114 protein-coding genes, 1 riboswitch and 2 other annotated features (2 of these 117 cut by a window edge) are annotated in these 115,343 nt (G+C 44.1%); of the genes, 23 read left to right on the top strand and 91 right to left on the bottom strand.

The genetic code is table 11. From position 1 onward, the window contains the following. Positions 1-433 carry the 3' portion of a hypothetical protein gene (locus DWB64_RS03905; protein WP_129486884.1) on the top strand. 98 nt of this gene lie to the left of the window's left edge, so 433 of the gene's 531 nt are visible here — the last part of the coding sequence; the start codon falls outside the window, past its left edge; its stop codon occupies positions 431-433. A gap of 214 nt (positions 434-647) precedes the next feature. Here the strand turns inward: DWB64_RS03905 and DWB64_RS03900 are convergent, their stop codons facing one another. The 13 genes from DWB64_RS03900 to clpB all read right to left on the bottom strand — a co-directional run bounded on the left by DWB64_RS03900 (position 648) and on the right by clpB (position 13,738). After that, entirely contained in the window at positions 648-1,655 is a 1,008-nt protein-coding gene (locus DWB64_RS03900; protein WP_129486883.1) for a 1-aminocyclopropane-1-carboxylate deaminase/D-cysteine desulfhydrase, read from the bottom strand. A 306-nt stretch (positions 1,656-1,961) separates the two neighbouring features. Then, positions 1,962-2,831 (bottom strand): alpha/beta hydrolase, encoded by an 870-nt coding sequence (locus DWB64_RS03895; protein ID WP_129486882.1) that lies wholly within the window; start codon positions 2,829-2,831, stop codon positions 1,962-1,964. A 52-nt stretch (positions 2,832-2,883) separates the two neighbouring features. Next, on the bottom strand, positions 2,884-3,408 hold the full coding sequence (locus DWB64_RS03890) for a DUF2812 domain-containing protein (protein ID WP_129486881.1): 525 nt from the start codon (positions 3,406-3,408) through the stop codon (positions 2,884-2,886). Further along, complete coding sequence (locus DWB64_RS03885; protein WP_129486880.1) at positions 3,405-3,710, bottom strand: PadR family transcriptional regulator; 306 nt, start codon at positions 3,708-3,710, stop codon at positions 3,405-3,407. The genes DWB64_RS03890 and DWB64_RS03885 overlap by 4 nt, the downstream gene beginning before the upstream one ends. A 296-nt stretch (positions 3,711-4,006) precedes the next feature. Further along, positions 4,007-5,323 carry a hemolysin family protein gene (locus tag DWB64_RS03880; RefSeq protein ID WP_129486879.1) on the bottom strand — a complete coding sequence of 439 codons (1,317 nt, stop codon included), beginning with the start codon at positions 5,321-5,323 and terminating at the stop codon, positions 4,007-4,009. Between the two features lie 364 nt (positions 5,324-5,687). Further along, positions 5,688-6,836 carry a DUF4932 domain-containing protein gene (locus DWB64_RS03875; RefSeq protein WP_164980218.1) on the bottom strand — a complete coding sequence of 383 codons (1,149 nt, stop codon included), beginning with the start codon at positions 6,834-6,836 and terminating at the stop codon, positions 5,688-5,690. A 65-nt stretch (positions 6,837-6,901) separates the two neighbouring features. Beyond that, positions 6,902-7,270, bottom strand: coding sequence for a MazG nucleotide pyrophosphohydrolase domain-containing protein (locus DWB64_RS03870; RefSeq protein ID WP_129486877.1), 369 nt, complete (start codon positions 7,268-7,270; stop codon positions 6,902-6,904). A 21-nt stretch (positions 7,271-7,291) separates the two neighbouring features. Then, positions 7,292-7,609, bottom strand: a complete 318-nt coding sequence (locus tag DWB64_RS03865; protein ID WP_129486876.1) for a hypothetical protein — start codon at positions 7,607-7,609, stop codon at positions 7,292-7,294. Between the two features lie 202 nt (positions 7,610-7,811). Then, positions 7,812-8,378 carry a TetR/AcrR family transcriptional regulator gene (locus tag DWB64_RS03860; RefSeq protein ID WP_129486875.1) on the bottom strand — a complete coding sequence of 189 codons (567 nt, stop codon included), beginning with the start codon at positions 8,376-8,378 and terminating at the stop codon, positions 7,812-7,814. An 88-nt stretch (positions 8,379-8,466) separates the two neighbouring features. Beyond that, complete coding sequence (locus DWB64_RS03855; protein ID WP_129486874.1) at positions 8,467-9,300, bottom strand: flavodoxin family protein; 834 nt, start codon at positions 9,298-9,300, stop codon at positions 8,467-8,469. A 150-nt stretch (positions 9,301-9,450) separates the two neighbouring features. Next, positions 9,451-9,840 (bottom strand): YkvA family protein, encoded by a 390-nt coding sequence (locus tag DWB64_RS03850; RefSeq protein ID WP_129486873.1) that lies wholly within the window; start codon positions 9,838-9,840, stop codon positions 9,451-9,453. 12 nt (positions 9,841-9,852) lie between these two features. Further along, the gene (locus DWB64_RS03845) at positions 9,853-10,983 is read right to left on the bottom strand and encodes a metallophosphoesterase (protein ID WP_129486872.1); all 1,131 of its coding nucleotides are present in this window, start codon (positions 10,981-10,983) and stop codon (positions 9,853-9,855) included. Positions 10,984-11,161: 178 nt separating this feature from the next. After that, positions 11,162-13,738, bottom strand: coding sequence for an ATP-dependent chaperone ClpB (gene clpB / locus DWB64_RS03840; protein WP_129486871.1), 2,577 nt, complete (start codon positions 13,736-13,738; stop codon positions 11,162-11,164). Between the two features lie 237 nt (positions 13,739-13,975). On the opposite strand from clpB, the gene DWB64_RS03835 reads away from it, so the two are divergent. Continuing rightward, positions 13,976-14,278, top strand: coding sequence for a hypothetical protein (locus tag DWB64_RS03835; RefSeq protein ID WP_129486870.1), 303 nt, complete (start codon positions 13,976-13,978; stop codon positions 14,276-14,278). Between the two features lie 80 nt (positions 14,279-14,358). Here DWB64_RS03835 and DWB64_RS03830 read toward each other — a convergent pair whose 3' ends face one another. The 11 genes from DWB64_RS03830 to DWB64_RS19195 form a co-directional block, all read right to left on the bottom strand. After that, positions 14,359-15,270 (bottom strand): hypothetical protein, encoded by a 912-nt coding sequence (locus tag DWB64_RS03830; RefSeq protein WP_129486869.1) that lies wholly within the window; start codon positions 15,268-15,270, stop codon positions 14,359-14,361. A 29-nt stretch (positions 15,271-15,299) separates the two neighbouring features. Beyond that, positions 15,300-16,580: a serpin family protein gene (locus DWB64_RS03825; RefSeq protein WP_164980217.1), complete on the bottom strand. Its 1,281-nt coding sequence runs from the start codon at positions 16,578-16,580 to the stop codon at positions 15,300-15,302. Between the two features lie 81 nt (positions 16,581-16,661). Then, positions 16,662-17,624 (bottom strand): cache domain-containing protein, encoded by a 963-nt coding sequence (locus DWB64_RS03820; RefSeq protein WP_129486867.1) that lies wholly within the window; start codon positions 17,622-17,624, stop codon positions 16,662-16,664. 1 nt (position 17,625) lies between these two features. Beyond that, positions 17,626-17,817, bottom strand: coding sequence for a hypothetical protein (locus DWB64_RS03815; RefSeq protein WP_129486866.1), 192 nt, complete (start codon positions 17,815-17,817; stop codon positions 17,626-17,628). Between the two features lie 221 nt (positions 17,818-18,038). Beyond that, positions 18,039-18,818: a prolipoprotein diacylglyceryl transferase gene (locus DWB64_RS03810; protein WP_129486865.1), complete on the bottom strand. Its 780-nt coding sequence runs from the start codon at positions 18,816-18,818 to the stop codon at positions 18,039-18,041. Beyond that, entirely contained in the window at positions 18,818-19,273 is a 456-nt protein-coding gene (locus DWB64_RS03805; protein WP_129486864.1) for a DUF4395 family protein, read from the bottom strand. Before DWB64_RS03805 ends, DWB64_RS03810 begins: the two co-directional genes overlap by 1 nt. Then, positions 19,270-19,887 (bottom strand): isoprenylcysteine carboxylmethyltransferase family protein, encoded by a 618-nt coding sequence (locus DWB64_RS03800; protein WP_129486863.1) that lies wholly within the window; start codon positions 19,885-19,887, stop codon positions 19,270-19,272. Before DWB64_RS03800 ends, DWB64_RS03805 begins: the two co-directional genes overlap by 4 nt. Next, the gene (locus DWB64_RS03795) at positions 19,887-21,245 is read right to left on the bottom strand and encodes a radical SAM protein (RefSeq protein WP_129486862.1); all 1,359 of its coding nucleotides are present in this window, start codon (positions 21,243-21,245) and stop codon (positions 19,887-19,889) included. Before DWB64_RS03795 ends, DWB64_RS03800 begins: the two co-directional genes overlap by 1 nt. A gap of 13 nt (positions 21,246-21,258) precedes the next feature. Next, complete coding sequence (locus DWB64_RS03790) at positions 21,259-21,507, bottom strand: hypothetical protein (RefSeq protein ID WP_129486861.1); 249 nt, start codon at positions 21,505-21,507, stop codon at positions 21,259-21,261. 164 nt (positions 21,508-21,671) lie between these two features. Then, on the bottom strand, positions 21,672-21,890 hold the full coding sequence (locus DWB64_RS03785) for a hypothetical protein (protein ID WP_129486860.1): 219 nt from the start codon (positions 21,888-21,890) through the stop codon (positions 21,672-21,674). Between the two features lie 18 nt (positions 21,891-21,908). Further along, positions 21,909-22,073, bottom strand: coding sequence for a hypothetical protein (locus DWB64_RS19195; protein WP_164980216.1), 165 nt, complete (start codon positions 22,071-22,073; stop codon positions 21,909-21,911). A gap of 93 nt (positions 22,074-22,166) precedes the next feature. Here DWB64_RS19195 and DWB64_RS03780 point away from each other — a divergent pair, with 93 nt between their 5' ends. Then, the gene (locus DWB64_RS03780) at positions 22,167-23,117 is read left to right on the top strand and encodes a helix-turn-helix domain-containing protein (RefSeq protein WP_164980215.1); all 951 of its coding nucleotides are present in this window, start codon (positions 22,167-22,169) and stop codon (positions 23,115-23,117) included. Between the two features lie 31 nt (positions 23,118-23,148). On the opposite strand, the gene DWB64_RS03775 is transcribed toward DWB64_RS03780, so the two are convergent. The 4 genes from DWB64_RS03775 to DWB64_RS03760 all read right to left on the bottom strand — a co-directional run bounded on the left by DWB64_RS03775 (position 23,149) and on the right by DWB64_RS03760 (position 27,258). Then, positions 23,149-24,711: a diguanylate cyclase gene (locus DWB64_RS03775; protein ID WP_164980214.1), complete on the bottom strand. Its 1,563-nt coding sequence runs from the start codon at positions 24,709-24,711 to the stop codon at positions 23,149-23,151. 112 nt (positions 24,712-24,823) lie between these two features. Next, positions 24,824-25,270 carry a GNAT family N-acetyltransferase gene (locus DWB64_RS03770; RefSeq protein ID WP_164980213.1) on the bottom strand — a complete coding sequence of 149 codons (447 nt, stop codon included), beginning with the start codon at positions 25,268-25,270 and terminating at the stop codon, positions 24,824-24,826. Between the two features lie 79 nt (positions 25,271-25,349). After that, the gene (locus DWB64_RS03765; RefSeq protein WP_129486856.1) at positions 25,350-26,072 is read right to left on the bottom strand and encodes a class I SAM-dependent methyltransferase; all 723 of its coding nucleotides are present in this window, start codon (positions 26,070-26,072) and stop codon (positions 25,350-25,352) included. Between the two features lie 136 nt (positions 26,073-26,208). After that, the gene (locus tag DWB64_RS03760; protein ID WP_129486855.1) at positions 26,209-27,258 is read right to left on the bottom strand and encodes a hypothetical protein; all 1,050 of its coding nucleotides are present in this window, start codon (positions 27,256-27,258) and stop codon (positions 26,209-26,211) included. Positions 27,259-27,564: 306 nt separating this feature from the next. On the opposite strand from DWB64_RS03760, the gene DWB64_RS03755 reads away from it, so the two are divergent. Continuing rightward, complete coding sequence (locus DWB64_RS03755; protein WP_129486854.1) at positions 27,565-28,380, top strand: GyrI-like domain-containing protein; 816 nt, start codon at positions 27,565-27,567, stop codon at positions 28,378-28,380. A 68-nt stretch (positions 28,381-28,448) separates the two neighbouring features. On the opposite strand, the gene DWB64_RS03750 is transcribed toward DWB64_RS03755, so the two are convergent. Next, entirely contained in the window at positions 28,449-30,092 is a 1,644-nt protein-coding gene (locus DWB64_RS03750; protein WP_129486853.1) for a SulP family inorganic anion transporter, read from the bottom strand. A gap of 233 nt (positions 30,093-30,325) precedes the next feature. Here DWB64_RS03750 and DWB64_RS03745 point away from each other — a divergent pair, with 233 nt between their 5' ends. Continuing rightward, positions 30,326-32,614, top strand: coding sequence for an HD domain-containing phosphohydrolase (locus DWB64_RS03745; protein WP_129486852.1), 2,289 nt, complete (start codon positions 30,326-30,328; stop codon positions 32,612-32,614). Between the two features lie 64 nt (positions 32,615-32,678). On the opposite strand, the gene DWB64_RS03740 is transcribed toward DWB64_RS03745, so the two are convergent. Then, positions 32,679-33,488 carry a hypothetical protein gene (locus DWB64_RS03740; protein WP_129486851.1) on the bottom strand — a complete coding sequence of 270 codons (810 nt, stop codon included), beginning with the start codon at positions 33,486-33,488 and terminating at the stop codon, positions 32,679-32,681. Positions 33,489-33,637: 149 nt separating this feature from the next. Further along, the gene (locus DWB64_RS03735; RefSeq protein WP_129486850.1) at positions 33,638-34,045 is read right to left on the bottom strand and encodes a GNAT family N-acetyltransferase; all 408 of its coding nucleotides are present in this window, start codon (positions 34,043-34,045) and stop codon (positions 33,638-33,640) included. Between the two features lie 199 nt (positions 34,046-34,244). Here DWB64_RS03735 and DWB64_RS03730 point away from each other — a divergent pair, with 199 nt between their 5' ends. The 5 genes from DWB64_RS03730 to DWB64_RS03710 all read left to right on the top strand — a co-directional run bounded on the left by DWB64_RS03730 (position 34,245) and on the right by DWB64_RS03710 (position 40,471). Further along, positions 34,245-36,488 (top strand): clostripain-related cysteine peptidase, encoded by a 2,244-nt coding sequence (locus DWB64_RS03730; protein ID WP_129486849.1) that lies wholly within the window; start codon positions 34,245-34,247, stop codon positions 36,486-36,488. A gap of 154 nt (positions 36,489-36,642) precedes the next feature. Then, a complete protein-coding gene (locus DWB64_RS03725; protein WP_129486848.1) occupies positions 36,643-37,719 on the top strand; it encodes a hypothetical protein in 1,077 nt (358 codons plus the stop codon). 136 nt (positions 37,720-37,855) lie between these two features. Beyond that, positions 37,856-39,175, top strand: a complete 1,320-nt coding sequence (locus DWB64_RS03720) for an HD-GYP domain-containing protein (protein WP_129486847.1) — start codon at positions 37,856-37,858, stop codon at positions 39,173-39,175. Further along, positions 39,162-40,040: an ABC transporter substrate-binding protein gene (locus DWB64_RS03715; RefSeq protein WP_129486846.1), complete on the top strand. Its 879-nt coding sequence runs from the start codon at positions 39,162-39,164 to the stop codon at positions 40,038-40,040. The genes DWB64_RS03720 and DWB64_RS03715 overlap by 14 nt, the downstream gene beginning before the upstream one ends. Before the next feature lie 89 nt (positions 40,041-40,129). Beyond that, positions 40,130-40,471: a glutaredoxin family protein gene (locus DWB64_RS03710; protein ID WP_164980212.1), complete on the top strand. Its 342-nt coding sequence runs from the start codon at positions 40,130-40,132 to the stop codon at positions 40,469-40,471. Here the strand turns inward: DWB64_RS03710 and ytvI are convergent. Beyond that, positions 40,457-41,533: a sporulation integral membrane protein YtvI gene (ytvI, locus tag DWB64_RS03705; protein ID WP_129486844.1), complete on the bottom strand. Its 1,077-nt coding sequence runs from the start codon at positions 41,531-41,533 to the stop codon at positions 40,457-40,459. The two genes, DWB64_RS03710 and ytvI, sit on opposite strands and share 15 nt — an antisense overlap. A gap of 12 nt (positions 41,534-41,545) precedes the next feature. Continuing rightward, positions 41,546-42,433: a cation diffusion facilitator family transporter gene (locus tag DWB64_RS03700; RefSeq protein WP_129486843.1), complete on the bottom strand. Its 888-nt coding sequence runs from the start codon at positions 42,431-42,433 to the stop codon at positions 41,546-41,548. Positions 42,434-42,743: 310 nt separating this feature from the next. Between DWB64_RS03700 and DWB64_RS03695 the strand changes: the two genes are divergently transcribed. Beyond that, positions 42,744-44,351: a GGDEF domain-containing protein gene (locus DWB64_RS03695; RefSeq protein ID WP_129486842.1), complete on the top strand. Its 1,608-nt coding sequence runs from the start codon at positions 42,744-42,746 to the stop codon at positions 44,349-44,351. Positions 44,352-44,361: 10 nt separating this feature from the next. Here the strand turns inward: DWB64_RS03695 and DWB64_RS03690 are convergent, their stop codons facing one another. From DWB64_RS03690 to DWB64_RS03675, 4 genes are read right to left on the bottom strand one after another with little or no spacing between them, the layout of a single operon-like run. Beyond that, positions 44,362-45,000: a two-component system response regulator gene (locus DWB64_RS03690; protein WP_129486841.1), complete on the bottom strand. Its 639-nt coding sequence runs from the start codon at positions 44,998-45,000 to the stop codon at positions 44,362-44,364. Position 45,001: 1 nt separating this feature from the next. Further along, positions 45,002-46,363 (bottom strand): HAMP domain-containing sensor histidine kinase, encoded by a 1,362-nt coding sequence (locus DWB64_RS03685; protein ID WP_129486840.1) that lies wholly within the window; start codon positions 46,361-46,363, stop codon positions 45,002-45,004. A gap of 7 nt (positions 46,364-46,370) precedes the next feature. Then, positions 46,371-46,973, bottom strand: coding sequence for a DUF6305 family protein (locus DWB64_RS03680; RefSeq protein WP_129486839.1), 603 nt, complete (start codon positions 46,971-46,973; stop codon positions 46,371-46,373). Beyond that, positions 46,970-48,607 carry an ABC transporter substrate-binding protein gene (locus tag DWB64_RS03675; protein ID WP_129486838.1) on the bottom strand — a complete coding sequence of 546 codons (1,638 nt, stop codon included), beginning with the start codon at positions 48,605-48,607 and terminating at the stop codon, positions 46,970-46,972. Before DWB64_RS03675 ends, DWB64_RS03680 begins: the two co-directional genes overlap by 4 nt. 218 nt (positions 48,608-48,825) lie before the next feature. Between DWB64_RS03675 and DWB64_RS03670 the strand changes: the two genes are divergently transcribed. Next, positions 48,826-49,932, top strand: a complete 1,107-nt coding sequence (locus DWB64_RS03670; protein WP_129486837.1) for a M20/M25/M40 family metallo-hydrolase — start codon at positions 48,826-48,828, stop codon at positions 49,930-49,932. Between the two features lie 59 nt (positions 49,933-49,991). On the opposite strand, the gene DWB64_RS03665 is transcribed toward DWB64_RS03670, so the two are convergent. The 3 genes from DWB64_RS03665 to hpt form a co-directional block, all read right to left on the bottom strand. Further along, positions 49,992-50,831: a patatin family protein gene (locus tag DWB64_RS03665; RefSeq protein ID WP_129486836.1), complete on the bottom strand. Its 840-nt coding sequence runs from the start codon at positions 50,829-50,831 to the stop codon at positions 49,992-49,994. An 89-nt stretch (positions 50,832-50,920) separates the two neighbouring features. Beyond that, on the bottom strand, positions 50,921-51,169 hold the full coding sequence (locus DWB64_RS03660; protein ID WP_129486835.1) for a PspC domain-containing protein: 249 nt from the start codon (positions 51,167-51,169) through the stop codon (positions 50,921-50,923). Positions 51,170-51,269: 100 nt separating this feature from the next. Continuing rightward, entirely contained in the window at positions 51,270-51,794 is a 525-nt protein-coding gene (gene hpt, locus DWB64_RS03655; protein WP_348983814.1) for a hypoxanthine phosphoribosyltransferase, read from the bottom strand. Between the two features lie 255 nt (positions 51,795-52,049). Here hpt and DWB64_RS03650 point away from each other — a divergent pair, with 255 nt between their 5' ends. Then, positions 52,050-53,213, top strand: a complete 1,164-nt coding sequence (locus DWB64_RS03650; protein WP_129486833.1) for a hypothetical protein — start codon at positions 52,050-52,052, stop codon at positions 53,211-53,213. A gap of 53 nt (positions 53,214-53,266) precedes the next feature. On the opposite strand, the gene DWB64_RS03645 is transcribed toward DWB64_RS03650, so the two are convergent. The 6 genes from DWB64_RS03645 to DWB64_RS03625 form a co-directional block, all read right to left on the bottom strand. Beyond that, entirely contained in the window at positions 53,267-55,402 is a 2,136-nt protein-coding gene (locus tag DWB64_RS03645) for a beta-propeller domain-containing protein (RefSeq protein WP_129486832.1), read from the bottom strand. A 191-nt stretch (positions 55,403-55,593) separates the two neighbouring features. Beyond that, positions 55,594-56,874, bottom strand: coding sequence for a serine dehydratase subunit alpha family protein (locus DWB64_RS03640; RefSeq protein ID WP_129486831.1), 1,281 nt, complete (start codon positions 56,872-56,874; stop codon positions 55,594-55,596). A gap of 308 nt (positions 56,875-57,182) precedes the next feature. Then, the gene (locus tag DWB64_RS03635) at positions 57,183-58,901 is read right to left on the bottom strand and encodes a sigma-54-dependent Fis family transcriptional regulator (protein WP_129486830.1); all 1,719 of its coding nucleotides are present in this window, start codon (positions 58,899-58,901) and stop codon (positions 57,183-57,185) included. A gap of 7 nt (positions 58,902-58,908) precedes the next feature. Continuing rightward, entirely contained in the window at positions 58,909-59,049 is a 141-nt protein-coding gene (locus tag DWB64_RS19190; RefSeq protein WP_164980183.1) for a hypothetical protein, read from the bottom strand. Continuing rightward, positions 59,034-60,095 (bottom strand): polysaccharide deacetylase family protein, encoded by a 1,062-nt coding sequence (locus DWB64_RS03630; RefSeq protein ID WP_129486829.1) that lies wholly within the window; start codon positions 60,093-60,095, stop codon positions 59,034-59,036. The genes DWB64_RS19190 and DWB64_RS03630 overlap by 16 nt, the downstream gene beginning before the upstream one ends. Further along, positions 60,092-60,784, bottom strand: coding sequence for a 4Fe-4S double cluster binding domain-containing protein (locus tag DWB64_RS03625; RefSeq protein WP_129486828.1), 693 nt, complete (start codon positions 60,782-60,784; stop codon positions 60,092-60,094). Before DWB64_RS03625 ends, DWB64_RS03630 begins: the two co-directional genes overlap by 4 nt. A 225-nt stretch (positions 60,785-61,009) precedes the next feature. Here DWB64_RS03625 and DWB64_RS03620 point away from each other — a divergent pair, with 225 nt between their 5' ends. Beyond that, a complete protein-coding gene (locus tag DWB64_RS03620; protein WP_129486827.1) occupies positions 61,010-61,543 on the top strand; it encodes a DUF4364 family protein in 534 nt (177 codons plus the stop codon). A gap of 56 nt (positions 61,544-61,599) precedes the next feature. On the opposite strand, the gene metF is transcribed toward DWB64_RS03620, so the two are convergent. Both metF and DWB64_RS03610 read right to left on the bottom strand, forming a co-directional pair. Further along, the gene (gene metF, locus DWB64_RS03615; protein ID WP_129486826.1) at positions 61,600-62,469 is read right to left on the bottom strand and encodes a methylenetetrahydrofolate reductase [NAD(P)H]; all 870 of its coding nucleotides are present in this window, start codon (positions 62,467-62,469) and stop codon (positions 61,600-61,602) included. A 2-nt stretch (positions 62,470-62,471) separates the two neighbouring features. Further along, positions 62,472-62,870 (bottom strand): NIL domain-containing protein, encoded by a 399-nt coding sequence (locus DWB64_RS03610; protein WP_129486825.1) that lies wholly within the window; start codon positions 62,868-62,870, stop codon positions 62,472-62,474. A gap of 74 nt (positions 62,871-62,944) precedes the next feature. Continuing rightward, a riboswitch (SAM riboswitch) is annotated at positions 62,945-63,040 on the bottom strand. 140 nt (positions 63,041-63,180) lie between these two features. Between DWB64_RS03610 and DWB64_RS03605 the strand changes: the two genes are divergently transcribed. Then, positions 63,181-63,996 (top strand): S-layer homology domain-containing protein, encoded by an 816-nt coding sequence (locus DWB64_RS03605; RefSeq protein WP_129486824.1) that lies wholly within the window; start codon positions 63,181-63,183, stop codon positions 63,994-63,996. A gap of 61 nt (positions 63,997-64,057) precedes the next feature. Here the strand turns inward: DWB64_RS03605 and DWB64_RS03600 are convergent, their stop codons facing one another. The 9 genes from DWB64_RS03600 to DWB64_RS03560 all read right to left on the bottom strand — a co-directional run bounded on the left by DWB64_RS03600 (position 64,058) and on the right by DWB64_RS03560 (position 72,981). After that, positions 64,058-65,002 carry a carbohydrate kinase family protein gene (locus tag DWB64_RS03600; RefSeq protein ID WP_129486823.1) on the bottom strand — a complete coding sequence of 315 codons (945 nt, stop codon included), beginning with the start codon at positions 65,000-65,002 and terminating at the stop codon, positions 64,058-64,060. A 153-nt stretch (positions 65,003-65,155) separates the two neighbouring features. Continuing rightward, positions 65,156-65,356, bottom strand: a complete 201-nt coding sequence (locus DWB64_RS03595) for a cold shock domain-containing protein (RefSeq protein WP_129486822.1) — start codon at positions 65,354-65,356, stop codon at positions 65,156-65,158. 191 nt (positions 65,357-65,547) lie between these two features. Then, positions 65,548-66,840 (bottom strand): folylpolyglutamate synthase/dihydrofolate synthase family protein, encoded by a 1,293-nt coding sequence (locus DWB64_RS03590; protein ID WP_129486821.1) that lies wholly within the window; start codon positions 66,838-66,840, stop codon positions 65,548-65,550. Positions 66,841-66,843: 3 nt separating this feature from the next. After that, positions 66,844-69,480 carry a valine--tRNA ligase gene (locus DWB64_RS03585; protein ID WP_129486820.1) on the bottom strand — a complete coding sequence of 879 codons (2,637 nt, stop codon included), beginning with the start codon at positions 69,478-69,480 and terminating at the stop codon, positions 66,844-66,846. 47 nt (positions 69,481-69,527) lie between these two features. Next, positions 69,528-69,735, bottom strand: a binding site (T-box leader). A 40-nt stretch (positions 69,736-69,775) separates the two neighbouring features. Then, the gene (locus DWB64_RS03580) at positions 69,776-70,132 is read right to left on the bottom strand and encodes a hypothetical protein (RefSeq protein ID WP_129486819.1); all 357 of its coding nucleotides are present in this window, start codon (positions 70,130-70,132) and stop codon (positions 69,776-69,778) included. Positions 70,133-70,218: 86 nt separating this feature from the next. Next, positions 70,219-70,770: a helix-turn-helix domain-containing protein gene (locus DWB64_RS03575; protein WP_129486818.1), complete on the bottom strand. Its 552-nt coding sequence runs from the start codon at positions 70,768-70,770 to the stop codon at positions 70,219-70,221. 239 nt (positions 70,771-71,009) lie between these two features. Then, a complete protein-coding gene (locus DWB64_RS03570) occupies positions 71,010-71,906 on the bottom strand; it encodes a LiaF domain-containing protein (RefSeq protein ID WP_129486817.1) in 897 nt (298 codons plus the stop codon). Between the two features lie 11 nt (positions 71,907-71,917). Continuing rightward, entirely contained in the window at positions 71,918-72,301 is a 384-nt protein-coding gene (locus DWB64_RS03565; RefSeq protein WP_129486816.1) for a PspC domain-containing protein, read from the bottom strand. A gap of 152 nt (positions 72,302-72,453) precedes the next feature. Further along, a complete protein-coding gene (locus DWB64_RS03560) occupies positions 72,454-72,981 on the bottom strand; it encodes a Gx transporter family protein (RefSeq protein ID WP_129486815.1) in 528 nt (175 codons plus the stop codon). A 64-nt stretch (positions 72,982-73,045) separates the two neighbouring features. On the opposite strand from DWB64_RS03560, the gene DWB64_RS03555 reads away from it, so the two are divergent. After that, positions 73,046-73,474 carry a universal stress protein gene (locus DWB64_RS03555; protein WP_129486814.1) on the top strand — a complete coding sequence of 143 codons (429 nt, stop codon included), beginning with the start codon at positions 73,046-73,048 and terminating at the stop codon, positions 73,472-73,474. On the opposite strand, the gene DWB64_RS03550 is transcribed toward DWB64_RS03555, so the two are convergent. Further along, complete coding sequence (locus tag DWB64_RS03550) at positions 73,460-74,269, bottom strand: aminotransferase class IV (protein WP_129486813.1); 810 nt, start codon at positions 74,267-74,269, stop codon at positions 73,460-73,462. The two genes, DWB64_RS03555 and DWB64_RS03550, sit on opposite strands and share 15 nt — an antisense overlap. A 72-nt stretch (positions 74,270-74,341) precedes the next feature. Here DWB64_RS03550 and DWB64_RS03545 point away from each other — a divergent pair, with 72 nt between their 5' ends. Further along, complete coding sequence (locus DWB64_RS03545) at positions 74,342-74,758, top strand: hypothetical protein (protein ID WP_129486812.1); 417 nt, start codon at positions 74,342-74,344, stop codon at positions 74,756-74,758. A gap of 25 nt (positions 74,759-74,783) precedes the next feature. Here the strand turns inward: DWB64_RS03545 and DWB64_RS03540 are convergent, their stop codons facing one another. Then, positions 74,784-75,266, bottom strand: a complete 483-nt coding sequence (locus DWB64_RS03540) for a dihydrofolate reductase (protein WP_129486811.1) — start codon at positions 75,264-75,266, stop codon at positions 74,784-74,786. Between the two features lie 63 nt (positions 75,267-75,329). Next, entirely contained in the window at positions 75,330-75,812 is a 483-nt protein-coding gene (locus DWB64_RS03535) for a hypothetical protein (protein ID WP_129486810.1), read from the bottom strand. A 127-nt stretch (positions 75,813-75,939) separates the two neighbouring features. On the opposite strand from DWB64_RS03535, the gene DWB64_RS03530 reads away from it, so the two are divergent. Continuing rightward, complete coding sequence (locus DWB64_RS03530) at positions 75,940-76,179, top strand: hypothetical protein (protein WP_129486809.1); 240 nt, start codon at positions 75,940-75,942, stop codon at positions 76,177-76,179. Positions 76,180-76,244: 65 nt separating this feature from the next. On the opposite strand, the gene DWB64_RS03525 is transcribed toward DWB64_RS03530, so the two are convergent. The 14 genes from DWB64_RS03525 to DWB64_RS03460 all read right to left on the bottom strand — a co-directional run bounded on the left by DWB64_RS03525 (position 76,245) and on the right by DWB64_RS03460 (position 87,344). Beyond that, positions 76,245-76,727, bottom strand: coding sequence for a hypothetical protein (locus tag DWB64_RS03525; protein ID WP_243118941.1), 483 nt, complete (start codon positions 76,725-76,727; stop codon positions 76,245-76,247). Between the two features lie 8 nt (positions 76,728-76,735). Next, complete coding sequence (locus DWB64_RS03520; protein WP_129486808.1) at positions 76,736-78,007, bottom strand: SLC13 family permease; 1,272 nt, start codon at positions 78,005-78,007, stop codon at positions 76,736-76,738. 532 nt (positions 78,008-78,539) lie between these two features. Beyond that, the gene (locus tag DWB64_RS03515) at positions 78,540-79,361 is read right to left on the bottom strand and encodes a YihY/virulence factor BrkB family protein (RefSeq protein WP_129486807.1); all 822 of its coding nucleotides are present in this window, start codon (positions 79,359-79,361) and stop codon (positions 78,540-78,542) included. Between the two features lie 24 nt (positions 79,362-79,385). Next, positions 79,386-80,171: a 3-deoxy-7-phosphoheptulonate synthase gene (aroF, locus tag DWB64_RS03510; RefSeq protein WP_129486806.1), complete on the bottom strand. Its 786-nt coding sequence runs from the start codon at positions 80,169-80,171 to the stop codon at positions 79,386-79,388. Beyond that, the gene (gene folK / locus DWB64_RS03505) at positions 80,146-80,643 is read right to left on the bottom strand and encodes a 2-amino-4-hydroxy-6-hydroxymethyldihydropteridine diphosphokinase (RefSeq protein ID WP_129486805.1); all 498 of its coding nucleotides are present in this window, start codon (positions 80,641-80,643) and stop codon (positions 80,146-80,148) included. Before folK ends, aroF begins: the two co-directional genes overlap by 26 nt. Further along, positions 80,612-81,001 (bottom strand): dihydroneopterin aldolase, encoded by a 390-nt coding sequence (gene folB / locus DWB64_RS03500; protein WP_129486804.1) that lies wholly within the window; start codon positions 80,999-81,001, stop codon positions 80,612-80,614. Before folB ends, folK begins: the two co-directional genes overlap by 32 nt. After that, positions 80,989-81,825 (bottom strand): dihydropteroate synthase, encoded by an 837-nt coding sequence (gene folP / locus DWB64_RS03495; protein WP_129486803.1) that lies wholly within the window; start codon positions 81,823-81,825, stop codon positions 80,989-80,991. The genes folB and folP overlap by 13 nt, the downstream gene beginning before the upstream one ends. A gap of 2 nt (positions 81,826-81,827) precedes the next feature. After that, the gene (folE, locus tag DWB64_RS03490; protein ID WP_129486802.1) at positions 81,828-82,397 is read right to left on the bottom strand and encodes a GTP cyclohydrolase I FolE; all 570 of its coding nucleotides are present in this window, start codon (positions 82,395-82,397) and stop codon (positions 81,828-81,830) included. Between the two features lie 14 nt (positions 82,398-82,411). Continuing rightward, entirely contained in the window at positions 82,412-83,131 is a 720-nt protein-coding gene (locus tag DWB64_RS03485; protein WP_129486801.1) for a hypothetical protein, read from the bottom strand. After that, positions 83,128-83,910 (bottom strand): aminotransferase class IV, encoded by a 783-nt coding sequence (locus DWB64_RS03480; RefSeq protein ID WP_129486800.1) that lies wholly within the window; start codon positions 83,908-83,910, stop codon positions 83,128-83,130. Before DWB64_RS03480 ends, DWB64_RS03485 begins: the two co-directional genes overlap by 4 nt. Beyond that, complete coding sequence (gene pabB, locus DWB64_RS03475; RefSeq protein WP_129486799.1) at positions 83,888-85,255, bottom strand: aminodeoxychorismate synthase component I; 1,368 nt, start codon at positions 85,253-85,255, stop codon at positions 83,888-83,890. The genes DWB64_RS03480 and pabB overlap by 23 nt, the downstream gene beginning before the upstream one ends. Next, on the bottom strand, positions 85,242-85,835 hold the full coding sequence (locus DWB64_RS03470) for an aminodeoxychorismate/anthranilate synthase component II (protein WP_129486798.1): 594 nt from the start codon (positions 85,833-85,835) through the stop codon (positions 85,242-85,244). The genes pabB and DWB64_RS03470 overlap by 14 nt, the downstream gene beginning before the upstream one ends. Positions 85,836-85,921: 86 nt before the next feature. After that, the gene (locus DWB64_RS03465; RefSeq protein ID WP_164980211.1) at positions 85,922-86,962 is read right to left on the bottom strand and encodes a DNA polymerase IV; all 1,041 of its coding nucleotides are present in this window, start codon (positions 86,960-86,962) and stop codon (positions 85,922-85,924) included. A 1-nt stretch (position 86,963) separates the two neighbouring features. Then, positions 86,964-87,344, bottom strand: coding sequence for a NusG domain II-containing protein (locus tag DWB64_RS03460; protein ID WP_129486796.1), 381 nt, complete (start codon positions 87,342-87,344; stop codon positions 86,964-86,966). Between the two features lie 141 nt (positions 87,345-87,485). Between DWB64_RS03460 and DWB64_RS03455 the strand changes: the two genes are divergently transcribed. Both DWB64_RS03455 and DWB64_RS03450 read left to right on the top strand, forming a co-directional pair. Continuing rightward, entirely contained in the window at positions 87,486-88,508 is a 1,023-nt protein-coding gene (locus DWB64_RS03455; RefSeq protein ID WP_129486795.1) for an FAD:protein FMN transferase, read from the top strand. Between the two features lie 10 nt (positions 88,509-88,518). Continuing rightward, positions 88,519-88,821: a hypothetical protein gene (locus DWB64_RS03450; protein WP_129486794.1), complete on the top strand. Its 303-nt coding sequence runs from the start codon at positions 88,519-88,521 to the stop codon at positions 88,819-88,821. 83 nt (positions 88,822-88,904) lie between these two features. Here DWB64_RS03450 and DWB64_RS03445 read toward each other — a convergent pair whose 3' ends face one another. Both DWB64_RS03445 and DWB64_RS03440 read right to left on the bottom strand, forming a co-directional pair. Further along, positions 88,905-90,110, bottom strand: a complete 1,206-nt coding sequence (locus tag DWB64_RS03445) for an FprA family A-type flavoprotein (protein ID WP_129486793.1) — start codon at positions 90,108-90,110, stop codon at positions 88,905-88,907. 222 nt (positions 90,111-90,332) lie between these two features. After that, positions 90,333-92,096 (bottom strand): ABC transporter ATP-binding protein, encoded by a 1,764-nt coding sequence (locus DWB64_RS03440; RefSeq protein ID WP_129486792.1) that lies wholly within the window; start codon positions 92,094-92,096, stop codon positions 90,333-90,335. A gap of 181 nt (positions 92,097-92,277) precedes the next feature. On the opposite strand from DWB64_RS03440, the gene DWB64_RS03435 reads away from it, so the two are divergent. Continuing rightward, on the top strand, positions 92,278-92,886 hold the full coding sequence (locus tag DWB64_RS03435; protein ID WP_129486791.1) for a CoA pyrophosphatase: 609 nt from the start codon (positions 92,278-92,280) through the stop codon (positions 92,884-92,886). Positions 92,887-93,277: 391 nt separating this feature from the next. Beyond that, on the top strand, positions 93,278-94,003 hold the full coding sequence (locus DWB64_RS03430; protein WP_129486790.1) for an HAD-IB family hydrolase: 726 nt from the start codon (positions 93,278-93,280) through the stop codon (positions 94,001-94,003). Positions 94,004-94,231: 228 nt separating this feature from the next. On the opposite strand, the gene DWB64_RS03425 is transcribed toward DWB64_RS03430, so the two are convergent. The 5 genes from DWB64_RS03425 to DWB64_RS03405 form a co-directional block, all read right to left on the bottom strand. Further along, positions 94,232-97,657 (bottom strand): pyruvate carboxylase, encoded by a 3,426-nt coding sequence (locus tag DWB64_RS03425; RefSeq protein WP_129486789.1) that lies wholly within the window; start codon positions 97,655-97,657, stop codon positions 94,232-94,234. A 283-nt stretch (positions 97,658-97,940) separates the two neighbouring features. After that, positions 97,941-99,683, bottom strand: coding sequence for an NADH-dependent [FeFe] hydrogenase, group A6 (locus DWB64_RS03420; RefSeq protein WP_129486788.1), 1,743 nt, complete (start codon positions 99,681-99,683; stop codon positions 97,941-97,943). Positions 99,684-99,695: 12 nt separating this feature from the next. Beyond that, positions 99,696-101,483 (bottom strand): NADH-quinone oxidoreductase subunit NuoF, encoded by a 1,788-nt coding sequence (gene nuoF / locus DWB64_RS03415; protein ID WP_129486787.1) that lies wholly within the window; start codon positions 101,481-101,483, stop codon positions 99,696-99,698. An 11-nt stretch (positions 101,484-101,494) separates the two neighbouring features. Next, on the bottom strand, positions 101,495-101,887 hold the full coding sequence (locus tag DWB64_RS03410; RefSeq protein ID WP_129486786.1) for a ferredoxin: 393 nt from the start codon (positions 101,885-101,887) through the stop codon (positions 101,495-101,497). Between the two features lie 2 nt (positions 101,888-101,889). Then, entirely contained in the window at positions 101,890-102,405 is a 516-nt protein-coding gene (locus tag DWB64_RS03405) for an NAD(P)H-dependent oxidoreductase subunit E (protein ID WP_129486785.1), read from the bottom strand. A gap of 490 nt (positions 102,406-102,895) precedes the next feature. Here DWB64_RS03405 and DWB64_RS03400 point away from each other — a divergent pair, with 490 nt between their 5' ends. Beyond that, complete coding sequence (locus tag DWB64_RS03400; protein WP_129486784.1) at positions 102,896-103,135, top strand: TIGR03905 family TSCPD domain-containing protein; 240 nt, start codon at positions 102,896-102,898, stop codon at positions 103,133-103,135. A gap of 256 nt (positions 103,136-103,391) precedes the next feature. Here the strand turns inward: DWB64_RS03400 and tyrS are convergent, their stop codons facing one another. From tyrS to DWB64_RS03350, 10 genes are all read right to left on the bottom strand, one after another. Beyond that, positions 103,392-104,576, bottom strand: coding sequence for a tyrosine--tRNA ligase (gene tyrS / locus DWB64_RS03395; protein ID WP_129486783.1), 1,185 nt, complete (start codon positions 104,574-104,576; stop codon positions 103,392-103,394). Positions 104,577-104,655: 79 nt separating this feature from the next. Continuing rightward, positions 104,656-104,903, bottom strand: a binding site (T-box leader). A gap of 40 nt (positions 104,904-104,943) precedes the next feature. After that, positions 104,944-105,825 carry a mechanosensitive ion channel family protein gene (locus DWB64_RS03390; RefSeq protein WP_129486782.1) on the bottom strand — a complete coding sequence of 294 codons (882 nt, stop codon included), beginning with the start codon at positions 105,823-105,825 and terminating at the stop codon, positions 104,944-104,946. 36 nt (positions 105,826-105,861) lie between these two features. Then, positions 105,862-106,731 (bottom strand): YceG family protein, encoded by an 870-nt coding sequence (locus DWB64_RS03385; RefSeq protein ID WP_129486781.1) that lies wholly within the window; start codon positions 106,729-106,731, stop codon positions 105,862-105,864. A gap of 9 nt (positions 106,732-106,740) precedes the next feature. After that, positions 106,741-106,938 carry a hypothetical protein gene (locus DWB64_RS03380; protein ID WP_129486780.1) on the bottom strand — a complete coding sequence of 66 codons (198 nt, stop codon included), beginning with the start codon at positions 106,936-106,938 and terminating at the stop codon, positions 106,741-106,743. Positions 106,939-107,114: 176 nt separating this feature from the next. After that, a complete protein-coding gene (gene pulA, locus DWB64_RS03375; RefSeq protein ID WP_129486779.1) occupies positions 107,115-109,211 on the bottom strand; it encodes a type I pullulanase in 2,097 nt (698 codons plus the stop codon). A gap of 119 nt (positions 109,212-109,330) precedes the next feature. Continuing rightward, positions 109,331-111,193, bottom strand: a complete 1,863-nt coding sequence (locus DWB64_RS03370; RefSeq protein WP_164980210.1) for a sensor domain-containing diguanylate cyclase — start codon at positions 111,191-111,193, stop codon at positions 109,331-109,333. Further along, entirely contained in the window at positions 111,183-111,806 is a 624-nt protein-coding gene (locus tag DWB64_RS03365; RefSeq protein ID WP_129486777.1) for a hypothetical protein, read from the bottom strand. The genes DWB64_RS03370 and DWB64_RS03365 overlap by 11 nt, the downstream gene beginning before the upstream one ends. Then, positions 111,796-112,170 (bottom strand): response regulator, encoded by a 375-nt coding sequence (locus DWB64_RS03360; protein ID WP_129486776.1) that lies wholly within the window; start codon positions 112,168-112,170, stop codon positions 111,796-111,798. Before DWB64_RS03360 ends, DWB64_RS03365 begins: the two co-directional genes overlap by 11 nt. Positions 112,171-112,182: 12 nt before the next feature. Continuing rightward, on the bottom strand, positions 112,183-114,342 hold the full coding sequence (locus DWB64_RS03355; RefSeq protein ID WP_129486775.1) for an ATP-binding protein: 2,160 nt from the start codon (positions 114,340-114,342) through the stop codon (positions 112,183-112,185). Between the two features lie 149 nt (positions 114,343-114,491). After that, positions 114,492-115,343: the 3' portion of a glycosyltransferase gene (locus DWB64_RS03350; RefSeq protein WP_129486774.1), read on the bottom strand. Its footprint extends 312 nt past the window's final position; only the last 852 of its 1,164 coding nucleotides appear in the window; the start codon falls outside the window, past its right edge; its stop codon occupies positions 114,492-114,494.

Below are 115,343 nucleotides of genomic sequence, written 5' to 3'. Positions count from 1 at the left end.
TGTGATGAAATTCATCGAGCTTTTGGCTCCGTCAAAAGGAAGCATCAGCTTCGTGGTGCAGTCCGGTTTTCCTGAAAGTAGCCAGTCGCATTATCTTGAAGCCTACTTCGAGCAACTGTCCCTTCGACTTGACAGGACCTACCTTGGCACCGCCATCAAAGGCGGCATCGAAGGTCTACAGATACGACCGCCACAAAGTCAAGACAAGATGATCGCACCCTTTGTGTCCCTTGTGAAAACTGTCGTATCGACAGGCAGATTCGATTCAAGCCAGGTAGATCAAATGGCAAAACCTGTATTCCTTACGAAAATCACGCAATTTCTTTTCGGTACGGTAGCACCAAAGAGACTGCGTAATTTTTACTGGAACAAGCTGCTGAAAAAGAACAATGCTTTTGAAAAGCGTTTTGAGCAACCCTATAAAAAAGAATAGACCACGTGTCTATTCCAGACCGTAGAGAAAGGCCAACTTCTGCCTCAATTTGAAAAACCTGCACGCTTCGTATGTTTAAATACAAAGCGCTGCAGGTTTTTTTAAAACTTGAACTATCTAGATAATGGGTGCCGGTCACCAGTCTGAGCATCATGATGCTGGCTCTTAGCGAGCAACAAGGTTTTAGATAATTTTGATTTAGCTGAACACCTCTTTACGGCAATAAAAATGTGCCACCCGTATGTATGAACAAAGCATTTATGCCTTTTGTCCCTGAAGCTTCAATTTCTTGGTCCTTCTTTTTCAGCTCTTCTATAAACCCATAAAACGCCTTACTCGTGTAGACACGGTCGAATAGGATGCCTTCGTTTTGGGTGACTTCTTTTGTAAACTCCGTCGCATTTTTGTTTTCTATGCCGTATGCCTCACCCACATAGTTGTTTTTAAGATTTAAGCTTAGAGGCCTGTCTGTGCTTGCCTGATCGAAATATGTATCGCTTTTGAAAACTAATTTCTGAATTTCGGGGGTAAAGTCATGTTGTGGATTGTAAATGTTGATACCAAGTATCGACTTTTGGGTCTTCAACCGGTGGTTTCCAAGAACCAGTCCGCTATAGGTGCCACATGAACCCACGGCTACTGACAGCATGTCAAAGTTTATGTTCATGGCTTTTTCTTGCTCTAAAATTTCTTTAAACGCATCGAAGTACCCAAGCGCACCTAAAGCACTGGACCCACCCTCGGGTATGACGTATATCTTGTCGCCATTGAGTGCTCGTTCGATTTTAATGTCGTTCATGATCTCTGTGCGGTGGAGTTTGTACTCCTCAGCATCGATGTTCACACAGGTTGCACCAAAGGCCTTTGTCATTGCAAGGTTACAGACAGGTTCTGCCTGATCTAATTCACGTAATACCGCTATGCATTTAAGCCCCAGTTTCGCGGCACAAGCCGCTGTAGCTCTTACGTGATTTGATTGTGCGCTTCCACATGTTATGACACCATCGTAATTTTGATTTAACACTTCATACATCAGGTACTCAAGTTTTCTGACTTTATTTCCTGAGCACTCAAAACCCGTCTGGTCATCCCTTTTGATATACACATCGATATGTTTGAATAGACTCGAAACCCAGTTCATTTTTTCGAGTTTTGTTGGAATATTTGCGAGCATTAACTTTTTTGGATAATCCATCTGTACGTATCCTTTCAAAATATTCACTTACTTCTCTTTGTTTACTGACCCTAATTTACTTCTTACCATTAAATCACGTTCACGTTTCGATTGAACAAAGATTGCAATACCGCCAATTACCGCGCACCGCATGATCAAAAGTTTCACCTTACTTATTATACAATAATTCTTTGCTATTATGGTTCTGCAATAGGTAAACTTCCTATGAATATATCCAAGTCAGCTTTGTTTTTTCAAAACCAATCCATTGAATTTCATCTTTAGTTTTTATCGTCACACAACTTCTTAAATCACTTTCAGTGAGTTCATAAAAAAAAGGAATGGACATGATGTCTATTCCTTTTTTATGAACTCTAGTATGTCTTCAAGCACCTGCGTCTGCTCTTCTATGGGGAACAGCATCCAGACATGTTGCATGTCCTTGTACTCGTAGAACTGGAAGTTGTTCTGGTGCCTAGTCATCTCTTTTAGCCTTAGGCAGTCTTTGTAAAAAAGTTCGTGGGTGCCGTAAAACACTGCGGTTTGCGGCAGTTTAGTCAAATCGCCAAAGAGTGGCGACAGCAGCTCGCTTTGTAGCGGGTGCCCGCCTGCAAACACCTTGGCACTATGCTCTAATAACTCCATGCTGAGCATATGGTCGTAGGCTTCTTCATCGGCCATACCTGGGGTCGAGAGCGTCATGTCAAGATATGGCGAAAACATGATCAGCTGATTAGGCAGCGGTGTGTTCTTTTCTTTGACCAGCTTATGCGTCAACCCCATGGCAAGCGATGCCCCGGCAGAGTCGCCCATCAGTATGATCTGCTCACCCTCTGTATCTTTTGTCAGCTGCTTGTACATGGCCTCTACCACACGGTAAGTGTCTTCAAAGGTATTCTCAGGTGCAAGCGGATACTGGATCACAGTCGTCTTGCAGTTCATGTGATTCGTCATCTTGTCGACAAAGCGCCAGTGCATGGTGCTGATTTCGAAGAGATAGCCGCCCCCATGAAAATAAAGGATGTGCGTCTTGCTATCCGGCCTTCCGAATGTCACCGCCTGACAGCCTTCTACCTCAAGCACGGTCGTGTCATGTTTTTTGGAAAAGTGTTTAGGAAGAAAGGGTTTTGCTGAGCGATCGGGATGCAGCATCTTCTTTTTCATCGTGTCTTTAAAGTGCATGGCCTTCATGCTGTTAAAGATCACCTTTGTCTTGTTCTTCATTGATTGCTCCACATCTTTCTATCGGAGAATAGTCGACCTGCGGTTTAGACTATCAGATTTGCGCCTTATACTTTTTAACTTTACTATAGATCTTGTACATCGCATAGAACAAGAGTACCGATACGCCAAGGTTAAGTAGTCCTACCCACCGGACGGAGCCTCCAGCCCTTTGGGAGATGTTCATCAAATTGATGAAGGACATTAGGTTAATCCCCCCTAAAATCGCAAACAGACGAAACAGATGCTTGTATTTGTCTTTTAAGGAATCCTGGTCGGTGTAGAGTTCTACACTTTCAAGTTCTGAGCGTAGGCCCCTGTAATAGTGCCATCCCAAGAGTTGAGTGACTTTTTCCCAGCCAAAGCTTTCTAAAAACCGTTGGTTTTCCATGTACTGACCTGCTGACATTCTCGAATAATCGAACTGATATACATACTCATCTGCTTGACCTTCTACAAAGGTATACCTAAATGGCAATACGTCCACAAGCAGCCATCCTTGTCTGCCCATTTCTTCTAAAAAAGCGGCTTCCTTTTCTTCTTGCCATGCGAATAACGCTTTATAAACAACTTTTTTCATCCTAGGACCTCCTTGCTCATCGCAATCAAATTTTCCAGTCTCTCGAATTCTTCTTTTAATACCTCTTTGCCCGCACCGGTTACTTCGTATATCTTTTGGTCATCCACCAGTTTCATGCTGATCAGTCCATCACCCATCAGTTTTTTTAGAGCACCGTATAAGGTACCTGGACCGATGACGATCGATTCCTTGCTCAGTTCTTTGATTCGCGACATAATGCCGTAACCGTGGATAGGTTCTGTTGTCGCAAGTAATATCGCATAGGTCGATTCGGTTAATCGTCCACTGGAATTCTTAGCCATATCTGCTCCTTTCATGTATCGGTTCGCGTTGTATCGCTTAAAAGTATATCGTTTAGAATTGTATCGCAAAGCGATATATCGTATAACAAAATTATACCACTCATCTTCTACTTGTCAACCCCTAATCATTCGCCAAAAAAAGCCTCCCGGTTTATCGAGAGGCCTAAAGTTGTCGCCAAGCGTATCAGCTTCTATCTGACACGTGTATGGGTTATTTTACCATTGGTTTCAACAGTCCCAAAGTTTTTCTGTTTGCCTTATCTATCAGTGTATAATCATCTTTGATCTTGGTATGATCAGTCATCAGCGCTGATTTCATTCTCAATTTTTGTAATCAGTACTTTTTCAATTCTCTTAGAAGACAATTCCAACACCTTAAACTGTAATGTCTGATAGTTGATTTCAGAACCTTGTTTGGGCAATTTGCCGAACATATCTATTAAAAACCCATTCAGGGTTTCATACTCTTTGGTAGGCAAATCTACTTCTAGCAGGTTTGACAATTCACCTAGAGTGATTAATCCACTGGCTTTAAAACTTAACTCGCTTAACTGAATGCATTCCAAATCGTCTTCTTGATCGAATTCGTCAAAGATCGCTCCCATGATTTCTTCAAGAATATCTTCCATAGTGATTAGACCAGCTGTTCCGCCATAATCATCTAGCACAATCGCCAAATGGGACTTATGCTGTTGCAGTTCACTAAATATCCGGTCTGCCTGCATGTGCATAGGTACGTTGATTACTTCATGGATAATCTCTGCTAGGTTAAACTCAGTCTGCTTGCTGCTCATTAAGGGGACCAATAAGTCTTTGACATGTAATATGCCGATGACATGGTCAAGCGACTCCTTATAGACAGGTAATCGGGTGTGCTTGTGTTCTATGATTACACGATTTAGCTCTTTCAACGAAGTTGTATCAGAAACCGCACACATCTCCACGCGGTGGGTCATCATGTCTCGAGCTGTTTTATTGTTAAACTCAAATACATTCTGAATCATGGTACTTTCATGTGCTTGAATCTCTCCCTTTTCTTTACCTAATTCCACCAACAATCTGATTTCTTCTTTGCTTCCTAAGTCATCTTCGGCATTAGGATCAATTTTTAGGAGTTTTAGAACACCATTCGTCGTCATTGTAAGAAGCTTTACAAAAGGCTCGGTAACTTTCATGATGATAAGTAGCGGCCGAATAGAAAAGAAGGCAATCGGCTCATATTTTTGCATTGCGATACGCTTTGGAACTAGCTCACCAAAAACCAGTGTAAAATAAGCAAGGATCATCGTGATGGTGATAAGAACCACTACATTCAATAGACTTTCTGAAACCTTCAAACCAGAATGAAGGAGCATTTCAACTATTCGCCCAGAAAAACTTTCCGCAGCAAATGCACTTGCCATAAATCCGGCCAGTGTGATTCCGATTTGAATGGTTGCTAAAAACCTACTCGGTCTATTTAAAAGCACTAGCAGGTCTTTCGCCTTTTGATTGCCATCATCGGCCATCTTTTTTATTTTGGTTTCATTTAATGAGATCAATGCAATTTCTGTACCTGCAAAATAACCATTAATCAAGATAAGTACAAATAGAATAAATAATCGTCCACTCACTATAATCCCCCTATCGAATAACACTAGATGTAATACTTTTCAAATACCCAGTTTTCAGTTGGTTATGCTTGTAAATCAAGAAGGCTGGCACAAGACCAGCAGCTGCGGGTAATTTTACTTGGCATGCCATGGTTACACTTGTCCTAAGGCTTCTAAACAGTAAATCCTGTACATGGTTTTACATAAAACACCTTTAAATCTATTAGATTTGATTACGGTAAACAATCAAAAACGACGCGTTTGTGATTGCGTCGTTTTTTTGATCGATGTATGACAGATTGTCTTTGACCGTGATTGTAGCAGTCTCAACAGTTTTTGGAAGTATCTCTTAAGCTGTCACCTACCATAGTGGATGTCATCGGCTTCATTTATCCAGCAGTTTCAACAACTCGTGCTTGTCTTCACCATAGCAGTCGATCAGGTAAGCTGTAAAGTCGTCAAAGCTTTGATAAGTGTCTCTGTTGTTCTTGTAGTCCCTAAGTTTTTCTACCGTATAGTCGGTCAGGTAAAATCCCCTTGAGATATCCTTTTCCTTATTTATGGTTGCGGTTTCAGCATCAGCCAGGTCTTCAAGCGCCAGATAGGTGATCGCCCTGATGATCTGTTCGTTCAAGAAGACAGTGACATTTGAATAAGCCTGTCTGCTCATGAGCTCATCGACAGGTGCGAAAAGGTCGTTGAGCTGATATTCCTTAAACTTGTCCGACTGTTTCTCTACTGACGGATTAACAAAACAGTGGCTGAACTCGTGAACAGTCAGTCCCAACAGTCCGCCGCTAAAGGAGGGCGCCGTCTCGCTCTGGCCGTTTTCTCTGATGACCTGATAGGCGAACGTTTCTCCAGCGCTCGAGTTGACCGTCGCACTGTATCCGCCGCCCGGGAACATGGCCGGAGCGAAGATTATGTTATAGCTGTCTAGCGAATAGCCGTAAAAGTCATTGATCCACGCCTTCGAATCGCTAAAATCGAACTCGCTGTGCTGCTGGTTCAGGATTTCGTCGAAGCGGTCCTTGTTGCTATTGTAAAAGGTATCGAAATCACTTTCTTTAGCTAGGTTGACAAGCGCTGTTCTAAACTTTTCGAGCTTTTCAGCCCCTCCCGCCCTAGTCACCAGATAAGTTGAAAACTCAGCATCCATTTCGAGCGCGGGCAAAGATCCCACCGACAGGATGAAATTGACGGGGGCGTCATAGGTAAATCCGTAATCAGTAAGTTCCTGTGCGATTCTAACAGCTTCATGGTCTTTGAAGGGTTCAAAGAAAGCTTGAAGTTCTTTGAAATATTCATTGCCTCGATCAGCAGGACCACGTTCTCTGATCCAAGACGTCTGACTTAACACACCAGCAAGCAGTTCGACCCGTGGCAGTATCGACATTTCACCATTTTGAGCTAGATCATATGTGATTACACCGAGTTGTTCTGCTTTTACGACCGCCATTTTTTCATTAGACGCAATACCACATGAGCTGAGCAAGACGGTAAGAATAAGTAGTAGTATACCTGTTTTTTTCATATTAGGCCTCATTCGTTAGTTTAATATTCTCAAATCGTATCAGCTTCCATCTGACACAGTTATCGCTAGTTGACTTCAATAAATACCTTATGGTCATGCGTAAAATCCCTATCGAGGTTCTTTTCAAATTTAGCAACATATGCATTTGAGAATTCCTCTGGTGTGATTTTGAAACGATTGAGCGCGTCTGTGAAATACATGAGCACGTCTGTGAATTCTTCGACCAAGTGGCTTCTTACCACTTCATTGTTCATCATCTCATCTACCGACTTTTTCTTGATTACAGAAATCACCTCACCCACTTCCTCTATCATATAAAGGATGGAATCCCTGGCATGTTCGGGTTCCATGGGTTCCCAGGTGTCTTTGTGCAGTTCGTACAGTTGCTTAGACAGGCTCATTAGGTCGTGGATTGATAGGTTATTTTTGTTCATGTTCTTCTCCTTGTGTCATGACTAACTACTTAACGCTATAAAAATGCCAATTATCAGCATTGCAAATCCTGCTAAAAAAGTGGTCGTTTCACCTAATTCAGTCGGTTCGGGATTCTCGAATTTCCATGCGTTTCCAAAGCTTGTCATCTGCTTTGAAAATAACATTGCCGGTAGAGAGGCGATAATCAAAATACCGCCCGAAGCGATACGGGCAACATCCATTTCAAAATGATTGACTGCTACAGATGAATTGACGATATTGGCATAGACTATTAATCCTACAATACAAAGGATGGTCAGAATCCCTATTATCTTAAAGATCGCTTTTACTATAATCATCCTCTTTTCCCTTCTGATCGATTTCATCACTTATGCTTCACACCCGTGATATTTAATGACTATCATCAGTTTACAATATTCGTTTTACAATATCATGAATTTAAGGTAATTTTAATATTGAACATAGAAAGACTTTTTCTCACACACGCAAAAAAACACGGTGTCACGACACTGTGTTTTTTGATTATAATCTTAAGTTCTCTTATGCCCCCTTATAAAGGTCATTCAGCAGTTCATCGAACACCTTTGGTGCATACACTTTTAAATTGACTGGCGCATAGACTTGATCGAGGTACATCAATCCTTCGAAGAATACGGATATCTTGAGCAAAACATAGTCCAAATCGACATTCTGATCGATAAGGCCGGCCTGCTGTTCCTTTCGTATCTTGTTTTTAAACACCTCGTTGAACTTGTTTGTGGCTTCGATTAGATTTTGCTTGAGCTCTGGGTGCTTTCTTGAACAGAACAGCAAAAACTCGTATTGTCCCGTCATCTCGTCGTTGCTTTGATGGATCATGATTTCTTGTAGATACGCGAAGGCATCCTTAAGGCTCATCTCATCGCTCTGCATGGGGATGATAAAGGATTCCATCCCCAATACGATCAGGTTAAAGCTTTCTGTTAGCAGTTCCTCTTTATTCTTAAAATAGTGATAGATCGCACCTTTTGTGATTTTGAGTTCTTTTGCGATGTCGATCAGCGACGTTTGAAGCACGCCTCCTGTCATAAACATCTGCAGTGCTTTTTCAATGATTTGTTCTCTCATAAGTTTCCACCCTTTATCCAATATACTTGAATTTTAGCACAACCTTGCAAGATATCAAAGGCGCAAGCTGCAACTTGGGGGAATACTTTTAGTACATGTTGTGCGTCCAGGCGCCTAGTTTTTTATCCGCGTCTTTACCAAGCAGTAATAAGAAGACTGTTTTCATGAGTGCGCTCGAAAGGCCGCCTACCATTTTGTAAAGGGGGGTTATCTTTGTATCGTAGTAATAGTCGGCATCGTACCAGCCTTTGTCTACCCAGTACTGATGTCTTGCCGGTTGAGCACTAGGTGATATTTGACCTTCTGACTTGTTGAAAATGAAAAACATATAGGATTTGAAGGTAGGTCTCATCGGTTGTTTTGCTGTCATTTCTGCAAGTAAGTCTTCTGATGCGCGAATAAGTTTTTTATTGTACTTGGCTTTATACTTTTCGTTCATCGAATAAAAAGCATGCCCTATACCGATTTGGGCGATAATGTTGCATCCCCACCATCTTACGGCCATATCGGCCATGTATTTAGGCGCAGCGCCTACTCCGTCACCACCTGCAGTCGAAAGGATCATGGCAGGCACTCCTTCAAATTCCGGTAAGTGGTCTAGGAACATGAACCGGTCGATAAAGTTTTTAAAAAGTCCCGATACGCTGTGGGCATACCCCGGTGATAAGAAGATCAGTCCATCCGCGCTGTGCATGGTTTCGAGTATCTCTTTCGCATCGTCTCTTTTCAAACATTTTTCAGGACCTTTTAGCAAACAGCTGTTACACCCTAAACAGTAGCCCAAATTCTTTTCAATCAGATAAATGTATTCAAATTCAACTGAAGCATCCATCTTTTTGATATTTTCTTCCACAATTTTGACCATGGATATTGTGTTTCCTTTTTTTCTTGGGCTACCTGAAACTACTACTATTTTGCTCATTTAATGTTCCTCCTAGATTGTTTCACCTACATACCTACCGGTAGGTATGTTTTGATTATATGCCTAGTTCCTGTCCTTGTCAATAGTTTGACAAGGACAAATTTCAAAAAAAATCCCTCATGCATCCGCATGAAGGATTTTATCTGGGCTTTAGGCCACAAAGTTTGAGATGACAACCAGTATCAGGGCAAGCCAGAGCGTTACAATGACCAAAGCCGCAATCCAGTTTTTGGGTCTGACTGCCAGCGGATGCTCAATGGCCTCTTTTCTGCAAGCCTGCATCAAATCAGGTGGTACAAGCCTAATCGCAATGGCGATCCCCATAGGCAGCAGGATCAGATCGTCAAGGTAACCGATTACCGGAATAAAATCGGGGATCAGGTCGATCGGGCTTAGGGCGTATCCGACGACTAGCGCAACGAACAGTTTTGCATATAAAGGGGTTTGCGGGTGTTTAAGCACTAAGTAAAGGGCGATAATTTCAGTTTTTAACCTGGCCGCCCATTGTTTTAAACGTTTGATTGAGTTTAATGACTGCATGGAATCGCTCCCCTATACCTTGATATTTAACGTACTGGATAAACCGCCGTCAAACTGCGTTTTAAGCAGCCAGCCAAACTCATTGTTGTGTTTGACGAGTGTCGCGTCTTCTGTTTCGTAACAGACTAAGACCTCATCACTTGGGTTAAGGTTTAAGAAGTTGTTCACATAGGTGATCTTAAGCGCAGCTTTACCGTCCCTATGCTCTAACAATGAATTGAATACCGAAAACTCCTTTTGTGAGTGAAGATGTCTGCATCTGGTCATGCGTTCACCCGTTTCAAGCACCTCGAACTCATAATAGGGATAATTGATGTAGATTGTCTCTTCTTTTTTGAAGGTATGCGCGCTTGCTACTGTCCTTTTTACAAACTCATTTTGTGCGGCATGGTCGTAGCTGATCATTTCGTCTTTCTTATCGATGATAAAAGCATTTAGCTCGCCTGTGGTCTTTACACTCAGACCACCGTCTATGAAGATGATGTTCTTCTCGCTGTTGATGTATGGCGTATTGCTTACCTTGTCAGTCCTAAGGTTGCACGTCGGCCAGTGACCTACGACAGTGGTCTTGTCATTGACGATATCATGATCGTTGTAAAAGTCGAATTTTAAAAATTTGTGTTCCTGCGTGTCTAGACAAAAGCTTGGGTCATACCCACCATGTACGAATCTAAAGGTGTCGATCTCAAGCACTACTGGGAGGCTCTCAAAGAACGAGAGTACGTCATGGTGGTTCTCGTTCAAATGCGCATGAAGCTGTGTGCCTGATTCGAATGAGCCTACTTCGATATTGCTGTGTTTCAATAGGCCATTGATGATGTTTTCGAACCTCTCCTCTTTAAAGAAGTCGAAAGCTCGTTCTGTGTGGTCCGCATTCTTCATGACGCTTTGATTATTGAACTCGTGGTTTCCTTTTAGTATGTAGGTATTTTTGCGTTTGGAAAGTTTTTTTATGTAGTCGAATGTTTTAAGGCTGTCGACGCCTTTGTTGATGAAATCGCCAATGATGACCAGGTAATCTTCTTCTTTTAAGTTTACTTTCTTTAGTAGTTTGTCCAGTACTTCATAGCGACCGTGTACGTCGCTTATTGCAATTATTTTATAGTCGCCTTTCGGTTGTCTTCTTATTAATTTATTGTTCATGTCTTCTCCTGGTGTGCTATTTTGCTTGTGTTTTGATTAAGAGGGCTAGCACAAGGCTAGCTACTACGCGAGGTTGTGGTTGGGTAAAGTTGTTTATTGCCAGTTTTATCCTCTCATAATGCTTGGGGTTTTTCAATAGACATAATAAAAACTACGCGCCGAGTACGCGTAGTTTTTGTTAGTTGATGGCAAGTGTGTTGTCTTTTACTGTGATTGTAGCTGTTTCACCGGTTTGCAGGGTTCCTGATAAAATGGCTTTTGCTAGTAGTGTTTCGATTGTTTTTTGTAGGTATCTTTTGAGCGGTCTTGCACCAAAGTGTATGTCATAGGCTTCTTTTAAGATATGCTCTTTGGCCTTGTCGGTCACATCCAGTGTCAGTTCCTGGTCTGATAGGCGCTCCTGAATTTCTGCGATCAAGAGGTCGATGATTTTGATGGTCACCTGATGTCCAAGCGGTTTGAAGACTACGACTTCATCCAGTCTGTTCAAGAATTCAGGTTTAAAGTGGGTTTTGAGCTCCCTGTTTACGGCATCCAGAGCGGACTGTTCGATTTGCGCCTGGTCGTTCATTCCGTTTAAGAGGTACTCGGCACCTAGGTTTGAGGTCATAATGATGATGGTGTTCTTAAAATCCACAGTCCTTCCCTGTGCGTCTGTGACCCGGCCGTCGTCGAGTATCTGAAGCATCACGTTAAAGACATCGGCATGGGCTTTTTCGACCTCGTCGAACAGGATCACTGAATAGGGCTGGCGACGTACGACTTCTGTCAACTGTCCGCCTTCCTCATAGCCCACGTATCCCGGAGGCGCTCCGATAAGCCTAGATACCGTATGCCGTTCCATGTATTCGCTCATGTCGATTCTGATCAGGTTGTGCACCGTATCGAACAAAGCTTTTGACAGCTGTTTGGCAAGCTCTGTCTTACCGACGCCTGTCGGACCTAAAAACAGGAAGGAACCGATGGGTTTGCTTGGGTCCTTGATGCCAGCCCTAGAACGGAGGATGGCGTCCGATACCTTTTGAACCGCTTCTTCCTGGCCGATGACATGTTCATTCAGCTCTCCTTCAAGGTGCAGGAGTTTTTCTCTTTCGCCTTCAACGAGTTTTTCGAGCGGAATGCCCGTCCATCTGGATACGATGCCCGCGATTTCGTCTGCTGTGACCGTTTCTCTGATCATATGGTGGGCCTTTTTCTCTACGTTTTCTAGTGCGTCTAGCGCCTTTTGCACTTGGGGCAGCTTACCGTATTTTAATTCTGCGGCCTTATTCAGATCGTAAGCGCGCTCGGCTTTTTCTATTTCGTAGGTGATCTGGTCGAGTTCTTCCTTAAGCTTTGTGACCTGGTCCACCGAGGACTTTTCGTTTTTCCAAAGGGCCGACTTGGCGTCAAAGGCCGCTTTGAGGTTCGCGAGGTCTTCAGAAATCACTCTTTTACGTTTGACGCTCGCTTCGTCCCTTTCCTTGTCGAGTGCTGCCAGTTCTATCTCAAGGGTCATCATCTTACGGGACATCTCGTCGAGTTCGATTGGCATGGACTCGATTTCTGTCTTGATCAGCGCGCAGGCCTCATCCACAAGGTCGATGGCCTTGTCGGGTAAAAACCTGTCGGTGATATAGCGGTCGCTAAGTACAGACGCCTGAATCAGCGCATGGTCGTTGATTCTCACCCCGTGATAGAGCTCGTAGCGCTCTTTTAAACCGCGTAGTATGGTGATTGTGCTTTCTACAGTCGGTTCTGCTACAATTACAGGCTGGAAGCGTCTTTCGAGGGCAGTGTCCTTTTCGATGTGTTTCTTATATTCCATCAGGGTGGTGGCACCGATACAGTTTAGTTCTCCACGCGCGAGCAGCGGTTTTAGCATGTTGCCCGCATCCAGCGCGCCTTCCGTTTTACCGGTCCCAACAACAGTGTGCAGCTCGTCGATAAAGAGAATGATTTTTCCTTCACTGGATTTGATCTCATCTAGTACCGCCTTAAGCCTTTCTTCAAATTCGCCTCTAAACTTAGCGCCTGCAACAAGGGACCCCATGTCGAGCGAGAAGATGGTCTTGTCTTTTAAGCTTTCTGGCACGTCGCCTTTGACAATCCTAATGGCCAATCCTTCTGCAATCGCGGTTTTACCGACACCTGGCTCGCCGATAAGCACCGGGTTGTTTTTTGTTTTTCTCGACAGGATACGGATCGTCCTTCGGATTTCTTCATCTCGTCCGATGACTGGGTCGAGCTTGTTCTGTCTTGCCCTGTCCACAAGGTCTGTGCCGTATTTTTCAAGCGCCTTGTAGGTCTTTTCAGGATCGTCAGATAGTACGCGCTTGTTGCCTCGTATCGCCTTAAGCGCCTCTAACACTGCTTGCTCTGACAGATTATAGGTCTTGAACAGATGCTGAAGGGCCATGCCCGACTTTTGAATCATGGCAATCAAAAGGTGCTCCACGCTGACAAACTCGTCGTGAATGCGCTTTGCTATTTTTTCAGCGCTTGTCAGTGTCTGGCTGGCTTCTGTGGATAGGTAGATGGAACTCGCGCCGGATACTTTGGGTTTTTTCTGTAGAAGGCTCTCCACTTCCCTTTCCATGTTTTTCGCGTTTTCAGAAATGGACTGAACGATCGACTGTACCAGACTGTTGTCCAGCTGAAGCATCGCAAGAAGAATATGTTCATTATCGATCGCCTGATTGCCGTATTCGGATGCGAGCTGACTCGCCCCATTGATTGAAGCGATTGTATTTTTGGTCATTTTTTCTTGATTCATAACCTCACCTCTTTCACGTTTTAGCACTCTGGTTGTTAGACTGCTAATTTCTACTTTCAATATACTCCTATTTTGTTAAAAATCAATGGCTTATAAATGATGTTCAAAAAAAATTTACAAATTGCTGATATCATCTAACATGGCTGGTTCTTTTTTAGTTTTTATGCTATGATTAACCTGTTTTTCAGCGTACCAGCCTGTAAACGAGACAAAATTCATTACAAAACGGAGGCAATTATGGATAGCAGCATGTTTATCAAATCAATTAAAATTGACGATATGGGAAGAATAGTAGTATCTGTTCAGGACCAATTAGCGACCTTCTTAAAAGAGGACAATACAAAGCAAATGCTTAAAGAAGCTGCAAGGAAAGCCCTTGGTGACGATTACGTAAGGCTTGAAGTCTCACCTACGACTTTCAGGGTGACCGTCAAGGAAGGCAGTTCAGAAAAAGCGAAGGAACTTATCGAAAAAGAAATCGCCACTCAAATCGAAATGGCCTTAAGCTTTATGAGCCAGTTCGGCAATCAGGAAGACTAGTTAAAATTGAATAGAACAAAAGCCCCGCTTGTTAAGGTATGAACTCATCACCTTTACAGCAGGGCTTTTTTATGTTTTACTCAGAAAAACTGTAAGAAGGGTAGCGCGATAAAGAACACCAGTACCTGGAAAATGACGTCGACCACCGGTACAAGTCCTAGCCCGAAGGACGACGCGTTTATGATGAGCACCACCTTAAACAGCGATTTATCCCCGCTTGGCTGACACCACTTCTTGTACATTAAGTATTCCGCCCATACCACACCCATTTCAAGGATGATCAGTGTGATGAGCCACGACAGGCTATGCGTGCCCACAGGCATCAGGTACATGACCGTGCAAAGACTCGCATGGGTGATCAGGTTGATCAAGGCAAAACGCCAAAACTTAAGGCGTTTAAGAATTTCCTGCTTCTTGTTGATAAGATTCAGGAGGATTCCTTCTACGATCAGGGTCAAAATCAGTTTTCCTACCGAACTGAGTAAATAACCGAAGAGCATCCTTTTTTCCATGATGCTCCCTACGTCTGTCTGGTCGTAGGTAAGGTCCACACCTGTAAAGTCCAAGTTCATACGGCTCCAGAACTCCTTTCTTGTTACAAGTTCAGTTACAAGAAGGACTTCTTTATCTACAAGAACAGCGATTTTAAATTCCGTAGGCAACCTATAGCCTAAGTTGAATACCTGCTTACCCGAGATAAGATCCGGGTGGATGCTTCCCCTGATATAAAAATCGCTTCCCTTAAGCTGGGCAGGCTGAAATCCGTCTTCGTCCTTATAATCTATGAGTTTGGCATAGTCGGTCTTTTCACTTACAGTCGCCTCGTAGGTTTCATACCTACCAGCGGAATCCACCAATAAATCCAGTACTATCTCATGGCCTTCGAGGCCTTTTACGACAATCTGCAGGTTAGGTTTTGGCCCCGCATCGGCAAAGGAAACAGTGATTGTTAACAGAAGTATCAAAAGAATAGCGAACTTGTTTTTCTTCATCTCATGTCCTCGACTGTTCATAAAAAGTGCTAGTCATTCGGATTGTTCACGACACCCATAAATAGGTTTGTTCCTGTGATGCTGTCTTGAATGACAATCATATAAGGATGATCACAGTTGAAATCTATCGGCGTTTCTGGTTCTGCCGGTCCGCTGGTTAGCTCTATCTCCATTACGGTTACGGCTGCCGCTTCAGTGCCGTGTTCATCTACTTTTATCCGCGCGTTCTGGTAGACCTTGCTCACTACGACTTGCTTGTCGCTTGCGAGCATGTTCGACAGGTCGGCGGCGCTTTCATCAAAGACCGAGATGACGCCCAGATTCATCAGTAGTGTCTTAAGGTCATTCTTCGCTTCAAAATCGATTTTTGGCATGCTTACATTCAGTCTTTGATGATGGTAGTCTATATTTTGATTTGATGTGATCGCCTCTAGCACCATGCTATCTGTCATCATGTCTGCGACTTCACCTTTTGGTAGGAAGACAAGCATGCGTGCGCCGTAGTAGTCAAGCACCGCCACCTGGGCGGTTTTTGTCTCAAAATAGGGTGCAGTCAAGCTCTTATGCATCATGTCCACGGTTTCTGTGTGTGCATCAGACACCTGAAAATCCTCTTTTGTAGTAAGCTCTTCAGAAAAGCTATCGGTCCACTGTCCTTTAAAATAAAGGGTGTTGATCAGCGCAGCTACAGTCTCTTTAGAAAACTCCTTAAAAGTGTCTTTAAGCAGTCCGTTCGTACGTTCTTCGACCCACTGGTTCATTCTATCGACGGTTTTTTTGCTTTTAAAGTTCACACTAAAAAACTGGGCGTCGTAATACTTACCAAGCACATCGACATAATCTTCTTTTGCCTTTAAGTCGGGCCTTACCCACAAGGAATTAGCATTTTCTATCGTTGCATAGTCTCTGTTTTCATCGCTTTGCTCATCGATAGCGCCGTAGATATTCATCAGTTCATTAAAGCTTGGGTTCAGCACATCGACCTCAACCCCGAGCGCATCGATTATTTCGTCGCGCGTCGCTCCATTTGCTCCGTTTTCAAGCATAGCCATCGCAATCGCCGCGCTCAGTGGCGAAAGCAAGTGGTTCTTTTCAGGATTTTCCTGATAGATCTGATCGAACAGATCAATCCCAAAAACATTGACATCGGTCACAAGCCTTTGTGCGTCTGTCGACACCTCATGGTCGTCAAGGTCGATATTGACCAGCTTGAAGGATTCCTTGGATTTTATCAAGTCCATGTCAAGCACCGAGCAACCAACACCCAAAAGTGCGAGGCTCAGTATAAAAAACAAACCTGCTTTCCTCATAAACTCTTCCTCTCTTAGCGTCAAATCGTGCCAGTCACGATTTGACATGTTCATTTGGTGACTGGCACGATTTGAACCCTATTATTTTGGCAGTATGCATAGGATATGCCAGTTCATCTCTTCTATTGTTGTGATGAAGACAGTGTTTTTCTTCCCCTCAAAGTTGGACTTGATGATCTGGCTTTGATTGTCCTTACTGGCCTCCATCAGTTCTGGCACGTGTAACGGCATTCCTATAAGGTCATCTGACGGGTGCATTACTATAGTTCCTTCTTGGTCGACAACCATCAGGTAATCGGATTCAAAGAAGTTGACCGTTTCTAGGTTTGACAAAAGTGAGGATACATTTAAGTCGTAGCCCATGACACCTTTCAGTTGAGATTGATTGGAATCTGTGTAAACCGGTACTGCAAGAGTACAAATAATATTACTACTGGATGCATCAAAGTAAATTGGAGCCCAGATCGATCGCTTTTGCTCTGCTGCGGTTTTATACCATGGTCTCGATGTTGGGTCATAACCATCTGGGAGCTCCTCAACAGGCTCCATTACAAAGGACTTATCTTCATAACCTATGTACGCATACTGTATATCCGCTTGTTTTTTTATTGACATATCGAGCTGTTCATGGATTAGACTGTTTTCACCTTCCGCCTCATATTCAAGCAGGCTTAGTCTGCTTGCCAGCTGATTGGCTTCGAGATCAATTTCTTTGAACTGGTCGGATACCGATGCCGCAATCTGCTCGAGTTCTGATAAGGTTTCGCTGTAGACCTGCTCTTGTTGTATGTTATTTTGATAGAAAAAGAAGCTGAGTAGTCCTGATACCAAAAACATAAGTGAAATCAAAAGTGCAATGATGCCCACCACTGACTTTGAACTCATGCTTGATCTCTTTTTATTTGCCGTTTTCACTTCTTCTTTGACAGGTTCTATCGTTGTGATTGAAAATCTTTTTTGACAATAGACGCAGAATGATCCTTTGCCGTCAGTTGTGTTTTCGGTAAGCGGGTTCCCGCACTGAGGGCAGTAGTTGTACTTCATTTTATAGCTCCTTTGTCGTATCAAGGCTATCGAACTTCTTTGATAGTATTTTTTTGATTCTACTGATCTGGCCGTACATTTTAAACTGTTTGATCAGCAGTACTAGCATAATTGATAAAAAGACCAGTAGGATTGCCGTATTGATAAACTGAAATATGAAGGTGCCGTTAAGTTCTATTAATCCGAATTGCATGATCTTCTCCTTTTTTGAGTATGCTAGGATATGCCCGTTCGTTTCTTGTTTCATTTGGTGACTGGCACGATTTGAACCTTTTTCTATTTTACCAAATAATTACTTTGAATAGATGTATTTAAGGTAATTGTAATATGGACGCTTTTTTTGTCATTGTGGTAAAGCTGAGCGAGTACTAGGTGTTTAGGTACAAAAAAGACAAAGTCGATTAAGGGACTTTGTCAATTTTGAATTTGATCAATCGCGCGGCGTCTTTTGGCTTTGATGACCAGGAAGATCATTCCTAAAAGGCAGAGCCACTGGTACATGGATAGTCCCCAGAAGGCCTCGTTGATTTCTCGTATGTATTCTTCTAAGAATCTGATAAGGAAATAGGCGATAAAATAACTGCTCAACAGCTCTCCACCATCTCGTTTTCGAAGAGGATGGTTCCATAGCAGTAAAAACATGATCAGGTGGAAGGCTACTTCATATAGCTGGGTCGGATGCCTCAGCACATGGTCGCCAAAGTCGATTCCAAAAGCTGAGTGTGTCGCGATCCCCACACAGCAGCCCTGAAAAAAGCAGCCGATTCTGCCGACAGCCATGCCAAACGCCACTGCAGGTGCCAGCTGGTTTCCGAAACGTGTTTTGAGGTTCATCCTTCTTTTTACAAGAATTACTGCAAGCAAACCACCTATCATTCCGCCCAAGATGGTCCTTCCGCTCAACATGGCGATCAGCGGAGTATCGGACCTTATGATTTCACCCCAGTAATAGATCAGTATCGGAAGCTTTGCACCGATGGTGCCTCCTATAAGCGCTGCCGATGCGATAATCAGACTCTCGTCGCCTTTTCTTTCAGCCAGGCCGTCTTCTCGCTGCGCATTTGCCAGTTTGAGTACCACAGCACCGCAGACCAGCGCAAGGATGATAAAAAAGGTATAACTCGAAAGACTGAATCCGGCGATCTCAAAGGTGGGCATAAAGCCCTGTGGTGCCAGTAGGATATGCTTGTCCATCAGATACGCACCTTCTTTATGCTTTGACAGCAGGTTTCACTATAGAGGCATCCATAAAGCTTAAGTGCCGAACAGTGCCCTAAGGCGCTGATGATTTTTAAGATTGTTGTCAATACCAGTGCCATATAGCCAATTTTAGGTGATAATAGGAGCAAAGCGAGCGTGAATGTGGTCAAACCGGCTCCTAAGGCATGGGCGAACTTCATTCCATTTTTATCGAGCATCACATTTTTTTTCGTGATCCATCTGCCCAGTGTCAGTTCATAGCCCCTAACCATGGGCGATTTATCGACACCGACTTTAGATGCGATAAGTAACACAAGGCTGTCGAATGCGACCAAGGCAAGCCTAACAGGAAAAGGTACTATAAGCGCGATCAAAAGTAGCGCCGCCACTCCGTATTTGCAAAAGTTAAATCCGCCGGAGGAAATGCTCACGGGTTCAATTTGTCTCATTTCGACCTCCAGATCTTCATGACACGAGGAATAAACCGTCCAGTTCTGTTCATGTAGTCCTCGTATCCCTCTAATTTTAGCAGTTCATTCTCTTCAAGCTTAGCCCTGTGGGTCATCATCGGATAGAACACGATGACAAGTATCGCAAGTATCAGAAGGTTTCCATAGACCAGTCCGGCACCAGCCATCATAAGCATGATGCTCGCATAAAGCGGGTGTCTCACGAATTTGAAGACACCTCTTGTCTCTGCGGTGTGGTCTGCGTCTATCTTGATCATGTTGGACCAGCGCGATTTCAGTTTTAGCCTTCCAGTGAGGTTTACGATTAGCGCAAAGTAGATAAGGAACACACTCACCCACTGGATCAGCCGTGGAACCTCAACTACAAGCAAGCCCAGCTTACCTCTTGCCCCTAGGACAAACGCCACATATTGCATGAGGGCAACGCCGTACATCGAAAAGGTATCGACCCAGGTTTTCTTATAGGTGCTTACTTTCCTCTTTTTGTCCTCTGTTAAGAAATTGATCAGTATGGCAGCCGTCAGGCACGTGATCGCAACAGGGACACTGGTGTAGATGATCAGATCCTTGTTACCAAAAGCGGTCATTCCCATCACACGCCTCCCATCTGTTTACTTCGGTGGAACATATTGAACGCAGAAAACGGCATTCGTCTAAGAGCTGGTGTGATGATATGCACGCAGTCCTTTTGGACCGATTTGATGTCAAAGTTCGCCCTGTCTACAAAGGATGTCACCGTCATTCTAAAGGTCTCTTGGTTTACAAAGTTCCGTTTTTCTTCAAGGCTCGCCTTTAGGACCTTTTTAGGCAGCAGCTTTTTGAATTTAGGCAGCGACTTCATACAGTCACAGATCGCATCCGTACCGATCGATTCGATGTCTTCTAGGTGGAAGTTCAAGGAATTTGGGATCACTGGGCTCAACTTGTCGATACTGATTTTACTGGAGATGGGAGTGAACACGCCCTTGTTTTTTAGCATGAAGTTTACAGCGATCCTTTCCACATTGCACGGTAGAGGGACGAAATCATTTTTTCGTATGAGCCCGTTCGTCTGCTGCTCAATCATCGATAGCACCCCTGTGAGGGTCACCCTATCACGCGGTGGGGGATTTTCAATTTGGTAGAAGGCTTCGGGCTGAAAATTGATTCCACGCACCATCGGTCTGTTCATCGCCCATTGTATGATACTGCCAAGCTGCTTGTCCGTTCCGTCTTTTGATACGGTCACTACTAAAGTGATCGGTATGTTTTCCTTTTCCAGGAGCTCGCAGACTTCGATCTTCTTGTCGAGCACATTTTGGTCTCTTAAGCCGGTATGGACGGCATGATCAAGTCCATCCCACTGAAGGTAGACTTCAAACCCTTTCTCAAAACGTTTCATGGCTGCAAGGATATCCGGCCGTTCGACTAGCAAAAGTCCGTTGGTATTTAACATCACATAGCCGAAATCCTTGCTTCTCGCTAGGTCAAGAACCTCTACAATCTGAGGATGACACGTCGGTTCTCCACCGCTAATCTGTAGAATCTCGGCCTTACCGTTTTCGGCACGGATGTAAAAATCCATCATGCTTTCAATTTCTGCTAAGGAAAGGTCCGCCTTTGACGAACCATCTGACGCATAGCACATCGGACATTTCATATTGCACCGCTGAGTGACCTCAATAAGACCTATGCAGGTGTGCTGGTCGTGACTCTCACATAACCCACAGTCGAAAGGACAACCGTCTTTATAGCCTGTCTGCACGGTCGAGGGCGTGCCGGGCTTGTCATAATCGACTCTTTTCAGGTAATAAGAAGCGTCTTCTTCCATCAGGCACTTCTGAACCCCATGTTCCAAACATTCCTTCACGCAAAATATTTTATTATCATCAATGACAATTTTGGCATCAAGTAGGCTGTCGCAGTGCTGACAGACGCTTTTAGTAAAACTGTGATAGGTGCTTTTATCCATCAGACAACCTCAACTATATCGCAGTGACAAAGAAGGCGAAACAAGAACCAACCGCCACCAGCACGGTGACAAATAGCGCGATAAGGCCAATGCCGACCGCACGAAGGTGCATTCTCATTTTAAGTTTCCTCTCAAGCTCACTGTCGATTTCCTGTGCAGGACCATGACTTACTTTTTCCTTTTCAACTTCTGACTTGTACTTCTTATAACTGATCGCATATCCTATGGCTAACGCCGGTATGATGAAAATCAATAAATACATAATAGACCCCCTTATTTTATAATTCCTATTTTCACTAGTTTTATTGTACTAACTTTTCAGATAATCGTCTTAAGTTTAAGTTATTTGTAATAAAAAGAACCTCCTGTGGGCAAACAGGAGGTTCATGAGAAATTGTCGATTCTTGCCCAATTTGTAAAGCCATATCAGTATTCGTCGAAATCAAAATGCAGAATAATTTCATCTAACAGATGGACAGTTTCGACAGGAGCATGGTACATCAGATTTTTTAGTAAGGCCATGGTGGTATTCGAAGTTTCAAGTATGTGTAAAAACGTCTCGTCATTAATCGGTTCTTTTGTATACACCTGTTTGTTGAGCAAATCAAGTGCACTTCTTATTTTCCTACTGTTATATGTCAGCATTGTGTCTCCAAGATTAGTCTATGTCAGATCCCAGATATCATCATCTCGATCCTCTAGCGTGTTGCTGTCAAGCAGTGTCAGGTCCCAAATGTCATCCTCCCTGTCAAAGGTCGTAACGTTTGGAATCAGCAGCGCTAGTGATAGAATCACTATTGATATAAGCCTAGAAAATTTCATTTTCATCAACTCCGCTCACCTCTTTTCTTAATTTATTATATAATGGATACACAGACAAAAATCGCGATTGTAATCGCGATTTTAACGAAAGAGGTTTCTATGAATTATTTTGACTATGTCAGTTTCGGCCAGGCCATAAAAAAAATACGGGTGGAGCTTGGTATTAGAAAGTCCGATATCAAGGAGCTTCTCAACATTCATCCGGATACCCTTCGCAAAATCGAGCTAGGTATCACCAATGCTAAGCTAGTCACGTTGGAGCAACTGTCGGAGCTTTACAAAATCGATTTATCCGAACTTCTTCTGGATTACCGATTGAATCAGAATCGGCTCATCAAGAAACTCATCCATCAGATGGACGAGCTCATTCGACTTGGAAAACACAAGCATCTGAGCACGCTGATCGATTCGATCGGGACACATGCCGACTCCGTAAAGGATGTCATCGATCCTCAGGCCAAAGTAAGACTTGATCAGTTGCAGCTTTTCATTGAAGCGAACCTGCTTTATGAGAGCAAAGAAATCAAACTCTTGGATGAGGCCAAAGGGAAAGCCGTCTTTGCCTTAAAGCTATCCATCCCCAAGTTCAATGTGTTGACGATTGAGCATTACAATTATACTTTCATGGAATATCGATTATTGATGTTGATCGGGATCATCTTGTCCCATACCAAAGAATATGACCGCAGCGCGCTTATCTTCGATCATTTGACCTCTAGGCTGAATGGGGAGGTACTTGACCATAACGAAATCAAGTTGCTGGCTAAGCTTTACTTCAACGCTTCCTACAATGCCTACAGGAGCGAAGATGATGCAAGGTCTCTGAACTACGCGGATCTAGGTATCGGGCTATGCCTTAAGTTTAATGTTTACGACAGCTACCCACACTTACTGCTGCGAAAATGCGTCGCTCAGGCCTATTTGAAGGATCTCACTTTTACCGACACGCGGGAACACTGTTATCAGTTTCTTGCGTCAACCTGCCAAACTCAGCAGCTTGAACAGTTTAAGAAGGTGCTTGAGCGATTGTCTCTAAAAATCTCCACTTAAAAAGCACCTTTTCATATGAAAAGGTGCTTTACTATTCTTGGTCCTTCATTGCCTTAAATGCTTTCTTGGTACGGTACATTTCCTTATCCGCACGTTTCATCAGATCACCACTGGATTCGCTACCGTCGTACATCGCGACACCGTCGCTGAAGGTCCAGTCCATCTGGTATTTCTGTTGTCCCATTTTTAGGAATAGGTCACTTGCCTTTTTTATGATCCTAGTCACATGAAGTACTGCGCAATGCGGCAAAATGATCAGGAACTCATCTCCGCCGATCCGTCCGATATAGTCCGTTTCTCTAATCGATTTCAATACGGCTTGCGTGGCGCATATGATCATTTCATCACCGACCGCATGTCCAAGATTGTCGTTCACAGATTTCAGATTGTTGACATCGATGTAGATGATCGCAAGGTCATAGTCATATCTTCTCGCATTTGCCGTCTCGCGTGACAGTATTCTTTCTGTGTCATGTCGGTTGCTGACTCCGGTTAGCCTATCGGTTAAGGCCATCCTTTCGATTTCATTTCGATACTCCTTGTTTTTTTCTTGCTGCGATCCAAGCAGCAAGGCGGCTATGATAATCAGCGCCTCGATGAAAAACAAGAAAATCATATTCGAAACAATCAGTCCGACATCCGATTCGGACCATGTATTCGAAGGTATCTGCATGATGAACTTGAATGACCTGTCGCTTGAATTAAGTTTTTCAGAATCGATCATTTGACTACTCGACAAGAAAAACCTACCGTCTTCGGTTCTGATCGTTCGCCGATTCTCACTCAACGCTTCCCAGACCTCGGGAAAGTCGTTTTGTATCGTCACATCCTTTTTATCCTCAAACATAAATCCAAACGTTTTAGTCGGGTCCGGGTGATTGATATAATACCCGTTTTCATCGGTCATGTAGAATAGTTCATCAGGATGGAGCATTGACGCCTGCAGTTCATCGATCAGCTGCTGTCCCATGACATTTATGATGATGATCCCATAAAACTCCTGATTGTCCCCATAAAGCGGCATCGACAGACGAACCATCGGATTGTAGGGCACTTCAATCTCGCCGTGCTCGATGTTCAAATCGAACGGACTGAGAAAGATTTCATGCGGACCTAGCGCTTTTGTCTCTGTGAAGTAGTAGCGGTCACCCTTGTACTGAAGCTCGTCACCCGTAACCACCTTTAAGGATCCTTCCTTCGATCGGTCTACCCTTACCACTTCCATTCCAAGGGCATCAAGTAGACGCATCTGATTGTAGTTTTTAGCATTCCTACTGATCGATAAGAAAATGTCTGACAGTACCTCATCCATTGTTTCAGGACTCTCCTTAAGGAGAATTTTGACACTTTCGCTGTCGCTGAATCCTAATAGGATATTTGAAGCATCACGAACATACTCGTGAACGATCCTCTCTAAATGATCCAGTTCATCGAGTTCCACACTTAGCTGCTGCTGTCTGTTTTGCTGATAATTATAAATAAAAAAGCTTCCCCATATGATGACCATGATACTCGATGCGAGCGCTGACTGAATGAGTCCAAGTTTTGTGATTCTGAAATTTTCCTTGTTGAGGTAGTGTCTGATTCTTTTCATGTGCTCACCCGCCTCCCTCATGATAGTCTTATCATTGATTTTACCCCATCATGACTGTCTTCTATCAATTATCTGATGCATGGATTCATCGGTTACAAGATTTTAGCTTCTTTTACTTATACATTTGAATATTCCAGGTTTTAAATCCTAATTTTTCATAAAAGTTCATCGTCTTTTTAATGTCCTTAGTCGACGAGAATAAAAGAGACCTTTCTATCCCGTGATCTTTGGCGGTTTGCAAAAGTTTTTTCACAAGCTGGCTCCCTGCACCTGTTCCCCTGTGGGTCGGTGCGACATAAACATCTTCGATTTCCAGGTAATGCTCCCCATCTTCAAAAATATTCATATCCCGTGCCTTTTCGATATTCGCATAGGCGAAAGCGATTATGATCCCGTTCTGCTCTGCTATATAAAAGTAATCCCCAAGTTTTTGCTGCAGGTACGAATGGTCCGCGGCTGTGAAGCCATAGGTGATTTCTTCCCCCTGCCACTCCTTTTGCAGTCGCAGCACCTGAGGTATCTCATTAAGGGTACATTTTCTTATACTGTATCTATTCATGGGGTCTGCTCCTGTCAAATCATATGAACATAATGTTCCTAGGCTAATTTTACTATAAAAATCAGCTCCAACCATACGATCAAGGAGCTGATTTGATTTTTTGAAAGACCAACAAGTAAGATGTCGCCAGGTCAAATCCGATCTGTTCTATTCTTTGTATCAATTGATTTCCTTTTCTTATATAATAGTCCGCATCTGAAAACTCCAAGGTCTTGTCTTGATACCTTCTTACCGACTCCTTCAGCGACACGAGCAGCTCCTCGGTTTCCTCCACGTTTTTTTCGACCTCTGACGAGTGCACGTTCATCAGCTGCCCATAAGTGTTGAAAAGGTCGTCAAGCTGAGTTCTTGAATAGGTGACTTTATGGGTGATTCCGTTAAACATATCAATTTGAGCCCAGTAATGATGAAGAAACATGTGTGTCTGCTGCTTTACCGACAGGTCGTCTGAGATCATTTCGTAGACCACAAGTGATCCTCCAGGCTTTAAGACGCGGATCATTTCTTCAACTACCCTCTCTGAGGATTCAAGATGGTGCAGTGAATTGCAGATGGCTACGATATCAAAGCTATTGTCCTGAAAAGACATCTTGTGGGCGTCCATGACATAAAACTCATAGGGCGGACTTGTATGAATCAGCTTCGCCGCTTCGATCGCCTCTTCTTTCACGTCTATCCCGATCAAGCTGGAAGGATGATCGATCACATTTGACAACTGCTCTAGAAAAGCTCCGGATCCAGTAGCGATATCAAGAATTTTTGGGCTTTTATAAGTAGATAGTACTGCGTATAATTGATCCATCTTATCTCCCTCTGTGACAATTTCCAGGTTCCCTTTATTATATTCTACTAAATAGATTTGAAAAAATCTAATATTCACGGAAAATAAAAATAAAACACCCGACAAATCGAATCTGCCGGGTGTTGATAATCAATTACTATTTGATGAGCGCTCCGCTCGGTGATGCGATGTTCAGGTAATCAAGTGTATGGGTATCGCAGTAGAACTTGAAGATTTCCTTAGACAATGCCTCGTCTTCGGTTCCTCTTTTGATTCTTACGATATCCTTCAAAAGTTGAGCTGACTGAAGATCTGTCCAATATCTTTGAAGCGCTCGACCGAATACCATGCTTTCTGGTTTAGTCGTATTGACATGGTATGTCCAGAATCTAAGTTGCTTGGCTTCTTCAAGCGTCAACTTGATACGGTATTTATCATGTGCGCCAACATATCCGTCTTCACATTGTCCGCCGATATGTCTTTCGTGAACGATGAAGACAGCAAAGATAAATCTTTCCTCATCCATGTCTGTCGGTCTTTGAGTGGATAGGATCGCCAAACTATGCGCATTGATTCCGCGTAGTGTCTTCGGCTTTCCTTTTCTCTCTCCACTTTGAACAACGCCTACGTAAGCACGCCATTTTTCAAGCATCTGGCTTTCGTAGCAAACAAAATTATCATCGTTCGACTTGATGTCCAAGGCCTCCTTAGAGATTTCACCGTCAAGGTATTTTCTGCATTTGCTGTCATCGCTCTTACACCAGATCTGCTTGGCAACTTTCACATTATGGTTCATCATTTCTTCAGAACAGATATCCGCAAACCCGACTGTGTTGCTCTCGATACCACCATCGCAGTAACTGCAGTGGAATGCGACATTTGTCTTATCCGACTTCTTCTTACTTGAGTTATTGGCGTTGTTTACAGCTCTTTCAAACTTTCTTCTACGAGCCTTTTCACGATTTGCTTCATCTTCTACAAGTTTTTTTGCAGTTTGTTCTCTATTATTCTCTTTTTTTATTTTTTCGATTTCAGGCCACAACTCTTGATTTTCCAACTTAATGAACGAACCGAGAGAATCTGGATACTCAAATTGCTTTTCTTCATTCAAACGTTCAAACCAAATGGTTAAGATATCCTCTTCATGACTTTTAATTACACCTTTTCCGAATACGGTGTGTTTTACTTTTTCGTTCGTTAAATTCATGTAGTTCCCTCCAAATAATTCAGAGGCGCGTTTAATGTCGGTTCAAAATGTCTGAGCAGGCACCTACTACTGAAACATCCTTTTATATATGTTAAATGATTATTGTTTTACATGAACTAAACTTGGAACTGACCTAAATTCGCACGTACAAATCACTTAAATTTAATTATACTATTTTTGTGCCATTAAGACAATGCTATAAATCATAATTAGTTCATCTGTCGTACTTTAAATCGTTCTTCTGATTGTCACGCTCGTCCGACTCCTGTATAATTACACTTATCAATTCGAGACAAGGAGAAACAGATGAAAGATAAATTTCTGATTGGAGAAATGGCCAAGCTCTTTAATATCAGTACCGATACGTTACGACACTATGACAGGATGGATATCCTAAAACCGGAAATCGATTCTCAAAACGACTATCGTTACTACAGTATCAGAAGCTTGTTTACTTTAAGCAGGATACTTTTCTTTAAGAACCTGGATATCTCACTTTCGGATATTCGAGGTTACATGAGGCAAAAAAACACGTTGAACCTGATGTCGCTTCTTAAAAAGAAGGATGAGGAGCTCGACGAAAAAATCCATAGGCTTCTTAACCTTAAGATGAAGATTCAAAATAAGCTAAGCCTTCTTGACAACGTCAAGGAGATGGACGGAAAGATACAAGTCCGGCATTTGAACGAACGATACGGTACATTTTTGACTATTGAGGACCTGTCAAACGAGGTAGAGATCAAAGAGGCTTTCAAGGAGGCCAGACAATTTATGAAGATCAGCTCGTGGCTGATCGAAGGTCAGATCTACACCTCGATCTCGCAGGAAACGATCGAGCAAGGCATTTTCAACAAGTATCGCTATTTTATCGAAGTGGTCATGCTTGAGAGCAGCTCGCTCGACGGACTGGTGGTCATGCCCGCATCGGATTACGCCTGCACGACCTTCATCGGCCCATATTCCGATATGTCAAAACACTACCAGACTTTGGTCGATTGGATAAACGAGAACGGCTACAAGGTCGCAGGAGATTCTATCGAAAAGAACATCGTAGACTACGATTTCGCGGACTCTGAAAACGAGTTCGTCACCGAAATACAAATTCCAATAGCAAAAAAATAAACAGCCCAAACCAGGCTGTTTTTTTATACTCTTTAATCTTCCAATCTCTAATCTCTAATCATCAATCTCTAATTCACAACTTCAGAAAACAAGCGGAAAATCTTATCTTTCCCAATCTTATCAGTCAATCCAGCCTTATCGAATGCAGCTTGAGGTTGCGCTTGGAGCTCTGTGACAATCAGTTTGATATGTTTGGACTTACAGGTTGAAATCATTCTCTTAAGCGCATGTATGGCAGTCGCATCGATTGTAGACACGTAACGCATACGGACGATCAGGGTGTCTGTCTTCTCTCCCATCTGGCTTAAGGCGTCTAAGAACTTATCTGCCGCTCCAAAGAAGAAGGGACCGTTGATTTCATAGATTTGAACGCCTTTTCTAGTTTTCAACTGATTCTGAACACTCTCGAAATCATATTCCGATGACGACTCTTCCGCGGCGTCGAGGGTATGGATATTGACATCGGTCATTTCAGACATGCGCTTCATAAACAGAAGCGAAGCGAGGACCATTCCGACCTCGATGGCTTTGACCAGGTCAAATAGGACTGTTATGAAGAAGGTGACCAACAAGACCAATATGTCGCTCTTCGGTGATGAAAACAAGGATTTAAACTCGCGCCAGTCGCTCATGTTGTAAGAAACGACAATCAGGATTGCGGCGAGTGCCGATAACGGGATCAGCCTAGCTAGAGGCATCAAGACCACCATCATCAACAGCAGCACCACGGCATGGACCATGCCGGCAACGGGTGTGCGTCCGCCATTGTTGACGTTTGCCACGGTTCTTGCAATAGCCCCAGTTGCAGGAATTCCACCAAAAATACTCGACGCCATGTTGGCGATACCTTGTGCGATCAGTTCGGTGTTCGAACGGTGTTTACCTGCAATCATCCCATCCGCCACTACAGCCGACAGTAACGATTCTATCGAACCTAAAAGTGCGATCGCCACAGCAGGAACGATAAGCTGCTGAACCCTTGCAAAAGATAAGTCCGGTAAGGACGGCTTAGGGAACGCAGAGGATAAGTCGGTGTATTTCTTTCCGATGGTCATGATGTCAAGATCGAAGACCACTGTGATGACCGAAGTGACGATTAAGGCGATAAGCGCGCCCGGAATCTGCTTGTTCACCTTTGGCCATAAGACGATGATAAGCAGTGCCAATACTCCTACCCCCAGCGTCGTCAAATCGACCGTGTCCATGTGTTCAAAATAGATCTTCCACTTTTCGATGAACTCAGCAGGCATTTGAACATCAATCTTAAGACCTAAGAAGTCTTTGATCTGCGAAGAAAAGATGGTCAGTGCGATTCCACTTGTAAATCCTGTGGTGATCGGATAAGGTATGAATTTGATAAGACCGCCAAGTTTAAACAGGCCCATCAATGTGATGAGGATTCCTGCCAAAAACGTGGCAGTGATCAGGCCGTCTATTCCAAAATTGACGACTATGCCATATACGATAACCATGAAGGCGCCTGTAGGTCCTCCGATCTGCACACGGCTTCCGCCTAAGAACGAAATGATAAATCCGGCGACAATCGCCGTATGCAGTCCTTTTTCCGGTGAAACACCCGATGCTATGGCAAGTGCGATAGACAGCGGTAGCGCTATGATCGCTACGATAACACCAGCGGTCAAATCTTTAAAAAACTGATTTAGGGTATACCCCTTTAAGGTTGAAAAGAATTTGGGTTTGAATATCGACATCTATGTCAGCTCACTTTCTTTTTTTGTCATATTGTTGCCAAATCGAATTATAGCACAATTTAGGGGCTGCCAATCCACAATTTGATTTTTTTTTTGATTTTATTGCGGTTCAACTTAAAAATGACTCAAAATGATTCATTATCAGCGTGTTCACTAGTAATACTTGGGTATGTATTATATAATTTTACTGTTAACGGCAATTAATAAAGGCAATTATTCAATAGGTGAATTATATGAAAAATTTCAAATACATAGTCATTGCAGTATTTTTGTTCGTACTTCTTTCAATCAACATCCTTTTGGCATCGCCCGCCGAGCATTCAGAAATCAATGTTGTGATGGATGATAACTACCCGCCCTTTGTCTTTTATGATTCGGACGGAATGCTTCGAGGCATTTTGATCGACGAATGGAGTCTTTTTGAAGACAAGACAGGCATCAAGGTCAACATCACCGCCATGAACTGGTCGCAAGCTCTTGAAGCCATGAACCGCGGTGAATACGATGTCATAGATACCATCTTCAAAAATACGGACCGTGAAAAAATCTATGCTTTCACAGAGCCTTACGAAGACATCGACGTGTCCATCTTTTTCCATAAAAATATTTCAGGCATCAATTCGGCCGAGTCGCTGAAAGGCTTTACTGTCGCTGCAAAGAAGGGCGACCAGGCTATCAACGTACTTGAAGACGCCGGTGTGGAAAATATCGAACTATACGACAGCTACGAAGCGATTATTGCCGCCGCTTCTGAAAATGAGGTGGTCATCTTTGCTGTGGATAACCCACCAGCACGCTACTTTCTATACAAATACGGCCTCCAAGATACATTCAACCATACCGAACCTCTGTACACAGGGCAGTTTCATAGGGCGGTTTTAAAAGAGAATAGCGCCTTGGTCTCTGTTATCGAAGACGGCTTTGACAAAATAACACCATTCGAAAGAGAGTCGATCCTCGAGCTGTGGTACGGAAAATCAACCCTGCTTGAAGACATCATGAGCAAATACCTTAAGACCGCAATATTGGCTACCCTTGTCGTTCTTATCTTCCTAGTGTTCTGGAACCTGCAGCTAAGGCTGGCGGTAAGGAAAAATACGACCGATTTGTCTACAGCCCTGCATCAACTCAAATACAACGAAAAGAAACTGCAGGCCATTATCGAATCCATGCCTGACTCTGTGATTTTGATCAACAGGCATGGCATTATCGTGGATTACCTGACACCCCATGGTACCGAATCGCTGGATATCCAATCTGATGAATACCTCCATCACCATATCAGCGAATTCTTAAGTGCCGGAATCGCCAAAAGTTTTGAAATCGCAATCGAACAGGCACTACTATGCGAGGAAGTCAGCCCCATCGAATACGAAGTGAACGGAAAAACAACAAAATACTTTGAATCAAGGTTTTCAAAACTGAATGATGAAGAAGTGATTTCTGTGGTGCGCGATATCACCGACAGGGTGAACTCTGAAAAGACCATTTTTGATTTAAGCATCACCGATACGCCGACATCGCTGTTCAATCGCAACTACTTTGAACTTCAGCTGACCAAAATGAGAAAGCAGCCCCTTGATGGCATCACCTTCATCATGGTGGATATCGACGGTCTGAAGCTTGTGAACGACACGATGGGCCACGATGCCGGCGACACCTACCTGAAGACGGTGGCAGATCTGCTCAAGCTTCAGTTCGAGCACGCCGAGTTTGTCGCACGTATCGGCGGTGACGAGTTCATCGTCGTGCTCAGGGGCTGGAAGGAGGAGGATGTTTTAACTGCAAAACTCGACATCCAGTCCCAGATCGAGCAGCTGAACAAGGAATCCAGAATGATTCCCTTTAGCATTTCACTAGGTTTCTGTACTCACGGTCCAGACTATCCAACCGTCGAGGACATGATCAAGTGCGCCGATGACTTTATGTACCGCGAGAAGCTTTTCCACCGCCAGAGTACAAAGAGTAGAAATATAGGCATCTTGAGCAAATTGCTTGAAGACCGTGATTTTGTCGCTCAGGGCCATATAGATAGAATGAGTGATCTTTTGATGAAGATGGCGACGATGATCAACTATCCCCAGGCCGAACTTTCAAATCTGGCTCTGTTCGCGCATTTCCACGATATAGGTAAAACAGGCATCAGTGATACTATTTTGTTTAAACCGGAAAAGTTGACCTTTAAAGAGTACTCCGAAATCAAGCGCCATACCGAAATCGGGTTTAGGATCGCCGAGTCATCCAGTGAGTTGATGCCTATCTCGGAATGGATCTATAAACATCATGAATGGTGGGATGGCAGCGGTTATCCCTTCGGACTCAGTGGAGAGTCTATCCCTCTGGCTTGTCGTCTTTTATCGATTATCGACGCCTATGACGCTATGACAGACGTTAGACCCTATCGAAAACCCATGTCGCCAGACGAAGCCATCAACGAGATAAAAGCCCATTCAGGCACCCAGTTCGATCCGCAGCTTGTGCTTGTGTTCCTAGAACTGATGAACAAGGAATTATCAGCTTGACCTAAAAAAGGGCTGTCACATAACGATTGATTAAATCGTCGTGCGACAGCCCTTTTAAACACCTCTATTCGATGAGCCCCAGCTCTTTTAACAGCTCATATAAGGTCTCATTTTCTCTTTTATCTACAATCTCGTATTCAGTCTCGACCGCCTCTAATCTGATGCCGCTTTCGGTATCAAGCATCTTAATGGATGGCTGATACATCGAGGAGATCGGCGATTGTTCAAAATGCCCGCTATAGATCGCGTTACCATGAAGCGAAACGATAAAGTAGTCCTTCTGGTCTGTATTGAAATATTCGGATCCACCAGACAATTTTAAGATCCCATCTTCTCTCTTATCTGTTTTCATGTCTTTCAGATAAGTGATGAAATTAGGCTTAAAGACAATTTCATGCGAATCCCACCGGTAACTTTCAATGTCTTTTTCGGAGAACATGAGCGTAGCTTCAGAAAGATCCAAGTCGTTGGTGGAAAGTTCTTCTACGAACTCGTTCTTAAGAAAGTAAAAACCTAGTTCAAAATTTGTTTCCTCGGGTAACTCCCATACAATAAACCAATTGCCATAAAGATTGGTTTCAACGATTACGTCGATACCAGCCCTTGAAAACACATAGCCCGAACCAAGACGCTCCCTATACTTCCATCCGATATCCCGCATGTACTCGACAAGCGGCAGTTCATTTTTATATTTGAATGAAACCAGGCTATGGCTCTCATCGTCTAACTCAGCATAGCTAGTCGAATTGAAAGGAATGCTGACTATCCCCTTTAGGAGGACAAGCCCCATGTCTTCCCTATCCAGTATCGGCCAAACATAGATCACACCGAGTCCGATAGCTATGAGCAGCAAAATCACAATTATTTTTCTCATCGCACACCTCGTCTTTCAGGTCAAACCGCACCTGAGTATCTCTATTTTTATAAACAACCTGCCTAAACGATTATCACGCTTACTGAATATGTACCACACCGAGCTCTATTCCAATCGTAATATCCACAATTCACCTGTAATAGGATGCGTTAAACGTGATTCGTCTTTTCCATTATGACATATTTTTTTGCACCTTTTTCAAAAAAAATATCTGTTTTTACAAACTCGAATTTTCCGTAGTAATCTGCCTTGTCCAGTCTCGCATTGCACCACACTCTTTTTATTCCCATTTTTTCCAACTGTTTTAAAACATAACTCAGCAGAAGCGTGCCGTATCCTTTGCCTTGATACTGTGAAAGCGTCGCAAATTTTCTGAACTGTGCCGAGTTTTCCGTGATAAAGACCGAAATCACACTGATCAGTTTGCTATCGACAAACAATCCGTAGTGTTCGCCTTTAGGATCGTCATCAAGCATGATGTATTCCAGATGTTTATTGGGCCACATCACAATCTGGCGTATGGCATAGGTCTCTTCATAGTTGATTTTTTTAATCATCTTTGTCCTCGTTTTTATCGTTAGTTTACCATGTTCCTATTTTAATAGACTTTGCCCGATAAATCATGAATTTAAGACAAATGTAATATTCAAATCCTATTCGGTTTAAGTTACCCAATTGATGTTTAGCGTCTTCAAATAATGGTATCCATTAATAAATGCGAACTACATTCAAATTACGAAAGGAGTTTGACGGTTTATGAAAAAACATCTACTTCCTTGCCTATTGATTCTGATTCTATTTTCACTACCTATCACCCATGCCCTCCCCACCATCAACGTCTATGTCAATGACGAGCGGGTCGACTTTGTGGATGTATCCCCATACATCAACGAAGACAACCGTACGATGGTACCGATACGTTTTATTTCAGAGGCCTTGGGTGCTACCGTATCCTGGGATGGCACGACTAAAACCGTTACCATAATCAAGGGAGATATCACTCTGAAACTCCCGATCGGTTCGAAAGAAATAACTGTGAACGGACTGGTTTACTCGGTGGATACCCCAGCCGTGCTGGTCAGCGGACGAACCATGGTACCGGTGAGGTTTCCCGCCGAGTTTTTAGGTAGCGACGTGCAGTGGGACGGCGCAACAAGAAGTGTGCTTATCGACAGCTCAGTTCCACCGCTAGTCGACGACTTCACTCTGCTCATCTACCTCAACGGAACCGATCTAGAAAGTGCTTATGACGACGAAAGCGGTACCTATTCCGGTGCAGGCACATCTGATTTGAACGAAATGCTTGCAGCTGTATCATCCGACAAGGTCAATGTCCTTGTGGAGACCGGTGGAACAAGTACCTGGGTCAACCCTTCGATCGACAGCACTCAAAACCAGCGGTGGTCAGTGCAAAACAATCAATTGACGCTTCTAGAAAATGTAGGAATTTCAAATATGGGCGACCCTGAAACACTATCGAACTTTGTAAACTGGGCGCTCAAAGCGTACCCTGCGAAGAATTACGGCATCGTCTTATGGAACCACGGCGGTGGACCGATCACAGGCTATGCCGTGGATGAACTTTTCAGCGGGGACGGCCTGATCTTACCCGAACTGGAGGACGCTTTTTCAGCGGTTCGTTCACAAAGCGGGGTCGTTTTCGATTTTATCGGTTTTGACGCTTGTCTGATGGCCACACTAGAAGTCGCCAACACACTAAGTCCCTATGCCGATTATCTGGTCGCCTCTCAAGAACTTGAACCCGGACACGGGTGGGATTACACTAGTCTGATCACCAGTCTGGCAGCGACATCTGATTATAGCGGCTCTGCAATCGGAAAATCGATAGCCGACGGATTTTTCCAGCAAGCTGTCGATGAAAAAACCGAGTCCGATGTGACCTTATCGGTCATCGACCTGAAGCGGCTCGATTCGATCAACACAGCGCTTTCGAAATTCGCTTCTGATCTTTCAGCGACCTTGATAGAAGATGCAAAGTTAAGCAGTATCGCACAGTCCGTTTCGAAAACTAAAAAGTACGGCGGCAACTCGTCCGACCAGGGATATACCGATTTGGTTGACTTGAGCCTGTTCGCCTCAAACCTCTCCACCTATTCCCCGGAATACGCCTTAGAACTCTCAAGCGCTGTGGACGAGGCCGTAGTCTATCAGGTAAGCGGACCGATCAATGATGCCGCAACCGGATTAAGCGTCTATTTTCCGTATCTGGACCAAGACAACTTCACCGCTAGCTTGGCCGTTCAGGCACAGCTGGACCTACCTACAAGCTTTATCTCCCTGGCAAGTGAGTTTGCAGGTAAACTTACAGGATCTGCCCCGCTTGTCGAACGAATGGATGAGATTGTCGTTTATGAACCAACTGAGTACAGCGCCTATTATGAGCTTGTGGTCTCTGAAGATCTTCTGTATGATATCGACAAGGTCTATATCGGTGTCTACGAGTACCTAAACGGTGATACACCCAGATATCGAAACTTAGGATACGACGCTCTGACAATTTTCAATGAAGAGACAAGTAGTTATTTTGAACAATTCGCAGGCAATTGGACTCTTTTTGATGATCATCCTATCATGATGAAAATCAGCTATTCCGATTATGACCATATCGAATATGAAATCCCCCTGCTGCTAAATGATGAAAGGGTTGTTTTGGAGGCTGTCTGGTATTATGACGATGCTTTCGCCTCAGGCGGATACTACGATATTATCGGAGCCAGAAGACCAAACGACCAAGTCACCAATATGCCGGACAGGAACATCATCTTACTGAAGGCCGGCGATAAGGTTCAACCGATCTACACCAGCTACCTCACCGAGACAGGCCTTTACCAGGAAGAACTCGGACAAGCTTTTGTGTATAGCGATCAGTCGAAGCTTACCTATGACGTGCTTCAGTCCACCGATTATCTATTCAACTTCATGATCATCGATTATTCAGGGCAGGTTTTAGAAACTGATTTCTATGAAATCCTGTATTAGTCAAGTAAAAGCTTGGGTAAAAGTTATGATAAAAGCCTAAAATAAGCTGTTTAATCCCTAAAATAGGACCGAAGTTGGATAATCTTTTTTATTACGACTCTGTAAAATATGATACTATTAGGATAAGTTTATTTTCTGTAGAGGTGGTGATTTATTGGCTTTTGAATTAGCGGGCGAACTAGAGAAGCAAATGATTCTTTCAAGTGATCAGGCTGCTACTTTACGTGCCTATATCCATACTAAAAACCCCCTACTGAGCAAGTCGGGTCTGGCTTCGATTTTCGCGGGCGCCGTCCACTTGATTTTGGATAAGGAACTGCATGAGTTCGACCTTGAACCCAGAGGTCACATTAAAGACCACCTACTGTCTTTTGTCGTCACAAGACGCACCTTCTTCATGTGCGCCCACGATGTTTTTGCAAGCATCATCCAAACAAGCATCGATTCAGTCAAGGGTATGCAGTCGCTTATTAGCTGGCTGACAGGACGTTTTAGCGAAAGTCAGGAATCAGAAGTGCTCTCCGCGCTCGAAGGCCACTTGATAAGGCCTAAAGCGACAAACGAATCATCTGATTCGCCAATACCTTCTTTCGTTGCCCCGAAACGTAGATTCATACCGCTATTCAACTTGAAAACAGCAATCGGAACGGCGCTTGTTCTAATGTTTTTCATGATGATGCTGTATCGTTTTACTCCTGGATCAGACGCGAATTTTTCAGACGACCTTGACTTCAGACTCGAACCGACTGAAATCGTCGCCGCCTCGCCTGAAAACCCGGTCAATGTATATAAAAGCACTTTCAACGATATTACTTATCAAGCCATAAATAGTCATAAGTTGGCTGCATGGTTGTCCAAAAGAGGCTCCCTGCTTGCCGATCTTGATCATTTGACACCGATACTTGTCGCTGCTGAGGATCAGGACATAAATCCCCTTGTGATGATCGCAGTGGTCGGACAAGAGCAAAGCTTTGTTCCCGCAACAAGCAGCAGAGCACACGAGATCATCAACAATCCCTTTAATGTTTTCGGTAGCTGGGTCAAATACAATACAAGCATCACCGACTCGGCAGAGATTGCGGCTCGTACCATCCATAGGTATTCACTGGATTGCCCACCTGATATGGACATCCTCGAATGGATCAACCGGGGCTATGCCGAAGACACCAACTGGTGGAAAGGCGTGCGGTCGATTTTAACCGATTTGGAACATGCCGAACTAAACGAATAAAAACATCATTACCGTTTGCATAAGGCATCGGTGATGATGTTTTTTTATTTGACAAAAGTGTAACAATGTCTTTCTTTACTAGTTATCGCCCCATTTATCCGTTATAATCAAATATATTTAACACCGGGAGGTAATCATGAAAATTTTTAGATTCTACACTATTCGAAGCCGAATCGCCTTTTTTACCCTTTCCGCCATCTTCATGCTCTTGTTCACAAGAGTGATCATCGAGACCATTCACACAAACAACGAGCTAGAAACCGAAATAGCCTATCAGCTGGATCACGCCTTGGATCTTGGAACATCATCACTCGAATCACCCCTGTGGGACTATAATCTTGAAAATACTCAGGATATACTAGAGGTTCTTCTTCACGACCCCAACATCGTCAAGGTTGAACTTAGGGACGAGATCGACGACGTCATTCAGATGCTTAGCAAGGATCATGTCGTTTTCGAAAATGACTCTATCATCTCTTCTTCAGGTACCGTCGTTCACGACGGTCTCAAAAGGGGCACGCTTACCATATGGATGAGTAATGAGATCTACAAATTAAGGCTTCAGCAAGTGATTCACTACAATTTTCTTTACGCAATTTTAGAAGTGCTGCTAGTGAGTTTGGTGATCTGGTCGGTTTCTGCCAGAACCACAAGACCTATAGAATCCCTGATCAGCATGGCAGATGACATCGCATCCGGCAAGCTGGACACGGTGATAGAGTGTAGGTCAAATGACGAGGTAGGTCTGCTCAGCAAGGCTCTTGATTCGATGCAGTCACAGATCGGTCAGCAAATGATCGAGCTTGAAAAGGATAAGGTCGAAATCACCGCCCTTTATGACCAATCGACCGCCATGAACACTAAGCTTGAAAAGATGCTTCTCAGCCTCAATCAAAATTACGAAGAGACGCTTTCGGCTCTAGCCAGAGCGATCGAAGTCAACGACCACTACACCAAAGGGCACTGCGACCGCGTTTCTGAATACGCCCTAAGCATCGCCGACCAGCTGGGGCTTTGCGAGTACGACAAGGAGATTCTGCTTAAAGCTTCGATTCTTCACGACATTGGTAAAATCGGCGTAGCCACCCACATCATCAACAAAGAAGGCAAGCTCGACGACGATGAATACGATCAAATAAAAGCGCACTGCCTCACAGGCTATAACATCATCAAGGATGTCGACTTCTTAAAAGAGAGCGCCTCGGTCGTACTACAACACCATGAGCGATTTGACGGAAACGGATATCCCAACCAACTGACCGGTACGGATATCAACCTGCTTGCAAGAATCCTTAGCGTTGCGGATACCTTCGACGCCATGACCAGTTCAAGGGCCTATCGAAAAAAACCGCTGAGTGATGAACAGGCTCTCGCGGAATTACATAAGCATAGCGGTCTTCAATTTGATCCCCTAGTAGTGAATGCGTGGATGAGGTGCCTAGATGAATCGGCATAACCTGAAAAAAATCGTGGTCGTTCTCTACTGTCTGCTTTTGGTATCGATCATCTATTCCATTTTCAGAGTCGAGCATAAGATCAAAGCGAAAGAAACCCAGACCTATCAGATCAAGACCTACTTTACCGATAGTGACTTCTCCTACTCCAGTTGGAAACTCACAGATAAGCTTCAGTTCACGACCAACGAGTACCCACCCTATGCGTACACCGAAAACGGTCAAGCAAAAGGAATCTCCTATGAAATAATGGTAGCTGTCTTGGATGACATGGGGCTTGACTATGAAATACAGTTCACCTCATGGGCCAGAGCGGTTCATCTTCTCGACCAGGGCAGAACCTTCGGTGTTTTTCCCGCCGCCATCAGCGCCGACCGAGTCGAGGACTATGTATTCAGCGACCTCTTGATTGACGATAAGCGCAATCAGAGCCTTGTGTACGAGTTTGACCCGTCAAAAACCGCAAAGAGCAGGATGAATAGGGTCGACGAGCTTTCTTTTTTTAAAGTGGGAGCGGTCATGTCCTATTACTATCTCCCGGATCTTGAATCTAAAGGTATCGACATCGATCTTTGCGTTGACGAAATTGAGTGTCTGACCAAGCTAAAAGACGGCAAAATCAGCTACGCGGTATTAGACCCAAAGGTCGCTGATTTTTATATCGACAGGGTCTTTTCAGACTTTAAGGACGGTTTTATCAAGACGGATATCACAATCAGCCACGAAACCGTAGGAGACGGACTCATGCTCAGTCAAAACAACAACCTACGGGCTGAATTTGTCAAATCCTTCAACAACACTTTGGAGAAGCTCAACCAAAACGGCACCATAGAGGCCATCACCCTCAAATATGAAACCCACAAGTAATCAATCACTAATCACTCACATCCGGACTACCCCTCCGTATGGGGATGTAGTATAATTGAACTATGTTTTCAACCATACACGGAGGTCTTATGAAAGATATAATCATGTATACGACAAGCACGTGCCCGCACTGCAAAACAGCCAAGCAAGCACTCACAAACGCAGGTTATAGGTACATCGAAAGAAATGCGTCGACAGATCCGTCGGCGCAAAGAGAAATGCAGACGATGGGATTGATGGGAGTTCCAGCATTCAACATCGGCGGTGAGGTCTTTACAGGATTTGATTTTGAAAAAATCAAACGCCTGGTGGATTATGTCATCATGCCCTGCCCTAAATGCGAAAAGAAGCTTAGATTGCCTAAAGGCAAAGATAAGCTTCGAATCACCTGCCCGCACTGCGAGCATCAGTTCACACTACTTAAAAAATAGGTCGCGTTCTTCGGAGTGATGATACTTGGTGTATAGGGTGACGGCCGCCACCATGGTGAAAGGACCTATGATAAGACCTGGAATACCTAGGAACTTGACCCCCGCATAAAGACCTGTCAAGGTAAGGAGTGGATGTATTCCGATTTGGGTACCCACAATTTTAGGTTCTAGAAATTGTCGTGTCAGTGTGGTGATGCCATACATCACCAGCAGTTTTATCGCCAGTGCCGATTGGCTGCCTATCACCATGGTCAGTATCCACGGCATATATATGGCCGCGGGACCGAACATCGGCAAGGCATCAACGATCCCGATTCCAAGTGCTACGAATATCGCATTCGGTATCCCGATCACCGAGAGCCCTATCGCGCTGATCACAAAGGTAAGGCTCATCAGAATGAGCTGGGCTTTCACATATCCCCACACAACCACCAGTATATCCCCTTTAAAAGAAATCCAGTACCGGTTGTTCGTGATGTACTTGACCCTGTAGGGTTTAAGCACCGCTGTGATCATCGCTCTGTCTTTTGTGAAGAAGAAAGCCGATAAAATAATGATCACTAAGGCGATTAGAAGACTCGGTAGGCTGCTTGCGATAGAGAAGCTCTTTGTCGCCAGCTCCGATGCAAGGTTGCCCATGTTGCTCAAAATACTTGCGGCTCCTTCAGAGATGACAGTCGCCGGATCAAAAGGCAATCCGATGAACAACTCACTTATCTTTTCGGACCATTTCGTACCGTATTCGGCAATAACACTGCTCCAAAATGGCAATACCCTAGAAAACTCCCTAAAAATCGAAACAATCAGTTTTCCAAGCAGATACACCAGATAAGAACTGATCCCAACCACGGTCAGAATCATGATCACGCTGCTTAAGCTATTGGGCAGCTTCATTTTTTCGTGCAAGAAGACCACCACGGGCGTGATCAGCTTTGAAATCAACCATCCAAAAACGAAGGGCAGGAAGATGATTGTCAGTTTGATCATCCCCATATAAACGATCACGATTCCCGCAATCAGAATAAGGATATACGCAAGCTTATTCAGAACGATATTGTTCATTTCATCACCTCTTTATTTTAAATATTCCTTTTGAGGATGATACTGTGTGGGGTTCAGATGGACGACCACATCGTCCACAAGTTCATAGCCCATCAATTTTTCTTTAATATTATCCCCTATCTCATGTCCTTTAAACACCGTCAGATCAGCATCGACAGAAACCTTTACAATCAAAAGGTAATTAAGGCCGACAGGCTTTGAGACGATCGCGTCAAGGTGATCTACCCCCTCGACGTCTTTTACGTCTTTTTTCATCTGTTCTTTTATTCCCATATCGATTGTCGTATCCATAAGGACCTGATAAGAAGATGAAAAGATAGAAAATCCGGTATAGGCTATCCATAGCGCAATGGACATCGCAGCCAAGGCATCGATGAAATAGACATTGAAATAACCTGTAACTATGCTTAAAAGCGTGATAAGAGATACAAAAATGTCATTGCGGTGGTCCTGCGCGTTTGCGACTGCCAAGAGGCTGTTATGTACCTTACCTACTCTTGAAGCATACATGAAGAGCAGGTATTTTGTTCCTATAGTAAAGAGCGACACTACGACAAGCCAGATCGAGAACATGAACGTACGTTTCTCGAGAAGACAGACGATTCCCTTTTTAAATATCGCATATGCCACAAGCATCAGTGAAAAACTGATGATCATCGAAAAGACATATTCCGCTTTTCCATGCCCGTAAGGATGGTCGTGGTCATCCGGTTGTGAGGCGATCGCATTTCCTATATAGGTCATAGCAGATGCAAAGACATCTCCAGCACTATTGAACCCATCGGCGATCATCGCTTGTGACCGTGTAAGAATGCCGATATAAAGTTTCAGCGCCAGTAAGATGACATTGCCTATGATTCCAAGAAGAGCAACCCTTCTTATTTCAGTTTCCCTTGCCATAGCAACTCCTTTTTTAAGCTAAGATAATCTTATCTTTTTTATCCTATACCCAATTTAACGGAAACCGTTTCAAAAAGCAGAAGTTCTTCATGTTTATTCAGTCGGCCTCTGCTTTTATCCCCACCTCTTTGCCTATCACGCGCAGAATAGTACGGTTTGATCATTGACATGCCTATACTTATATAGTTTAATTTTAGTATGCATATACATAACTAATCATACTTACACTATTTCTAATCCAATGTGCACTTCATCCATAAGGCTTCTGCCAGTATGATCTATTCTCAACTAATCGACCAGAGGTGGGTTTATGAATAAGAATAAGTACCTTATATTAGTTTACATATTGGTTTCTTCCATGCTGCTATCCGCATTTTCTCTGCCTGGGATCGAGAAGGTCTACAGCTTCGACGACATCAGGCAACTGGTTGAAGATAAGGACATCGATACAGCCTATCGGATCTTATCCACCGTGACCACCGAGGGCACATCCACTGACGAGGACATTAAAATCGCCTATCGGATGTTGCTAGAGCTCGACAATCTTTTTGTCGATATGAATCTAATGGCCAAACACGCCAGCGGCCTGCTTGAGCTATCCGATCTGACCGACGACACCTTCGCTGAAGCTTTGTCCTATTACTACTTCGCCCGTGTTTTCTATACCCAATACGACGATGCGAGTGCGATCGACGCCATAGAGCATCTTTTAGACTTAGCCGATAGCGAAAATTTTCAACTGGCCCATGTTCTCGGTGGTTCCTTTTACTACATGCTGTATCATTCCTATGACGATACCGAAAACGAAAGGTTTTGGAGCGAATATGCTCTCAACTACTGTGATCAGCTGACTTATGACCAGTACTGGCTTTTCCCCCACCATGCACAAGTCATCACTTTTAAAGATAGCAACAGCAGGTTTTTAAACCGACCCGATTATTCGGATGCAAAGTATTTATCGTTTTTAAACGACGCGGCACTCACAAATGAAAATCAACCCTGGTTTATTGAACTATCCTACTCGGATATTCTATCTACCGGTTACAAATCGATCGGCTTCAATTTTAAGGCACTGGCATACAAGAGTAAACAGGAAGACATCATCAACAGCCTGAATACAGGAGAGTACCATCCACCGGTTCTCGCTACGATCTTGTATGAAAAATCGGTGATCCATTACACCTTGGCCCAGTACAAGGAAGCCGCGGATATAGCCTTCGGTTCGAAAAATACGCCAAGCACACAGGAACAGGCAGAAGCGGCATCTGAGTTTTCCGACTACATGGATGCGTTCAAAAGCAAGAAGAACTTAAAGCTTATCGAGGGCCAGCAAACGGCTTTGCTGCTCACCAGCGTCCTTCTGTTTCTACTGGTTATCAGCGTCATCTTTGTCATACGTGAATATCAGCGTATCGACAAGCTAAAGAACATCGTGTATGAAAAGTCCATACGAGACGGATTAACCGGTTTATACAACCGAGTCTACACGCTTGACCTTTTCGAAAAGGACCCCGACGCGGATACTTCCATCGCGATACTGGACATCGACAATTTTAAAGCGATCAACGATACGTTCGGCCATTTGAACGGCGATGAAGTACTCACCACCATCGCAAAGATCATCTCCGATCAGTTGGGAGACAGCGGCTATGCAGGCCGATACGGTGGTGAGGAGTTCATTTTCATTATCGACAAGGCTCAGAATCATGTCGCATACGAGCTCTCAGAATCCATAAGACATGCGATCGAGCACCAACCCTGGAGTTTCGGTCTTGAAAAAGTCACCGTAAGCATCGGTCTTTTATGCAACTCACACGCCTCCTTCAACGAGAGATTCATCCGGGCGGACCAACTGCTTTATCAAGCCAAGCATGGCGGAAAGAATAAGGTATGCGCTGAAAATTGTCAAAAAGGTTAAGTCATGCGACTTAACCTTTTTCTTTGATCTTATATTGGTTTTTGGGGCGTCCGAGTTGGCCGTACACCGGAACAACATCCACCTGATCCTGTTCGACAAGGTACTGCAGATACCTGTGCACGGTCTGATAGGCGAGGTTGACCCCTTTAGTGATGTCTTCCATTCCGACAAGGTCCTCTTGAGTGTCAAGATATTCTAGCACAAGCTTTAGCGTCGCGCTGCTTATGCCCTTTTCTATGAAAACCTGCTCCTTCTTCTGAATCATCTTTTCTTGAATGCTTTGTATGTGCAGGTTGACTTTGATCCTCGACATGAGATCAGGAGCCTTGATGGGCTTGATCGCAAAATCAGTGGCACCTGCTGACATGAACTTATCAGAAATCTCCTGTCTCTCATCCACTGTCAAGACCAAGATGGCCATGTTATGATCCAGCGTTTTCATTTTCTTCACGGTCGTCATGCCGTCCCAGCCTGGCATATGGTAGTCCACGATAATCAGTTGTGGATTTTGCTTTTTTGCGATTTGGAATCCTTCTTCCCCACTAGTCGTTGTGAAGGTCTCGTATCCACAAAAATCACAAATTTCTTTGATGGTAAAGAGGATATCCGGTTCATCATCAATAATCAGCACTTTAACTTGTTCAGACATTTCAATTTACTCCTTCTCCAATAGGTAGCGATACCATCACGCTTGTACCGACGCCGAATTCACTTTCTATTGTTATTTCACCGCTATGCTCTTCGACGATCTGTCTTGCAAAGGGTAAGCCAAGTCCAGATGTGTTCTTCCCCGAATGTCCGACTAGCCATACTTTGTCCAGCTTATCGGCTTCTATTCCGGTTCCGTCATCCTTTACGACGATAATCAGTCTTTGGTCACTTCTTCTGACTGAGATTTCAATATGCTTATCCACTTTTGTATTAGGCGCCAGGATGGCGTTTTCAAGAAGATTGATCAGCGCACGGGACAGTCTGACTTTGTTGACCGTCAACATCTCGTCAGCGTTTTCCATATCGATTGAAACCTCCAGGTGCTCGTCTTCAATCGGAATTTGTGCCCTTACATAGTTGATCAGTAGCTCCACGCTGATGCGCTGCCTGCTGTCGCTGTATAAGAAACTGGAAATCATGTCATTCATTTTTTCCACTGCGCCTTCTATCCTCTGAGAATAGACGTCGACTTTTGTCGTGTCTTTTGATAGGGATAATAGCGAGTTCAGACCTCTGATCGTTACAAGAGGCGTCTTGAGGTCATGGGCGAGCGCGTTGATTTCCTGATAAAGGCGGTTCTCCATCATTTGGGACTGAATCGTTTCGATCTCTCGAGCCGCCTTAAAGTTTTCCTCGGCGATTGTTATGTTTTTTGCATTCGCCCTAAAGAGCATCGCCGTCAGCCCCGAAGACAGCAGCAGAGGGACTACAAAAGAAAATCCCATGTAGTTGAGGACTTTGATTCCGTTCAGATATTCACTGGCGATCTTAATGCTCACAGGGATATCCGTCATTCCAATAAACCATTTCGACGCCTCTGGAACAATGGTCAACCACTGGAGTCCGAAAAAGACTTGAATGGAAATCAAAAGTATCGGCAATATGGAATTGAGCCTTATCCTCCCCCATACGATAAGAGCCAAGGACACCAAAAATGACAGTGTCAGATTCAAGGGTTCCCAAGGTGTTCCCATCAATTGCGACTGTGACCACAGCATGATACAGAAGGATAGATACAAGAGCAGATATTTCACAGGTTGACTGAATTCAAGCTTCACCTGCATAAAATCAAACGCTATCGCACCACCTGTAAAAAATAAAACATAAGGTACCGTTGCTACTACACAAAACGTTGCCGATGCGACAACCAGTTTTCCAGAATCTCCTGAATGGATGGCCTCCCTTATCAGAACGATAAGGTCAAACCAGTTCTTTTCTATTAAAAACGGCCATATGGCTCCAAGGACAACAAATAGTCCTGCCACCACTATCGAATCCTGCTTTTTAAATTCATACCTCATGCTACACCTACCTGAACGCTGCCGCAAGCGTCTCTACTATTTCGCCGGCGTCATTTATGAGCGTCAGCGGAATATCGCCCGCTTGGGCTATGTCGATAAAGTACTCCTGATCGCTTTTTTTTGTCGCTATGATGTAATCCGAACATCCGCAAGTCACACCGATCAGCTCGCGTGTATGGGTAGTCAGGCGGTCCTTACCACCAAGGTAAACTAAAATGATAGGGATCTCCTTAACCGTCGCCGACTCGATCAATCGGTCAAGTCTCTCTTTTTCGTCATCAATCGACTTGCCGGCCAGTCGGTATCCCACATCGCTGTGTCCCACCACGACAATCATCGAGGCGATGCCTTCCAGATCAGCATATGTGGCCTGAGGCATAAAGAGACTGTGAAGCCTTAATTTGTTGGCGGCATTTTGAACGATATAGGTATCCGTACTGAGCCCCGCCGATGTGATCAGAACCGTCTCGGATGCGATCGGCTTCGATAGAAAGACAGTGTCTGAATTGTTCAGAACCTGTTCGTTGTTGAGAATCAGACTAAAAACAAACACAGTGACCACTCCTGCCATTAGGTACAGGATATTTTGAAACCTTGTGTTCACGCTCATTTGGCCACCTCTTTCAGTTCCACAAGATTCAAGGGCTCTACCCCGCTGATGTGTGGGACAAAACCTTTGACGGTTTTTGACAGCCCGATGGTCGGCATGGTATGAATCAGTGGAATCGCCGGAATTTCGAGCGCTATCAGTTCCTGAATCTCCCTATACAGGCTTTCACGAAAACTCTGATCGTTCATCTGCCTAGCTTGGCTTAATAGATTGTCCACTTCTTGGTTGTGGTATAAGGAATAATTGGTAATCAGACCCTTTGAAGTGTTTTCGGATGCGAAGAAGTTGTATAGGAAGTTGTCCGGGTCGGCGACATCGCCGTTCCATCCCGCTAGGACCATATCGTAATCGCCGTTCTTACTTTTGGCTATCACCTCTTCCCAAGGCAGAATTTCAAGATGAAGATCTATCCCCGCCTTAGCAAAGCTATCCTTTAAAAACAAGCCTAGGCTTACAGGATTCGGAAAATATTCTCTAGGAGAATCCATCAGAAGCAAATTGAGTTCTATCGTCTCTCTGATGCCGACTTTTCTTAAAAGCCTTTTGGCCTCATCAACGTCATAAGCGATGCTTTCTATCCCTTCATGATGTCCCCATAGCACCGGAGGAACAAAGGTACTTGCCGGCCTAGTGGTCGCATCAAAGGCAGCTTCGATCATCGCATCCTTGTCGATCATATGACCGATCGCCTCTCTCACATTCGCAAGCTTCAAATGTTTGTTCGACATGTTGAAGGCGAGGTATCCGACATTGAACACAGGCCTTCTTGACAAGGTCAGTTCGTCCTCCTCTTCAAGTTCGTTCGATATCTGAGCGGGCAGATCATAAGCGATATGGATCTCTGAACCCTTCAGTTTCACATAACGTTCCCGATGGCTGATGATGCTTTTAAAGATGAGCGCGTCCACCTTTGGCTTTGCCCCCCAATACAGGCTATTCTTTGTAAGCTTGATCTCCCCGTTCTCATTCCAAGACTCAAATATGAAGGGCCCTGTTCCTACAGGTTTGTACTTGAGTGCCTCATTGTAGGTTTTGATCGCTTCTGGACTAGCGATCCCAAACGCCGGCATCGCCAGCGTATTTAAAAAAGGAGCGTAGGGCTCACTCAACTTGATCTCCACAACATCGTCAGAGATTGCTCTCACATGGTCCACAATCCCCGGAAACCCCCCGAAGCTTAAGTTCCAATAGCTGAAATGACCCGCGTGGTAGGGATTGCTCGGATCCATCCATCTATTGAAGTTAAAAATGACCGCTTGGGCGTCTAGTGGCGTATTGTCGTGAAAAACAACCCCTTGGCGAATTTTGAAATGCCACACAAGTCCATTGTCACTCACCGACCACGACTCTGCCAGCGAAGGCTCAACGCTTGCGCCGCTGCGATCATACACCACCAGGGTGTCATACAGGTTGATCGTTACTTTGAGTGATTCCTGGTCTGTGACAACAGCAGGATCGAGTCCAATGGCATCATTCGCCCTCCCGATGATCAGGGCGGTCTCCTTATGTTGATTGAATTCCCACCAGTGCATAAGATCTGCAATCAGGTTTGTTTTTATTTGCAACACCGATGTGAAAAGAACGATGACTATGCCAATGACAAGACCAATTCCATACCACTTCAATCTACTCATGATAACTCCCTCTTAATTTTATGTTTCTTCTATTTTAACCTTTCGTGAGTTCATTAACAAATAACTTTGAAGTGACTTTGCAAGTATTTAGGCAGATGTTCATTTTTCGTGAGAGAAATATGTGCTAAAAAGATCTATCGGTCTTATTTATTCTATGATTAAGTAGGATACGATAAATTTATCTAATAGGTCCATACCTACTTCAGAAAGGAATCGGCATGATCAGAAAAGATCGGGTGGTAAGCACTTTTTTAGAATACGTACAGATTGACAGTCCCACACAAGCAGAAGCGACATTTGCAGCGGTGATGACAAAAGAACTTGAAGCCCTGGGCTTTCAGGTTTTCATCGACGACGCCGGTGAAGCTCTCGGCAGCAAAACTGGAAATATCATCGCCAAACTAAAAGGCAGCCATATCACCCAACCCATCCTGTTCGGGTGTCACTTGGATACGGCATCCCCCGGTATCGGAATCAAACCCACAATCGTGGATGACATCATCTACTCCGATCAGACAACCGTCTTAGGTGCTGACAACAAGGCTGGCATAGCCGCACTCATAGAAGCGTTGCAGGTCATCAAAGAACACAACCTTCCCCATGGCCCTATCGAGGTCGTACTCAGTATCTTTCATGAAGGCGGCCAAAAAGGAGCGAAGCATCTGAATTATGAACTGTTGGACTCCAAAATAGCATATGTCCTTGACGGAGGAGGCGATCCGGGTCGGATTGTCACTTCAGGTCATGCCAAATATCAAATGCAGCTATACATCAGCCACATGAACGAGCTTTGCGCACCGAGCCTTAAGACGCTGAGGCAAATCACCTCAAAAGTGGTGGATGCCATGCACAAGGATAAGAACTACGCGACTTCCACAGCAAGTGTCGCTGTGATTTGTGGAGCTTCAGACAAACATGTGATACAGGTGGAATCCGCTTCCCTATCCGCTGAATCCGCGCTAGAAGCAATCTGTAAAATAAGATCCTCTTTTGAGGATGTGGCTTCGGGCTATTCAGCTACTGTCACATCGAAGCTTTCAGAAGTTCATCAGACCTTTTCAGTCAGTCGTCACGATCCGATGGTAAAGTGTCTTTTCAGCGCCTGCAGCAGTTTGGGCCTTGAAGCCTATACCGCTCAGTCCATTGACGGCAGCGATGCAAATCACTACCACTCAAATGGAATCAAAGCTGTCAACCTTGGCATCGGGGAACGTAAACCCCACACTCTGCACGAACACCTACATATCAAAGATCTTGTCAACGCGTCACGACTTATCCTAGCGCTTGTCGACGAGCACGTAAAAACACCTATGGTCGACCTATGAGCTGTTGAGCCTTTTAGGTCATCCATAAGTGTCAACGTCTTATTTCTTATATCCATTTCTTATTTGAAATACTTCTGGTATAAATACTCACCCTGTGCGAGACCTTCATCGTACCCCTGTTTCATTTTTTCAGGATCGCTCTCCGTTCTTGTGACTTTAAAGGAGTCACTCGGTCTTACCACGATCAGTTTTTGCTGCTTTTCAAGTGATTCGATCTTGGTGATGATCCGATTGTAATTTGCATGCCGGACATTCAATTTTGCGATCACTTTCGGGTACTTCCTTAGGACGATAGGATAAAGCCAGGAATGTTCCGACTGTAGCTTCCTGTACCCCTTGGGCTGCGTCAGCACATAGACGATCTGGTCATATCCCTTCTTCATGACTTCATCAAGCACCAAAGGACAAGCGACACCGCCGTCCAGATAATAGACGCCATCGTGCCTTACGGGTCTGGACATGATCGGAAGACTCGTCGCAGCATCCAAGACCTCTTTCAGATCTTGTTTCGTCTTAAAGTCACTGATATATTCGACTTCCCCTGTCACGCAGTTTGTGAGCGGGATATAGAGATTTTCTGTCCGTGCGAAAAATGTCTCGTAATCAAAAGGATCCAAGACTTCGGGTATGGTTTCAAAAATAAACTTCTTGTTGAAGTAGGCACCTGTCGTCAAAAAGCTCTTGATCCCCTTGTATCTGGGATCGGTCACATAATCGATAAAAACCCGCCTGTTTCTGTCAGCTTGCCTTGAAAGATACGTGACAGCCGTGCTGGCACCGGCAGAAACTGCATAAACATCGTCAAAGTATATGTCATATTCCATTAGGGTTTCTAGCACGCCAGCCGTGAAAATACCTCGCATGCCTCCACCTTCTAAAACCAAAGCTGTTTTTTTCATAGTAGTCCTCTCAGTATCTAATTATCATCCACTACTATTATACACAAAAAAAGTAAAAAGAGCCAAAGTCGACTTCAGCTCTTCATGTACTACCATTCATCATCAATCTCTTCTTTTTCTTCAACGATCGGTACATCGTAATACGGATCCGAAGGCTCCAGTGGAATGAAAATCATCGCTGCGATGTATAGCCACACGCTTAACCCTCCGAAGAAGACTGCGATGAACACCAATATTCTTACAATCGACGTGTCGATTCCAAGATAGTTCGCCAATCCTGCGCAAACGCCGCCAATCATTTTATCATGCCTTGAACGATATAGTTTTTTGCTACTCATAATAGACCTCCCAACTTAGTGACTTTTGATATTCTTATTATACAGCAAAAAAACACTCAATTGAGTGTTCTAATGTTAGTTTAATGATATTTTAAACTTCTTAATCTTCAAATGCGAAAACATAAGGCACGTTTCTGAAATAGTCGCCGTAGTTCAAGCCGTAACCGACGATGAACTTATCAGGGATCTCAAAACCGACATAATCAGGTACGAGTTCGACCTGTCTTCTTGAAGGCTTGTCAAGGAGCACACAGCTCTTGATCGACTTAGGGCCTTTCTTACTCAAGTGTTCAATCACGTTTTTCATGGTGATACCCGAATCGGTGATATCGTCCACAATCAGCACATCATAGCCTTCAAGTGAACCTTCAATGTCTTTTTTGACCTGTAGGCTACCTGAAGATTCCTCCGAGTGTCCATAGCTTGAAGTGATCATAAACTCTATTTTCACATCAATCGGCATTTTTCTTACAAGATCGGCAGTGAAAATAAAACTGCCTTTCAATAACGATACGACCAATAGATTCTTTTCTTTATAGATCTCGGTCAATTCAGCACCAAGTTCAGCGATTCTTGTTTGAATTTGATCTTCTGACAACAGGGTTACCTGTCTTTTGTTTTCTATGCTCATGCCTACCTCCTCAAATTACTAATAGCTCTATTCTATGCAATACTACCCTAGTTGTCAAACGCTTAAACGAACCTTTTTCCACGCTTTTTTTCCATATGGTGTCCGATTTGCCGTGAAAACGTTTTCTATCTCTCGATTTTATTACGAAAGGTTCATACAAGTGTCGTATAAAAACGTTGTCATTACCTATTCTGACGTTGTAAAATGAGTCTAGTAAACACCCTGATATTGGGTCAACGGAGGAAGAGAATGAATGAATTCAGAACTAAAAAAGCCGTTTCTAAAGAAACATTCGTATTTTTAGCAATTTTGATCGCGACAACCGTTTACTTTGGAACTACCATGGGATTTGATGTCATGTTCGATGTCATTATCAAAACCGCACATGATCTACTTTTGGATACGGTTTTTAAAATCATGGCCATCGCGGTACTCGCTGGCGCGTTCGCAGCTCTTATGACCGAGTTCGGTGTCGTTTCGCTTATCAACAAGGTCCTATCACCGATCATGCGTCCACTTTACAACTTGCCAGGTGCGGCTTCACTCGGAATCATCACTACCTATTTATCCGATAATCCCGCAATCATCTCCTTGACTAAGGACAAGTCGTTCACTAAGTTTTTTAAAGAACATGAGATCCCGACCCTTTGCAACTTGGGAACAGCATTCGGCATGGGAATGGTATTATCCTTTTATTTATTCAGTTTAAACGCCGATTTTCTTCCCGCGATCATCGTCGGCAACCTAAGCGCGCTGATCGGTTCGATCGTCAGTGTTAAAATCATGCTGCACCACACGAAAAAATACTACGGCGTTACTAAAGAGAGCGAAAGAGAATCAAGCCTCAGCGCCGAGCAATTGTCCAAGGTTAGAGAAATCAGACCGGGCAACACACTGGAAAGATTCTTAGAAGCAATTCTTGACGGCGGTAAAAACGGCGTTGAGATGGGTCTTGCGATCATCCCTGGCGTACTTGTCATCTGTACAGCTGTCATGATGCTTACGTTCGGACCACAAGGAGCCAACGGAGAGTATATCGGTGCAGCCTACGAAGGCGTCGGACTTTTCCCACAACTGGCCAGTTATATCGCACCAGTGTTGGAGTTCTTCTTCGGATTCACCTCTACTGAGGCTGTGACACTACCTATCACCTCACTTGGTGCTGTAGGGGCTGCAATGGGTATGGTTCCTAGACTGCTTGATGGCGGTCTGATCGCATCAAACGACATCGCAGTATTCACTGCAATGGGCATGTGCTGGTCGGGTTATCTGAGCACACACGTCGGCATGATGGACGCCCTTGGTGTAAAACGTCTTGCCAATAAGGCGATCATCTCCCACACGTTCGGCGGACTTGCTGCCGGTATTTCCGCAAACTATATCTATAAGCTTGTAGTATTGGTCATGGGTTGATCAACAGCCAATAAGTAATAAAAAGGACGCCGAGGCGTCCTTTTTTAGTGCGATCATCTTTTTAAAACATCGATCTCTTCTAGCGTCTTTAAATCGTTCAGCTTCAGATAATCATAGGATAGCGTGTACAGATCCTCATCGACATACATGATCCTGTTGATCTGACTGTTGTAGTCATATCCGTAGGATTCAGCGCCCGTCTGATCTGAATGAGTGATGGATCCCTTGAAGTCGAGCATGCCCTTTTCTGTGAACCCGAAGACATAGGCATCCTTCGAATAGCCGCCATAGAAGTTGTTCTCAACCGTCACCGGTATGGCGAGTATGCTCTTGTCTTTATTGAACAAGAACGCCTTATGGTCATATTGGACATCCGTACTGCTATTACCTGAACCTATGATTCTTTTATCCTTTTCGATAGGATGCTCAAAATCACTGACATCAAACAAGGAGATCTTCACCCCGTCATTGACCACCCGCCCCTCCATAAGCTTGGTGTTCATACCGACACCGATGATCGTGGTCTGGTCGTACGGATGCAGATAGCTGCTATATCCCGGTATTTTAAGGTAACCCAAAACTTTAGGATTTTGCGCGTCTGATGTATCGATCACATAAAAAGGATCCACTTGCCTATAGGTGACCATATAGACTTTCTCTGCGATCATGCGAGTGCTGTAGATGCGTTCACCTGGCGCCAAGTTTTCTATTCGGCCCACGATGTTTAGTTCTTCATCCAAAATATAAAGGTTGTTGAGTGTCGTATTGCCAAGACCCGCATCCTCAGAACCCCATCTTGTCGTCGTGATTCTAAAGTGGTCTCCATATTCATCCATCGAAAACTGGTTCAAAATCGAACCCGGAACCGAACCTCTCGCGTCAAAGTCTATCGATCCGTCTAAGAGTTCGAACTTGAAGATATCCGTCGATTCGCCCGACGTGCGCCACCACATGCCGCTGTTCTGCTGCTGAGCGACATATAAACTGTCCTGATCGACATAAATGCTACTTCCCCCACCGATATATGCATCCACATCAAAACCGTCCATAGACAGATTATCGAGGTCTAAGCCTATGGTATACATCATCGAGTTGTTTACATGACCTGGAAAATAGGCGAGTTCATCATATCCTATAGAACTTGTTATCGTCTTTCCAGCGGCATCTTTTTCAAAGAGCTGAGGCATCGGTCTTATCTGATCGTAATAGTTGGTCCGATTCGCAACCACATAGATATAACGGTCGACAAGGCGTCCCGACAGATAGCGTCCTTCGACTCCAAAGGATTTGATGAGTCTTGGCGCTTCACCGGCAAGGTTTGTCTTATCGTATACTTTGATCATCATCACCTCTGACCTATAAAGAGGAACCGTCATGATGCGATCGTCCTTTTCATAGGTTCTTAGTTCATCGCTTGTCTCCCGACCGATGACAATCAGCCGGTCCTCTGTGATGAAAAGTTTTTCAGGGTAAAAGTTGTCTTCCTTGACCATATAGGCAACTTGCAACTTACCTCTGCCAGTTTTGATGATTTGAATCAACTGATTTTTAAGCGCGTAGATATAATGTTCGTCAAGCTTCACAAGATCCGCTTCGTCTACCCCTTCGACCTGATTGTTCGTTTCAGAAACGTCGCTTTCTTTGGCCTCTTCAGTGTTTAGACCTGCTGCGGGAAAGACCTCGTCTGTCGATATGTCATCAAGCATCCTATAGTACAGGTCCTCACTTGGGTAAAACGACATCAGGGCGTCATACTCCACCATGCCATGTAGGACTGGTAGTGTCTGCGATTCCGACCTAAGCGTGTCGTACACTCTCGCCACTAAGGGATTTAATCGTCTGACACCCTCAAAAATCTGATTTACTGCGGCTACCGACAAGTACATCCTGCCGTCGATAATCACTGGCTTGATGATTCCATCAACCAGCACTCCGTTTTTAAGAAGATACTTTTGGTCCGCTTTCACTTGGATCAGCATCTTATTCTTTTCGATTTCAACCATACGGGTCTGAGCCTGCCATGTCACCGTATAGCCCAAGCCTTCGAACGTAGACCTGAGAGGAAGGTAATCCTTTGATAGAGATATTTTCAAAGGCACGTCCACATAACTGCTGTCGGCAGAAGCTCCTAGCGGCACACCGGCTATGACCATGAGTAGCATTAAAATCGCAACTAACATCTTTTTCATCGTAATGACCCCCGTTTCTTAAAACTGGTTCGCCTTATAGACCAAGTATACTACTTTGACGGAATATTCCGATAAAATGTTCCGTCAAAAACAAAAAAAAGGATGCTAACATAAATTAGCATCGAGAGTGTATATACAATCGCTTTAGGGGGTCGATTGTAAGATCAAGCTACTTGCGTAGCAGATCAGCATTAAATTTTGGACATCAATATGTCCGTAATAACATTATCGGCAGGTCGCATGCCTTCGTTAGCGAGTTTTGAAAGATTCATGATCGATTCTTCCGGACTTCTTCCGACGATACCGTTTTTCATATCCGCGTAGCTGTTGTGTTTCAACAGGTATACAGATTGAATTCCCGCGGCGGTCGCTGTCGATAATTTTAGTGAGCAGCCAAGTTTAGCGCCGTCACAAGTCATGCCGCTTAAATTCGCCACCATGGTGTCGATGATATGCGGTAACTTACTTATATGGATACCGAGCAGATATCCGATAGCGATAGCGGAACCCGTTGCCGAAGCAACTCCGCAAGCGCAGACCGAAGACAATCTACCCAAGTAATACTTGATATAGCTGTTGATCAAATGACTCATGGCTAGAGCTCTGATCACTTTATCCTGATCGAACTTATAAATCATATCCGCTGCAACAATCGGTAAGACAGCAGTCAGTCCGTTATTGCCGCTTCCATTGGAAGTCATGACCGGCATATCCACACCTGCCATTCTGGCATCCGATGCGGCTGCAGTCATCTGCATGGCAAAGGTGATAAGCTGTGAAGGATCGATTTCTTTTGAACTGCTTGCAGCGATCGCCCTACCAAGTCCAAGTCCAGGACCATGTTCTAAACCGTACATCGCCATGTCCTTATTCATCTGATACCCATCCATCATAAAGCTAATCGATAAAACATCCATGGAATCCACTGTTTTTAGCAAGGATTCAATAGTATGGCTGAATAGCGGCGTATAGTCAGCGCTACCCGATTGGTCAGTACATTCGTTCTGATAGTATACGACGTCATCGACACTGTAGAAGCACAGCTGGTCATGACGCTTTGAAATCGTCGCACGATGTCGTGATCCTTTTACATGGAGTACCACATCGATATGAATCTTTTCACCGCCGTCAAAACGCTTTAGCTCCACAGGAATGACTTGATGCATCCTGTGCGCATCCAAAACCTGAGGACCGCTCAACTTGCTAAGTACGTTCATGCCCTCTTCGGCATCGCCGAAAGCGCCGAGCACTGTAGCAATTTCAAGTCCCACCCTTTTGGTTCTTGGAACACCTACATTCATCGCATTTTTAAGTATGTTGGTTGAAACCGTAAGCTCTATTTTTTCTATGTCGCACGGTTGATCTATTCCTCTGGCGGCATAAGCTGCTGCCAGCGCGATCGCAACCGGTTCTGTACATCCTGTCGCTGGTTTTACCTCTGATCGCAAACACGAAATTATTTGATTTTCCATTTTAAGTCCCCCGCTTTCCAAACATGTATGTTGCAATACACATGCCAACTTTCAAGAAAACGAAAGATTCTACAATAAAAAAAAACAAATTCGCTAATATCAAACCTTACAGTCGAATTATAAAGGATATCCGCCAGGACTGATATAGGACTTTAGTCCTATATCAGTCCTGGTCATTCTCATTTTGAGATTGATGCGTCATGAAATTACGATGCTCGAAACATCTAAGAAGTTGCAAATGCTTATGCACAAAAAAAACTTTATGACAACTCTGAAAGTCTCAATATGAGATTAATCTCATATTGAGACTAAATTTCTTTCATTTTTCGATATAGTGTCGCTCTAGAAATCCCCAGAACATTACATATTTGAACGATACCTTCCTTATGGGTTCCATAATGGCTTATCGCGCTCTTGATCAGATCGTGCTCCATCTGCTGAAGGGTCATGAATCCACGATCCGATTTCCTTCTGCTTCCCTGCCCGTAAAAGCGGTTTGGCAGATCCTCACTTGTTACGATGCCGTCTGTATCGATATTGAGGGAGTACTCGATCACATTTTCAAGTTCCCTGATGTTTCCGGTCCATCTATGGGTCATGAACATCTTCATCACTTCATCGCTTACCGTGATGTTTCGACCGATGGATAACCTTTCTTTTTTCCGTTTCACCAGTTGTTTTACAAGATCCGGTATGTCCTCTGTACGCTCTCTCAGGGGTGGAATCATCACAGGTAGTACTTGAATCCTGTAGTACAGGTCTTCCCTAAACTCACCTTCCTTGACCATCAGCTCAAGATCCCTGTGCGTGGCACAGATTATTCTCACATCAATGGGGGTCGGTTCACTGGACCCTAGCCTTTCTACGGCTCTTTCCTGCAGCACCCTCAAGAGCTTGACCTGTAGATTGAGAGGCATATCGCCGATCTCATCTAGAAACAAGGTCCCCCCATCGGCAAGCTCGAACTTCCCTGGCTTTCCTTTGGTGTTGGCTCCTGTGAACGCTCCCGACTCATATCCGAACAGCTCGCTTTCCAGAAGATTTTCAGGGATAGCGCCACAATTTATCGCGACAAATGCGCAGTCCGCTCTCGCGCTGTGGTTGTGGATGGCTCTAGCAAAGAGTTCCTTGCCTGTACCGCTCTCCCCTTGGATGAGCACTGTCGATGAGGACATGGCAGCTCGCATGGCGATGTTGATCGCGCCTCGAATGGTTTTTGAACTTCCCTCTATTGTATCGAAATGCGTAAGCATGGGCTGAGATTCGAGGGCATGGTATCTCGAGATCGATGATTTGAGCGTCTCGATAAAGAAGACGTATCCGCATTCTCCCGTCGCGTTCTTTATGGTGTGGCGATCAAAAATACCTCTGGTCATATTGGGTTCACTGATCACAAAGGACTGATGGCTGAGATCCGAATTTTCCGCTGCGGCTAAAAAATCAGCGGGTACCGTCGAGCCGACAGTAAATCCAAAGGCGTTCTCCACATAGTCGTTGAGCCTTTTGATGATTCCCTTGCAATCGGTGTAGACCACCCCCTGCTCCATGTGACTCACAAGCAGATCAAGTTCTCGGCTTGCGACCTCGAGCGCGTGATGGTCAAGGGTTTCCCTATATTTCGATGCGATCAGTTTGGCCATTTCGCCGACGAACTTCTTCACACCCTCACTATGGGCGATCAGATAGTCCCTTTGGGATTCGTCATAGGCGACTAGGCCTATGACGCCTAATATTCCATCCTTTGATACGATAGGGGCGCAGATTTCTGCGAATTCCTTGCAACTGTTTTTGTTTCCGCACGCCGCGCAAGCGACGTGGTTTCTTGGCTGGTCGATAAACAGCAGCTCTCCTGTCTTTAGGGAGAGCGCATTCGCCGATCCTTCATCGATTCTGCCTAAGGACTCATCCCTTGTCGTGATGATCTTTTCAAAGGTATGGTCGACGATGGTCACGTGGACGCCGAGTGCCGCTCTGATCGCCTCTGCGACCTGCACAAGTGTTTCTTTGATACTGCTTAAAGGTTCCACTCTCCACCTACTTTGGACGATTGACAATCAAATGCAATAGGGCTACGACTTCTTTCATATGGAACAAGAGCCTGTTCAGGGTAAACTGAATCGATACCAAGATGATAAAAAACATCATCACTAAAATTATAATCATTTGGTTTTCCACTCTATACCTCCTTCGTCATACAGTAAAACACGTTTTTGAGCGCTTGCCCCTTCAGACAAGTACTCCATCGTCTCTTTGTTTATGGTGATTACATCCTTGAGTCCATCCGAGATAAACCGCCTGCCTGGATTGTCCTTGAAATAATCCAACCAGAAGTTCAGTTCGTAGTCGTCATCACCTACTGTGATCCGGTTTAGGTCATATGCGTCAAAACGAGTATCAAAAGGTGATTTTATGGGATTCCAGCCCACATTCACCGAACTGACCATTCTATATGGAGCGAGCCACCCTTCACCTTTGACAAGTTCAAAATAGTCTTTTGGCTTTTGGCCGAAGGGCACCGAAAAGTGAAAGGAGCTGTTTCCGTTAAGCGCTTCAAGATACTCAGCCTGTTTGACAATGGTCGACCGCTGTTTTTCCTGATCGACCTCAGTCAGATTGACATGGCCTGCTGTGTGGTTTCCCAGTTCATACCCGCTTGTGAGCAGATACTCGACTTTATTAGCATCAATCGGCGCGTTGCCAAAGACGACCGGCTGGTTGACATAGAATATCGCTTTTCCACCAAAGCCTTCATACTCCCTCTCCATGGATTCGAAGATTCCTATGACGCAAGAGGGATCGATGGTACCATCCTCCAGGTACTGAAAATTGGAAGGATGTCCGTCATCGAAGGTCAGCACGATGGGGGTCTTACCTGCAGGAACGTCAAAATCACCAGTGACAAGTTCTGTCATCGTGATCGGTACGTATCCTTCACTATAAAGCCTTATCAGATCTTTTTTGAAGTTCTCAGGGGTTCTTGCGTAATACCCTTCCTTGCTCGGATCACTCACAAGATTGTGATACATCACAATCATCACCTGACCCAGTTCATTGGGTTTATGCTCATCGACTATCTTTTCATAATCGATCGATTCTGCAACCGCTTTAGCATCCTCTTCGTTTATACCCTGATTCTTTACGACCACGTCCCCGCTCAGCGGACCGCTTAGGAGCGAAACTGTCAATTGAAGGACCACAGCCCATTTCATAAAATACATCATCTATTCTCTACCTTCCCTAATTTTCTTCCCTTGGGGCATACCGAAAAACAGAGGCCGCAAACCACACCTCGTCCTATGTGCTGATATGCCCTGTGCATGTGTTTTGAACAAGCTCTTACATCAATCATTTCGTTTCTTTCAATACCTTCATGCCAATTCACACCGTAAATGGCCATGGCAGGACAGATTGCGGCGCATAAGTCGCAGCCCCCGCACGACTCCTCTTCAACCTTTGGATATTGATCTGGCTGGTAGGTGGTCAGCACCGTACCCAGGCGTACCCTTGGTCCGTGGGTCGGCGTGATAAAGCAAGCGCTTTTGCCAATACTTCCTAAACCGGCTAGCCTTGCCGCAGTCCTATGCTGAAATCGCCCTTCGTAATGATGTTCTTTTCCAGGCAGCGACTGGGATGCGGCGATGGGATAGGCCCGATGGCCGTTCTTTTCAAGTGCAAGACCGATTTCCAGATTGATTTGATCGATCATACGGTTTACCGTCCGATACAAATGGAAATACGGTACCGTCGGAGCATCGACCACCTCATCGATCACCGCTGTCAACATAGGAACATAAAAGCTTACTGCTGTCTTATAGTGGTTCAAGTCTTCCGGGAGCGCGCCCTTTAGGTCTGCAAATCCCCAATGATCTATCTGATGTCTCTTAAATACGTTTTCAAGTATCGAATACATAAGCACCTCCAACGGTTCTATCACCATTATAGCGGAGATTGCGCGGATGTTAAAGCGCCACTGGCTATTTGGTGCCGAAATAACTTTGCCCCACAATATCTTGTGTATCTTCTTCAAAATTTCATGTAATTTTAATCTTTATTCGTTTCAAGTTCACTTGTTTTCTGATATACTATTTTTAGTTTGAACTTAACCTTTAAGTGTCCATGATAAAGTGGTGAAAATATGTTTAATCAAGATTCTAGAGTAGAAGTAAAAGAAAAGTTAATCCTGCTATATAGCTACCATGCGGTGGGCGTTCCGGTAACAGGCGAACAAATCAACGATATCCTGTTGTCGCTGAACCTCATCGAATATTTCCCTCTACAGCAGCACACGCTCGACCTAGTCGAAAACGGCATGCTGGAGGAGCACGATGTAGACGATGAGCACCTTTATATGATCACAGATCAGGGAATAAACACCTTGAATTTCTTTAAAGACCGAATCAGCGCTGCGATCACCGGTAAGATAGACGATGTGATGGTCGGCGTGAAAAAGGATATGAAAAAGTCGCGTCTGATCAAGGCCGAACACCAAAAGATAGATGAAGGAAACTACATGGTCGATCTATCAATCAAAGAAGGTCCTTATAATCTTGTGAAACTGACACTCAGCGTTCCAAGCAATAAAACCGCTAAAGAGATGTGCCAGCAGTGGAAAGACGACGCTGTCGGCATGTACGCAAAGATCATCGAACTCTTCGACAGCGGAGAATAATACACACAAGCAAAAACCGTTTGAAGAAATCTTCAAACGGTTTTTTTATAGGTTGCTCACCTTGAACTTCGCACAAATTCGATATTGCCGCAGATCTGATCGGCGGTTTTGAAGCTGTTCATCGTATAAAGATGCACTCCTCTGACCCCCCAAGAGATCAGGTCGATGATCTGTTCTGAAGCGTAGGCGATACCCGCTTCTCTGAGGGCTTCTGGATTATGCTCGAATTTTTCGATGATGCGCACAAACTTCTTCGGTAGTGTCGCTCCCGAAAACTTGCATATCTTTAGTATCTGTTTCGCATTAAGTACAGGCATCACACCAGCGATGACTGGGGTATGTATACCAGCAAGGGTCAGCCTGTCCATGAAGTCGTAAAAAATCTCATTGTCAAAAAACATCTGCGTCAGCAGGTAATCAAGCCCGCTGTCACATTTCATCTTGAGGTTCAAGATGTCCTCTGTCCGGTTTCTCGCCTCGATATGTCCTTCAGGATAACATGCGCCGCCGATGGAAAACACGTCAGGCTGGGTCTCCTTGATAAACCTGATCAGGTCCGAGGCGTATCTGAAGTCGCCGGGGACATCAGTTTCACCCTTGTCGCCCCGCAGGGCCAAGATGTTCTCGATGCCGAAATACCTCATCGAATGGAGAGTTTGGGCAGCTTCAGCTTTGGTCATGTTCACACAGGTCAGGTGCGTCACCGCATTCATGTTCTGAATGTCCTTAATGTTCTTCGCGATCGAAAAGGTGTTGTTTTTCGTCCCTCCCAGCGCGCCGTAGGTCACACTGATAAAATCGGGATCCAAAGAATGTAGCTTGTTCGTTGTCGATAGGAGCTTTGGCAGTTTTGTATCGTCGTTTGGCGGAAATACCTCAAACGAGAACGAAAACGGCTTTTCCTCCAGTATTTTGCTAATCTTCATTCCTACCCCTTTTCTATCGCCTGGACATCGCAGGCCTCTATACAATTATAACAACTGATACATCTGGATTTATCAAAAATCAGTCCACTGTCCTCACCTATTTTGAGTGCTCTAGTGAAACATGCCCCCGCACATGCCCCGCACTGGTGGCACCTAAGCCGGTCAATTACGATCTGTGTCTGGATGATCTCCACCTGCACCCCTTCAAGTTCAAGAAACTCGATCGCCTGATTCACCGCTTTTGAAGCCCCTTCGATCTCAAGAATCAGATGCCCCATGAACTGCTCATCCACGATCGCGCGGTAAATGTTAAAGACGATGTCGTATCGTTTTGTCATTTCATAGATCAAAGGTTTTTGCACCGTCTTACTGTCATACGTTATTTCAATCTTGCACATCATACGCTCTCACCCAGCCCTCAATTAGTCCCAATTAATAAAAAAACTACTCCAAGATAAATTAGAGTAGTCGATCTAGCTTATCTGTCGGTTTCACCGCAGGATTTAGCACCTTGGCATCGCCAGGTTGCCGGACTTCATAGGGCCTGTCCCTCAGTCGCTCTTGATAAGTACTATTAAATTAAACCTATTATAACAGAGGCTCAGACCGTGTCAATCCATATACGGTTGGTATGTCAGAGGTATTTCAACGAAGCGTTTTCACTGGTAATGGTTAGCCTATTGAGGGTATAATGATGAAGAGGTGAAAAACATGAAAAAACACATTTTTGCACTAACGATAGTCATTCTTTTACTTGTTACAAGCATTGCTTTTGCCATGTTCGACGATGCGAGCAAACATTGGGCGGCAGATGACATCAACGCGCTTGTCCAGTCCGGAGCCGTCAACGGCTATAGCGACGGAACGTTCAGGCCAGACAACACGATCACACGCGGCGAGTTCACAAAGATCCTTGTCGTACTCAAAGCCGATGCCGTCACCGCGGCCACAGGTCATTGGGCCCAGCGGTATGTAAACACTGCGGTGGATAAGGGCTACTTGCCCTACAAGCATTTTGACGATTTGGACAAACCCATCAGCCGACAGGAAATGGCTTACATGATCGCAAAAGCCGCTGACAATCCTACACCATATCCTTACGCCTTTTCATTATCTTTAAAGGATTTCACATCGATGGATTCCTTTTATCTGGAGACCAGCTACACCGCCTACGGGTCGGGAATCATCGGAGGCTATAAGGACAACACCTTCAGACCGACGGCCTTTGCCACAAGGGCCGAAGCCGCCACCATGCTGATGAGAATGCACCGGGAAGGAAATAGACAGCCCAGAACCGTCAGCTTCAATCAGCAGACCCTTTCCTATTATGACGGCACAGACGGCAAACCTGCGCTGATCGCCGTAAGCGGTAAAGTTTATGATGTCAGCGCTATCGGTTCATGGAAGGATGGAGTCCATCGGGATGGTATCAAAGCAGGCAAGGACTTAACGGACTTCATGCAAGGCTCACCCCATAGCCCTGCGATCGTCGACGAGCTTGAACTGGTCGGCGTGTTCACCAAATAAAGCCATTCACGCAAAAAAGGCCAAAGCATATGCTTTGGCCTTTTTATGATTTAGCGGATGATTACAAGTCTCTCACAAGCCACTTGGTTTCGCTGATCAGACGATCGACGAATTCAGGAGACAGGTCAGGATTAATGGTCTCGTCACTCAATATCGCGATATTCGACATCGTCATCGCACGCTTGATGGTCGTGACAATGTCGGTATCCGACATGTAACCATAACCTAAGCCCGCGACAAAGGAATCCCCCGCACCGGTGACATTGCACACTGAAACATTTTCAGCGGTGATCTTCAAGTGTCTTACTCCATCTGTAAAGTAGATGCCTTCAGAGTCCAAGCTGATAAATACGTTCTTAACCCCCTGATCAAGGAAAAAATCTCCCGCCCTTCTCAGATCGTCATCCGACTCGATTTCAAACCCGACAAGCACTTCCGCTTCATATCTATTGGGCTTGATCGTATGAAACTTACCTAAAAGATGTTTGATGGAGATCGCCTTTTCAGCGGATACCGGATCCAAGATGAACTTTGTAGACCCGCTGAAGGTATCCAGCATGTACTCAAGATTTTGAGGACTGTCCGCATCGACAAACACATAGTCGGCACCCCTTATGATTTGCGCCTTCTCATCAATGAATGAGGTATTCAGTTCAGCGATGGCGCTCATGTCCGCAATGGCCGACACCATTTCGCCTTTTTCGTTCAGAATCGCCAGATAGGTCGGCGTTCCTCCGTTCTTAAGTACCAAGGTCTCTGACATGTCATAGCCGATCAGCTCTGAATGTTCAATCATACTCCTACCTTTTTCGTCATTTCCGACAACCGATATGAAACGGGTGTCCACTTGAACTCTTGCGAGGTTTTCTGCGATATTCCTGCATACGCCTCCAAATGACATCTTCACCCTACCAGGTGTAGAGTTATACGGTCTGTACTTATTTGAACTAAAACCAAAAATATCAACTACAGAAGCTCCGAACACCACGACATAGCCTTTACTCATTCCACATTCCCACTTTCCTATTCTTATTCGCTTTGTGATTGTATCACAAATACGTGGATTTTGAAATAATGGAGCGCAGATTTAGTGCCACCCTTTGATTTTCGCAAAAAATAAAAGCCCTACACATGATGTGTAGGGCTTAAGCTTTAGAAATTAGTCAACTACGTTGATGTTCTCAGCTTGAGGACCTTTAGGGCCGTTTACTACGTCAAAAGTTACTTTTTCGCCTTCTTCAAGAGTTTTGTAACCATCTTTTTTGATTTGTGAGTAGTGAGCGAAAACGTCATTACCATCTTCAGAAGTGATGAAACCAAAACCTTTTTCTGCGTTGAACCATTTTACTGTACCGTTCATAATGAGTACCTCCAAATTTTTATTGCCTTATTCACTATTAAGCTGTATTGTAATTCACAATAAAAATTTGAAGCATTGGTGCAATCAAATCCCTGTGGTAATACTGATACTTAATACTGCAAGGTTAACTCTATGATACATCTTTTTAAAATAAAATGCTAGCCTTTTTTCAAAAAAAAACTCACAAAAGATTAGAAAGCCTCACTTGTTAGAACTTTTCTGACTTCGCCGATATAGTATAAACTTCCAAAGCAGTAGATGTTCACCTCTTTGTTTTTATAACTTTTAATGACTTCCACAGCATCGCTTACCCGATCGAGTTCGACGATTTCTCCGCCAAAACCTGCTTTTTCGATCTCGGATTTCAGCTCAGAAGTCTTCATCGCTCTTGGATTATCGGGTTCGACTAAATAGATTTTTTCGAATTTACCGATTATTTCGCCGACCACATCGGATACCGCCTTATCCGCCATCATACCGAATATCGCGATTCGCGAACCCTCAGGCTGATAAGTCTCTATGGCCTTGACCAAACTTTGAACACCGTGCAAATTATGCGCAGCGTCGATAATCACCACTGGATTGTCAGAGACCTGTTCGACCCTACCCATCCATCTTGTCTTATCAAAGCCATCAAGTATGTTTTTAACATCTATCTGTATTTGCTTGCCCTCATTCAGGATACTTAAGGTGTCAAATGCCGTACATGCGTTTTGAATCTGATGTTCCCCCAAAAGCCTGATCTTGAAATCCACGTCCTTATAGGTGAAGGTCGTCGCACTTCGTGACAATTGTGTGTTTTTCACAGTGCGGTAGTCCGAGTAATGATATGGCGCACCGACTGCATCCGCTTTAGCGATAATCACTTCGAGCGCATCCTCTTCTTGAACCGTAGTCACCACAGGACAGCCTTCTTTGATGATACCGGCTTTTTCGTAAGCGATCTTATCGATCGTATCACCTAAGTACTGAACATGGTCCAGCGCAAGAGGGACGATGACAGAGGCAAGCGGCGATTTTATCACATTGGTGGAATCCAGTCTGCCGCCTAGGCCGACTTCAAGCACCACAATATCCACTTGCTGGGCATGAAAGTAATCAAATCCCACCGAGGTGACGATTTCGAATTCTGTAGGGTGGTCGCAGCCTTTTTCAAGCATGGCATCCACGCTTTTTTTCACAATGCCTGTATGACGGGCGAGGTCCTCGTCGCCTATCGGCATGCAGTTGATCTGGATGCGCTCGTTGAACCTTTCAAGATAGGGTGAAAAATAAGTGCCTACCTTGTAACCCGCTTCCATGAGTGCGTAAGCGATGAAGCTCGCGGTCGACCCTTTGCCGTTGGTCCCCGCGATATGAATAAAACGGAGCTCATCTTGAGGGTTGTCGATTCCCTCAAGAAGTAAGCGGATGTTTTCAAGTCCGTATTTGCTCCCGAACTTATAGGTGTCATGTATATAGTGTATGGCTTGCTCGTAGTTCATGGATTACCCTAACTTTCCAGCGACTTTTTCAAGAGACTCATTGACAGCTCTAAGCATATCCTCAAATTGACCTTGCTTTTCACGTTCTTTAGCAACAAGCTCTTCAGGAGCTTTGGCTAAGAATCCTTGGTTTGAAAGCTTCTTCACAATTCTATCGATCTCCGATTGAAGTTTTGCCTGTTCCTTTAGAAGTCGTTCATTTTCTTTTGTATAATCAATCAAGTCGTCCGCAGGCATGAAGAGTTCAGCCTGATGCGAAACTGCAGAAATCGTATCTTCCGGAAGCTCCGAGTTGTCGGCGATGACGATGATGTCGCTAACTGACGCAAGTCCAGAGAAGTACGCGCTTTGAGATGCGAAAATTTCTGATTTAGTCGCAGTTTTTACAAAAAGTCGTGATTTCTTTGAAGGAGGAATATTAAGCTGAGCTCTAGCGTTTCTGATGCTTTTGATGGCATCCATGATAATTGCCATATCTTCAATCGCATCTTCATCGATCAAGGACCCATCCGCCACATACCACTTGGATGTGATTAGAAGCTCCTCAGAGATATTCGACCAGATTTCTTCTGTGATAAAAGGCATGAAGGGATGAAGCATTACAAGAATCCTTTTAAGCACATAGATCAGCACACGTTCTACTGTCTCTTTGGCTTTTTTATCTTCTCCGTAGAGTCTCGGTTTCGCCATTTCGATAAACCAGTCGCAGTATTCGTTCCAAACGAACTCATAGATCTTATCGCCGGCCATACCCAGGTCGTACTTATCCATATTGTGCTCAACGTCTTTAATGGTCTCATTCACTCTTGAGATGATCCACTTGTCCGCCAAGGTCATCGCATCTTTTTCAGGCAATGTGTCGTCAAAGCTGTCCACACCCATAAGTACGAACCTAGAAGCGTTCCATAGCTTGTTGGCGAAGTTTCTGGCAGCTTCCACACGTTCTGTCTGGTATCTCTGGTCGTTTCCTGGAGAGTTTCCTGTTGTCAGCATGAATCTAAGGGCGTCCGCACCGAACTCTGCGATCACTTCAAGAGGATCGACACCGTTTCCTAGGGATTTACTCATTTTTTTACCGTTGGCGTCTCTAACAAGTCCATGGATATAGACATCCTTGAATGGCGACACGCCAGTTTGCTCATAACCTGAGAATACCATTCTCACAACCCAGAAGAAGATGATGTCATACCCTGTGACAAGCACGTCTGTAGGGTAGAAGTAATTGAACTCTTCAGTGTCATTAGGCCATCCTAATGTAGAAAACGGCCATAGGGCAGAACTGAACCACGTATCGAGTACGTCCTCGTCCTGACGTAGGTTGCTGGAACCGCAGATCGAGCAAGTATCAGGCATTTCCTTACTTACTTCAATATGACCGCACGCGTCGCAGTAATAGGCAGGTATTCTATGACCCCACCATAATTGTCTTGAGATACACCAGTCTCTGATGTTTTCAAGCCAATGCACATAGATCTTGCTGAACCTTTCAGGAACGAACTCAAGATCGCTGTGAAGGGCTTCAAGCGCAGGTTTTGCCATCTCTTCCATCTTGACAAACCACTGATGGGACAGCATGGGTTCAACGACCGTGTGACATCTGTAGCAAGTACCGACATTATGCTGATGAGGCTTCACATCGACAAGGAGGTCATTGGCTTCAAGATCCTTGACGATCTGTTTTCGGCACTCATAGCGGTCCATTCCCGCATACGGACCTGCTTCGCTATTCATTTTAGCATCATTGTCCATGATGATGATTTGCTCCAGACCATGTCTGTTTCCAAGTTCAAAATCATTAGGGTCGTGGGCAGGTGTAACCTTAAGGGCACCTGTTCCAGTTTCGATATCCACATAGGAATCCGCGATCACAGGGATCTCCCTTCCGATAATCGGCACGATTACGGTCTTGCCGATCAGATGGGCGTATCGCTTATCTTCAGGATGCACAGCAACACCAGAATCGCCGACAAGCGTTTCTGGTCTAGTTGTAGCGATCTCCAGGAACTCGTCAGAGTCCTTTACAAAGTATTTGATGTGGTAGAAATTACCCTGCTTGTCCTCGTGCTCGACTTCGGCATCAGAAAGCGACGTGCCGCAATCCGGACACCAGTTGATCAGTCGATAGCCTCTGTAGATATATCCTTTTTCGTATAATTTCACGAACACGTCCTGCACGGCGTGGGAGCAGTTTTCATCCATCGTGAATCGCTCTTTTGACCAGTCGCAGGAATTGCCCAGTTTTTTCATCTGTTCAACAATACGGTCTCCGTAAGTTTCTTTCCACTGCCAAGCGTGCTCTAAGAATCCTTCACGAGTCACAGAATGGATGTCTACTCCGTCTTCCCTTAGTTTGTCCCAAACCTTCACTTCTGTCGCGATAGACGCATGGTCGGTGCCTGGTAGCCAAAGCGCTTCAAATCCCATCAGACGTTTGTATCTGATCAGAATATCCTGTAGCGTATGGTCAAGGGCGTGACCCATATGCAGCTGTCCAGTGATGTTTGGCGGGGGCAAAACGATCGTATAGGGTTCTTTTTCCTTGTTCACTGTCGCTTTAAAAGCATCTGCTTTCATCCATTTTTCGTAGGTCTTGTCTTCAAACTCCGTCGGCTGATATCGACCTTCCATTGTAACATTCATCGGTATTCCTCCTCATTATTTCAAAAAACAAAAAACTCCATCCACAACAAAGGGACGAAGTTGATTTCCGCGGTACCACCCTAATTCAAAAGCACTTGAGCATGTTTAACGCCATGACCCGCAACTCCCTACTGAACTTTTCAGGAGCCGATCTCAAAAGCTACTTCGACAAGCACATACACAGGTATCTCACAGCCACAGGATACCCTCTCTTTGGAGCGCCACTTGCCTACTACTCTTTCTCACAGACTATGCTAAAATTGTACTCGAGCATAGGGCTTGTGTCAAGTCGCACTCACTTAATGATTCTAAATGAATATCTTCTCTCAATGAAGAGGATCAGTTCTTCAATATAGGTCATATAGGAGGGATTGAGAATTTTCCATCCGTCCTCGAATTCCGCATGTATGGTTCTTCTAAGCGACATGGACGGCGCAAATGGATTACCTTCAAAGGTTGATTTTTCCTCATATAGATAAAGCCTTGTGATGCGGCCGAGTCCTCGTTTTAAGGTAATTGGATTAATGCCATAAGGAACCTCTTCCTTATGGAGTAGTGCATACCAACTAAGCCCGTCGATGTGTCCGGTCAGATATCCGTAGCTTTTCTGTTTTTTATCCACGTGTATATCGTGTTTATAGTCATGGAACATATTCCCACCTGCTCATTCTCATTAAAAGTCTCTCTATTACTCTTATATCAAAAAAACAGATGTCTAAACGCCTTATTTGTTATTCTTTACTCCGATGCGGATAATGTTGTCAAAAACTTGTAGGTCGTCTTTTTAGCGCTTTTTCTCTTTTTTGCGTTATGTAGGTTTTCGATATAGGCCACCAAGTCCTTGTATTCCTCGCTACTTAAGTGTAGTTCAGATGACATAATAAAGGTTTTCTGATCGCTTCCGCTATTTAAGGAATCCACAACAATCTTTTTGTGGTCGTCAAACACCTCGGCGATGTCCTTGTGGGAAACATTCGAATTCAGCGATTCAATTTCACTGCTTCTAAAATTGGCGTTCTTGATTTCAAAACACTTGGCGGTCGGTTCATAGAACTTTGCCAGTATGCCGTTGACTTCTTTTGTATGGACAAGTCGAAGGATGTCCGATTCCAGGAGTTTTTTCACGTGATAATGGACTTTGGCAGGCACTTCCGACATATCGTCGGCAATCTGCTTCACGGTCGCCGGTCTCGAAAATTTATAATAAGTCTTGAGTATGATCATTCTAAAAGGATCGGAATATGCTTTTATGGCAGACATCGTCGTAAGTTCTTTTACTTCTTTCATCATCGCACCTCTTTTGTTAACTTTCTATCATATGATTAACCTTTAAAATATTAAAACCTGTAGATTCTTTTATTAATAAGAACTAGTAATTTTGAACATAGTTCACCTTTATTCAAGCTTATTCTACTTCAATAACCTCTTCCTTACAAGACATGTTTTTACATTTAGCTTTTTAAATCAGATATATTTTGTTAACGAAATAACAATCAAAATCAAAAAAACAGGGTGGCTAAGCCATCCTGTCACTCTCTTACTAGCGAAATAGCACCTGCTGCTGAATTTACAACAATTTCGACATGAATCGATGCGTCATCGTATCCTTTGCTGTAGTACACGTTTTCTGATTTTTTAGTCGAATCTGGGAAATTGACATCCATGATGAAACTCTCTACAACAAGCTTCACACCGACCTCACTCGGTACAACGACAGTCATGTCTCCGGCTCCAGTATTCATCTCCAGGTAGACCTCTTCGAGCTTGTCTCCCAATACGACACGGTAATTGCCCGCACCCGAGTTCACGACCACCCTTGAGGCGGATAGGTTTTCCAAGTTCATCAAGGCGTCAACAGCACCTACGTTCAGTTCGATCGTCCATATCTTAGCTTCACTAAGCGCCAGCTCATAGACCATATTCGAAGGTTTGATCATCCAAAACTTATTGTCCTTATTGCTTACATGGACACGATCCTTATCGCTTTCAACCGCTGTCAACTCGTCGGGTACCTGCGCCTTGAAAAACTGACTGTCCGTACTGTTGATGATGACCTCACCCACACCGATGTCTATCTGCAAATCGACCGTCTCAGAGGAGATCTCATCGAGCACGATCTCCTTTGTGCTTACCGCTTCTATGTTTTCAGGGAATCTGATTACCGTATCCGCATTTCTGATAAAATCGTATCGGTTTCCAAAGATACTGAAGTAGATAAGGATTGCGGCTACCGCTATCCAGATAATGAGCTGGATCACACCGCTCTTCTTGAAAATGATCCCAAGACCGAAGGCGATGATAAAAATCGGCCAGATCGCTATGGCTGCGCTGACAATCCCGAAACCTATGATATTCATGTTGATCAAGAGGGCGACCACGCCTACTACGATCAGGAGGAAGCCCCATATTACTTTAGATTTAGACATCACGGCGCCTCCTATCGTCTTTTAAAAACAAAGAACAAACCTGCCGCAATCAGTACAAATGGAAACACCATGTTGAAGTTCACCCAGCTGAACAATACCTTAAGTAGCATGGATGCTCCAAAAAGCACTACAGCTCCACCGATCAGTATGTTCTTATCAGGCATCGGAGCACGATCTTTTCTTCTCTCTTCGCATTCGTCGTCCCATCCTTCAGGCGCTTTGGGTATGACAAGCGCTGCGACAGCGTAGATCATGATACCTGCCCCCATGGAGAACACGGTAAACACAGCATATAACACTCTGAGAATGGCTACGTCTATTCCTGTATAGTTTGATAATCCGCTAATGACTCCTGCAATAACCACGTCTTTTTTCGATCTGTATAGTCCGTTCATATGCTCACCTCTTTCTTAATCTCTTATTGCAATAATGATACCACCAGAACCTAGTGTTTTCAATGCATTTAATCCTATTCTAATCTAAGCAAAAACAAGAACACCTATTTCTAGGTGTTCCAGGCTTCCCAAATGAACTTTCTAATCTTGCACTAATTTTTAGGCAGATAACTTTTAGCATGCGTTCCCATCACATTGATTGTCTTATCTGCAACCACACCTATCAAAACACCGGTGATGATCGCAGAAACAAGTAACATGGGAAGGTAAGCATAGATTGCGGCGCTTTTTAAGATCAAAACAGCGACACTGACTTGCCCGATATTATGAAAGACCGCTCCAGCCACGCTGATACCGATTGTCGAAATCCACTTGCCCCTATATCTGTAAAGACTCCACATGGCCACCAGGCTGAATATGCCGCCGGCCATCGAGAACATCATTGCAGAAATGCTTCCATAAAACGTCGCGCTCAGGAGCGTCCTTAAAATGACGAGTACCAGCACTTCGTAAAAGCCGAACAGACTTAAGGCTACAAGCGAGACCACATTCGATAGTCCAAGCTTAACACCGGGTATTGTGATCGCGATCGGAATAAACCTTTCGAAATAGTTGAGCATCAATGCGATTCCAATGAACATTGCCAAAAGTACTAGTTTTTTTGTCTTATTCTGTCTCATATTAACTCCTTTACCCCGTTTGTACGATAGTAGTTCGGGTATACAATAACAAAGGGGTGATGATATGTTTACTAAAATTCTCGTACCGATCGATGGTACCATAACGTGTCAAAAATCAATTGATTATGTGAAAAACATCGCTAGCAAATTCCAATCAGAAGTAATTCTTTTTAACGCTCAGGATATTGCGCCATCCATCGCTTGGGTGAACGACCCTGTCGCTTACAACCAGCCTCAGATCGACCCTGAAAAGATCGCGCAAGAAATTTTGGCGCACGCGTCCAACTATTTTACCGATGTTCCCTTCAAGGTAACCACCGAATTTTCCATCGGTGATCCGGCGCATGCCATCCTTGAGGCCGCAGACGAATACGAATGCGATGCGATCATCATGTGTACCCACGGCATGAAGGCATTTAAGCGTTTCTTACTTGGCAGCGTCACCAACAAAGTGGTGCATCATGCTAAAGTTACAGTTTTAATCGTTCGGTAACTGATGAGATAAGATATAGTCCTGGGCACACTTTTCATAGGCTTCTTTTAGCGACAAGACTACAGGATGACAAGCTGAATCATAAGGCATATCATCCACACAGCTTACCGGCAATACGCCGATCGACGTTCCTGTAAGGAAGACAGCCTCTATCTGAGACAAGGACTTTAAAGGGAGCGCAGACTCCACAAGAAGGTAGTCGCGTCTTGCCAGGTCGGCCACATGATGTCTTGTAATACCGCCTAACACCTTATGCGTATCCGCTGTAATCACCTGACCGTCTTTGACAAAGAACACGTTTGTTCTCGTGCCTTCCAAAATAGTGTCCTCATGATCGACCAGCAGATACTCATATGCGTCATCTTCCAAAAGGCTTTCTCTGATCGCCTGCATGCCAGTAGTCAACTGTTTTATCTCAGGGTGTTCTCTTTCAAATGAAACTGTTTTAACCGAGACACCTTTTTTGTATGCGTCCAAATGGGGATAAGTGGATTTGGTATAGTAGAGCGCCGTTGTCAACAGGTCGCCTTGAACGCTCACCGCGTATTTTACATTTTGATTCCTGATGCCATCTACAGAAAACAACTTCGCAAGGTCCGACTTGACATTTTCGACTGTGATCATCAGGTCTATACCTGCAAGCATGAGTGAATGGTTGAGCCTTATGATATGGTCTTCCAAAAACATGAGCGCGCGGTTTTTTACACGAACCACCTCATAAAACACGCATAGCTCCTCGTTATATTCATCTTGCGTAATAACTGTTCCATTAAGTATAATATGATTGATTGACATAGTTTCCTCTTTTTCTTATTCTCATACTATATAGTACACGAATCCGGCTTAAAAAACAATTGAGGTGATAGTTTGAATTTTATACTTTGCAAGACAAGAGTCAACACCGACTTCAACAAGATCAAAAGCAGTTTTGACAATGAGCGGAGCCTACAGCATTTTTTTGAGACCTGCTCTGCGGGATCGGTCAAAATCAAAGGGACGATCTCACCTTTTGAGAACAACGCTTTTTTTTCAGGTAAGGCGAGATACCAAATAGAGATCAAGGATCATCCCCTGGAGCTCGAAGTCCATATCATGCAGACGACCGAAGAAACAGAATACTGTTACGACGTATTCCTAAAGCTAAAGGGCGAATCCCCCCTATACAATGATAAAGCCATCGAGTTCAGGCAATTACTTGATTCAAGCCTAAATACCCTTAGAAGCCATTTTAACGGCACTTGGATCATCGGGGACGATGAGCTTCATTACAGCATACTGAAATAACAACGAATTGAAAAGAACACCTTAATCACAGGTGTTCTTTTTTGCGTTCATATGTGGCATAGGTATAATCGATGTTCGCCTTCACGTACTCTTCATACACCTTATTGAAACCATCTAAAACGTGCAAGGGATAAGTGACGTCTCCTTCGACATGCTCATGTACATGCGTGTAATAGATCCGGTCCACCAGGTCCACCGTATGCAGATAGAGCTGTCCGCCTCCTGCGATGAACACTTCCTCAAGGCCTGTCGTAAGCTCAAGGGCTTGGCTGACAGACCTTGCCACCCTGTAGTCCTTTGTGGCTTCAAGTGTGGCTGAAACTACGATTATCTCCCTGCCGATAAGTTTTTTAGGCAGGGACTCATAGGTTTTTCTTCCCATGATGACCGTACGGTTCATGGTCAATGCTTTAAATCGCTCCAATTCGCCTGGAATCTGCCAAGGTATATCGTTTTTATTTCCAATGACGCCGTTTTTTGAAACGGCTACTATGTGTGATAAGGTCATGGTCGCTCCTTCTGTTTCAAATTTAAGAACCCTTACTTTATATCACACACCATTGTGGTTTGTCTAGTTGTCCGGTTCTAAAATCGACTCGAATGCTTGTCTCACATAACTGTTGATCACATTTTCGTCAAAATTCGACCCATCATGGACCTTACCGATTTTTTTGAGTTTACACTTCTTTTCACCAGGAATGATATAGGCTACCACGCTTGATTCCGCATGCTGGTCTTCCTCGTTCCATTGTCCAAGTTCAATTTCGATGGCAGTCGGTTTTCTTGTAAACTGAATATAATTCTCGTGAATGGTCAATCTGACGATATAATCGTCTTCATACTCTTGATAGAGCACCTCTCCCACAGAAGCGACCTCAAGTTCCAGGAGTTCATCTTTTGAAGCGCCAAAGAAGGACAAAATCAGATCCTCCGCCTCGTCAAGCTGCGCTCTTTGAGCTCTTTCGAATTCCAAGTGCTCCAGTTCTTTTCCATACATGGACTTGAGTTTTTTAATCAAAGCAAGCTTATAGTTGTAACCATAGTGTACAGACATTTTTCATTCCCCCTTCTTATTGACTTATTTATGCTATACCCAATATTGTCCTTGCAACCACAGCTTTAATAATATGCCTTGCTTTTTTTCTGAATATTCCTCATAATTTAGCTATGGAGGGACAAACATGGCGAAATTCGACTTGGTGAAGTATAGCGAGAAAGTAAAGGCAAGCAGAGGAGAGCGATCGAATAAAGAGACGGTGGGCACCAGAATCATGAGAATGATCACAGGCATCATCGCAGCATTTATGATTTGGTCGACAATAGTTGTCGTAGAACTACCGGCGCTGTTCCACAACCTGCTGCTTGTGATGCTGGCAACCGCGTTTGTAGCATACACAATCTTTGTAATGCGAAAGCAATAGGAAAAACCCTGCATGCCACGTAATCTAACGCGGCATGCAGGGTTTTTAAATTATTTATATGTTTTTTAAAGGTTCTCTGGCTCTTTTTTGAAGTAAATCCTTTGAGCCGTACGTTTTACCAGTTCGATTTCGTCGTCTATTTCCTGAAGCTTGTTGAAAATCAGTTCGTTTTCAACCGTTGGCACATTGTAATACAGGAACAGGTCTTCAAATTTCTTGATCGTCTGTGTCAGTTTTCTATTGATATTGATGAAATCTTCAATGTTATGACTCTTTATCGCGTTTTTAAACTGCTCAAGATCGATCGCTATGATGTCGATGACGGCTTCTTCCCTATCGAACTCCCTAAGCGGCAGCGGATAAGGGGCGATACGTTCTAAAAAGTAATTGCCGTGCTTATTGATGTTATATGCGTATTCTACCTTGAATCCTGATAAATCAAATTTCACATAACACATTTTACTGCTAATTACCTGAACCTTCGCACCCATTTGCACGAGCTTCATCGTCTGTAGTGTCACTTCCGCATCGATTAACTTCCTCATCATGACTCCTCCTATAAGTAAACAACCATCATATATACCGTAGATATACTCACTGATACGATCATAATCGGGAAACCGACCTTCATAAAGTCGACAAAACTCAACTTATAACCATGCTTCTCAAGCATTCCGCCGACAATTACATTTGCAGACGCGCCTACCATGGTACCGTTGCCGCCTAGGCATGCTCCAAGCGCGAGCGCCCACCACAGCGGAGTCACATTCATCCCAGATATCTCACCCATATTGGTGATCAGCGGAATCATCGTCGCCACAAATGGAATATTATCCAGGAAGGATGACGCGATCGCAGAAACCCAGAGTACGATCAGCACAGTGGCCATTTCGTTCCCATTTGTTAATGATAACATTTTTTCAGCAAGGAATTCAATAACCCCCACTTCTTCTAAGGCTCCCACCAAAATGAAAAGCGCCGCAAAGAAGAAAATCGTCGGCCATTCCACCTCATGCAAGATCTCTTCGGGATCAATCTTGCTGAACAGAAGAAGGGTCGCAGCGCCGAAGAGCGCGACAGTAGCGGATTCATAGCCCAATGACTGATGCAAAAGGAATCCTAAGATCGTGATAGATAGGACAATCAGACTTTTAACAAGCAGCGGCTTGTTCTTTATCGCCAAATGCTCGTTCATCGAGAGTATCTCGTCCTTATATTTTTCCTCGCAGACCAACTTTTGCTTATATATTTTTTTCAAAATGAACATACTGACAATTACGATCACAACTACGACAGGAGCCAGGTTTACGAAGAAATCCAAGAAGCCAAGTCCTGTGGCGCTGCCGATCATGATATTGGGTGGATCACCGATAAGGGTCGCAGTACCGCCGATATTGGCAATCAGTACTTCGGGTATTAAAAATGGAATCGGATTGAGATGCAGTGTCTCTGCGATTACGATCGTCACAGGAACGACAAGCAAGATCGTTGTCACATTATCAAGTAGTGCGGATGATACGCCTGTCAGGATTGAAAAAAGAAAAACGATTTTCCAAGGATCCCCTTTGGCTATTTTTGCGATCTTTATCGCCATGTATTCAAATATGCCTGTGCGTTTCATAATCGTGACGATGATCATCATGCCTACCAGTAAAAAAATCGTATTGAAATCTATATGTTCAAATGCGACTTCCTGTATCTCGACATTCAGAACCAACATCATCACTGCTCCGAATATGGCGATCGAGGTCCGATTCACTTTCTCCGATACGATTAATAAGTAGGTAATACAAAAGATTGCTACCCCGACAATAAGCTGATTTTCCATTTGGTGCCCCCCATAACTTGTTTTTAGAACCTCAATCATAGTACTCCTCTGAAATAAGGTTGTCAACTTGTTAGCCGGGTTTTTCTAAAACTCTTTCATCATTTAAGAATTTTTAGCATAGACATTTTTTTATATGTCTTACTGGTCCCTATGCCATTGAAAACAAATGATTGTGTCTTTAACGTTTTACTCTATTGCACGGTAAAAGGGGGGACCTAATGGTCCCCCCTGCAAATAATGATAGCATAGTCATTCTATTCAATTAATTAACTTCCAAAACGTACTTCCAAAACATACTTCAAAAAACTACTTCTAAAAACTCACTTCTTAAAACTTACTTCAAAAAACTTGTTTCTTTACCCGCTCGTAGTAAATCTCACTTGTACGAGCTCTAAACTGACTTCACAAAACTAACTTCTTAAAACTTGTTTCGAAAACTCTTGGTCACAATAAGTTAAATTCACCAATAAACTATGGCTATGCTATCATGAAGAAGAATTCTTCAATAACTATTTACCCCGTACAATTCAGTTTAAACAGGTTTACTGATTTTATTTTTGTTTTTTTCAATCAAGGCGTTTATCTCAGCTCCATAGATCATGCTGCTTGACATGAAATAAAGCCAAATCATTGCAATCGCAACACTTGCAAGGGTTCCATAAACAAGTGAGAACCTTGCGAATCTCAAAATGATCAGATTGAAGACGTTGGCTGTGATAAACCACGCCACCATGGTGAACAAGGTTCCAGGCAAGATGCTTTTAAAGCTTCTCTTTCTGAAAGGGATCGCATAATAGGTCCCGCTGAGTATGGAAAACAGAAACAACACATAAAACACCCATTTCAGGACGACTGCGCCAAAGGCCCATTCAATGGGAAACTTGACAAGATCTAAAATAGCGGTCAAGACATTTTTTGTGAACACCGGTAGCACAATCGCTCCTAAGAGCCCCATCACAAGCATCAAGGTATAGACAAGCCCCTTCACACGTTCAATCAAATAGTTGGGCGAGCTCTTAGCTCCGTAAGCGATGTTAAAGGCATGGGACATGGCATAATAAGCCTTGCTCGTAGACCATAGGATGAACAAGAAAGAAGTGGACACGATCGGCAATTGGCTTTGATTGGCGATTTCCACAAAATCGAGTACAAGCTTCTTTATGGCTTCCGGTATGCCTCTGAACTCAATCAGCCAGTTGGACACTTCAGAGACATCAAGCATATTACCTGCAATCGTAACAAAAACAATGATAAATGGAAAAACGGATAAAAAGAAAAAATATGCCATCTGCGCTGCGAATGCTGTCACATGATGCATATTCGTCCTTTTCATCATTTCTTTAATAAAAGTCATAATTTACTCCTCAAACGCACCAGCTTACGCTTTATTGAGTACTCGACGGATCAACCCTTCAAAATCATGCAGCGGTATGGATTGGGGTCCATCACTCAGGGCGTGGTCGGGATCTGGGTGAACTTCTATCATCAGGCCGTCCGCACCGCAGGCGAGAGCAGCCTTACTCATTGGTTCGATCAGCTGTCTTATTCCTGTGCCATGGCTTGGATCGACGATTACAGGAAGTCCGGTTTCGGCCTGCATGATAGGAACCGCAGCCAAATCCAGCGTATTTCTTGTATAGTCGTCAAAGGTTCTTATTCCACGCTCGCAAAGGATGATCTGGTCATTGCCCATCGAAGCGATATACTCTGCCGCAAGCACCCATTCATTGATCGTGGCAGACATGCCTCGCTTTAGGAGAATAGGCTTTTTGAGTCTCCCTACTTCCTTTAAAAGTGAATAATTATACATATTTCGCGAACCGATTTGAAGGATGTCCGCATGTTCTGAAACAAGCTCGATGTCTTTTTCCTGCATGACTTCTGTGACGATAGGAAGTTCAAAGACCTTTGCAGCCCTAGACATGTAAACAAGGCCCTCTTCTCCAAGTCCCTGAAAAGCATAAGGACTGGTTCTTGGCTTAAAAACTCCGCCTCTTAAAAAATGTACTCCGATCCGTTTCAGTTCTTTGGCGATCAAAAAAATCTGCTCTTCAGATTCAACCGAACAAGGACCTGCGAAAATAATCGGTTCTTTACCACCGATGATCATATCGTTTATTTTTACTTGTGTCTTTTCCTTAGGATTTAACGCTCTTATAGTCATAATAATACTCCTGGATCCCTTGATCCTTTATTTTGGGCCAAGCTGAGCTCATGTTCCGCTTTAAAGCCTCATCATTTATAGGTAAGTCGTACATCGGACCCACGACAAATGCCCTTTCGAATGCTCGAGGATGTGGCACTGTCAAAAAGTCGCTATCGCTACTATACCCATCAATCCAAATGATGTCAATATCAATTGTTCGCGGCCCCCATCTGATGACCCTTTTACGGTCGAGCTCCAGTTCAATACGCTGAAGCTCCTTTAGCAGAAGTTCCGGTTCCAACTCGGTGCCGATCAGAATACTCACGTTGACAAACACATCTTGTTCAACATACCCCTGGGGTAGGCTCTGATAATACTTGGACCTAGCGATCAGATCGATCCCAAGGTCTTGAATTTTTAAAATAGCCTCATCGATAAGCGCTATCTTATCACCCATGTTACTCCCTAAGCTCAGATAAATCGATCTCATTTCTTCCTCTTCTTATTGTCACGCTGGCATGGTCAAAATGTCCATAGATAGGAGCGTTAGGCTTCTTGACAGTCACTTGCGTTTTCTCGATCCGCTGGTCGAAGGCAAGAATCCTCTGAACGATTTTGTAGCAAAGTTTTTCAATCAGGTCATAACATCTATTACCGATTTCATCTTCTACAATCGTATAGATCAGCGCATAGTTGATTGTTTTTGACAGGTCATCGGATACTCCGGCATCTGTCAGGTCCACAACCATCTCCAGGTCCACTTCAAAAGGTTGGCCAAGTTGCTTTTCAGATTCCAGCACTCCGTGGGTTCCCATCACTCTGATTCCGGATATTGCTATTTTATCCATGGTTGATACCCCCTGACGATCGCGTCGGATACAAGTGCTGTCCTTACATTTTCTTTTATGTCATGAACCCTTACTATGTCGACACCGGCTTGAATTCCAAGGGCGGTTGTAGCAAGCGTTCCCTCTATTCTTTCTTTAGGAGGCAGGTCGAGAATCTTTCCTATCATCGACTTGCGTGAGGTTCCAAGCAGTACAGGATACCCCCACGCCACCACTTCACTCAATCTGGACATCACTTGAATATTCTGCTCCGGCGTTTTACCGAACCCTATTCCAGGATCCAACATGATCCTAGACTCATCAAGTCCTGCCTTTAGTGCCAGGTTGATAGAAACATCAAAAAAACGCTTCATCTCATCCAGGATATCTATGTGGTACTCCGTGTTGACTTGGTTGTGCATCAATATGCTCAGCGCCTGATGCTCTGCTGCGACTGCCGCTATTTCCAAGTCTTTTTGAAACCCCCACACATCGTTGATGATATGTGCACCTTTGGAGAGCGCTTTGTCTGCGACTGCGGCCTTATAGGTATCGATGGAAATGATCGCATCGGTATGCCTTGAAAGCAGCTCGATAGCAGGGATCACCCTTTCAAGTTCAACCGCCTCAGTCACGAGTTCAGATCCAGGTCGGGTGGACTCTCCACCGACATCAATGATATCGGCACCTTCACTGATCATCGTCATAGCTCTCTTAAGAGCCAGTTGCGGCAAGTGATGGTCGCCACCGTCCGAAAAGGAATCAGGAGTCACATTGAGGATTCCCATGATCAGTGTTCTCTCACCGATCATGAGCGTCCTGTCCTTAAAACGTATTTCTTTCATTGCTACCTACTCCTAAACTGAATAAGCGACATCGCTTCCGCTCTTGATTTCGCATCTTTCTCAAGAGTACCTCGAACGGCAGATGTGATCGTCTGAGATCCGGCCTTTTTCACGCCGCGCATTGTCATACACATATGTTCTGCTTCGACAACGACAATAACTCCATAGGGATCGAGCTTGTCCACTAGCGTATCAGCGATAGTAGATGTCAGTCGCTCTTGAAGTTGAGGTCTTCTTGCGACGGTTTCCACCACCCTGGCAAGTTTTGACAGTCCGGTCAAGCGACCATCCTTAGGGATGTATCCGACATGAGCCTTACCGAAGAAAGGAGCAAAATGATGCTCGCAAGTCGAGTAAAACGGAATGTCCTTCACAAGTACAAGCTCGCTGTGCTGCTCTTCCTGGAAGAAGACTTCTAGGTGCTTACCCGGATCCTCGTTGAGTCCGGCGAAAATCTCTTCATACATCTTGGCAATTCGCTTAGGCGTATCGACAAGACCTTCACGATCCGGATCTTCCCCCATCGCTTCTAGTATTTCTCTTACGGCACGTTCAATTCTTGGTTTATCCATGTCTATTTCCTCTTTTATTCGTAAATTGGCAGGTGACAACGGTCAAGTTGTGCTAATTTGCCACCATATGGTTTTAAAATATAAATCACGATATCGTCGATAAGACGCAGGTGCTCTTTTGAAGTTTCCGCTTTGTATGATCCTTTTACCAACTCATACAATATTAAATCAACATCAAACAGTAAATCAATCATTTTTTTATCTCGCGGTACCCACGTGTTCTGAAGTTTAAAGTACGACGCGAGTATCTGTGGCAGGTATACACCGGCTAAATACTGGAACACAACCGATTTATCCATTCTGTGCTCAAGATCTTCAAGTTTTTTTGTCATTTTAAAACGGATGTACTTGATATCACTTTCAGAAAGCGGAGTGGGACCGTTCATATAGATCTTGTTGGCCAGCTGAAAATAACCCTCGATCAACGTATTTCTTTTAAAGAGATGTTTCGCTCTTGAAAGAATATTGATCCAGAAGTGATTGTCCTTGATGATCAGTTTATTAAGGTCGTCCACATCAATGTAGGAGATGTCAAACTCCTTACCAGAGACAATCCTGACTTCCCTTTCAAAACCGCTTGATACTTCCTTTACTACAAATAAGTCGATATCACTGACCTTATCAAGGGAGTCAGGCCTTGTTGAAGCACTGCCTATGAGCGATATGCTTAGAACATTCGCATCTGATTTCAACTCTTCTACCACATCATTCAAAATCAATTTAACGTCTTTCATTTAATCCTCCCAAAATAAGTATTTCGTAGCTGACCGATTTCGGTGTCAGCGCCCTTTAAGTCCGTCAATGTTGCTTCGACCAGACCGATCAGGCTATTTGAAAGTGCTATTTTATCCGCTGTATGCAGTTCCTCTTTAGTGATAACCGTTTCAATAATCGGAACCCCTTGCTGTTTCATTATACCAATAAAGTACTCTCTAGCAATACCCGGTAAGATACCGGACTCAAGCGAAGGAGTGAACCATATACCGTCTTTCTTGATAAAAATGTTCGTTTTCGCCCCTTCTGCCACCTGTTGAAACTCATTGAGTCTGACCACTTCGTCAAAGCCTTGTCTATTCGCCTCTCTCAAAAGTCTGAGGCGCTCAAAGTAATTTGTCGTCTTATGGTAATTGAGCTCATTTGTCGTTGTCTGCATAGCCCATGATAGGGATATTTTGAAGCAGCCGTTCAATTTTTCGATAGTGTAGGGATAGTTTTTTTCAACGACATCCAGATAGGCGTCTTCACCTTCCAGATAGGCGATCAACTTGACAACGGAACAATCATCCTCTGAACCGCTTACGCTTTGTAAGCGTTGGGACATTAAGGCTTGAACCTCCCCAGCTTCAACATGACCCCTAACTCCAAAATAGGAAAGAGAACGGTTCAACCGATCAAGATGGGCGTCATAATCAAGCGCCACTCCGTTTTTTACAAGCATTGTTTCAAATATACCCATTCCAAACTGGAAAGCCTCTAAATTAGCAAATTTATTATGCTTTAATTGAAGAATCATGATATAACGTCCTTTTTAAGGCGACACCTTTTGCAAGTGTTTCTTCGAATTCGGATTCCGGAATCGAATCCCAGACGATTCCACCACCCACTTGGTAGTACACGTGTTCCTTATGTCTGAGGATGGTCCTGATGACAATGTTAAGGTCCATGTCGCCATTTTGCGAGATATAGCCTATGCTTCCTGTATAGATATTCCTCGCAGTGGGCTCAAGCTCGTCGATCACCTGCATGGCTCTGATTTTAGGCGCGCCGGTGATCGAACCACCCGGAAAGGCCGCTTTTATCACATCTACCGCGGTTTTCTTTTCACTAAGCGTCGCGGTCACTGTGGACACAAGATGGAAGACTGTCGGATAGGTTTCGATTTGAAATAGCTGCGGTACCTCGACACTTCCCTTTGCAGCGATTTTAGAAAGATCGTTTCTTTCAAGATCCACGATCATTAAGAGCTCAGCATGATCCTTTTCGCTGTTTTCAAGCCATTTTCGATTCTTGTCATCCTCTTCAAGTGTCAAGCCTCTTTTCACTGTACCCTTGATGGGTCTTGTTTCGACCTGATCCCCGATCAATTTGACAAAACGCTCGGGTGAGCTTGAGAGCACCGAATAGCCGTCGTATTTCAAGTAGGCGGCAAAAGGTGCGGGGTTTCTTCTTCTAAGCTGATAATAAAGCGACGTCTCGTCCGAACAGAACTGCGCGCTGAATCGTTGTGTATAGTTGATCTGATAGATATCTCCGGCCTTAATGTAGGATTTCACCGATTCAATGGCCTTGATATATGACTCGTGGCTCATATTGGACGTCAGTTCGCTTTTGATGAAGGGACCGTCTACCACTTCCACACCCACCTTGTCGTCAAACAATCCTGCGACAGCTTTAAGATCCGCCTGGTCGTCATAGCTTCCGACATAGGCCCTTTCAGTCAGGTGGTCAAAAATGTAGGTCCACTCGTAATGATAAAGCTCGCAAAGCGGAAGGTCGATATCCTCCACAGCCGTTCTTGGCAGGTCTTCTATCAGATTTTTCATGTCGTAGCTGAAATAGCCCACCGCACCACCTAAGAAGGGAATCTCATGTCTAGCGTCGAGTCTTTTGCCTTCAAGCCACATCGATAGCGATACAAAAGGGTCCAGCCCTTTGATGTTGCATTTGTCAAAGTCAGAACTGACACCTTCGGACCTATCGATCTTGAAATACCCCGTAGGACCGGCGCCGATAAAACTGTATCTGCCTAGACGCCCCTCATCCATGCCGCTATCCAGCCAAAAGGCTTTTTCCATATCCTTGATACACCAGTATGCGGCCTCGGGGACAATACTTCTATTTATCTCAATCAGTTTCATTTAGACACCTTTGAACACCTTTTGTTATAAAGTTTGACAACATCTCCTTACCGTACTCCGTGAGAACCGCTTCTGGATGAAACTGAACGGATTCGATGTCATAGGTATTATGCCTCAGGCCCATGATCAGTCCGTCTTCTGTCTGAGATGTGATTTCGAGACAATCAGGGAGCGTCTTCACATCAACCGTCAGAGAGTGGTATCTGGTCACCTTAAGCGGTGACTTCAAACCGATGAAGATACCCCTTCCATCATGGCTGATTTCAAATACCTTGCCATGAATAGGCTCATCCGCCTCTATGACGGTGGCCCCGTAATACTGGGCGATGGTCTGATGGCCAAGACAGATTCCCAAAATGGGTATTTTGCCTGCAAACCTGTCCACTACAGCAAGGCAGATACCTGACTCGTTTGGCGTACAGGGACCAGGAGAAAGTACGATGACCGATGGGTTTAAGAGACTGATTTCATCCAGTGTGATCTTGTCGTTTCTTTTTACGATCACCTCCTGATCCATCTGCTCCAAGTAGTGTACCAGATTGTAGGTGAAGGAATCGTAATTATCTATCATTAGAATCATGTCTTGCTCCTTGAAATGAATTTATATCCTTGGACAGTTTAACAACGCTCCGTCTATAAAGCGTAAAATAATAGTATATGGAGTGGTCAGTCAAGCAGACTGATCTGTACTTGATCTTCCGGTTCCAAATTGCTGACGGTAAGGCCGATCAGCCTGATCGGCTTATCGATGGGTTCGGACTTAAGCAGGTCCATCGCCACTGCCATCAGCTCTTCGCATGTCCTTATATAGTTGTAAACCGTCTTTGATCTTGTATGGCTTTGAAAGTCAAAGGTCTTATACTTCAATGTGACCGTATTCGCCACCAGGGACTTTCTTGAGAGGTAGCTTGCAATCTTAAGAGAGAACCTTTGCAGCTGCTCTATGAGTACCGGCTCCTCCAAGATATCTTCGCTAAAGGTGGTTTCTTTTCCGTAGGATTTCCGTTTTGTCATTTCTCCGACAGGACGGTCATCCACTCCACGTATTCTCCAGTAGATGGCCTTACCGAATCCTCCGATAAACTCGGTCAGAAAAGACTCGTCGTAGATCAACAGATCCTCTATGGTGAAGATTCCGATCCGGTTCAGCCTTTCGACACTTTTCTTTCCGAGACCATGCACTTTTCTTATCGGAAGCGGCTTCAGAATTTCTGGAACATCCTCCTCGTTGATGACTTTGATTCCATTGGGTTTATTCCAATCGGAGCCTAGTTTTGCAAGAAATTTATTATAGGATACGCCAAATGAGGCGGTGAGTCCCGTTTCCATGATGATCGCATGTTTCATCGCACAAGCAAGCGCGTAGGCGTCCTCTACGTCTGATACGTCGAGATAGGCCTCGTCGATGGATACCTGCTCGATATGGTCAGTATACCTTGATAGGATATCGAACACTTGCTTTGACAGCTCGGTGTACCGCTCGTAGCTGCCCCTTACGAATATTCCATTGGGACAAAGTTTTTTCGCCCTGAATCCAGGCATCGCCGAATGGATGCCGAATTTTCTGGCTTCATAACTCGCAGTAGCCACAACGCCTCTTTCACCGACACCACCCACTATGACAGGCTTGCCGCGATATTCGGGATGATCAAGCTGCTCCACCGCTGCGAAAAAAGCATCCATATCCATATGAATGATCTTTCTCATGTCAATAACTCACTCCGTCCACTTCGGGTTCTTCATCCTGCTTACCGACTATTTCAACAGTCACCCTGTTTGGAAGACACACAAGCGACTGTCCGATCTTATCAATTTCACCGTCTGTCACACAGACCTGATTTTTACAGGACGCCTCATGCATGTGCACACTCAGGCCTTCAACGTAAATCGTGTTATCGCCATAACTGTTTTCCACCGTGTAACTCGCACTGGTTGTCGCATCGACAGCAAGTCTTGTCACTTCGACGCCTTCTGATTTGATGACGACCTCCCTTTGACCGTCCTGCGGGACCAGTAGGTCGAATCCTAAGTATAATGCCGCCGCAAGTAGGATCGCAGCTATGATGATGATGATGTCGCCTTTTTTCATTGTCTACCTCTAAACCGTATTTTTGATTTTATTTTATGGGATCAATTTACTCACTGTTTTCCATCGTACTCCCCAATGCCATAGCCAAATACATGAAAACCCTTTATAATCATTATAGATACCAAAACACCGGAGGACAACATGAAACGTAATATTTACAGTATCTTCACTCTTTTAATTGCTTTTTCACTGCTTTTGAGCGGTTGCGGCAACAAACCTCTCCATACCGAGACGGCCTTTTATCTTTACACCCAGGTCCAGCTCACCACTTATGGAAAACTGGACCAGTCGATTTACGATGAAATCTGGTCAACGCTTGATAACATCGACCAGACCATGAGCATGAATATCGACACTTCTGAAATCAATCGTATCAACAGCCAGGCAGGAATCGCGCCGGTCGCCGTATCACAACAGACCTATGATCTGATCGAAAAGGCGCTCGACTATAGCGTAATCGACAGTAAATTCGATATTTCTATCGGATCTCTGGTTTCCTTATGGGGCATAGGAACCGATACGGCCCGTTTGCCAGACCAAACTGAAATTGACGCGGTGCTTCCTTTAATCGACTATAAGAACATCGTCCTCGATGAGGAGTCAACCAGTGTGTTCCTGACGACAAAAGGCATGCAGATCGACCTTGGTGCGATCGCCAAGGGTTATGCCTCGGATCTTACAAGAGACGCCCTACTCGAACATGGTATCAAAGATGCGATCATCAACTATGGTGGCAACATACTCACCATGGGCACCAAGATTGATGGCACCCAGTGGAACATCGGCGTACAGAACCCCGATGAGACAAGAGGTCTCTACTTAGGCATTTTACCACTTTCTGATAGCTCCATCGTCACTTCGGGGAGCTACGAGAGGTTTATGACCCTAGGAGACATCAAGTACCACCATATCCTAGATCCAAGTACCGGCTACCCTATCGACAACGACTTGACAGCCGCTTCAATCATCACTCCAAACGGCGTTGACGGCGATGCGTTTTCAACCCTCGTCTTCGCAAGGGGTTTAGAGGACGGGCTCGCGCTTATCGAATCGCTTCCTACTATTGAAGCGCTATTTATCACAAGTGACTTAAAAATCTACCTGAGCAGCGGCATTAAGGAAACATTCAAACTCATCGACGAAAGTTTTGAAGTAGTCAGATAAGGAGAATTTCATGAATATCATCATCAAACCTAAATTAAAGGAATACCTTGAAAGCAAGAGACTTGACAGCATCACCGTGGATATCATCAAAAAAAGAAGCAACTGCTGCGCTGTTGGAACACCTAAAGCCACAGAAGGTGCCCCATCCGACAAAGAACTGGGATCCTACACGCTTTATCTTAAAGACGATATAAAGTTCTACGTCGACCGCGATGCGCCTATCCTGAACGACGAGCTTATCTTCGACTATAACAAGCTGTTTATGTTATCGATGATCGAGGTTCATGGAATCGATTTTGAAAGGATGCTCTAGCCAAGCCTCCACCAGCATTAAAACACTAAAAAGCCGTTTGAAACTAGATCGTGTTCAAACGGCTTTTCCTATTTGTTTATGACTTATTTCGGCTCTGCAATGACTCTTGCAGCCATTTCCTGGCCCATTGCCTTAAGCAGGTCGAACTCTTTTTGCTTCGCTGTTGAAGTCGCCTCAACCGATTCACCGATTTTTTCCCATTGGATCGTCTCTGCGAACTTATCAAGTGTGCTGACACCACCGCCAGACCATGATTTGTTACCGAAGACTCCTAAGAAACGGTTCTTCAACTTTACATGTTCGATCTTGTTGATCACGGCTTCCATCGCAGGGAAGATGTGAGAATTATAGGCGCACGACCCTAAAATAACGCCTTTGAATCTCCAAATATCCGAGATGATGTACGAAAGGTGTGTTTTTGAAGCATCGTATATCCTGACGTTCTTGACGCCGTTCTCAGAAATGATTCTACCGACATAGTCAGCCATCTTCGCAGTATTGCCATACATGGTGGAGTAGACGATGACAACGCCTTCCTCCGCCTCATGACGCGACCATTTGTCATAAAGATCGATGATCTTACTCGGATTGGTTCTCCAGATAGGACCATGGGTAGGACAAATCATTTTGATATCAAGCTTACCCAGTTTTTTTAACGCGCCCTGCACGATCGGCGAATACTTTGCTACGATATTCGAGTAATAACGTCTTGTCTCATCCTGGAAATTTTCAAGATAATTGATCTCATCGTCGAATATGCCACCATCTAGAGCTCCGAAACCACCGAAGGCGTCCATAGAGAACAAGGCGCCGGATGTCTCATCGAATGTCATCATGGTTTCAGGCCAGTGAATCATCGGAGTCAGGTAGAACTTAAGCTTATGGTGACCTATATCGAGCACGTCGCCTTCACCGATTTCATAAAAGTACTTGCTATCGATGCTGTAGAAGTTTTCAATGAAGGTAAATGTTTTTTTGTTACCTACAATTTTGATATTGGGGTAGTTAGCGATAATCGCAAGCATCGAACCGGAATGATCTGGCTCCATGTGATTGACGATCAGGTAATCCACCTGTTTATCGCCAATGATCTCTTTGATCTTATCGATGTATTGGTCCGTCTTGTTGAACTTGACCGTATCGACGAGCACTACCTTTTCATCATCGATCAGATACGAGTTATACGCAACACCTTTTTCAAGCGGCCAAAAGTTTTCGAACAGGGTTGTTTCCCTATCATTGACACCGATCCAATGGATTTTTTCAGTAATTGGCACTCTGCAGTCCATTCTAGTTCCTCCTTAAAAGTCGTCTTTATATGACCGTGCCGATAGCACGACGTTTTCCCATTTTATTATACCCAATTTATAGTGGCGGGTAAACCTAATAACCGAGATAGTCCTACCTTATAGTTTACATATTCGTAAAAAGAAGGCCTCTCACCCGCTTCGGTCGCATCTGCTGGTTAACCAGACGGTTTTATCCACTAAGCGGGTTTGAGCCTTCTACCTTTAATTGATATTTGTTTTTTCTAATAACTCGTCGATCTCATCAGGCATATACCCCTTGAACTGTGCGGTATATAGCTTCTTATAAATACCGCCTGACTCGATGAGTTCGCCGTGTCTACCTCGTTCTACGATCGCATTTCCTTCTAAGACAAGAATCTCATCCGCGTTCATGATCGTAGACAGCCTATGTGCCACCGTAACGGTCGTTTTGCCGACGGCAAGACGGTCAAGCGCCTGCTGCACGTACAATTCACTTTCATTATCTAAAGATGAAGTCGCTTCGTCAAGAATTACAATCGGTGGATTCTTCAAGAATACCCTGGCGATCGAAATTCGCTGTTTCTGTCCCCCCGACAACTTGACACCGCGTTCCCCTACCATGGTATCATAGCCTTGTGGCAGTGTCATGATGAAATCATGGATAAAGGCGTTTTTCGCAGCTTCTTCAACCGCTTCGTCCGCAGCATCCGGATCACCGTAAAGGATGTTATCCTTGATGCTTCCATTGAACATGAACACATCTTGCTGCACGATTCCGATGGATTTACGTAACTTTTCGATTCGGATCTCTCTGATATCATGACCGCCTATCTTGATCGCACCTTGTGTTACATCGTAAAATCTAGGAATCAAGCTGATAATTGTCGATTTACCGACACCGGACGGTCCTACAAGTGCGATATGCTTTCCGCTAGCTATGTCCAGGTTGAGATTTTCGAGGATATGGTTGTCACCATCATATGCGAAGGTTACCCCTTCAAAATGGATATCGCCGTCAAGATGGTCGATAGCTACAGGATTCTCACTGTTTTGAATTTCAGATTCCAGATTCAAAATCGAATGGAACCGTTCAAAGCCAGTGATTCCCGATTGCAGCTGCTGAATCATCATGACGATGTTTCTGACAGGTCTCATAAAGAAGGATGCATAAAGCAGGAAGGCGATCAAGTCACCGATGTTGATCCAGCCGTTGATCGTATAGATACCACCGACTACGACGATCATCAGATTCATCATGTCGGACAAAAATCCAGTACCTGAAACAAACTGCCCCATCGCCTTGAATGCGGTCTTCTTTGATTTATAATGGTTTTGATTGACATTCGTAAAACGATCGTATTCAAACTCCTCGTTGGCATAAGACTGACATAAGCGTATGCCTGAAATGGAATTCTCCACTTGGGCGTTGATGATCGCAGTCTGCTCCCTTTGTTCCCTAAAGGCTTCTTGCATGGCTTTTCTTCTGATTGTCGCAAACACGAGAAGCATCGATACCATGACGATCAGGATAAGCGTAAGGGAAACATTGATCGTCATCAAAAATCCTAAACTTCCGACAAGAAGAAGAATTGAAATGAAGGCGTCCTCAGGCACATGGTGGGCCACCTCTGATATTTCATGCAAATCATTAACCAGTCTGCTCATCAGCTTTCCGGTCTTATTTTCATCGTAAAACTTAAAAGGAAGCGTCAGATAATGCTTGAAGAGGTCTCTTCGCATATCGCGTTCCATTCTCGCACCCATCACATGTCCCCAGTAGTTCATAAAATACATGCATCCTGCCCTAAGCACAAATAGGAGGGTTAAGACAATACCGAATTTCACGATCATGCTGATATCAGAATTCGGAATATGGTCGTTGATGATACTTCTTGAAAGCATTGGAAAAAGTAGATCTACCAATGATAAGATAATTGCGGCCAGTAAATCCAAAAAGAAAAGCTTCTTGTGCGGCCCGTAATAACTAACGAATTTCTTAAACATAAAACCTCCATTTCACACCAAGACACCAAAAGATGACGGAATATCATGATATAATAAATTTGCACCCCACACAAGCTTCATCTGAAGAACAATCAATTTTAAAAAAACATTCCACTCTTTCTAAAACAGTATAACCGAATTAATTTCGAGAGTCAAAATAATAACTTGAAAAGGAGTTAATATGCGCTTTGAGAATTTGGCAAAACACACGCCTGAACCTATCGGCATCACCAAGCGTTTTGGTATCTTGATTCCACTGGTTATGATAAAGGGGCACTGGCATGTCGTATACGAAGAGCGGGCACATACCTTGCGGTCGCAACCCGGTGAAGTCTGTTTTCCAGGAGGGGCTGTAGAAGTCGGCGAATCATTTTCACAGGCAGCCGTACGGGAAACACATGAGGAACTTGGCATTCCGATAGAAAAGATCCTACTGAAGGCAGCGACTGATTTTATGGTCACACCGTTCAACTATGCGCTTTATCCCTATGTAGCCGTACTTGAAATCGAGTCTTTACAAGAGTTGATTCCCAATGAGGAAGAGGTCGCCAGCGTTTTCACGGTCCCGCTTGATTTTCTGATGACCCACGAACCAGAGAAACACAGCTTGCAAACCCATTTTAAGATAGACGAAGGCTTTCCATTTGCAAAGATACAAAACGGCGAAGCCTACAACTGGAAGACCGGTGCATACGATGTCTACTTTTATGAATATAAAGGAAGAGTCATTTGGGGGCTTACCGCTAAAATCACGGAAAGCTTTATCACCCAGGTCAAAGCGATGTTATGATTGAACTGCCCAAAAACATCAGATAGGCTACCAAATTCTCACGAATTAAGTAGCCTATCAGCTTGGTCGAGCACGTTTAGTTGATGCATATTCAGTTGTAACCGTGTGTTGTTTGTTGATAGACATTCCTCCTATGGGATGTTCGTTACTCAAGTTAAATACAGTTGTTTTAATTTGGGTAATGCTTCCATTTTAGTGATCTAGTCGAATTCAGATCCGATTTGGAACGTCCTCGCCGAAGCTATATGATAACCCTTTCGGGTTTGTATTAACAATATACCCGCAACTCATCCATTTAATCAGTTTACATAAAAAAATACTCAAACATTTCAAACGATTATATTTATGCGAATTGGGCATAAGTAACTTATACTAAAAAGAGGTGAACCTTATGAAAGCAGCAGCATTTTTTGATATTGACGGAACATTGTACAGAGACTCCCTAATGATCGAGCACTTTAAAAAACTTCTAAAATATGAAGTCGTCAACGAGGCGATCTGGCATACCACGCTAAAAGAGAAATATGAGAACTGGCAAAAAAGAAGAGGCAACTACGACGATTACATGATTGATCTTGCCGAGGCCTATATCGACTCCTTGATCGGTATGGAAAAAAGCAAAATGGAGTTCGTCACAGACCAGGTCATCAAATTGCAGGGCGACAAGGTCTACATGAGCACCAGAGACCGTATCACATGGCATCAGGAGCAGGGACACGACGTCTTCTTCATCTCGGGAGCACCGGAGTATCTGGTGGATAGGATGGCCAACAAGTACGGCATCACAGACTTTGTAGGAACCAAATACCTGATGGATGAGAATGAATGTTTCACCGGCCAGGTCATCAGAATGTGGGATTCAGACAGCAAGGAAGTCGCCCTTAAGTCCCTTGTCAAAAAGTATGATATCGACTTAAGCCAAAGCTACGCATACGGCGACACCCATGGCGACATCACCATGTTCAAGCACGTAGGGCATCCTGTGGCGATCAATCCGACACACGAGCTTCTAACCGCAATCAGAGAGGATGAGACGTTAAGACAAACCGCACAAATCATCGTAGAACGAAAAGACGTCATCTACCTCCTAACCCCAGACTGCACAACCACAAGATAAAAGAACTCGCCCCAGGGCGAGTTCATACTGTTGACAAAGCCCAATTTCTGCGTCATTTCAAAAAAGCAGCACGCTTATGTATGTCTATATACACTGCGCCCGCTGCCTTTTCTCATTCCTTGAACTTGAACTTTGTCAACAGTCTGCGATTTTGTTGACTTTGTCAACAACCTCAACTCGCCCCAGGGCGAGTTCTTCTTCTTCTAATCACCTATCACAAATCACCAATCATCCCCCACAACTCACAACCATCACAAGTTCCGAAGTCTCGACCGTCCCGCCGACCTTGGCCCTGATCTCTTTAACAATCCCGTCATGCGGCGCTTTTACTTCAGTTTCCATCTTCATTGCTTCGATCACAAGCAGCGTTTGTCCTGCGATGACTTTCTCCCCTTCAGTGACACTTACTTTTGCAACTGTTCCGGGAATGCTTGCACCGATTTCCTCAGGGATGCCGTTGTCTTTTACCCTAACTTCATCCATGCTTTTTTCTGTTCTTTTTTCCACAACTTCGATTTCTCTTCTGTTTCCGTTGACATCAAACTGAATCCTTCTTCTACCCGAAGTGTCCGACTTACCGATTTCGACCAGTCGTATCGTCATCATCTTACCGGCTTCATAAAGTACATCACAGGTCTCACCTTCGCGTAGGCCATAGAAGAAGACGTCGGATCCTAGGAAGGACAGGTCCCCGTTTGATTTGATGTGTTCGATATGGCTTTTGAACACCTTCGGATACAGGGCATAACTAAGCAGATTTTCATCGCTTGGTTCAACATTCAGTGCAAGCAGCTTTTTCTTGAGCGCTTCAAAATCCTCATCTTCAAGGACACTCCCTGGTCTGACCACGATTTCTTGCTCACCTTGAAGCACAAGTGCTTTTAGGTCCTCATCAAATGGCTCGTCGGGTTGTCCCATCATCCCTTTCAAAAGGGAAACCACAGAGTCGGGATAGGTAAGCCCCTTGCCTTCTTCGAAAATATTTTCTGGCGTCAGGTCGTTTTTGACCATGAAGATGGCCATGTCACCTACCGCTTTGGATGAAGGAGTGACTTTAACGATATCCCCGAACAGTTCGTTCACACTCTTATACATCTGTTTGACTTCATCAAACCGGTGGCCTAGTCCGAAGCTATCGACCTGAGGTTTCAAGTTGGAGTACTGTCCGCCCGGTATTTCGTATTCATAGATCTCCGCACTTGGAGATTTAAGTCCCGTTTCATAGGATGCGTACACGTCCCTCACCGTAGACCAGTAGTCCGAGATCTGCTGCAGATGGTGCAGGTCAAGGCCTGTGTCCCTATCCGTATTCTTAAGGGCTGCGACCACGGCGTTGAGGGCCGGTTGAGAGGTCAAACCCGACATGCTGCTGAATGCGGTATCGATGATGTCCACGCCTGCTTCCGCCGCCATCAAAAGGGTAGCGACACCGTTTCCTGTGGTGTCATGGGTATGCAGATGGATCGGTATGCTGATCTGGTCCTTGAGGGCCTTGATCAGCTTATGCGCAGCATATGGCTTCAAAAGTCCCGCCATATCTTTGATTCCCAGTATGTGTGCTCCCGCCTGTTCGATTTCAATCGCCTTTTTCACGTAGTAATCAAGCGTATATTTGGTCTTGCTCTCATCCAGAATATCACCGGTATAGCAGATGGCAACTTCAGCGATACCGCCCACTTCCCTCACCGCATCAATTGAAACCTTCATTCCCTCGATCCAATTGAGCGAATCGAAGATTCTAAAGAGGTCCACTCCGTTTTCTCTGGCGGTTTTTATGAAGGCCCTTATCACATTGTCGGGGTAATTCTTGTAGCCTACCGCGTTTGAACCCCTAATCAGCATCTGAAGCAGCACATTGGGCATTCTTTTTCTTATTTCCCTTAGACGCTCCCAAGGCGATTCGTTTAAGAACCTATAGGCGACATCAAACGTGGCTCCGCCCCATACTTCGGCAGAAAACAGTCCCGATGCGAGTTTGCTTGTCGCCTCGGCTATCTTTACCATATCCACAGAACGCATTCTTGTGGCCATCAGCGACTGCTGGGCATCGCGCATCGTAGTATCTGTGACAAGCAGGGAATTGCTTTCTTTGATGTAGGCGATCAGGCCCTCTATCCCTTCCTGGTCGAAAATCTGCTTAGTACCGAAGGAATAGGCTATCGATTCAGTTTTTGGAACTACCGGGACATCGAACAAGGGCTTATCCCCTTTGGTTTCGTGAATCACCTTTTGACCGATATAATTTAGTACGCGAGCTTCGACATCGTGTTTTGGCTTAATATCGAAGAGATCCTCGTGCAGTTCAATAAACTTGGTGGTACAGGCGGCATTCTTGAAAACCTCATGGTTCAAGACGTTAAGTAAAAAAGGAATATTCGTCTTCACACCTGTTATCTGCGTCTCCTTAAGCGCCCTCGACGCCTTTTTTATCGCATCCTCGAAGCGAAGAGCGGACGAAGTGAGCTTAAAGAGCAGGCTGTCATAAAAGGGTGTGATGACTGCTCCTGTGAAGCCGTTTCCGCCATCGAGTCTGATGCCAAACCCTGAAGCCGTTCTGTAGACGTCTAGCTTTCCTGTATCCGGCATGAATCCATTTGCAGGGTCCTCTGTCGTCACCCTGCACTGTATCGAAAACCCTCTCGTTGTGATCTCGCTCTGCTTGAGGTTGAGTCTCTCGCTGTCGAAGGTATAGCCGCTCGCTATCAGCAGTTGTGTTTGAACGATATCGATGCCGGTTATGTTTTCTGTAATCGTATGTTCCACTTGAATCCTTGGATTCATCTCAATAAAGAAGAAGTCTTCGTTTTCATCCACAAGAAATTCGACGGTTCCCGCATTCCTATACTTGGCATATTTTGCGATTTTAATCGACGCCTCGTAAAGAGCATCCTTCGTTTTTTGACTGATACCGATCGCTGGAGCAAACTCGATGATTTTCTGGTGCCTTCGCTGAATCGAGCAGTCCCTTTCGAACAAGTGAAGTACCTCACCGCTTGAATCCCCGATTACCTGCACTTCGATATGCTTTGGGTTCTTGATAAACTTCTCAATAAACACATCGCCACATCCGAACGCCTTTAGGGCTTCGCGCTTTGCGCTCTCGAACTCCGCCTTCAAAGCCTGTTCATCTACAGCGATCCTCATTCCACGACCGCCTCCACCAAGAGCCGCCTTGATCATCACAGGGTAACCGCATGTGTTTGCCGCCTCTAAGGCACCGGCTATGGAGCCGATCGGTTCTTTAGAGCCAGGAATTGTCGGCACACCAGCCTCACTCGCCATCTTCTTTAACAGTATCTTGTCGCCCATGGCATGGATCGCCTTATGGCTAGGACCGATAAAGACGATTCCCGCCTGCTCGCACTTTTTAGCAAACTCAGCGTTTTCAGCTAAGAAACCATAGCCGGGATGAATCGCATCCGCCCCCTTGGACTTGGCGACTCGAATAATGTCGTCAATGCCCAAATACGCTTCAACAGGACTTTTGTTATGTCCTATCTCATAGGCCTCATCGGCCTTGTGTCTGAATAGCGCATTCTTATCCTCATTGGAATAGACGGCGATAGTCCGAATCCCAAGCTCCTGACATGCACGAATAACCCTTATTGCGATTTCGCCTCTGTTTGCGACTAGCACTCTTTTAAATTGTTTCATGATTAGTCCCCTTTTTACGAATTTTAATCACAATAACATTTAAATCGTTCGTATTCAATTCGCTTAGGGCATCGTTTAATTAGTAGTTGGTATTAAAAACGAAACTAAACATAGCTAATATAAAATATGGTTATTTTTATTAAGAAATAAATCGATATACTAAATTTTTCAAAGTGGAACAAGTATTTTCGATAAAAGCCATGCAAACGTTATCCTGTTTCAGCAGGCAAGCTAATCACATGAAAAAAGACCTCCGAGTACTCGGAGGTCTTTGATTGATAGATTAGATTTTTTCTTTAGCTTGGTAGGCAGTGTGTAGAAGTTCATGTGCCTTGTGGCCATATGGCTTGCCAAGGAACTCTTCATAAAGCTTGATGACTTCTTGGTTCTCATGAGACTTACGTCTAGTCTTGCCAGCGTCTTCTTTGTAGATCGCTTCTTGACGTTTTCTGATGATATCCATATCACCGTGGTGATATGGCTGTCCGCCACCACCGATACATCCACCAGGGCAAGCCATGATTTCGATCGCGTGGAAGTGAGACTTTCCATCTCTGATGTCTTCAAGAAGTTTTCTAGCGTTTCCAAGACCGTGAGCGATACCGATGTTAAGCGTCAAGTCACCTACTTGGATCTCAGCGGCACGGATGCCTTCAAGACCACGTAGTTGATGGAAGTTAACATCTTCAAGAGTTTCGCCAGTTACCCATTCGTAAGCCGTACGAGTAGCAGCCTCGATAACACCACCTGTAGCACCGAAGATTACAGATGCGCCAGTAGACTCACCTAGCATTTTGTCGAAATCCTCGTCCTCAAGGTTCGCAAAGTCAACGCCTGCTTCTTTAAGCATTTGAGCGTACTCACGAGTTGAAAGAACCAAGTCAACGTTTTGTAGGTCGTCGCCTGCAAGTTCTGGACGAGCAGCTTCCGCTTTTTTAGCCAAGCAAGGCATGATCGAAACAACAGTGATGTCGTCTGGATTAAGACCTTTCTTCTCAGCGTAGTAAGTTTTAGCAACCGCACCGAACATGATTTGCGGTGACTTACATGATGATGGAATGTCTAGCATGTCTGGGAATTGGTGTTCAAAGAACTTAACCCAAGCCGGACAACATGATGTAAGGATTGGAAGTGTTCCGTTGTGCGTAAGTCTGTGCACAAGTTCAGATGCTTCTTCCATGATTGTAAGGTCAGCTGCGAAATCTGTATCGAATACGCCGTCAAAACCTAACTTACGAAGTGAAGCAGCTAGTTTGCCAGTAGTGATCTCACCAGCAGGGATACCGAACTCTTCACCGATAGCAACACGGATAGCAGGAGCAACCTGTACCATTACGTGTTTCTTAGGGTTCATAAGCGCAGACCATACTTTAGAGATGTCATTTACTTCTGTAAGGGCAGCAGTAGGACAAACAGCCACACACTGACCACAGAAAGTACAGCTTGAATCAGCCATATCCATATTGAACGCTGGACCTACGAATGTGTTGAATCCGCGGTTTACAGCTGAAAGAATTCCACATGTCTGAACTGTGTTACACATTGTTTCACAACGTCTGCACATAACACATTTGTTTGGATCTTTAACGATAGATTTAGAAGTAGTATCCTTCTCGAACGCCATCATTTCGCCGTCCCACTTGATTTCACGGACGTTAAGTTCGTTAGCAAGTGATTGCAGTTCACAGCTTAAGTTTTTAGTACAAGTCAAGCAATCTTTAGGGTGGTTAGACAGTAGAAGTTCTACAGCCATACGACGACCAGTGATTGCACGGATAGAATCCGTTTTAACTACCATACCTTCGAAACATTTTTCAGCACATGATGGAGCTAGTGCTGGTCTTCCTTCTACTTCTACTACACAGACACGGCATGAAGCCACTTGGTTTACGATGCCGAAACCTTCTAAGTCCATGTGACAGAGTGTTGGAATATGAACACCAACTTCTTTGGCAGCGTTAAGTACAGTTGTACCTTCAGCAACTTGAAGTTGTTTACCATTAATAGTAATGTTAAGCATTTTCATAACTGTCACCTCCTAACCTTTAATTACGGCGTCAAATTTACAAGCCGTTAGACAAGCGCCACATTTAATACATGCTTGTTGATCAATAACATGTACTTCTTTAACTTTACCTGAGATACAGTTAACAGGGCATTTTCTTGCACATAGTGTACATCCTATACATTTGTCAGCAAGAATCGAGTACTTAGCAAGCGCAGTACACTCGCCAGTTCTACAGAATCCTTGGTGGATATGCTCTTCGTACTCTTCTCTGAAGAAGTGAAGTGTAGAAAGTACTGGGTTTGGAGCTGTTTGACCAAGACCGCAAAGCGCTGTATCTTTGATCATGTTACCAAGCTGGATCAGGTTGTCGATATCTTCTGGACGACCTTGACCGTTTGTGATTCTTTCAAGAATCTCGTACATTCTCTTAGTACCGACTCTACATGGAGTACATTTACCACATGATTCGTCTTGAGTGAACTCAAGGTAGAACTTAGCGATAGATACCATACAGTTGTCTTCATCCATAACGATCATACCACCAGAACCCATCATTGAACCGATAGCTTTTAGTGAATCGTAGTCGATTGGAGTATCAAGGTCAGCTTTAGTGATAACACCACCTGATGGTCCACCAGTCTGTACCGCTTTGAATTCTTTACCATCAAACATACCGCCACCGATATCGTAGATGATTTCTCTAAGCGTGATACCCATTGGTACTTCACAAAGACCAACATTGTTAATTTTACCGGCAAGTGCGAATACTTTCGTACCTTTTGACTTTTCAGTACCGATAGAAGCGAACCACTCTGGACCTTTGTTGATGATCACTGGGATATTCGCATAGGTTTCTACGTTGTTAACGCATGATGGTTTTTTCCAAAGACCTTCTACTGAAGGGAAAGGAGGTTTTTTGTTCGGCTCGCCACGCTTACCTTCAACAGAGTTGATAAGAGCAGTCTCTTCACCACAAACAAACGCACCGGCACCAAGTTTAACTTTAATGTCGAAGTTGAAGCCTGTTCCCATGATGTCATTGCCTAGTAAGCCGATTTCTCTAGCTTGCTTAAGTGCAATTTCAAGACGAGTGATAGCAAGTGGATACTCAGCACGGATATATACGATACCTGTATCTGCGCCAATCGCGTAACCACCGATAGCCATCGCTTCGATTACTGAATGCGGGTCACCCTCAAGGATAGATCTATCCATGAATGCGCCTGGATCCCCTTCATCAGCGTTACAAAGGATATATTTTTGCTCGTTCACTTCACGACGAGTGAATTCCCATTTAAGACCAGTTGGGAAACCACCACCACCACGGCCACGAAGTCCAGAGTCTTGAACAAGTTTGCAAACTTCTTCAGGAGTCATTTCAGACAATACTTTACCAAGTGCTTGGTAACCGTCAAATCCGATATACTCTTCAATGTTCTCTGGATCGATCAATCCGCAGTTTCTAAGTGCGATTCTATATTGTTTTTTATAGAAGTTCATGTTTTTGTCGTCTTGAGGTTTTCCGTCTTCACCTTTGTAAAGAAGTCTCTCGATACGACGGCCTTTGATGATGTGCTCATTGACAATTGTGTCTGCGTCATCTTCATTGACTTTTACATAAACCGTGTTGTCTGGTAATATTTTAAGAATTGGACCAGCTCCGCAGAATCCGAAACATCCAGTTTTAACTACTTGAATTTCTTGATCGTAACCGTTTTCAGCAAGTTTACCTTCAAGAGCTGAGATAATGCCTTCAGCTTTTTGGGACATACATCCTGTTCCGCCACATACCAAGATATGACCATTATATTTACCCATGATCTTCCTCCCTATGCCTTAGTGAATGTTTGCATCAACACATTGTCGTTTAAAGTTTCTTTACCTTTAATGTGTTTCGTAACGATTTCTCTAGCAACAGCTTCTGTTACGTTACCGTATAGCACAGGTTCTTCTCCTGGGATATTGACTTGAACCGTTGGTTCAGAGTGACAGTATCCAAGACAACCTACACGAACAACACGAACGTCAGTAATGTTCTCTTGAGCCAATTGATCGATGATCGCTTGCATAGCTTCTCTACCGCCGGCAGCGATACCGCAAGTTGCAAGACCGATCATTACTTCGATATTGCCATCCACGTTTTGACCAGCTTCTCTAAGTTGAACTTTAGCAAGAGTCGCCTCTCTCATTTTCTTCAAATCTTCGAGTGATTTAATCGCCATGATTAAGCCTCCTTCTTGTATTCAGCTACGATTGCTGCAACATCATCCACACTAACATGACCATAAACTTTGTCGCCTACAGTTAAGATTGGAGCAAGACCGCAAGCACCTACGCAACGAACATCTTTCAGAGTAAATTGCATATCTGGTGTAGTTCCTGCTGATTCAAGGCCAAGCTGCTTTTTAAATTCTTCAAGCACCTTTTCAGAACCTTTAACGTAACAAGCCGTACCCATACATACAGAGATCTTATGTTCTCCAGTAGGTTGAGTAGAGAAGTAAGAATAAAAACTTACTACGCCGAATACTTCTGCCGCTGGTAAGTTAAGGCCTCTTGAGATGAAGAGCATAACTTCTTTTGGTAGGTACCCGATTAATTCTTGCGCCTTGTGTAAACAGTGAATCACTGCGCCCTCTTTCGTTTCAAGACCATCGATATACGCTTGTAACTGATCGTAAATATCTTGTGAAATGTCTTTAACGCTGATAGGTGCAGTTTGAGCTGCTGATTTAGACATATGTACACCATCCTTTCAAAAATTGCTTTAGTAAGCACTCTCTTTACATACCCAAGTATTCAGAATATTCACTCATCATTACAATTATTTTAACGATTCATATTATAAAATCGTTTCAATTAGATGATAGTGTGAATCAATTGCAATTACTTGGATACGAGGGATTGTATACAAGATACATTCCCAATTCACATTTATTATAACGTATGATATTCCGCTTTGCAATGCACTTTGTCAACATTTTAACATCAACTCTTAAATAAACCGTAATAACTCTTCATTAATCCGGATTTTTCAATTGAAAAACACTCTCAAATAGCTTAAATGCAAGTTATTTACTCGGGTTTGATTGTTATTTACCAAACTAAATCGTTAATTAATTGTCAATATATGATTCAAGCTAGTATTTCCCACGCTTGTAAGTTACACTATTCAAGGATTATTCACATCAAATCACAGTTTAACATTAAACTTTTTAAGGAGAATAGCTATGCAGTCTTTTAAGCCAAGTGGCGTTTGTGCCAATAGAATTGATTTTAAAGTCCAAGATGGAATCATCGAACAAGTAAATTTTGTCGGTGGATGTCCTGGGAACCTGATCGGACTCACAGAACTCATCAAAGGAGCTAAAGTCGAAGATATCGTTGAAAAATTCAAGGGGATTTCCTGCGGCGGTAAAAAGACTAGTTGTCCGGATCAGTTTGCCAAGGCTTTATCTGAGGTTGTATGAGTTTGGTTTAGTTTAGTTAAATTAGTTTAGTTTAGTTGAGAGATGGAAGAGGGTTGTACTCGCTGCTGCTCGGGTAATACCTTGTGCTGGCGCACTCGGGCTATACCTCGCTAGCGCTCGGGTCGTATTTGCCTTTGCCACGCCAAAGGCGTGTATAACCCGAATGCGAAGCAAAGATATAGCCCGATTGCGAAGCAGAGGGAAAACCCGAGCAAGGCGAGGTATAGCCCTCTTTCACCTTTTTTTTACCAACTTCTTAAACCAACCTAAAGAAATGTTTCTTTCCCACTTTAAGCACATCCCCTTCTCTTAAGATCGGGGGTTCATCCGCTCTCACTTTTTCTCCGTTGACTCTAATTCCACCTCCAATCATCATTCTTTTTATTTCACTTTTGGATTGCATCAATCCTTGACTCAGAATCAGACCGATCAAATCGTTTTCGCATCCCTTGATGCCCAATTCGGTCATCAGTTCCGGGGTTTTCCTGTCTCTGAATACCCTGTTGAAGTTCTCTTGTGCGCAGAGCGCATCTTCTTCCTTGTGGTACTGTCCTATTATTCTTTTGGCCAGACTTACTTTCGCCTCTTTTGGATGAAGCGTGCCATCCAGCAGTGCGTTTTCAATCTGTTTCTTTTCACTGGGTGTGATATCTGTCGCCAGCTCGTAGAAGGTCATCATCAGATCGTCTGAAAGGGACATTACTTTTCCGAATATTTCTTCTGCAGATTCGTTGATTCCAATGTAATTGCCCAAACTCTTGCTCATTTTTTCGATTCCGTCGAGTCCGACCAGTAGCGGCATGAAGAGCGCCACTTGTTTTTGGTGACCCTTGTTTTCTTGAAGCGTCCTCCCCATGAGTAGGTTGAATCGCTGATCGGTGCCTCCAATTTCGATATCTGCATCAATGGCGACGGAATCGAACGCCTGCATGATCGGGTAAAAGAACTCATGAATCCCGATTGGCAGCTGATGTTTGAATCGCTGCTTGAAATCGTCGCGCTCAAGCATCCTAGCCACTGTGAATTCAGAAGCCAGTTCTATCACCTCAGTGAAGTTCAGCTTAGATAGCCATTCACTGTTGAATCTGACTTCTGTAAGGTCCGGATCCAAAATTTTAAAGATCTGATTTTCGTATGTTTTGGCATTTGCGAGTATTTCCGATTCAGAAAGTGCCGGTCTCATCTTGGATTTTCCAGTAGGGTCGCCTATTCGGCCGGTGAAATCTCCGATTATGATCACACACTTGTGTCCTAGTTCTTGAAAATGTTTCATTTTTCTAAGGACGACCGCATGTCCAAGATGTATATCAGGCGCAGTCGGATCAAGTCCCAACTTGATGGTGAGCTGACGATTGGATTCAAGCATTTTTTTTAATTCTTCTTCGTGAATGATTTCTGCGGTGCCTAGCGCTATACGTTCGAATGATTCTTGACTGTTCATAAATTCTCTCCTTTGAACTTGTGTCGTGATATTGATTCTCTATGCAAAAAATTAAAAACTCCCACCTCCTAGGCATAACCTAGGAGGCGAGAGTCAAGTCTCGCGGTACCACTCCTGTTTGTGACGGCTTCACAGCCAATCACCTTATCGACTTCGTCAGCAAGTGAGAAAGTCTAGCGCTATAACGGGCACTCCCGGCATCGGCTACTCTTAGTTCACCTAGCGATTCATAGGGGTATTCATACAACCATCGCGACTTCTTTTCACCAAACAGAAGCTCTCTACGCGTCAACGGATTGTGTTACTATTCCTAATCAAAATCTTACTCAGTATTATACGCCGTTCCTAAAAGTTGTCAACTATTAAATCATTTAGTGATACGCATGGTTGGATAAGCAAGATGTATGCTCTCGTCCGCCTCTACCATGTCGAGTATATCCTCCCAAATCTTTTCGCTTGTAGGCCGTCTGTTTTGGGGTGCGCACAGGTACCTAATCGTAAGCTGCACACCGGATTCCTTGACCGTTGTGTAGACGATAGGAGTGAGATATTTGTAATAGATCATGTACTTTTTAGAAGCATGTCTGATTTTTGACTCCACATCTTCTGTGACATGCAACGAATGGTTCTGAGAGATCACCTGCATTTTTTCTTTTGCATCTCTCCAATCCGACTCAAACGTCAACAGTACGTTGATCTCGTTCCAGATATATTTGAAGCCAGTCGTATAATTCGCCAGATGTTCAGTAAACACTTTACTGTTGGGCATATGGATGATCCGTCCTGTGCTTTGGTCATCTTCCACCCAGTTTCCAATTTCCATCATGGAGAATTGAAAGAGACGTTGATCGATCACATCTCCTTTGACAGATCCGATTTCAATCCTGTCTCCTACGATAAACGGTCGTTTGAAGACGATTAGGAACCATCCTGCCACATTGGCGACCAAATCCTTAAGTGCGACAGCAAGACCTGCTGAGATCAGTCCGAAATAAGTGCTGAACGAACCTCCTGCCTGAAACCAGATGACGATGATCAGGAGCAGCGCTAAGAAAAACGAGAAATACGTCACACTTCTTTTTACTTTGTAATAGCTACCTGCATCCTGGATTTTTTCGTGCAGCACTTTCAGTGTGATACGTTTTGCAATCATGATCAATATGATGATTGCAAGGGTCAACACCAGATCATATGTAAAATTCTCTTTTAAAAAAGGCAAGTCAATTCCGATAAATCTTGTTATATCCATCTAAACCTCCTCCTTGGTACCATCATAAATTGAACACTATCTTTTGAAGACAAAATAAATCAGTACCAGTGCGGCTATCATGACCATGCCTATGACCTGTCCGACTGGGCTTGATCGATGGTTCTCTTTATCCATCTCTTGTGCGCTCATGACATGGTGGTCAAACCATTCGATAGGCAGATAGTTTTCGATCGAACTGTAATGATGCTTCGATACGACAAGCACATCAAAGCCCAGTGCATGCATCATCAACATTCTTGCCAGAGCGATCACCGAAGGGACCTTCTTCTGATTGTCCTCCACGATACATTTGGGCACGGTTTGGGTCAGTTCTGTATGATGGTAGGCATCTAGGATGTGTCTATTGTCGAGTAAGAGCGCCGCAAGCAGTTCTGGTTTCTTATAGGAAAGCTTGAGCTCCCCATCAAGCCACTGCATGACCTTAAACGCTGACTGGACCACTCTGTCTTTTTTCACCTCAGACAGATGCGCAAGTGGCTCGAGGTCCTGTTTTTCTTTTAAAGCACTTTGATCAAGTTCTTTGGCTGTTTTCACACTGTAGGTAGTGGGTCGCTGGTCTAAGGAATGGAATCCGCCATAGACAAGGGTCGTCCTGTTGTGATCCTGTTTCCACTTTCTCGCAGTCGACATCAGTTGATGGGTATGTCCGTCCACCTTGGTGAAGAAGCAAGGAAGTGTGACCTGCCGCTCATCCGCATGAAAGCCCGGTCGGTATTCATACGGCTCAAACAAGAGAAGTGACAACTCATCTACAGTCGTAGCAAGCCTCAGCACTTCTTGTGCCTGTGTATCCAACATGCCGATTTTGTATAGTCTCGATTCCACTCCAAGCAGTTCTGTCAGTTCGCGGTCCGCATCGTATGCCGCTGTTTTATGAATTTTCATCTTATCACCTCACGCAAGCCAGTAATCCCTTTGAATCGCGTCCTCAAGATCTTTCATTTCGATCAAGATCCTGTCTAGTTCAAGTTCGAGATCCTGTTTTTGCTGTTGACTGTCACTGGTCTTGATCTTATCATGTATTGATTCGACCTGTAATTTCAATCTCTCGAGTCTTAAGATCAGTTCTTGTGTATTCGATTGATGGTTCACTCAGTTGCCTCCTGTTAACAATACTCTATCCCTTTACTACCTTATTTTGTCGTTGTCACTTGTGATACTTTCATTTTCATTATAACACTTTACCCGATGCCATGAACACATTATCAAGGGACATGAATGAAAAGCCAGTGATTCACCTGTCGGCAATTCACTGGCTTTTTTAGTTATTAATGTGAAACACCATCGTATTTTTTGTTTCCTGGCCTTGTAATCACAAGCTCGAGCGGTTCAACCTCATACTCGTCTCTCGCCTTTAGCGTTAAGCCTCCCACATAGAATACGACTCTTTCGTCGTGTAACCTTAATGTATGGTTACTGGACCCCAGATTGACAACCAGTTTAGTTCCATCTTCGTAGTGGAGTTCCACTACTTTTTTAATACGTTTTATCTTCACTTTTGTCTGGTGTGTGAACGCAGATGTTCTAAATACGGCAATCGAACGTCTCAGTTCCAATGCACCTTTTACAAAATCCACAAGCTCATGATACTCCGTTCTTCTATCCCAGTCTATCCCGTTGACAAAATCTGAAGATTTATAGGAGTTATGATCCCCGTTTTTTGTTCTGCAAAACTCCTGACCTGCGTGGATAAATGGAATCCCATGTGAAAATATAAGTACGGCCATAATCAGCTTATGCCTTCTCAACCGTTCTTCTTCCGGTATCTCTATCGCGACCATCTTGTCATAGAGCGTATGGTTGTCATGACACTCGACATAGTTGATGCTCTTGCTAGGCGCGTCAAAGAAATCCTTTCCATCCGGACCCTTTTCAGAACCGAGCAGGAAATTGCTGAGCCGCGCAAAATTTTTCAAGTCACCGGTCAGAATACCTTTTTCAAGAATTTTCTCCATGGTGGTTCCACCTTTGATGGTGTCTCTGAAGTAATCATTGAAATGACCGATATTATGCATCTCTTGCTGGTTCATCATCGTCGCCTTTTGATCGTCGTCTAGTAGTGTGGGCATATCCCAGCCCTCACCGTAGATCATTACGTTGGGATCGATACTTTCAGCAAGTTCAACAATCTGGTTCATGGTTTCAATATCAAGGATGCCCATCAGGTCAAACCTGAATCCGTCGATACCGTAATGGGTCATCCAGCTCTTGATACTCTCCAAAATATACTTTCTCATCATCAGTCTTGTCGAATCGATGTCGTTTCCACAAAAAGAGCCGTTCGAGATTTCACCGTTCTTTCCTATTCTAAAATAATAATAGGGTACTAGTTTTTCAAAATCAGAAGAGAATCGCTCGAACATATGGTTATAGACGACGTCCATGACAACTCGTATGCTAGCACCGTGTAGTCCTGCGATCATTTCCTTAAGTTCCATGATCCTGCAGTAGGGGTCTTCGACATCTGTCGCATAACCGCCCTCTGGCACATTGTACTGTACAGGATCGTAGCCCCAGTTGTAATGCATCATTTGACGGTGCTCGTCCACAGAACCGAAATCAAAAATCGGAAGAAGCTGAACATGGGTGATACCAAGATCTTTCAGGTAATCAAGACCTGTGCTGTCACCAAATGTGTTCACCGTGTTTTCTTCGATAAGGCCTAGGTATTTTCCCTTTCTTTTGATTCCACTCGATTTTTTTGACGACCAGTCCCTAATATGAAGCTCATAGATCACAGCGTCGTTTTTTTGTCTTAGCGGCAATAGGCGATCTAGATTCAAGGGAATATCGGTTTTGTTCATATCGACTACCACCGATGAACCGTTATTGGCAGTGGATGCCAGCGCATAAGGATCATTGGCAGATTCCCACTGACCGCCTATGTTCACCAGATACTTATATCTTGCCCCTTCAAGGTCACCATCGACTTCCACCTGAAAAACACCCTGTTCGTTCCTTGTCATTTCAAAGGTTCCAAGCCCCTTGATGTCAGTCAGCATTCTCGTAGCGACAGGCGACCAGACCTTGAATATCGTCTTCTTAGGAGTATAAAAATTGCCAAGGTCTCCATCATAATAGTATTTCTCGTCAAAGGAAGTGGACCTGACGATATAGCGGTAGACCACATTTGTCTTTAAAAACCTATCGTCAACAGCGGTATAATTACGCCCGACCACTAGACCTTCCACACTTAGGTCATATTTTATGCATGTTGTGTTTCTGGTGGTTTTTTCTATTTTCACTTCATAATAATTGTTTTCTTCATCAATAATCTTAAATCCTTCGCTTATGCCATCATAATAGATCAAATCGACTTCGGCGGTCAGCTTTTTTATATCGTCCCAGTACATCCTAAATGTCATCTTATGCCCCCTTAAAATAAATAATTCCTTTTATAGCATAACCACAGTACCTTGATTTTGCAATTGACAGAGTCTACACATTTTTTCACAGTTACCCTAAACCGCCTCCGTAAGGCGACCTATTGCAGCTCATTGTGAAACTGATAGTGGTTCTTCAGGTTTTTCTTGGCGCCGTACATTGCCATATCCGCCTTGTGCATCAGTTCTTCAAGCTCAGTTCCATCCTGAGGAAATCTGGCTATGCCGATACTTACAGTCACTACGATTTTCACCCTTTCGTGCTCATATACGATATGGAACATGTCGAGTATTCGTTCTGTGACCGTTACTATGTCGTCGTCTCCTTCGATATCCTGCATCAGCACGACAAACTCATCTCCTCCTAGTCTCGCTACGATATCGGAGACTCTGATCGCGCTTTGGAGAATCGAAGCACCCTTTTTCAGCACTTCGTCACCGGTATCATGACCAAACAAGTCGTTGATCGCTTTAAAACGGTTGAAGTCGATGTAGAGTATGGCGAATTTTTGCCCTGCTCTTTTAGCGTGTGGTAGGTTTGTTTGCATGTATTCAAAAAACATTTTTCGATTTGGAATCCCCGTAAGTGAGTCAAAAAACGCAAACTCCTCAATTTTCAACTGATGCTCCTTCGCTTCAGTGATATCGTGGATGATCAATGCGAACTCACGGTCTCTCATCGAATATAATTCAATTCTAAACCATTTGTTCAAGCTTTCAAAGAATTTTTCATCAATGACAAGCGAAACATCGGTTTGATCCAGATTTTTCAACAGTTTCTGTACAGCTTGGGCTTCAGAACTCAAGAAACCTAAAATCAATTCCGACAGCTTATGCTTGCGCGGCTGGATACTCATAGCAAACAGTTCTTCCGCCTTGGCATTGACGGATAGGATAAGGGCGTCTAACAAACCCGATTCGGTCGAGTTCAACATTTCACAAAAGACGATCCCCTGATTCATGTTGTCAAACAAGAGTTCAAACCTTTCCTGGGTCTTTTGCAGCAGATTGTACTGTTCATACATCGATCTCAGATCGGGGTTTACGATATGAAGCAGTTCGGGGGTATGGGACAAGTCGATCGATTCGATCAATCGGTCTAGGGTGTTTCTATTCGTGTAATCTTCTGGAAAAGACATGACGGTAAAATTAAGCCTTACTTCAAAGACGCGTCGCTTTACATAATACAGAAATGTCATCTTTTCTATCAAGTCATCGATATGGCGTATCAGTTCGTTAAATGACCTGAGGTCGTGATAGAAGACGACTATCCCGTCACCCCAACCCATACTATGGTATTTTAAAGGCAAATGGCCTCTAATTCTTAGCAAGAGATCGTTCATGAAGTTTTGAGCGACTTCCTTTCCTAACTCCTCCAGCTCAGCTGAAACTTTCTGAACGCACAAATATACGGTATACAGATGCCCATTGTGTTCTCTGGCATAGGCAAGCAGCTGCCTAAACTTTGTGAATCTGTCATCATGGACAAGCTCGTCCTTTAACGGCATGTTATGTAGGTCCTGATTTTTTTTCAACTGCGAAATCACACGCTTCAAGTTCATCACACGATCATACTGGTCGGTCTGATCGATCAGCTGAAGCATGACAAAATCCCCTTCAGCAGTCGCTAAGGGTTCGATTTTGAGATTGTGTCTGATTTTATCACTATCCACAGCCAAGTCGGGATTGAGCATGACATAGTTCTTATTAAAACCGCTGGACAAGAACCAACTTTTACTTGATTCCATCGTCTGTAAGATCCTATCCCTGTAAGTAGGTTTGGTGAAAATCGGGAATAGCTCGAAGAAGGTGTACCGACTGATCTCTTCACTGTTAAAACCACACATTTTTTCAAACCACGTGTTGTGGTAACGGATTGTAAAACTGCGATCGATGATGACTACGCCTAGTTGAATCTTATCAACGATCTTATCGACTGTAGGAAACTCAATGTCATTCTTCAAAACCCTCACCCATTTCCCTCAACTTGGCCGTTAACGCATCAACAGACTCTATACTCAAGGTACAGATGATCAACCCGTCGATATCGGTTTGAGCCACATTGAAGCTCAAGTCCATCACTAGAAGATAACTTCCGTTATTAACTTCAACCGCTTCTTGCAAGTCCTTTTGATCAAATACATTCATATTGGGAATATCGAATGTCACTTTGGTATGCATGATGTTGCCAAAACCTCCGATAACGGCATTCAATATTATGTTGCCAATTTCTTTGACGACATCTAAATCGGTATCCAAGAAGTCATTGAGATCATCACCTTCTGAAAAGGCTTCCCCCATTACCATTGCAACTAGCTTTTTAACCTTTGCGGCTTCAAAAACAAGCTGCGCTTTTCCCATGAGTGCGTCACCAAATTCGATCGACGATGACAAAAGGTATCCGTTTAGTTGCGTGTTCAAATTGATCAGCGAGGTACTTGACCTATCGATCAGGCTTACTTTTGGTATGCTCAATATGATTTTCCGATTGATCATTTCTGATAGATAACTCGCCGCCTGTCCGATGAACAGATTGATCTGCTCACCTAAGACATCTTGTTCAAACTCATTCAACATGACTGGCACCCTTTATCAAAGTGGCGATTTCCAGGGCCTTATCGCGATTAAAGGGTTTATTCACAAACCCGTCTATGCCGATCTGATCAAGTTCCTCCTTGATTGCCGTCTGCACATCCGCAGATAGGACTATGACCATGACCCTCTTATCGCTTGCACGTATTTTTGAAATCATTTCCTCGCCTTGCATGTTAGGCATGAGCAGATCAGACAGAACCACATCGAAAGATGACTCATTGAATTTTTCGAGTCCTTCCCTCCCATCTGAAGCCAGTTCTATTTCGATATCAGGAATAAGCGCGGTCAATTCCTTCTTGACCATATTTCTTGTGAATCTTGAATCTTCAACTACAAGCACTCTCATCGCTGCCTCCAATTACTCCCGCAAATATACAGGAACTTTCATTTCACATGTCACACCTTGTCCGACCTCACTATCAAAAGCAATCGTCCCATGCAGTGTTCTCACAATCACATTATAGATGACTTGCATACCTAGACCTGAACCGCCCTGGCTTCGTTTAGTGGTGAAATATGGCTGGAAGACAAGAGCAAGATGCTCTTTTGTCATCCCTTTACCATCATCCTTATACCTGATATGGATATGTTCATCCGTTTTTTGAATTTCGATCGTAACGGTTCCATCAGTCCTGTCTTCAAATCCATGGATAATGGAGTTGAGGATAAGGTTGGTGAATACTTGAGAATAGGACCCAGGATAGCTTTCTATCACAATCGGACAATCGCTTGTGAACAAAATCCGATGGCCTTGCCTTTTCCACTGATGACTCAGGCTCTTTATCACATGATCCACTGTATCGCATAGGTCAAAGTTTGATTTTGCTTCAGACAACTGATCGACGGACATCTTTTTAAAGCTTTGGATCATATCCACCGCCCTATTGATATTCATTTCAAGAATGCTGATCGCTTCATCCTGATCTGACAGGTATTCCATCAACTCCTTCTGATTCAGTTTTCCATCATTCATCTTTCTTTTAAAGGCTTCATGTTCATATTTCAGATGCGATAAAGCAGTCACACTAATGCCTACCGGGTTGTTTATTTCATGTGTGATTCCACCTACCATCGATCCAAGTGTCGCTTTCTTTTCAAGATCCGCCAACTGAAGCTCGGCTTCTAGGAGTGCTCTCTGGTGCTCTTCCAACTCTTTTTTCGCATTAAATTCCTCTGTCATATCGACAGCTACGGTCAAGATACAGTTGGGCGATTCCGATTCAATGGCTATACATGCCTTATAGACCTTGTAGATTCCCTGCTGATCAAACTGGTTTCTAAAATTTTCATAGGGAATCATCAGTTCCTTGCCATTGGCAAGCACTTCCCGGTCACGTTCGATATAGAACTGCTGTTCCTTATCATCGATAAAGGGGAGGATCTCTGTCAGTTTCTTGCCGATCATTTCTGCCGGTGACAAACCATAAAAAGCCGCCATCGCCCTATTGACCAGTAAAAACACACCTTCTGAATTCTTGATGAAGATGAAATAAGGAACCAGATCGATGATCGCATTCAATAGATTCTTATTGGCCGTCAGCTGTTCAAGGCTTCTCGCCCTATCCACCTTCATGCTCTGGGCCTCGGACAGCGATTCAGAGAGTTCTCTGGTACGTTTGTCAACCTCTCGTTTCAGTAGGGCTACCCACAACCACATCAAGACGATAAGTACGGCTGTAATGCCTATCACGGTTAAAAATTCACTGGTTTCATAAAACCTAGCCCTTTTCACAGTAGTCCATTCGTTTTCGATAGCCCTTGCTTCACTAGGATCGATCGCTTGAAGCGATTTATTGAGTATTGAAAGCAACAGGACATGCTCTTTTCTTACGGCGAAGGACAGAGAGTAGGATATGCCCGAATTTTCGATGACTTTGAGGTTTAAAATTCTGTTTTCCTGTATCTTGTAGCTCGCGGTTCCTAAATTTACAACGATCGCATCCACTTCACCTAGGGAAACGGCGTTTAGGGCTTGGTCCATATTGTCGAATACTTTCGTATTGATTGTCTTAAACTGGTCTCTGACGACTTCATTGATGAACCATCCGTTGACTGTCGAAATCGTCTTACCCTCCAGATCCTTCATCGATCTGATATCCGGATTGTCCTGTCTGACTACGATTACTGCAGGTATGTCGATAAACGATTCCGAAAAACCGTACACCGGCTTCCTATCCCCTGTTTCAGAAGCTGTCACCAAGTCGATCTCGTTGTTTTTAAGCGACTCCAAAGCATCGTTCCAAATCGCGTATTCCGCCACTTCAAATTCAAGGCCTGTGATCTCTGATATTCTTTTAAGGTAATCGGGGACAATTCCTTTTATCGTATCGTCTGAGTCCTTGAACTCAAAAGGGGGGTAATTTAGATCAGGAGCATATTTAATCACCGGATGTTCTTCCATCCAGTTCATTTCTTCTTTGGTAAATGTCACATCAGCATAAATCGTGCTGAACAAAGCAAATAGAACAATCCATGAAAAAGTCTGAAAAACGACCCTCAATCTAGCACTTCTTCTCATCTTTACACCTCATGTCTCATTTAATGTTCTATTTATACCTTCTTTCAATTACTTTATTCAAAAGGATGAGAGATAATTCGCTTGATGTGGCTACATCCACTTGATTTTGACTCCAACAAAAAAAGTCCACATGGACTTTTTTAGTTTATTTATTGGTTATGACGTTCTTTCGAGGATGAATCGACACGGTGTGTCGCTAAAAAGAACCTTGCAGGTTCGTTCATCATGTCCATAGCAAGGTCGATGATCTTATCCACCGAATAACTTTTAGACAGATCAAGCATATTGTTTACCATTCTCTGATAATACTCCGGTTGATCGACTAGTGACTTTATATGGTGATGCAGCTCCTTGATATCCTTTACTTCAATCGCCATCTCATGTTCGACCAAAAAGCTTGTGTTCTCTTGCTCCTGGCCGGGGATCGCAAAAGGAATAATCATAGGGATGCATTTGTTGATCGCTTCTGTAGTCGTTAAACCACCAGGTTTTGAGATAATCAGATCCGCTTCTTCCATCAGTTCATGAACGTTGTCTACAAATCCAAGGACCTTAAGATGACCGTCTTCGATAAACGCCCGCAAGTCCTTGTTCAGATGCTCCACCAAGCTTTCATTCTTCCCGCAGACTACCGTCAGTTTAAGCCGTTCAGGAATTTTCAAAAGTTCCTTTACTGCCTCCTCCATGGGCTTTAGCCCCATGCTTCCACCCATAATCAGCAGTTCAAAGGGTTTATCGGAGCTAAACTGCCTTACCTTTGACACTTTGAACTCATCTTTTGTGGGAATGCCATAGGCGAATATCTTATCTTTGCTTATTCCTCTTTCAACAAGGCTGTTCTTCGTGTATTCGCTAGCGGTGATGTAAACATCCACATAAGGGTGGATATAGGTGTAATGCGCCTTAAAATCCGTCACGATCTGTATAAAAGGAGCATCAACCTTTCTTTTTTCCTTAAGTGCGCCGATAATTGGCGCTCCGAAAGGATGGGTCGATATGAT

This window comes from Fusibacter sp. A1, assembly GCF_004125825.1.
GTDB lineage: Bacteria > Bacillota > Clostridia > Peptostreptococcales > Acidaminobacteraceae > QQWI01.
The sequence above is the reverse complement of the archived record's forward strand: the minus strand, read 5'-3'. Positions and strand labels throughout refer to the sequence as shown.

What these genes read in the sequence shown, in the direction of transcription:
- DWB64_RS03360 (WP_129486776.1), bottom strand. Translation starts at nt 112,170, where the DNA reads ATGAGAGTGCTTGTAGTTGAAGATTCAAGATTCACAAGAAATATGGTC.
- DWB64_RS03435 (WP_129486791.1), top strand. Translation starts at nt 92,278, where the DNA reads ATGCGCTTTGAGAATTTGGCAAAACACACGCCTGAACCTATCGGCATC.
- folE (WP_129486802.1), bottom strand. Translation starts at nt 82,397, where the DNA reads ATGGATAAACCAAGAATTGAACGTGCCGTAAGAGAAATACTAGAAGCG.
- DWB64_RS03865 (WP_129486876.1), bottom strand. Translation starts at nt 7,609, where the DNA reads ATGATTATAGTAAAAGCGATCTTTAAGATAATAGGGATTCTGACCATC.
- DWB64_RS03535 (WP_129486810.1), bottom strand. Translation starts at nt 75,812, where the DNA reads ATGTCTGTACACTATGGTTACAACTATAAGCTTGCTTTGATTAAAAAA.
- DWB64_RS03485 (WP_129486801.1), bottom strand. Translation starts at nt 83,131, where the DNA reads ATGAAAGACGTTAAATTGATTTTGAATGATGTGGTAGAAGAGTTGAAA.
- DWB64_RS03870 (WP_129486877.1), bottom strand. Translation starts at nt 7,270, where the DNA reads ATGAACAAAAATAACCTATCAATCCACGACCTAATGAGCCTGTCTAAG.
- DWB64_RS03740 (WP_129486851.1), bottom strand. Translation starts at nt 33,488, where the DNA reads ATGAGAAAAATAATTGTGATTTTGCTGCTCATAGCTATCGGACTCGGT.
- DWB64_RS03445 (WP_129486793.1), bottom strand. Translation starts at nt 90,110, where the DNA reads ATGGACTGCAGAGTGCCAATTACTGAAAAAATCCATTGGATCGGTGTC.
- DWB64_RS03675 (WP_129486838.1), bottom strand. Translation starts at nt 48,607, where the DNA reads ATGAGTAGATTGAAGTGGTATGGAATTGGTCTTGTCATTGGCATAGTC.
- DWB64_RS03895 (WP_129486882.1), bottom strand. Translation starts at nt 2,831, where the DNA reads ATGAAGAACAAGACAAAGGTGATCTTTAACAGCATGAAGGCCATGCAC.
- folB (WP_129486804.1), bottom strand. Translation starts at nt 81,001, where the DNA reads ATGGATAAAATAGCAATATCCGGAATCAGAGTGATGGGAACCCACGGA.
- DWB64_RS03700 (WP_129486843.1), bottom strand. Translation starts at nt 42,433, where the DNA reads ATGGCAAGGGAAACTGAAATAAGAAGGGTTGCTCTTCTTGGAATCATA.
- DWB64_RS03760 (WP_129486855.1), bottom strand. Translation starts at nt 27,258, where the DNA reads ATGAATTTAACGAACGAAAAAGTAAAACACACCGTATTCGGAAAAGGT.
- DWB64_RS03850 (WP_129486873.1), bottom strand. Translation starts at nt 9,840, where the DNA reads ATGCAGTCATTAAACTCAATCAAACGTTTAAAACAATGGGCGGCCAGG.
- DWB64_RS03610 (WP_129486825.1), bottom strand. Translation starts at nt 62,870, where the DNA reads ATGATGTGCAAGATTGAAATAACGTATGACAGTAAGACGGTGCAAAAA.
- DWB64_RS03800 (WP_129486863.1), bottom strand. Translation starts at nt 19,887, where the DNA reads ATGGGAATGACCGCTTTTGGTAACAAGGATCTGATCATCTACACCAGT.
- DWB64_RS03775 (WP_164980214.1), bottom strand. Translation starts at nt 24,711, where the DNA reads ATGAAAAGAATCAGACACTACCTCAACAAGGAAAATTTCAGAATCACA.
- DWB64_RS03385 (WP_129486781.1), bottom strand. Translation starts at nt 106,731, where the DNA reads ATGAAAATTCATAAAACAGCGGCATACGATGCGGACCGCGAACTGACA.
- DWB64_RS03695 (WP_129486842.1), top strand. Translation starts at nt 42,744, where the DNA reads ATGAATAAGAATAAGTACCTTATATTAGTTTACATATTGGTTTCTTCC.
- folK (WP_129486805.1), bottom strand. Translation starts at nt 80,643, where the DNA reads ATGAGATCGATTTATCTGAGCTTAGGGAGTAACATGGGTGATAAGATA.
- nuoF (WP_129486787.1), bottom strand. Translation starts at nt 101,483, where the DNA reads ATGGGTAAATATAATGGTCATATCTTGGTATGTGGCGGAACAGGATGT.
- DWB64_RS03355 (WP_129486775.1), bottom strand. Translation starts at nt 114,342, where the DNA reads ATGAGAAGAAGTGCTAGATTGAGGGTCGTTTTTCAGACTTTTTCATGG.
- DWB64_RS03815 (WP_129486866.1), bottom strand. Translation starts at nt 17,817, where the DNA reads ATGCAATTCGGATTAATAGAACTTAACGGCACCTTCATATTTCAGTTT.
- DWB64_RS03645 (WP_129486832.1), bottom strand. Translation starts at nt 55,402, where the DNA reads ATGAAAAAGATGTTAGTTGCGATTTTAATGCTACTCATGGTCATAGCC.
- DWB64_RS03855 (WP_129486874.1), bottom strand. Translation starts at nt 9,300, where the DNA reads ATGAGCAAAATAGTAGTAGTTTCAGGTAGCCCAAGAAAAAAAGGAAAC.
- aroF (WP_129486806.1), bottom strand. Translation starts at nt 80,171, where the DNA reads ATGACTATAAGAGCGTTAAATCCTAAGGAAAAGACACAAGTAAAAATA.
- DWB64_RS03750 (WP_129486853.1), bottom strand. Translation starts at nt 30,092, where the DNA reads ATGTCGATATTCAAACCCAAATTCTTTTCAACCTTAAAGGGGTATACC.
- DWB64_RS03640 (WP_129486831.1), bottom strand. Translation starts at nt 56,874, where the DNA reads ATGGAAAATCAAATAATTTCGTGTTTGCGATCAGAGGTAAAACCAGCG.
- DWB64_RS03600 (WP_129486823.1), bottom strand. Translation starts at nt 65,002, where the DNA reads ATGAGTAAAGGCTATGTCGTGGTGTTCGGAGCTTCTGTAGTTGATATT.
- DWB64_RS03570 (WP_129486817.1), bottom strand. Translation starts at nt 71,906, where the DNA reads ATGTCTAAATCTAAAGTAATATGGGGCTTCCTCCTGATCGTAGTAGGC.
- DWB64_RS03745 (WP_129486852.1), top strand. Translation starts at nt 30,326, where the DNA reads ATGAAAAATTTCAAATACATAGTCATTGCAGTATTTTTGTTCGTACTT.
- DWB64_RS03420 (WP_129486788.1), bottom strand. Translation starts at nt 99,683, where the DNA reads ATGAAAATGCTTAACATTACTATTAATGGTAAACAACTTCAAGTTGCT.
- DWB64_RS03820 (WP_129486867.1), bottom strand. Translation starts at nt 17,624, where the DNA reads ATGAAGTACAACTACTGCCCTCAGTGCGGGAACCCGCTTACCGAAAAC.
- pabB (WP_129486799.1), bottom strand. Translation starts at nt 85,255, where the DNA reads ATGAAACTGATTGAGATAAATAGAAGTATTGTCCCCGAGGCCGCATAC.
- metF (WP_129486826.1), bottom strand. Translation starts at nt 62,469, where the DNA reads ATGAAGATTAGCAAAATACTGGAGGAAAAGCCGTTTTCGTTCTCGTTT.
- DWB64_RS03685 (WP_129486840.1), bottom strand. Translation starts at nt 46,363, where the DNA reads ATGAGGTATGAATTTAAAAAGCAGGATTCGATAGTGGTGGCAGGACTA.
- DWB64_RS03830 (WP_129486869.1), bottom strand. Translation starts at nt 15,270, where the DNA reads ATGAAGAAAAACAAGTTCGCTATTCTTTTGATACTTCTGTTAACAATC.
- DWB64_RS03755 (WP_129486854.1), top strand. Translation starts at nt 27,565, where the DNA reads ATGAAAGATAAATTTCTGATTGGAGAAATGGCCAAGCTCTTTAATATC.
- DWB64_RS03670 (WP_129486837.1), top strand. Translation starts at nt 48,826, where the DNA reads ATGATCAGAAAAGATCGGGTGGTAAGCACTTTTTTAGAATACGTACAG.
- DWB64_RS03470 (WP_129486798.1), bottom strand. Translation starts at nt 85,835, where the DNA reads ATGATTCTAATGATAGATAATTACGATTCCTTCACCTACAATCTGGTA.
- DWB64_RS03690 (WP_129486841.1), bottom strand. Translation starts at nt 45,000, where the DNA reads ATGTCTGAACAAGTTAAAGTGCTGATTATTGATGATGAACCGGATATC.
- DWB64_RS03735 (WP_129486850.1), bottom strand. Translation starts at nt 34,045, where the DNA reads ATGATTAAAAAAATCAACTATGAAGAGACCTATGCCATACGCCAGATT.
- ytvI (WP_129486844.1), bottom strand. Translation starts at nt 41,533, where the DNA reads ATGAACAATATCGTTCTGAATAAGCTTGCGTATATCCTTATTCTGATT.
- DWB64_RS03805 (WP_129486864.1), bottom strand. Translation starts at nt 19,273, where the DNA reads ATGAGACAAATTGAACCCGTGAGCATTTCCTCCGGCGGATTTAACTTT.
- DWB64_RS03885 (WP_129486880.1), bottom strand. Translation starts at nt 3,710, where the DNA reads ATGGCTAAGAATTCCAGTGGACGATTAACCGAATCGACCTATGCGATA.
- DWB64_RS03605 (WP_129486824.1), top strand. Translation starts at nt 63,181, where the DNA reads ATGAAAAAACACATTTTTGCACTAACGATAGTCATTCTTTTACTTGTT.
- DWB64_RS03710 (WP_164980212.1), top strand. Translation starts at nt 40,130, where the DNA reads ATGAAAGATATAATCATGTATACGACAAGCACGTGCCCGCACTGCAAA.
- DWB64_RS03410 (WP_129486786.1), bottom strand. Translation starts at nt 101,887, where the DNA reads ATGGCGATTAAATCACTCGAAGATTTGAAGAAAATGAGAGAGGCGACT.
- DWB64_RS03450 (WP_129486794.1), top strand. Translation starts at nt 88,519, where the DNA reads ATGAATATCATCATCAAACCTAAATTAAAGGAATACCTTGAAAGCAAG.
- DWB64_RS03575 (WP_129486818.1), bottom strand. Translation starts at nt 70,770, where the DNA reads ATGATGAAAGAAGTAAAAGAACTTACGACGATGTCTGCCATAAAAGCA.
- DWB64_RS03715 (WP_129486846.1), top strand. Translation starts at nt 39,162, where the DNA reads ATGAATCGGCATAACCTGAAAAAAATCGTGGTCGTTCTCTACTGTCTG.
- DWB64_RS03465 (WP_164980211.1), bottom strand. Translation starts at nt 86,962, where the DNA reads ATGAGAAAGATCATTCATATGGATATGGATGCTTTTTTCGCAGCGGTG.
- DWB64_RS03585 (WP_129486820.1), bottom strand. Translation starts at nt 69,480, where the DNA reads ATGAATGTTACAATGGAAGGTCGATATCAGCCGACGGAGTTTGAAGAC.
- DWB64_RS03530 (WP_129486809.1), top strand. Translation starts at nt 75,940, where the DNA reads ATGGCGAAATTCGACTTGGTGAAGTATAGCGAGAAAGTAAAGGCAAGC.
- DWB64_RS03665 (WP_129486836.1), bottom strand. Translation starts at nt 50,831, where the DNA reads ATGAAAAAAACAGCTTTGGTTTTAGAAGGTGGAGGCATGCGAGGTATT.
- DWB64_RS03430 (WP_129486790.1), top strand. Translation starts at nt 93,278, where the DNA reads ATGAAAGCAGCAGCATTTTTTGATATTGACGGAACATTGTACAGAGAC.
- DWB64_RS03765 (WP_129486856.1), bottom strand. Translation starts at nt 26,072, where the DNA reads ATGGATCAATTATACGCAGTACTATCTACTTATAAAAGCCCAAAAATT.
- DWB64_RS03520 (WP_129486808.1), bottom strand. Translation starts at nt 78,007, where the DNA reads ATGGAAAATCAGCTTATTGTCGGGGTAGCAATCTTTTGTATTACCTAC.
- DWB64_RS03630 (WP_129486829.1), bottom strand. Translation starts at nt 60,095, where the DNA reads ATGATGTATTTTATGAAATGGGCTGTGGTCCTTCAATTGACAGTTTCG.
- DWB64_RS03390 (WP_129486782.1), bottom strand. Translation starts at nt 105,825, where the DNA reads ATGGATATAACAAGATTTATCGGAATTGACTTGCCTTTTTTAAAAGAG.
- DWB64_RS03795 (WP_129486862.1), bottom strand. Translation starts at nt 21,245, where the DNA reads ATGGATAAAAGCACCTATCACAGTTTTACTAAAAGCGTCTGTCAGCAC.
- DWB64_RS03515 (WP_129486807.1), bottom strand. Translation starts at nt 79,361, where the DNA reads ATGACTTTTATTAAAGAAATGATGAAAAGGACGAATATGCATCATGTG.
- DWB64_RS03400 (WP_129486784.1), top strand. Translation starts at nt 102,896, where the DNA reads ATGCAGTCTTTTAAGCCAAGTGGCGTTTGTGCCAATAGAATTGATTTT.
- DWB64_RS03405 (WP_129486785.1), bottom strand. Translation starts at nt 102,405, where the DNA reads ATGTCTAAATCAGCAGCTCAAACTGCACCTATCAGCGTTAAAGACATT.
- DWB64_RS03540 (WP_129486811.1), bottom strand. Translation starts at nt 75,266, where the DNA reads ATGACCTTATCACACATAGTAGCCGTTTCAAAAAACGGCGTCATTGGA.
- DWB64_RS03550 (WP_129486813.1), bottom strand. Translation starts at nt 74,269, where the DNA reads ATGTCAATCAATCATATTATACTTAATGGAACAGTTATTACGCAAGAT.
- DWB64_RS03620 (WP_129486827.1), top strand. Translation starts at nt 61,010, where the DNA reads ATGTTTAATCAAGATTCTAGAGTAGAAGTAAAAGAAAAGTTAATCCTG.
- DWB64_RS03650 (WP_129486833.1), top strand. Translation starts at nt 52,050, where the DNA reads ATGAATGAATTCAGAACTAAAAAAGCCGTTTCTAAAGAAACATTCGTA.
- DWB64_RS03565 (WP_129486816.1), bottom strand. Translation starts at nt 72,301, where the DNA reads ATGAACGGACTATACAGATCGAAAAAAGACGTGGTTATTGCAGGAGTC.
- DWB64_RS03810 (WP_129486865.1), bottom strand. Translation starts at nt 18,818, where the DNA reads ATGGACAAGCATATCCTACTGGCACCACAGGGCTTTATGCCCACCTTT.
- DWB64_RS03860 (WP_129486875.1), bottom strand. Translation starts at nt 8,378, where the DNA reads ATGAGAGAACAAATCATTGAAAAAGCACTGCAGATGTTTATGACAGGA.
- DWB64_RS03890 (WP_129486881.1), bottom strand. Translation starts at nt 3,408, where the DNA reads ATGAAAAAAGTTGTTTATAAAGCGTTATTCGCATGGCAAGAAGAAAAG.
- DWB64_RS03440 (WP_129486792.1), bottom strand. Translation starts at nt 92,096, where the DNA reads ATGTTTAAGAAATTCGTTAGTTATTACGGGCCGCACAAGAAGCTTTTC.
- DWB64_RS03560 (WP_129486815.1), bottom strand. Translation starts at nt 72,981, where the DNA reads ATGAGACAGAATAAGACAAAAAAACTAGTACTTTTGGCAATGTTCATT.
- DWB64_RS03365 (WP_129486777.1), bottom strand. Translation starts at nt 111,806, where the DNA reads ATGTTGAATGAGTTTGAACAAGATGTCTTAGGTGAGCAGATCAATCTG.
- pulA (WP_129486779.1), bottom strand. Translation starts at nt 109,211, where the DNA reads ATGACATTTAGGATGTACTGGGACGATATAAAAAAGCTGACCGCCGAA.
- DWB64_RS03780 (WP_164980215.1), top strand. Translation starts at nt 22,167, where the DNA reads ATGAATTATTTTGACTATGTCAGTTTCGGCCAGGCCATAAAAAAAATA.
- DWB64_RS03580 (WP_129486819.1), bottom strand. Translation starts at nt 70,132, where the DNA reads ATGTTCCATGACTATAAACACGATATACACGTGGATAAAAAACAGAAA.
- DWB64_RS03595 (WP_129486822.1), bottom strand. Translation starts at nt 65,356, where the DNA reads ATGAACGGTACAGTAAAATGGTTCAACGCAGAAAAAGGTTTTGGTTTC.
- DWB64_RS03875 (WP_164980218.1), bottom strand. Translation starts at nt 6,836, where the DNA reads ATGAAAAAAACAGGTATACTACTACTTATTCTTACCGTCTTGCTCAGC.
- DWB64_RS03825 (WP_164980217.1), bottom strand. Translation starts at nt 16,580, where the DNA reads ATGAGGAAAGCAGGTTTGTTTTTTATACTGAGCCTCGCACTTTTGGGT.
- DWB64_RS03555 (WP_129486814.1), top strand. Translation starts at nt 73,046, where the DNA reads ATGTTTACTAAAATTCTCGTACCGATCGATGGTACCATAACGTGTCAA.
- DWB64_RS03590 (WP_129486821.1), bottom strand. Translation starts at nt 66,840, where the DNA reads ATGAACTACGAGCAAGCCATACACTATATACATGACACCTATAAGTTC.
- DWB64_RS03720 (WP_129486847.1), top strand. Translation starts at nt 37,856, where the DNA reads ATGAAAATTTTTAGATTCTACACTATTCGAAGCCGAATCGCCTTTTTT.
- DWB64_RS03680 (WP_129486839.1), bottom strand. Translation starts at nt 46,973, where the DNA reads ATGAGCGTGAACACAAGGTTTCAAAATATCCTGTACCTAATGGCAGGA.
- DWB64_RS03660 (WP_129486835.1), bottom strand. Translation starts at nt 51,169, where the DNA reads ATGAGTAGCAAAAAACTATATCGTTCAAGGCATGATAAAATGATTGGC.
- DWB64_RS03785 (WP_129486860.1), bottom strand. Translation starts at nt 21,890, where the DNA reads ATGCTGACATATAACAGTAGGAAAATAAGAAGTGCACTTGATTTGCTC.
- clpB (WP_129486871.1), bottom strand. Translation starts at nt 13,738, where the DNA reads ATGAATCAAGAAAAAATGACCAAAAATACAATCGCTTCAATCAATGGG.
- DWB64_RS03525 (WP_243118941.1), bottom strand. Translation starts at nt 76,727, where the DNA reads ATGATGAGGAAGTTAATCGATGCGGAAGTGACACTACAGACGATGAAG.
- DWB64_RS03625 (WP_129486828.1), bottom strand. Translation starts at nt 60,784, where the DNA reads ATGTATTCGATACTTGAAAACGTATTTAAGAGACATCAGATAGATCAT.
- tyrS (WP_129486783.1), bottom strand. Translation starts at nt 104,576, where the DNA reads ATGAACAGTCAAGAATCATTCGAACGTATAGCGCTAGGCACCGCAGAA.
- DWB64_RS03770 (WP_164980213.1), bottom strand. Translation starts at nt 25,270, where the DNA reads ATGAATAGATACAGTATAAGAAAATGTACCCTTAATGAGATACCTCAG.
- DWB64_RS03845 (WP_129486872.1), bottom strand. Translation starts at nt 10,983, where the DNA reads ATGAACAATAAATTAATAAGAAGACAACCGAAAGGCGACTATAAAATA.
- DWB64_RS03460 (WP_129486796.1), bottom strand. Translation starts at nt 87,344, where the DNA reads ATGAAAAAAGGCGACATCATCATCATCATAGCTGCGATCCTACTTGCG.
- DWB64_RS03455 (WP_129486795.1), top strand. Translation starts at nt 87,486, where the DNA reads ATGAAACGTAATATTTACAGTATCTTCACTCTTTTAATTGCTTTTTCA.
- DWB64_RS03425 (WP_129486789.1), bottom strand. Translation starts at nt 97,657, where the DNA reads ATGAAACAATTTAAAAGAGTGCTAGTCGCAAACAGAGGCGAAATCGCA.
- DWB64_RS03835 (WP_129486870.1), top strand. Translation starts at nt 13,976, where the DNA reads ATGGATAGCAGCATGTTTATCAAATCAATTAAAATTGACGATATGGGA.
- folP (WP_129486803.1), bottom strand. Translation starts at nt 81,825, where the DNA reads ATGAAAGAAATACGTTTTAAGGACAGGACGCTCATGATCGGTGAGAGA.
- DWB64_RS03730 (WP_129486849.1), top strand. Translation starts at nt 34,245, where the DNA reads ATGAAAAAACATCTACTTCCTTGCCTATTGATTCTGATTCTATTTTCA.
- DWB64_RS19195 (WP_164980216.1), bottom strand. Translation starts at nt 22,073, where the DNA reads ATGAAAATGAAATTTTCTAGGCTTATATCAATAGTGATTCTATCACTA.
- DWB64_RS03480 (WP_129486800.1), bottom strand. Translation starts at nt 83,910, where the DNA reads ATGATTCTTCAATTAAAGCATAATAAATTTGCTAATTTAGAGGCTTTC.
- DWB64_RS03790 (WP_129486861.1), bottom strand. Translation starts at nt 21,507, where the DNA reads ATGTATTTATTGATTTTCATCATACCGGCGTTAGCCATAGGATATGCG.